Raw genomic sequence first — 82,914 nt, forward strand, 5'->3', positions numbered from 1 at the left:
ATAATGATATGACGGTTTTGGACATAAGGGATTATAATCAGAGGGGAACCCATTCTGATGAAGATTCGATTAATATCCCATATGCGTATTTATATCGGTACTATGGTGAAATTCCTTATAGAAAGCTACATCTGATTGCTTCAGACAAGCTGGAATATCGATTAGGCATAAGGTTCCTAAGGGCGAAGGGATTTGATGTTTCCAGCTACATGTTAACAAAATGCCCATGTAAGGAGGTAGAGAGTAATGGAGTATGATAATGGTGTGAAAAATCGGTTGAAACGAATTGAAGGGCAAATTAAAGGTGTTCTGGCGATGATGGAACAAGGTAAGGATTGCAGGGATATCGTGACCCAACTATCCGCTGCAAGGAATGCCATGGATCGAACCATGGGTGTCATAGTTAGTACAAATCTTGAACAGTGTGTTAGGGAAAGTGTTGAAAAAGGAGAGTCAACAGAGCACCTCGTTAAAGAGGCAGTTGAGCTTCTAATCAAAAGTAGGTAAAAAGTTCATCAACCGCTGGTGTACCAATGGTTGGCGGACTTTTCATTTGAATAAAAATATACCCCTACCCGTATAGGTAGAGAAAATACTGATACAAGAATCTAACATCAAGGAGGAAATGTAAATGAAAGAGCAAAAGAAAAAAACTACCATTGTATTATTTAGCGGTGATTATGACAAGGCAATGGCTGCTTACATTATTGCAAATGGAGCCGCAGCGTATGATCATGAAGTAACCATCTTTCACACGTTCTGGGGATTGAACGCCCTCCGTAAAGACGAACAGGTACCCATGAAAAAAGGATTTATCGAAAAAATGTTTGGCAAAATGATGCCTCGCGGAGCCGACAAAATGGGATTATCCAAAATGAACTTTGCAGGAATGGGTCCTAAAATGATAAAAAAAGTCATCAAAAAACATAATGCAATGACTCTTCCTCAACTGATTGAAATGGCACAAGAACAAGAAGTCAATTTAATCGCCTGCACCATGACCATGGATCTACTGGGCTTAAAGGAAGAGGAATTGCTGGAAGGCATTGAATATGCTGGAGTTGCCGCTTACCTAGGTGAGGCTTCAGAAGGAAATGTGAACTTATTTATCTAATAGTATCAGGGAATAAGTTATATATGTGATTTGCCAAAGTGGCATCAGAAGTTCATGGCGAGCAAGTTATTAAAAAAGAATGGTTTTGAACACATTACTAATATATCAGGCGGAATGAATGCATGGCATGAATAAGGAGGAAACCTAATTGAAGCAAGTGACACCGCAAGAGGTTGAAATGCTACTCACCAACAAGCAGCCAGCCAATATTATCGATGTAAGAGAAGTAGATGAAGTAAAGACGGGTAAAATTCCAAACGCTATTCATATTCCATTGGGGCTGCTTGAGTTCCGTATGCATGAATTGGATAAATCAAAAGAATATATCATGGTCTGCCGTTCAGGAGGAAGAAGCTCCATGGCATTCAAACTGCTTGAAAACCATGGTTATAAGGTGATTAACATGTCAGGCGGAATGCTCGAATGGAAGGGGCCAGTTGAGTAAATTTTTTTTAAAATTTAAATACCCCTAGAGGTATAAAATAGGAGGAGAAACGATGATACAATCAAACATCATCTTAGACGCGAAAGGGTTGGCATGTCCGATGCCAATTGTTAAAACAAAAAAGGCAATGAACGATTTAGGAGCAGGACAGGTAATTGAAGTTCAGGCAACCGATAAAGGTTCAACGGCTGATCTAAAGGCATGGGCGACCAGGATGGGACACCATTATCTGGGAACCATCGAAGATGGTGACATTCTTAAGCATTATGTCCGTAAGTCAGGCGGGGAAGAACTGGAAGAAAAGCGACACCCTCATGTAGTTTCCAATGATGAACTAATTAAACTGATGGAAGAAAAAAAAGACATGCTGGTGTTGGATGTTCGTGAATCAGCTGAATACGCATTTAACCATATTCCGAACGCAGTATCTATTCCTTTGGGAGATTTAGAGGGACAAATGAGTGTACTTGATAAAGAGGCTGAAGTATATGTGGTTTGCCGTACTGGGAATCGAAGCGATTTGGCCGCACAAAAATTATACGAAGCTGGTTTTAAAAAAGTAACCAACGTGGTTCCAGGCATGAGCGAATGGAATGGAAACACGGAGAAATCGATATAATAAAAATATTTTTTTTCAAAAAACTATACTATGGGGGGTATATTAAATGACTGTAAAATCTATGACGGTTAAAGAAGTAACAAAAAAAGTGATAAATAAGGATCCGTTATTTATTTTAGACGTCCGCAACCATGATGCCTACGGTGATTGGAAAATTGAAGGTGAAAACTTTGAGTATCTGAATGTACCCTATTTTGATCTGCTTGACGGTGTGGAAGATATAGTGGATAAACTCCCGTTAAATAAACAAGTCCTTGTCGTGTGTGCAAAAGAAGGATCATCTGTCATGGTAGCCGAAATGCTGTCGGATGCAGGTCTTTCCGTTTTCTATCTAGAAGGCGGCATGAAGGCATGGAGTGAATATTTAGAGCCAGTTAAGATAGGTGACCTAAAAGACGGCGGCAGCCTCTATCAGTTTGTCCGAATCGGAAAAGGCTGTTTATCGTACATGATTGAGTCACAAGGAGAAGCGTTAATAGTAGACGCTGCCCGAATGACAGAACACTATAAGACTTTTGCCGATGAAAATAACATTCTCATTAAGCATGTCGCAGATACCCATCTTCATGCGGACCATATTTCTGGAGGAAAAAAATTGGCTGAAAAAGTGGGAGGTACGTATTACATCCCTCCTAAAGATGCCGAAGAAGTAGTGTTTGATTTTGAGGGTTTACAAGAAGGCAAAGAAATCCATGTAGGTGATACAAAGGTAATTGTCCAACCGCTATACACACCTGGCCATACCATTGGAAGCACATCACTTCTAATTGATGATAAATATTTGTTAACTGGTGATATTTTGTTTGTAGAATCCATCGGCCGTCCTGACTTGGCTGGAAAGGCCGATGACTGGGTCACAGATTTAAGAGAATCCCTTTATGACAAATACACAAAGTTAGACGGAGGCTTGACTGTTCTGCCTGCCCATTTTTCCAAGGTTTCTGAACTGGGGGAAAACGGGGAAGTCATGGCCAGCTTAAAAGAATTGTATGAGCGTAATCAAGGACTTAGTTTAGAGACTGATGAATTCCGAAGCCTGGTTACGGATAACTTGCCTCCACAGCCAAACTCATATCAAGAGATCCGCCAAACCAATATGGGGAAATTGAATCCTGAAGAAGAAGAACAAAGGGAAATGGAAATTGGGCCAAACCGCTGTGCGGTCCAAAAATAAAAAGGAGGATCTTACAAATGAAAGCAGATAAATTCTTGGATGCAAAGGGTCTCGCTTGTCCTATGCCGATCGTAAAAACAAAAAAGGCGATGGATCAAATGGAAAACGGCCAAATCTTAGAGATACATGCAACAGACAAAGGAGCAAAAAACGACCTATCAGCTTGGGCAAAATCAGGTGGGCATGAACTTGTGGACCACAATGAAGAGAATGGGGTTTTGAAGTTTTACTTGAAAAAAGGATAACTTCATGACGAAATTACGTAGGTTGGTGAGAATATGGATATAGGGTTTATCGGCACCGTCTTGGTAATTGGCTTTATTGGTTCCTTTTTATCAGGTATGTTAGGAATTGGGGGAGCCATCGTTAACTATCCCATTCTTTTATATATTCCGCCTCTAATGGGTTTCGATGGATTTACGGCTCATGAGGTATCTGGAATAGTCGCAATCCAAGTATTCGTTGCAACCCTTGGGGGAGTCTGGTCTTATCGTAAAGGGGGATATATTAATAAACCTCTGTTTCTGGTTATGGGATCGAGCATATTAGTGGGAAGCCTGATTGGGGGATACTTCTCCCAATCCATTCCTGAAAACAGCATCAGCATCATTTATGGATTGTTAGCACTGTCAGCGGGAATCATAATGTTTGTTCCCAAGAAAGAATCAAATCAAGAGTTATTTGATTTTAATAAATGGCTGGCAGCCATCCTTGCTTTTTTTGTAGGTCTAACCTCTGGAGTGGTAGGAGCTGGCGGTTCATTCATCCTCATTCCGATGATGCTTGTGGTACTAAAGGTTCCAATGCGAATTACTATCGCTACATCACTGGCCATTACCTTCGTTTCTTCTGCGGGAGGAGTGATAGGAAAGGTAACGACTGGACAAGTTTCCCTGCTTCCAGCCCTGCTTATGATAGCAGTTAGCGTGGTAGCTTCCCCGCTTGGAGTGAAAATCAGTAAAAACATAAACAGCAAGGTACTGCAATGGGCCTTAACCTTTTTGATTTTAGTTACCACAGTTAAGATTTGGGCAGATATCCTCTTATAAGGTATCGCTTTGAAGGAGTGAAAACGTCAGATGTTTCATTATACAGTTGAGAGCAGCAAATCAGTAGAAGAAGCTATTATTTCACTTGAGACTCAATTAAAGGAAGAGAAATTCGGTATATTGTGGCAACTTGACCTTCCCTCCAAATTGCATGAAAAAGGCGTAGATAGTTACGATAACCCTTACCATATATTAGAAGTATGTAATCCAAAGGAAGCTGCGAGGGTTATTGAAATTAATGAGCTTGTCGGTTATTTTCTCCCATGCAAAATTACCGTATATCGCTCTGGTGGAACAACGAAAATCGGTTTGCCAAAACCAACAATGATGGTGGGAATGATTAAAGATCCAGAGTTAAAAGACATTAGCAGAAAATATTGAGGCTACGCTGATAAAGGTATTGAACAAAAGTAAGTAGTCAAATATTTAAAGGGAAAAACAGCGATCACGGCATTGCTGTTTTCCTAGTTCCATGGTACCGTTTTTGTCCTGATTTACAAATTCCTATCCCTTTGCATATTCCAGATTTAATTATCTAATTGATAAAAACCATCCATGGTCCAATTATACGAACTAATATGGTTACTGTGTCACTAAATTGTCAGATATATTATTAATGGTAACATTTATAAATCAAAATACTATTTTATGGAGGAAGAGCCACGATAACATTAACCAGGATCTGGATTAATAAGTTTAAAAGCATAATCACTCCCCAAACCATTGAAATAGAAAAATATGTCACCACACTTGTTGGGAAGAATGTCAAAATGGGCGGTGTCCGCAGATTTAATATGAGGTCATTCCGGCAGCCGTGTGATTGAAGCTATATCGTTCACGTACGCGTGTCCTATTATTTAAAAATAGAAAAAATTTAAAAAAAGCCCTATAATATAAGAAGAAAAAGGGGGAAGAAAGAATATGAATTATTCTTTGAAATGGGATTTAGATGTTTTTTTTCAAGGCGGAAGCCACTCTGAGGAATTTGCTGCACATTTATCCGATGTACAGCAGGATCTGTCTAAATTTAAGAGCCTGATTGCCAGCTGGAAAGTCACATCCGAGCCGACAGACAAGGATGTTATCATTCATATCCTGGAACAGTTTGCCTTAGTCGGTGCAAAGCTTAGGCAGGCGGGAGCCTTCATCGGCTGTTTGGAAGCGCAGGATACTACAGATAACAGGGCAAGAGAGCTTAGAGGGAAGATTACAGGGTTCAGTGCTGATTTCTCTACAGCACTCAATGGATTTGATGTAAAGCTTGCACAGTTGGATGAGCAATTTTTCCAGGCTATTCTGAAGGACGACTTTTTAAAGGAAGTTCGTTTTGTTCTTGAAGAGCGCAGAGAAAGGGTCATGGAAAAGCTTTCTGTCGAAGAAGAATCATTAATTAATCAATTGTCTATTGACGGATATCATGGCTGGGGACAAATGTATGATATTTTAGTCAGCTCGGTTAAGGTGCCTGTCGAAGAACAGGGGGAGCTGAAGCAATTATCTGTTGGACAGGCCTTTAATAAGTTTTCTAATCCTGACCGGAAAGTGCGGCAGACCGTGTTTAGAAATTGGGAAAAGGCCTGGGGAGAAAAAGCTGACCTGTTTGCAAATACCCTGAACCATTTATCGGGCTTTAGATTAAATGTATATGGGAAGCGCGGCTGGGATGATGTCCTAAAAGAACCTCTTGATTATAATAGAATGTCTAAAGAAACCTTACATAGTATGTGGAGTGCCATTGCAGAGCAAAAAGAGCCGCTGAAACAATATTTAAACCGCAAAGCCCAGCTGTTAGGCGTTAAAAAACTGAGCTGGTATGACTTGGATGCACCTGTTACAGAGTCGGCGGGGGTAATGCCGTACCAAGAAGGCGCAGAGTTCATATTGGAGCAGTTCTCAAAGTTTGGCAAAGAACTCACCCAATTCACAGAGAGAGCATTCAAGGAAAGCTGGATCGAAGCTGAGGATAGAGATAATAAATCTCCTGGCGGTTTCTGTACAGGGTTCCCGCAAAGCGGCCAGTCACGGATCTTCATGACCTATTCCGGTACACCTTCGAATGTTTCAACACTGGCACACGAACTGGGCCATGCATTTCACTCATATGCGTTAAAGGATTCGCATTATTTAAACAGAGGCTACGCAATGAATGTTGCGGAAACGGCATCAACCTTTGCAGAATTAATCGTGGCTGATGCAGCTGTGAAACAGGCAAAAAGCGATGAAGAAAAGCTGGCACTGTTAGAAGATAAAGTTCAGCGGTCCGTTGCGCTGTTAATGAACATCCATGCAAGATTTATCTTTGAAACAAACTTCTATGAAGAACGAAAACAAGGCGTTGTCGGTGCCTCCCGCTTGAATCAGCTGATGGAAGAAGCACAGAGAGAAGCCTATGGTGATGCTCTTGAAGAGTATCATCCATTATTCTGGGCTTCAAAACTGCATTTCTTCATTACGGGAGTGCCTTTCTACAACTTCCCTTATACATTCGGGTACCTATTCTCATTGGGCATTTATAAAAAAGCGATTGAAGAAGGGGAAAGCTTCGAGCAGAAATATATTAAGCTCCTTCAGGATACAGGCTCAATGAAGGTTGAGGAACTGGCAATGAAACATTTAGGTGTGGACTTGACTAAGAGAGATTTCTGGGAAGAAGCAGTGTCTATGTGCATGAAGGACGTAGAAGAATTCCTTGAACTAACGAATGTAAAAGTGAACTAAAAAGTGGAAAGCGGTGCCCGATCGCACTTAACTGATGGCTCTTTTCTAAAAGATTGTTGTTTTTATAGTTCTGTGAACCTACCCTATTGTTAAACAGGTTGATTGGAACGTAAGGTGTGAGACTCCTGCGGGAGCAGCGGGACAGGTGAGACCCCACAGGCGAAGCCGAGGAGGCTCAGCGCCCGCCCCGCGGAAAGGGAGCATCCTCACGTTCCAATCAGCCCCCTTGTTAAGAACAATAAAGTTTGCGAAAATAGCCTAACTGATAGAAAAGGAGACACTGGAACTTTTCAAGAAAAAATTTAATAAAGAGTGCCAGCTTGGCCGGCTATTCATAATAAAAAAACAGACTCCCTAAATTGGAGTCTGTTTTCATTTATTAAACTTTTTTAAGTTTAAATGGACTGACCATCAAGAAAGATAATATAATCATCAAGAATAGGAAAGATACAGGTGCTATATAAGGGATTGCTAAAAAGCTCAGCGTCAGTAAGCAGCCGGCAGCAGTGATTGGCAGCCCCGTAAAGTACCCATTGTTTTCAGTAATGTTGAATTTAGCTAACCGAAATGCGCCGCACCCGATGTAAAAAACGGTAAAGAACGTACCCGGTGCCCCGAATTCAACGATGATACCCTCATAAAGGAGCAGGGCAGGGGCAACGCCAAAGGATATAATATCGCACATTGAATCAAGCTGTTTCCCAAGCTCTGACTCGGAATTAAGGAGTCTTGCGGCCATGCCGTCAAAGCGGTCAGCAAGAGCAGCTAAAAAAATTAATAAAAGAGCAAGATTTAGTTCACCTTTCATACCTGAAATTATTGAAAAACCACCTAGGGATAAGTTAATGAGGGTAAGTACATTTGCAGTTTGTGATTTTATTTTTTTTATGGTCAGATCTAGCACACTGGACAGAAACAATTTCCTCACTCCTTCAATACTTGCAGGATAATGGAAATCACCCTAGTATTTGTTATATAATAATATTTTATTTTATTCGTTTTATGCTAACTCGTAAAGGACTATTTTTCAATTGGAGGAACTATAATTGCTGCTTAGAACTTTTTACAGATCGTTAATCGAGCTGACAAACGGAAGGATCACCTCGGGTGCCTTGAGACGTTTTTCACAATCGACCCTTAGCCGGTTTTTAATACCATCATATGTAAAACTATATAAATTGAACATAGATGAAGTGGAACGTAATGTGAATGAATTTCCTACCCTGCATGATTTATTTATTCGTAAGCTGAAGGGAGAGGCCAGGGTGATCCATCCCGACAGCCAGTCTGTAGTGAGCCCGGTAGACGGGGTGCTTGAGGATATGGGGGAAATACACCCAGACAAGCAATTTATAGTAAAAGGGAAAAAATATTCAATAGAAGAAATGCTAAACGACAGCGAAGTGCTGGAAAAGTATATAGGCGGAAGCTACATGGTTATTTACCTGAGTCCCAGCCATTATCACCGTATCCACAGCCCGGTTAATGGTGAAGTGACAAAGCGCTGGCTGCTTGGGAAAAAATCATACCCTGTCAATGCGTGGGGAATGAAATTTGGCAGAGATCCTCTTTCAAAAAATTATCGGATTATAACCGAGCTGAGACATGCAGGCGGCCATATATCGCTGGTAAAGGTCGGCGCGATGTTCGTAAACTCCATCGTTGTGACACATTCAGAGAAAGAAGTCCGTAAGGGAGAAGAGCTCGCTTATTTCAGCTTTGGGTCAACTGTCGTCCTTTTGTTTGAAAAAGATACGTTTACGCCGGCTGTGGGCAATAGCTTTCCTTTAGATGTACATGTTGGAGAGGGAATTGGGTATATAAAAAATGAAGCGGCAGCTCCTTCCCGCTTATAAGAAAAGGCTCTTTTCTAAAAGATTGTTGTTTTTTAATAGTTCGGTGAACCTATCCTATTGTTAAACAGGTTGATTGGAACGTAAGGTGCGAGACTCTTTGATCCAGCTGCAAGCTGAGACCCTCGAGTCATAAGCCAATCCGTCTATGGGGAGAAAAGCACACCCCACAGCCTGCTCGTCTTATGCTTGTCGGGTCTCTGCCTGCCACTTTGTTTCCCATTTTATATCTATTGGGATTAACACCAAGCTTTTAATATTTATATGGTGGGCAGGCACCGCTTTCCGCTTTTCTGGGTGGGAGCAGCGGGACAGGTGAGACCCCGCAGGCGAAGCCGAGGAGGCTCAGGAGCCCGCCCCTAAGGTCCGCGAGCATCCTCACGTTCCAATCTACCTCCTTGTTCAATTACAACAAAGTTTGCGAAAACACCCTAAGAAAAAAAGCCCTGCATATTCTGGGCTTGCTAGTCAGGAATATAACCTTATTTTATGTGTAAGAGTCCGCCGGTCTATTTCTGTTTCTATCAGGCGGATGAATTCAGGACTTAGTTTTAACTCCCTGGCTTTAAGATAGGATTCAATCAATAAATCGTCTGAAAGCTTGTTCATGTAACAGGCCTAAAGCCTTTCACCTCCATAAAATTTTGTTAAGATGTATGTTATGTTTTCATGAAATTAGGCATATAATTTTAGGTTCAACTTGTTGTACCCCTACTCTATCAGAATGAATCGCGGAGAACAACCGTTCTGTTATCCACAAGAAATGGTGGATAAGTTGTGACTAACTTGTTGAAAAGTAATATTGAGGTATATAGTTCAAAGGGTATAATGTGAATAGTTTTATCCACAAGATATGAAGGTACACGTTTTTGTCGAAAACTTTTTTAACTTATGCTTGATTCCATGTAAAAGGCTTTATAAATAAATGACGTAAAATCAAAAAATAGCAGTCAAATCATTTTTGAATAGGATTCTTTGTAAGGAACGGATGTGTAAAGGAAAATTCCTTTTGAAAGGAGACTTAATATTAGGTATGATGGATAAGGTAAATTTCTTGGAAAATATAGAGGTGCAAAGACATTGCTAAAATTATTTCTTCCCAGTGAACATTCGAAAAGCGTTTTAGATATCACTCCTGAAAGGCTTAAAGAGCAAGGGATCAAAGGGATCATCACTGATCTGGATAACACCCTTGTCGAATGGGACAGGCCAAGTGCCACACCGCAGCTGATCAAATGGTTTGATAATATGAGGGATCACGGAATTCTTGTGACCATTGTTTCTAATAATAATGAGAAAAGGGTACACAGCTTCGCTGATCCATTAAAAATTCCTTTTATCTTTCAAGCGAGAAAGCCGATGGGCAAAGCCTTTAACCGGGCGATTAACCAAATGGGTATAAAGAAAGAGGAAGCGGTCGTAATTGGTGACCAGCTGCTCACAGATGTATTTGGCGGAAATAGAAATGGATTTAAGACGATCCTTGTCGTACCTGTGGCACAGACAGATGGATTCGTAACAAGGTTTAACAGGAAAATCGAGCGCAGGATCCTTTCATGGTTCAGACGAAAGGGTATGATTAATTGGGAGGATTAGAATTGAGCGAAACAAACGTAGTGTGTATCGGCTGTGGTATAAAGGTTCAGACAGAAGATCCAAAAGGCCTTGGGTATGCTCCCGCATCGGCATTGGAGAAAGAGACTGTGATCTGCCAGCGTTGTTTTAAATTAAAACATTATAATGAAGTACAGGATGTCTCATTAACAGATGATGACTTCTTGAAAATCTTAAACGGCGTGGGCTCCAAAGACGCCCTTATTGTTAAAATTGTAGACATTTTTGATTTTAATGGAAGCTGGCTGCCTGGTCTTCAGCGTTTTGCAGGCGGAAACGATGTTTTACTGATCGCAAACAAAGTTGATCTGCTTCCTAAATCAGTCAAGCATAATAAATTGATTAATTGGCTGCAGGCATCTTCTAAAGAACTTGGTTTAAAGCCTATCGACGTTTTACTAGTCAGTGCTTCTAAAGGCGAGAATATGAAAGAAGCCGCAGCGGCCATTGAACATTACCGCAGCGGCAAGGATGTATATGTGGTCGGCTGTACAAATGTAGGGAAATCCACATTCATTAATAGGATGATCAAAGAAGTGACAGGCGAAGGGGATATTATTACAACTTCGCATTTTCCGGGCACCACGCTGGATATTATTGAAATCCCGCTTGATGATGGGAAAAACCTGACAGACACTCCGGGAATCATAAACCATCATCAAATGGCTCATCATATTGATAAAAGAGATTTAAAGTATATTACACCTAAAAAAGAAATTAAATCTAGAGTCTACCAGCTGAACGAGGAGCAGACATTATTTTTTGGAGGTTTAGCCAGATTTGATTATCTAAGCGGCGGCAGAAGATCGTTCACCTGCTATTTATCGAATGATTTAGATATTCACCGGACTAAGCTTGAGAAGGCAGATGAACTATACAAGAATCATGCCGGTGAGCTGCTTACACCTCCAAGGAAAGACCAAATGGATGAATTCCCGGAGCTTGTACCTCACGAGTTTTCAATCAAGGAAGCAAAAACAGATGTAGTGTTTTCAGGATTAGGCTGGGTTACTGTGAACGAACCAGGCGCTAAGATCATTGCCCATGTACCAAAAGGTGTAAACGTAATCCTGCGTAAATCCTTAATATAAAGCGGTGATTCAAGTGAGAAAGTTATACGGAGTAATGGGAGATCCCATCCGCCATTCCATGAGCCCGGACATTCATAATGATGCCTTCAGACGAATGGACATAAACGCTGACTATCATCTTTTTCACGTTCTTCCTGATCAATTGGAGAATGCGGTAAAGGGTGTTAGGGCATTGAACATATCTGGTTTTAATGTGACTGTCCCTCACAAAACAAAGATAATGCCTTTCCTGGATGAAATCGATGAATTAGCCGGGGCAATAGGGGCTGTTAACACAGTTGTTAACAGAGAAGGACGCCTTGTAGGCTACAATACGGATGGTCCCGGTTTTGTCCGCGGCATAAAAGAGAGATTAGGAACGCCTTTGGCTAACAAAAAAACATTGATCATTGGGGCAGGGGGGGCGGCTAGAGGAATCTACTTCTCTCTTGTGAAGGAAGGCATCACACAAATAGACATTTGCAACCGCACATTGCAAAATGCGAAGTCTCTAATTGAGCAGTGTCCTTACGAGACAGCCTCCCAAGCCTTTGGTTTTGAAGAGGCCGCTGAAATGATCTCTCAATATGACCTTATTGTACAAACAACTTCCGCTGGAATGAGCCCCAATGTCAGTGAAGTGCCTTTTGAAATCAGCGATAGACTACAAGCATCTGCCCTTGTGAGTGATATTATATATAATCCCCTTGAAACAGGTTTTCTTAGACAGGCAAAAGAAAAAGGGGCCATGACTCATAATGGGATCGACATGTTTGTCTATCAGGCAGCCCTGGCATTTGAAATATGGACAGGGGTCACTCCCGATTCAACTAAGATGAGACAAATTGTTGTAAACAAGCTAGGAGGATAAAAATGCTTACAGGAAAACAAAAGAGATTCTTACGTTCTAAAGCACATCACCTTAATCCAATTTTCCAAGTTGGTAAAGGCGGCGTGAATGAAAATATGATTAAACAAATTGGAGAGGCGCTGGAAGCCAGGGAACTGATTAAAATCAGTATCCTTCAAAACAGCGACGAAGATAAGGAAACAGCTGCAGAAGCATTCACTGCAGGAACGGGTGCGGAACTGGTTCAAATTATTGGGAATACCATTGTCCTTTATAAAGAATCAAGAGAAAATAAACAGCTGCAGCTTCCATCTTAATTGATATGAAAAGAACTGGGATTCTTGGCGGGACATTCGATCCGCCGCACCTGGGTCATCTAATCGTAGCCAATGAAGTTTTAGAAGCATTAAGCCTGGATGAGGTCAGGCTTATGCCAAACCACATTCCGCCGCATAAAAAGTACAATGAAGATGTAACCTCTAATGACCGGCTTCAGATGGTCCGGATTTCGATAAACTCTAACCCGAAGCTCAGTCTCGAGACTATTGAGCTGGGCCGTGAAGGAGCTTCCTACACGTATGATACAATTGAAGCGCTAAGAGAACGTGAGCCTGATACACAGTTCTATTTTATTATTGGCGCCGATATGATAGAGTATTTACCTAAATGGCATCGAGTCGAAGAACTGATGAAAATGGTCCAATTTGTGGGAGTGCAGCGTCCCTCCTACAAAGAGGAAACTTCCTATCCGGTCATAATGGTAGAGATGCCTCAGATTGATCTTTCTTCTTCGCTTATCCGACAGCGGGTAAAGGAAGGAAAATCCATTAGATATCTGGTCCATGAAGATGTTCAGAAGTATATAGAGGTGAACAAGTTATATGAATCGTGATCAAGCACTGAAGCTGGTTAAACAGCAGATTACTGAGCAGCGCTATCAGCACACTCTAGGGGTAGAGGAATCTGCCATCTGGCTTGCAGAAAAGTATGGGGCTGACAAAAAACAGGCACAACTCGCTGCTATTTTCCATGATTACGCCAAATTTCGCCCAAAGGAAGAAATGAAGAGCATCATTATAAGTGAAGGTATGCCGCAGGATCTGCTCGTATATAATATGGAGCTGTGGCATGCGCCTGTTGGTGCGTATCTAGTGGAAACAGAGGCAGGGATTAAAGACAGCGAAGTACTTAATGCTATCAGGTACCATACCTCAGGCAGAGAAAACATGACATTGCTTGAAAAGATCATTTACCTGGCAGACTATATAGAACCAGGCAGAAATTTTCCAGGTGTGGATGAGGTCCGTAAGACCGCTTCAGAACAACTCGATCAAGCGGTATTGGAAGCGATGCGCAATACGATCCTCTTCCTGATGAAGAGAGGTCAATCTATTTATCCAGATAGTTTTAAAGCATATAATCATTTAATTATGAATAAGGAGGAGTCAGCTTAATGAATGAACGTGAGCTTCTCATTACAGCAGCAAGGGCAGCTGATGATAAACGGGCAGAAGATATTTTAGTGCTTAACATGAAGGGTATCTCTCTTGTAGCAGATTATTTCTTAATCTGCCATGGCGGATCAGATAAACAAGTACAGGCCATTGCAAGGGAAATGCGTGAAAAAGCAGAGGAAAAAGGGTACACGGTTAAAAGGATGGAAGGCTTTGATGAAGCAAAGTGGATTCTTGTCGACCTTGGAGATGTCATTGCACATGTATTCCACCGGGATGAAAGAGGCTACTATAACCTTGAACGGTTATGGGGAGACGCTCCAAGAGAAAACATAGAGAGTGAGCTTTCTCAATGAGTTATGGGCAATTTGCCTATCTGTATGATGAACTAATGAAGGATGTACCCTACGCTGAATGGGTACACCTGTTTAAGAAACAGATGGAAAAGTATTCAATCAGCGGAACGAAAGTACTTGACCTGGCCTGCGGGACAGGTGAAATTTCTGTTCGATTTGCCAGGGAAGGCTATGAGGTAACAGGAGTAGATTTATCTGAGGAAATGCTGGCTGTCGCTCATGCCAAAACGGCCGGTGAAGGGCTGTCCGTGCCTTTTTTTCAGCAGGATATGACAGATCTTAATGGACTCGGTACATTTGAAGCCGTTACTATTTTTTGCGATTCGCTCAATTACTTAGAAAGTCCGGAAGACGTCAAGGCTGCTTTCCAATCTGTTTACAATCATCTTGAAGCAGGTGGTCTGTTTATGTTTGATGTTCATTCTGTTTATAAAATGGAACACATCTTTTATGATGCTACTTTTGCACAAGATGATGAAGAAATCTCTTTTATTTGGAATAGCTTTCCTGGAAAAGAACCGTTGAGTACCCATCATGAACTTAGTTTTTTTGTTTTAGATCATGCGAGCGGTAAATATGACCGCTTTGAAGAGGTTCATTATCAACGGACTTTTTCTGCAGAAACCTACCAAGCATGGCTGCAGGAATCAGGATTTGAGTTACTCGATATTATTTTCGACTTAGATGAAGAACAACCAAATGATTCTGAAGCAGAAAGACTTTTATTCATAGCCCGTAAAAAATAAAAATACGTTGATGTCCGTTTAACGGAGTATGCAGCCGGCGCTGAAACGGGCAGGGAGAAATCCTGCTATGTTAATCGCCGAGTGACTTACGGTCCGCCCATCAAGTTTAACAGGGCTTTATTTTAAGTTTTCGCTGAATTGATTCTATTGTGTTCAGAAAATCTAAAGGCAAAAAAAGGCTCTCCAATTGGGAAGCCTTTTTTTGTTGAAAAAAGAAGGGTAATATATCGGACATGCCGAATTATGTTATATATGGTACCTCATACTGTTCTTCGGTTTTTTCTAATTCGTGTTTGAATTTTTTGTGAGTCGCTTCAAACAAATGTTCAAACACCTCACCCAACTCTTTTTCCAAAACCTGTATACCCTCTCCTGTGATGCCGCCTTTTACACAAACCTTTTCTTCCAATGCTGGAAGTGTGTAAAACCCCTTTTTTAACAAGTCTCCAAGTCCAATCAGCATATTTTCGGTTAGTGCCGTTGCTGTTTCTTCGTCAATGGCAGTTGTTTTACAGGCTCCTTCAATAAACCTTCGAGCAAGATAGCTGAAAAACGCAGGGCCGCAGCTGACTATATCGGAGGAAACGCGTGTAATTTCATTGGATATCTCAAGGGGTTCTGATATGGAGCCGGCAAGCCACTTCACTTTATCCTTCCACTCGTCTGAACACTCTTTTCCGAAGGTCAACAATGATACCCCTGATAGCGCTCGATTGGTGATGCTTGGGATCATCCTTCCGCAGGAACACTCAACTAAAGATTCAAGCTGATCAACGGAAATGGGGCTTGTTATGGATATCAAACATTGCTTTCGATTCAAAACCGGTTTTATTCGTTGGATGACATTGTAAATATCCAGAGGTTTGACACAAATAAAAATAAGGTCGGTATTAGCTGCTACACTTTCTGCAGAAGCCACTATCTGTATTTCCGGATATCGCACTTTGATTAAGTTCGCTTTTGCTAGGGAACGGTTCGTAATCGTAAACTGTTCAGGAGAAACTGCATCCGCATCCAGTAAAGCTTCGATTAATATGGTCCCCATATTTCCTGTCCCAATTACTCCGATTTTCATCTAAATTATCACCCTTCCTGGACGTAGCATTTCATAAAAGTGTATGACAAAGCCAATCTGTATAGAACCGATTTTAGGAGGATGTTATTGAATGGAAAAGCTGCTGTCAAATAAACGGGTAATGATCCTGATTTCCGGGGTGATTACTGTGCTGGCTTTACTATTTTTCACAACGGAGTTCTTTTCTGAGGAATCAGAATCAGAGCCAATCATGTTTGAAGATCTTGAAGAGAAGAAGCAGGACTCAAAATCCGCACCTGATAAAAATACTGGGCTTCCGGCTGCTGATATCTTTGTTGATATTAAAGGAGCTGTAAAAAAGCCCGGTGTCTACCAAGCAGAACCGGGGGAAAGAGTCATTGATTTAATTAATAAGGCAGGCAGTTTTAAAGAAGGAGCCGATCAGAATAAGGTCAATCTGGCTCAGGCAGTCGCAGATCAAATGGTCATTTTTGTACCGCTTGAAGGAGAACAGGCTGTTGAGGCGATTCAAAATATGCCGGCAGATGCAGGTTCGGAAACTTCTGAGGGTGCAAAAGTGAATATCAACACTGCCACAGAGGAAGAGCTGCAGACGCTGACCGGTATTGGCCCGTCAAAAGCAGCAGCCATACTTGAGTTCCGGAAACAGAATGGTGGATTTAAGAATGCGGATGATTTAAAAAAGATCAGTGGAATCGGAGATAAAACATTTGAAAAAATTAAGGACCGTGTTCTTGTTCAATAATTACACAAAATGATCAAGAAAAGGTAAACTAACTCTAGACAGAATTTTGTTAGCCGGGAGGATGAGTATGGTCAGAAAAAGCTGGGATGAATACTTTTTAGATATTGCCGAAGTGGTGTCATCTCGATCAACATGCCAGCGTTTAAGGGTTGGATGCGTTATTGTGAAGGACAGGCATATCATTTCCACTGGATATAATGGTTCCATTCACGGCCATGAACATTGTGATGAGGCCGGATGCTTGAAAGATGATAATGGCCGGTGCATAAGATGCGTCCATGCAGAGGAAAATGCGGTGCTGCATGCAGAGAGGGATGATCTAAAGGGTGCAACTGCATATATTACGCACGAATCCTGCGAGAAATGTTCTAAAACACTAGCTCAGTCAGGTATAAAAAGGATTGTGTACCGAAATCCATACCCGAACAAATGGAATAGTTATTTTCTGAAAGATATAGATGTTGTTCATTTTAACAGCGAAAATAATTTGAATTAAAGAATAGAAGCCATGTGGAGGTTCCTATGAATGTGAATCTTGTGTTTTCTGCCGTTTCAGCTGCCATTGCCGTAACGGCTTTTTCTTTATGGGGATGGAAATCATTATGCATACTAGCATTATATATAGGCTTTCTGTACGTGATTAAAGACAGATCTGCTTTATATGTTCAGCTTGTAGTGATTGCGGTATCTGGGAGTATATATATAGTCCATACAGAAAGAAATCAAACTGGGCTTCATGCGGACCTTCGTCAATTTTCGATTACTTTTACCGATATACCCGAGATAGATGGAAATTCCATGGAGACAATCGCTAAGACTGCAAGCGGCGAAAAACTGATGGTAAGGCGAATATTCAACAATTATAAGGAAAAACGGAATTTCGAAGAACAATACCAGGCTGGCATGCAGTGCAAGGTAACAGGAACGCTTGATTTGCCAGATCCGGCAAGAAATGAAAACAGCTTCAACTATCGTAAATATCTCTATTATAGGGGTATTCATTGGATGCTAAAGGTGCAGAGCCTTGAAAACTGTAAGATTGAACAACAGCCAAATCTACTATATTCTTTAAAAAATATACGTTACAAAGGGCTAAAGCTGGTAAAAAAACACTTTTCAAAAGAATCTCAAGGAATTGCCGCTGCGCTTCTATTTGGAGAAGCAGGCTTTATCAATGAAAATATACTACAAAATTATCAGGTGCTGGGAATTATCCATCTATTGTCCATCTCTGGCCTGCATGTGACTATATTAGCAGGAGGTCTCTTTTTATTGGGCATTCGATCCGGTATCACCAGGAAAAAAATGCATGTGCTGCTCTTCACTGTCCTGCCCCTGTATGCAGTGCTGACAGGCCTTTCTCCCCCGGTCATCAGAGCCTGTGGAATGGCTATGATTTATTTATGTCTTCAACTTGTCAATATAAGGGTATCGGTTGCACAGACAATCTGCCTCGCTTATATAGGCTTTGCCGCATTAAACCCCTATATCCTGTTTGACCCAGGCTTTCAGCTTTCATTTAGTGTAACCTCAGCCCTGTTATTTTCCTCAAAAATTATTTCCCGTTATCCCACCCTTTTACTACAGTCGTTTATTATCAGCTGTATCTGCCAGGTCTGTTCTCTTCCTATTATGCTATACCACTTTTTTGAGGTATCAATAGCGGGCCTTTTCGTCAATGTAGTATTCGTACCTTTGTATTCCTTCATCATTTTGCCTCTAGCCATACTGGCCTTTAGTTTCATATGGGTCCATGCTGCCGCTGCAAAATTGCTTATTCATTTCTTTCATATAATTTTGCATACCGTAAATGGATGGCTGGATTTGCTTTCAAGCATACCCGTTTCATCTATTGTTTTTGGTAAGCCGCATTTTATTGTGCTGGTGTTTTTGACCGGTTTAATCCTGGGCATATTTTACTGCTGGGAAATAAAAGCGAAGATTACATGTATAGTACTGGTGTTTCTAATGACCATACTTCTCTGTTATCAATATTTTGCTGAATATGTTACTCCGTTTGGGGAGGTAACTTTTCTGGATGTAGGACAGGGAGATTCCATCTTCATAAAGCTTCCTTTCGGAAGGGGGACCTATTTAATTGATACGGGAGGACAGCTGCAATTTAACCGGGAAAGCTGGGAAGAGAAGAGCAGTACATTTGAAGTGGGCAAAGACATAGTAGTTCCCTTCCTAAAAGGCAAGGGCATTACAAAGCTAGATAAATTAATTCTTACACATCCGGACGCGGATCATCTGGGAGGTGCACCCAATGTGCTGAAAGAGATAAGTGCAGAGCAAATTCTAATCAGCCAGGCAGCTTTAAAAGGATATAAAAAATCACTTAATGATATAAAGAGCTCGATTGTGGCTGTAAAGGGGGGCAGTGCTTGGACAACAGGAAAGGAATCCTTTTACATACTAAATCCACAAGGGAACCCAAAAGACACCAACGAAGCCTCCATTGTCATTCTAGCAGAAATAGCAGGAAAGCGATGGCTGTTTACAGGGGATTTAGGAAAGGAAGGAGAATCACTCCTAATGGAAAAATACCCTGGGCTGGAAGCTGATTATCTCAAAGCCGGGCATCATGGAAGTAAAAATTCCACGTCCGGCGAATTTTTAGACCAAGTGGACCCTGCCAGTGCCTTTATCTCAGCGGGAGAAAATAATAGATATGGCCATCCCAGCCAAGAAGTACTGAATGTCCTGAAAGAGCACAACGTTTTGATTTACCGTACCGACAAAGATGGAGCCATTACATTTCGGTTTTTCAATCGGAATGGAACCTTTTCGGAAATGCTGCCATAAGATATCAGCAAATAAATCTTTCATGCAGCGTGGAGTTGAATAGCACTTAGTTGACGTTACTTCAGTGCCATCCATAAAAAAAAGTTAGAGGGCTTTGCCCATACCGAAAAGGCGTGGCCCCCCCGGAATGACCAGGAAAGGCCGCTGTCCACCAGTAATCTAACAAAGCATAAAATTAAAATGAGGCTGCTAAACAAGCAGCCCCATCCTTGCAATGCCAAGATAATTAAAACGTTGTCATTTTCCTGTCAGGCTGATATGTATAGAGCCTTTATTGCCCGACAAATTTAAAAACAGTAGCAATGATAAACATAACTGCAAAAAATCCAAAGGATACTCCAAATCCAACGCCAGAATCAACAGCATCATTACGTTTGCTGACAAGGTTTTTTTCAAATTCGTTCATTTATACCCCTCCTGTTTCCCTAATAGTATAAGCTATGTTTCCAAAAAAATCTACAACTCCCTTTTTGGTTTCCTATACTGACAAGAGTTGTCACAAATATTTTGAAATGAAGGGGCAAACATAATATTACAAAGTTCAACAAGAGAGTTCACAAACCGCCAGTCTTGTTATAAGTTTCCGTATGCTAAGACAGGTTTCTTAGGCCCTTTCTGGTATACGTTCATATAGATAGGGAATTGGCTGCAATAGCTAATTCCCCTTTAGCTTGTCAAATTCGTTCAGCCAATATACCATTAAAGAGAAAGATTTAGTTTAATTACATAATTGAGGCGAACTGATTTGATAATGGATATATGGAGAAGTATTGAAAAGAAACAATTTGCACCTGTCTATTTACTTTACGGAACAGAGGCTTTCCTTATAAATGAAACAAAACAGATGTTAACAAAGCATGTGCTGTCCGAAGAGGAGGTTGATTTTAACCTTTCGGTGTTTGATCTAGAAGAAACCCCGATAGAAGCTGCACTCGAAGATGTGGAAACATTGCCCTTCCTGGGAGAAAGAAAACTGGTCTTTCTGCAAAATGCCTTTTTTTTGACTGCGGAGAAAAACAAGTCAAAGGTAGAACATGACGTCAGCAGGCTTGAAGCTTATTTAGCAGACCCTGCCCCGTATTCCATTGTCGCTATTGCAGCACCATACGAAAAACTGGATGACCGGAAAAAAATAACTAAAGAGCTAAAACGAAAGGCAGCCGTGCTTGAGGCAAAAAAATTAAATGAACAGGATTTAAGGATTTGGCTGAGGGAGAGGGCAGCAGCAGCAGGTGTACAGATTCATGAAGAAGCAATTAGCCTGCTTATAGAAATTTCGGGAACAAACTTAATGCTTTTGGCCAACGAAATGGAGAAACTGTCTCTATATGCTGAAGAAAAGCTGATTGATGCGCAAATGGTGGAGATGCTGGTTGCTAAATCGTTTGAGCAGAATATCTTTACGCTGATAGATAAAATACTTCAGCGGAAAGTGGAACCGGCGCTATCTATTTATTATGAACTCTTAAGGCAGAATGAAGAACCGATAAAAATATTAGCGGTGATGGCCGGCCAGATCCGAATGCTTTATCAGGTAAAAGAGCTGGCCAGACAAGGGTATGGACAGCAAAAAATAGCTTCTGTGCTTAAAGTGCATCCGTATAGAGTCAAGCTGGCAATGGAGAAAGCTGGAAGGTTTAGCGAAAAAGAATTAATGAGACTTATTTATCAACTGGCTGAAGCCGACTATCAAATCAAGACCGGCCAGGCGGAAAAAAGATTAGCCATCGAATTAATCTTGTTAAAGATGGGGACATAAAAAAAGAAAACCAGGCATTTGTAAAATGTACCCTTTGTAAAGGACAGTTTAAAAAAGACTATGCATTTTTTAGAAGATGATCTCTGTATTGAACAGGGGTCATCTTATTTAAATTCCATTGATATCTGTAATTATTGTAGTACGTCATATAGCTTTTAATTTCTCGTTTTAGGTCATTTAGGGTAAAACACGGCTTAATGGACGCTTCATCTTTAAAGTGACCAAAAAACGATTCAGCGGAGCATTTGAACCGAGAAGTAATTATTGTAACCGCTCCTTGAAACTCCTGATACCTTACCTAAGTAACTCACCATATTCTTAAGTCGGAACTTTTTAATAACAGATCGAATTAGAATATACCTCTGGCTTGGTGGCAGTGTTATTTGTTTTTCTTTAATCCCCCTTCTGCCAATCGAATCTTTTTTAATAGTTCGTTTTCCGCTTTTAATAAATTATTTTGTGCTTCTAATCGTTCAAACTTCTCCTTGAGAGTAAGTTCTCTTTCAATAGGCCTACCTGAGTTTCCCTTTCTGGTATCACTTAATCCGGATATTCCGTTCTCTCGATAGGCATGCACGCCATCTCTTCCTGAGGATTGAACCCGCTGCATACCGATGACATCTATATCAAATCCACATTCTTGAAATATCTGTCTGGGAAGTTTGCCATTTTCGTTTTCATTAATAAAGATTTCCTTGAATTTATCTGTATAGGTAATTCCATTAGTACTAACGGTTTTTACGTATGGGTTACCTGAAAGAAGCTCAATTTCTTTCTCTGTAAACAGTTTTTTACTCATTAACGTTTCCCCGATTCCATTTTTCTTCATTATACAAAAAGTACCCTATAGGTAGACTTTTTTAAGTGTCTACGCTATAGGGTACATTTTATTGATGCTTGGTTTTCTTTCGCTGCAATAAAAAAACGACCCATACGGATCGTTTATTTTACGCGTTCAAAGAATTAAGCTTCTTAGTCAGACGAGATTTTTTACGGGCTGCCGCATTTTTATGGATAAGTCCTTTAGATGCAGCTTTGTCTAACTTTTTAACAGCTGTAACAAGTGTTTCTTTAGCAGCGTTTGCGTCGTTAGCTGCAAGTGATGCTTCAGCATTTTTTACAGCAGTACGCGTTGCAGATTTAACAGCGATGTTTTGAGCTTTGCTAACTTCGCTAGTTTTCACACGTTTAATAGCAGATTTAATGTTTGGCATTCCGTTCACCTCCTACAAAAACCGAGATATATATGAACTCGATTTATCAAATACATAACAATTCGCAACAAAGGATATTTTATCAAACTTATATTTATAATGCAATACTCTTTAAGATGAATACACTAAATTGCTTAATATTTGTTATGGGACAGTCTGGAATAAGTGTATCACGGTTATGGTGCTGGTGTCAGCAAAATTTATTAGAATGATGCGGCAAATTTATGGAAAAAATATAAATATGTGAAATAAGTCGTGAATCTGGAGGGAATTATGGAAAAAAATTTAGATTTGAGCGCGTATTCCGTTAGAACAGATCTTGCAATTGAAGCCAATGAAATGGCGCTGGCAAATAGAGTGGTTCATGATCAAAAAAACATCTCCCAGCTAGAAGGCGTCATTATTAAAGAAAGAGAGATTGATGGCATAAATATATCATTGGTAGAGGTTACCGAAGCAGGAGAGTCTGTTATCGGAAAGAAAAAAGGGAGTTATTTAACCTTTGAGGTTCAGGGCATCCGGGAGCAGGATACGGATCTGCAAAAAAAGGTCAGTTCGGTTTTTGCAAGAGAATTCGGACATTATCTTAAACAATTGAATATTTCACCAAATGCGAGCTGTTTGGTAGTCGGACTTGGGAACTGGAATGTAACACCAGATGCGCTGGGGCCTTCGGTAGTTGAAAATCTGCTTATTACAAGACATCTTTTTGAGCTCCAGCCAGGTCAGGTTGAGAAGGGGTACCGTCCAGTAAGTGCCGTATCCCCTGGTGTAATGGGACTGACAGGGATAGAAACAAGTGACATTATAGATGGTGTTATTAAAAAGATTAAGCCTGATTTTCTGATTGCGATAGATGCATTGGCAGCACGTTCGGTGGAGAGGGTTAATTCTACAATCCAGATATCCGATACCGGCATCCATCCAGGGTCTGGGGTGGGCAATAAGAGAAAAGAGCTAAGTCAGGAAACGCTGGGGATTCCTGTAATTGCCATCGGAGTGCCAACCGTTGTCGATGCGGTTTCTATCACAAGCGACACAATCGATTTCATTCTTAAGCACTTCGGCAGGGAAATGAAAGAAGGAGAGGCTCCATCGCGTTCCCTGGTTCCTGCGGGTTTTTCGATGGGAGAAAAGAAAGTACTCACCGATGAAGATCTGCCTGGAGAGGAAGAAAGGAAAGCATTCCTTGGAATGATCGGAACACTGGGTGATGAAGAGAAGCGGAAACTAATCTATGAAGTGCTGGCCCCAATTGGACACAACCTAATGGTTACACCAAAGGAAGTAGATGTTTTTATTGAGGATATGGCAAATTTGATCGCAAATGGGTTAAATGCTGCCCTGCATGAAGCAGTGAATCAGAATAATACAGGTTTTTACACAAGATAAATTGCTGGTTCTACTTTTTCTAGCATTGTCATAAATTTTACTAGACAAGCTAGGAAAGGGTGGAACCATGAAACGAAGCAGATATGCAGGAACGATTACCGTCATTCAGCTTGGCACAGTGATTAAAACCGTAATTTTTATCGTGGTGCTGTTGATATTTATTTTCTCATTGAGCGGTCTTTTAACTTCGATTAAGCCAAAATATAGGCTAACTTCGGATTCTGTTAATTCCGCTGCTACGCAGTTCTCCGGAGAACTTCTGTATGCCTTGCTTAGCAGGGAGAATCACTACTTTGCCAAGTCATTGCCAAAGGACAAGAATGCCCCTTCACTGGCCGGAGAGATCTTCAAGCTGTCTACAAACATATCTTTTGATGACCCGAGGAGCCTTCTTGGCCGGGAATTGCCAGGGTTCTTTGCTTACGATAACGAGATTCTCATTGCAGGAGAAGGAACAAACTATACGAATATGCCCTATGAATCTGCTCCGCCCGAAACAAACGGAAAGGAAGCACCTGTTCATAATGTAGAAACTATAAAGGAAGAGCCGAAAGAAGAGAGCCCGGTAAAGCCTCCATTGACTACGAATGGAAAAAAAGTCGTGTACGTTTATAACACACATACGAGAGAATCATATCTTCCATATCTTAAAGGTGTAACCAACCCAGACCTTGCCTACAGTTCCCAAGTAAATGTGACAAGGCTTTCAGTAAGGTTGCAATCATCCCTTGAAAAAAAAGGGATCGGCACCTCTGTAAGCACTACCGATGTAATGGGTTTATTGGATAAAAAAAATAAAGAGTTCTGGCAGTCCTATGAGGAATCCCGTCCAGTAGTTCAGGAAGCAATGGCAAAGAACCGCGATATAAGCTATCTGATTGATATTCATAGAGATGCCAGCCGGAAAAAACAGACTACGGTCACTATAAAAGGGAAAACGTATGCTAAGCTAGCATTTGTCGTGGGCGGTGACAATGCGAACTACCAGAAGAATTTTGCACTTGCAGAAAAACTACAAAAAGCGCTTGATCAGAAATACCCTAAATTAAGCAGGGGTGTATTTAAGAAACAGGGCAGCGGCAATAATGGGAAATATAATCAGGATCTCTCGGGTAATGCCTTATTAATTGAGGCGGGTGGAGTCGATAATACATTCGAGGAACTCTATGCCTCGATCGATGCATTTGCAGACGTCTTCAGCAGCATCTACTGGAACGCAAACGAAGTAAGCACACCTGCTTCTCCTAAAAAAGCACAATAACCACCAGATTGTAAGAGGAGGAGAAAAGATGGTTAGGTTCACATTCAAATTTCTACTATTAGTAATGGTTTTATTCTTCGGTGTCTTGCTCGGGATGCAGCATGCAAACCAGTCGATGAAAAAAATGAAGGGATTCGATGATCCTGCGCTTTACAGTGCCTTTTCTGTAAATGAAACAGCACAAGGGCAAAAAGAAGCTTCTATACTTGGAGGAAAAGTAACAAGCCATGACCTCCAGGAAAAAAAACAGCAGCTAGAAGACATGAAAGCCTATAACTTTTTCTCCCAGACAGGAAAAAAAGTATCGCAGGGGATTGCGTCCGGGTTTAGTACCTTGATGAATAAAATAGCTGAATAGAAATCGTCCGCCCAATAATTTATTGGGCGTTCTTTGTTGAGTGAACAGATGGGAGACAATGTCAGGCCGGGCGGGACTTTTAAAATTAGGGGATTATTGGGTGGAGCATGTTTAGTGAAGTGCTGTCGGGCTTAGCTTGCCTTCAGACTAGTTAGTAATTTCATAGTAATAGCTTAAAGCGAGGGTCCCAGCCGTATTCTTTCTGGTTCGCCGTGCTGTAAGTTGTGTAAAATCCTCATAACCGCCATAGAATTCTAATAAACGTTACCAATCCCCATACATTCTGATTTACCCCTCATAAAAGTCACTTTACCCCTCTTAAAATTGGATTTACCCCTCATAAAAATTAACTTACCCCTCATAAGTGCTGAAAGGAAACACTTCATCATTGAATTTATAAATAAAATCGGTGTAGCAGGCACCGCTTTCCTGATGTCCAGCTGCGAACTGCGGCCCTAGATTCATAAGCCAAGGCGGCCATGGGGCGGAGTGCGCTCTCACGGCCGCCGCGTCTTATTCTTGTCGGGCCGCTGCCTTTCAATAAGGTTCAGAAGGCTGCTTAATTTCTAGGATCATAGCCATTCTGAACTTATTATTTTTGAAAGGCACCGTTCTCCGCTTTTCCTTTGTCCGGCTCCAAGCTGATACCCTATAGTCATAAGCCAGACAGTCCATGGGAAGAAAAAGCGCTTCCCATAGCCTGCTCGTCTTATGCCGTCTGGGTATCTGCCTTTCAATTAAATTTGTATGAATACACACTTGTATTTCATAGTTCTCTAAAGAAGTGTTCGGGGAAAGGCACCGCTTTCCGCTTTTCCTGTTGTCCAGCTGCGAACTGCGGCCCTCGAGTCATAAGCCAAGGCGGCCATGGGAAGGAGTGCGCTTCCCACGGCCGCCTCGTCTTATGCTTGTCGGGCCGCAGCCTTTAATTATGGTTAGAAGGCTGCTTAATTTCTATATCATAGCCATTCTGAACTAATTATTTTTGAAAGGCACCGTTCTCCGCTTTTCCTCTGTCCGGCTCCAAGCTGATACCCTATAGTCATAAGCCAAACAGTCCATGGGAAGAAAAAACGCTTCCCATAGCCTGCTCGTCTTATGCCGTCTGGGTATCTGCCTTTCAATTAAATTTGTATGAATACACACTTGTATTTCATAGTTCTCTAAAGAAGTGTTCGGGGAAAGGCACCGCTTTCCGCCTTTCCTGTTGTCCAGCTGCGAACTGCGGCCCTCGAGTCATAAGCCAAGGCGGCCATGGGAAGGAGTGCGCTTCCCACGGCCGCCTCGTCTTATGCTTGTCGGGCCGCAGCCTTTAATTATGGTTAGAAGGCTGCTTAATTTCTATATCATAGCCATTCTGATCTAATTATTTTTGAAAGGCACCGTTCTCCGCTTTTCCTTGTATCTTGTATTTCCGCCTGTTATAATGAAAAATAGTGTATTTCTGTCGATTAACAGGAGTGAAAGTGATGAACAGAGAAGAAAAGCTGAAAAGACAATCTAAGATACGTAACTTTTCCATCATTGCTCACATTGACCATGGGAAATCTACTTTGGCTGACCGCATTTTGGAGAAGACGAATGCGTTGACTTCACGTGAAATGAAGGATCAGCTGTTGGATTCCATGGATCTAGAGCGTGAGCGTGGGATAACGATTAAATTAAACGCAGTACAGCTTAATTATAAAGCGAAGGATGGGGAAGTTTATACTTTCCACCTGATTGATACCCCGGGGCACGTGGATTTCACGTATGAAGTATCCAGAAGCCTTGCTGCCTGTGAAGGAGCTATTCTGGTTGTTGATGCAGCGCAGGGAATTGAAGCACAAACGTTAGCGAATGTTTATTTGGCGCTTGATAATGATCTGGAAATCGTTCCAGTTATCAATAAAATAGACCTGCCAAGTGCGGACCCTGAGCGCGTAAGGGGAGAAATTGAAGATGTAATCGGACTGGATGCGTCTGAGGCGGTTCTTGCTTCAGCGAAAGCCGGTATTGGTATTGAGGATATTCTAGAGCAGATTGTAGAAAAGGTACCTGCTCCGGAAGGCGATCCGGATGCACCATTAAAAGCATTGATCTTTGACTCTTTATATGATCCGTATCGCGGTGTAGTAACTTATATAAGGGTGGTTGAAGGAACGGTTAAAGTCGGTGATAAGGTAAGAATGATGGCGACCGGAAAAGAATTTGAAGTAACGGAAATTGGGGTTTCCACACCTAAGGCAACTCCTCGTGAGGAATTAACAGTAGGTGACGTAGGTTATTTGGCTGCCTCCATCAAGAATGTGGGAGATACCCGTGTTGGGGATACGATCACGTTTGCGAAAAATGGTGCTTCAGAACCTCTTCCTGGTTACCGAAAGCTGAATCCGATGGTGTATTGTGGTCTTTATCCGATTGATTCTGCTAGATTCAACGATTTGCGCGATGCACTTGAAAAACTGGAGCTTAATGACTCTGCGCTTCAGTTTGAAGCGGAAACTTCCCAGGCATTGGGCTTTGGATTCCGCTGCGGTTTCTTAGGGCTTCTTCATATGGAGATCATTCAGGAGCGTATTGAACGTGAATTCAAAATTGATCTAATAACGACTGCTCCAAGTGTTATTTATCATGTTGTCATGACGGATGGAACACAGATTAATGTTGATAACCCTTCCGCTATGCCGGATCCGCAAAAAATACAGCAGATTGAAGAACCATATGTCAAAGCAAGCATGATGGCTCCAAAAGATTACGTAGGTGCAATCATGGAGCTTTGCCAGGTTAAGCGCGGCGATTTTTTGAACATGGAATATCTGGATGAAAACCGCGTAAGCATCGTATATGAAATCCCGTTATCGGAAATTGTCTATGATTTCTTCGATCAGCTGAAATCCAGTACAAAAGGGTATGCTTCCTTCGATTATGAATTAATTGGCTACAAAGAATCCAAGCTGGTTAAAATGGATATCCTGCTTAACGCTGAAACGGTTGATGCCCTCAGCTTTATTGTCCACCGCGATTTTGCTTATGAACGCGGAAAAGTGATTGTAGACAAGCTGAAAACCTTAATTCCGAGACAGCAATTTGAGGTGCCGATCCAGGCAGCGATCGGACAGAAAATTATTGCTCGTTCAACGATCAGTGCTATGCGTAAGAACGTATTAGCAAAATGTTACGGCGGAGATATCTCGCGTAAACGTAAACTTCTTGAAAAACAAAAAGAAGGTAAAAAGCGAATGAAGTCTGTAGGATCTGTAGAAGTCCCACAAGAGGCTTTCATGGCTGTGTTGAAAATGGATGACAGCGGCACTTCAAAGAAATAAAACTTTAGCGGAGGTTAGTGGGCTTGCCCATCTAGCCTCTTTTTACTATCACATATAAAAGGATGTGGGAAAAACATGATTTCTTCGGCATATATACACATTCCTTTTTGCGAACATATCTGCCATTACTGCGATTTTAATAAGGTATTCTTGAAAAACCAGCCGGTAGAGGAGTATCTTCGTTTGCTAAAAAAGGAGATGGAACTAACATTAGAACAATACAAAACGGACCAGCTAAAAACTATTTTTGTTGGCGGCGGAACCCCTACTGCTTTAAATGAACAACAGCTGGAACAATTATGCCTGTCTATAAATGAGACACTCCCATTTGAACGTGAAAATGTAGAATATTCATTTGAAGCCAATCCGGGGGATCTTTCTGCTGAAAAGCTTGCCATACTGAAGGAGTACGGGGTGAACAGGCTCAGCTTTGGTGTTCAAAGTTTCAATGATGAACTTCTTAAGAAAATTGGCAGGGCTCACAGGGCTGCGGATGTATTTACTACAATAGATAAAGCCAGGGAAGCAGGCTTTGAGAATATCAGCATCGATCTCATATATGCTTTGCCGGGCCAGACACTCGAAGATTTCCGTGATACCCTGAAAACGGCCATGTCCCTCGAGCTTCCTCATTTTTCAGGATATTCATTGATTATCGAGCCGAAAACTGTTTTCTATAATCTGCTGCAAAAAGGAAGACTTACACTCCCGCCTGAGGAATCGGAAGCCGCCATGTTTGAAATGCTGATGGAACAGATGGAGCTGCACGGATATTCTCAATATGAAATAAGCAATTTTGCTAAACCGGGCTATGAAAGCAAGCATAACCTGACATACTGGAATAATGAGAACTATTATGGTTTTGGTGCAGGCGCTCACAGTTATTTAGCTGATAAAAGAAGAGCGAACCACGGACCTCTGAAAAAATACTTCGCTCCCTTGTTAGAGGGGAATCTGCCTGTAATTGAAGAAAATACAGTGACGGTGACAGAACAGATGGAAGAAGAGATGTTTTTGGGATTAAGGAAGACAAAAGGTGTATCTGTAAGCGGGTTTCAAAGCAAGTTCCAACGTCCTTTAATGGAAGTATTCGGGGAAGAAATAAAACGGGAAATGGAATTAGGGAGATTAGTCCTTGAAGAAGATTTTCTTAAGCTGTCGAAACAAGGGAAATTCCTTGGAAATGAAGTGTTTCAATCATTTCTAAAATGATTAAATCTAAAACGTTGACATCATTTCTATGATTTGATAATTTATTATTTAGAATTAGCACTCAATAACAAAGAGTGCTAACAGGGGTGATCAAGATGTTAACGGATCGTCAGTTATTAATACTTCAAGTTATTATAGATGACTTTATCCGGTCTGCTCAGCCAGTGGGATCCCGCAGTCTTGCTAAAAAAAGAAGAAATCAGTTTTAGCTCAGCGACTATCCGGAACGAAATGGCTGACCTGGAGGATTTGGGTTTTTTAGAAAAAACACATACGTCGTCAGGAAGAGTACCCTCCGAAAAGGGATATAGATACTATGTGGATCACTTGTTATCACCACACACTTTAAAAATTCATGATATTGAGCTGGTAAAATCAGTTTTTGCCGAAAAAATCTACGAGCTGGAAAAGATTGTCCAAAAATCAGCGAAGATACTTTCGGATCTTACGAGTTACACAACGATTGTTTTAGGTCCTGGGGTGTTAGAAAATAAGCTTCGCCGGCTCCAGATTGTTCCTTTAAATAAAGAAACGGCAATCGCCATCATTGTGACTGACACCGGCCATGTTGAAAATAAAACGATCACTATCCCGCCTTCAGTGGATGTGAACGAAATTGAAAAAATGGTTAACATCCTGAACGAACAATTAATTGGTGTTCCACTTGTTGAACTGACGGATAAAATATACCGGGAAGTGGCTGTATTACTAAGCCGGCATATAAAAAGCTATGACGACGTGATCAACATATTGGGTCAATCTTTGAGGGTTCCAGGCCATGAAAAAGTGTTCTTTGGCGGTAAAACGAATATGCTTCAGCAGCCGGAGTTCCATGATATCGAGAAAATTAGAACTCTTTTATCGATGATTGACCATGAACAAGGCATGTACGACTTATTAGACAAATCCCCGGCGGGAATTCATGTGAAAATCGGCCGGGAGAACCAGAATAGTGCCATGGAGAATTGCAGCCTGATTACCGCTTCATATTCTATAGGCGAGGAAAAGGTTGGAACGATTGCTATCTTAGGTCCTACTAGGATGCAGTATTCCCGGGTAATAAGTCTGCTGGATTTATTTTCGCATGATTTGTCTTCTGTTTTAACTAGATTGTATCAGAACAAATAGCGGTGGTTATATTGGTTAATGGCGGCAAAAAGGTCCGCAGCAAAGCTCTTGGTTTATAATCAAAGTGACCGGGTCTGGTTCGTATCGATATGAACTGGCCCCTTTGATTGTATATAATCATAGATATGTTAATCTTGTAGGGAGGTGAAATCCATGACAGAAGAACAGAAAAATACAAAACAAGAAGATGTCATTGAAACAGATGCGGTTGACCAGACAGAAGTGATCTTTGACGAAGTATCTGAAGAGCCGGCACAGCCGGAAACTGAGGCGCCGCAAGATGAATTAACTGCAGCTCAAGAGAAAATAAGCGAGCTTGAAGCTAAAATAGACGAAATGGATAATCGTTACCTTCGTTTACAGGCGGATTTCGATAATTCAAGAAGGCGTGCACGTCTTGATATAGAAGCGGCACACAAGTATAGAGCACAGAACTTGGTTACTGATCTGCTGCCAGCATTGGACAATCTAGAAAGAGCTATGAGCGTTGAGGCAGACAATGATCAGACTAAAACTCTCCTGCAGGGGATGCAGATGATTCATAATGGCCTGCTCGAATCTTTGAAAAAAGAAGGCGTCGAGGTCATCGAAGCTGTAGGCAAAGAGTTCGATCCCCATATTCACCAGGCAGTCATGCAGGTGGAGGATCCAGGCTTTGAATCAAACATTGTGGTTGAAGAATTCCAGAAAGGGTATATGCTGAAAGACCGAGTTATACGCCCTTCTATGGTAAAAGTAAATCAATAATTCAAGCTACATAAATTTCAGGGAGGAAGTTAGACATGAGCAAAATTATCGGAATTGACTTAGGAACAACAAACTCATGTGTTTCCGTACTAGAAGGCGGAGAACCAAAAGTTATACCAAATCCAGAAGGAAATCGTACTACACCTTCTGTAGTGGCATTCAAAAACGGTGAGCGCCAGGTGGGCGAAGTGGCAAAACGCCAGTCCATCACAAACCCTAACACCATTATTTCTATTAAGCGTCATATGGGTACTTCACATAAAGAAGTAATTGAAGGCAAGGAATATTCTCCTCAAGAAGTTTCTGCTATCATTCTTCAATATTTAAAATCATATGCAGAAGATTATCTTGGCGAAAAAGTTACAAAAGCTGTTATCACAGTCCCAGCTTATTTTAACGATGCTGAAAGACAAGCAACTAAAGACGCTGGACAGATTGCCGGCTTAGATGTTGAACGTATTATTAACGAACCTACTGCAGCAGCACTTGCATACGGTTTAGATAAGATGGATGAAGATCAGACTATCCTTGTTTTTGACCTTGGCGGCGGAACATTCGACGTTTCCATTCTTGAACTTGGTGATGGAGTGTTTGAAGTTAAGGCAACTGCCGGAGATAATAAGCTTGGTGGAGACGACTTTGACCAAGTGATCATTGATTATTTAGTAGAGCAATTCAGAAAAGAAAACGGAATTGATCTTTCTAAAGATAAAATGGCTCTTCAGCGCTTAAAGGATGCTGCAGAAAAAGCGAAGAAGGATCTTTCTGGTGTTACTTCTACCCAGATTTCACTTCCGTTCATTACTGCTGGAGAAGCTGGCCCGCTTCACTTAGAGGTAACTCTATCCCGTGCGAAGTTTGATGAAATTTCAGCAAACCTTGTTGAGCGCACTATGGGTCCGACTCGTCAGGCATTAAAAGATGCTGGCCTGACCCCTGCTGAAATCGATAAAGTTATCCTTGTCGGTGGATCTACGCGAATCCCAGCAGTACAGGAAGCTATCCGTAAAGCAATCGGCAAAGAGCCTAGCAAAGGTGTTAACCCGGATGAAGTAGTAGCTATGGGTGCTGCAATCCAGGGTGGAGTATTAACAGGAGATGTGAAGGATGTAGTTCTTCTTGACGTAACTCCATTATCACTTGGTATCGAAACTATGGGCGGTGTATTTACAAAGTTAATTGATAGAAACACAACCATCCCAACAAGTAAGTCTCAAGTGTTCTCTACTGCAGCTGACAGCCAGACTGCTGTAGACATTCACGTGCTTCAAGGTGAACGCCCAATGGCAAGTGATAATAAAACACTTGGCCGCTTCCAGTTGAGCGATATCCCGCCAGCTCCACGCGGAGTGCCTCAGATTGAAGTATCATTTGATATTGATAAAAACGGTATTGTGAGCGTCCGTGCTAAAGACCTTGGTACAAATAAAGAACAAACCATCACAATTAAATCTTCTTCAGGTCTTTCAGATGATGAAATCCAGCGTATGGTACGCGAAGCTGAAGAAAATGCTGATGCAGACAAACAGCGTAAAGAGGAAGTTGAATTACGCAATGAAGCTGACCAGCTAGTATTCCAAACGGAAAAAACAGTAAAAGATTTAGAAGGAAAAGTAGATGAAGCTGAGGTAGCTAAAGCAACAGAAGCCAAAGATGCCCTAAAAGCTGCGATCGAAAAGAACGATCTAACTGAAATCCGCGAGAAAAAGGATGCCCTTCAGGAAATCGTTCAAAATCTAACTGTTAAATTATATGAAGAGGCTGCAAAAGCTCAGCAAGCTCAAGGAGAAGGCGGCGAGCCGAAAGACGATGACAACATCGTTGATGCAGAATTTACTGAAGTAAAAGACGATAAATAATAAAACTCTTTGTAAAAAAGTCAAAGTCAGGTTATCTTGACTTTGGCTTTTTTTTCGGATTGACTCTCAGCTTTTTAAACGCGGGTGGACCTCGGCCTTAGGGCGCAAAACCGTGGGTAAAAGGTTACAAAGTGAATGTACCGGTGCTGCTTTTGGCCTTCTCGAAACAAGCCTGGCTTGAATAAGTTACTCGTGAAGCAATATAAGGTGCCGCAGAGAATCATAATTCAGCTGAAGAAAGTCCTTTATACGAGTGATGAAAGACAAAAACCAGTGAAAGAGCTGGAGAAAAGTCCTTCATACGGGTGATGAAGGACAAAAGCCAGTAAAAGAGCTGGAGAAAAGTCCTTCATACAGGTGATGAAGGACAAAAAATAGTAAAAGAGCTGGAGAAAAGTCCTTCATACGGGTGATGAAGGACAAAAGCTAGTAAAAGAGCTGGAGAAAAGTCCTTCATGCGGGTGATGAAGGACGAAAGTTGGTAGAAGAGCTGGATAAAAGTCCATCATACGGTTGATGAAGGACAAAAGTTGGTAAAAGAGCTGGAGAAAAGTCCTTCATACGGGTGATGAAGGACAAAAGCCAGTAAAAGAGCTGGAGAAAAGTCCTTCATACGGTTGATGAAGGACAAAAATTAGTAAAAGAGCTGGAGAAAAGTCCATCATACGGTTGATGAAGGACAAAAACCAGTAAAAGAGCTGGGGAAAAGTGTATGATCGGGTATCTGCTCTAACTCCGGCGCCTAGACCCTCGAGACACAAGCCAATCAGTCCATGGGAAGAAAATCGCTTCCCACGGCCTGCTCGTCTTGTGCTAATCGGCGGCCTGCAGGATGCAGGTCAGAAGGGCGTTGCCACAGGACGTGGCGATTTTAGCCGTTCAACGTTACTGGCAAGGCGCTTCCGTTTTTCGTTATTGCACTGTAGTCCGTTGGAGTGATAAAATTATCTTTATGTGAATGAATCTGGAGTGAATCTAAAATGAGTAAACGTGATTATTATGAAGTACTCGGGGTGGGTAAAACTGCCTCGAAGGACGAAATAAAAAAAGCGTATCGGAAGCTTTCTAAGAAGTATCATCCTGATATTAATAAGGAAGCAGATGCGGCTGATAAGTTTAAGGAAATTAAGGAAGCTTATGAAGTATTGAGTGACGATCAAACGAAGGCTCATTATGACCAGTTTGGGCATACAGATCCAAATATGGGCGGTGGATTTGGCGGGGCTGATTTTGGTGGTTTTGGCGGATTTGATGATATCTTCAGCACGTTCTTTGGCGGCGGAGGACGCAGAAGAGATCCAAATGCACCACGCCAGGGAGCGGACCTTCAATATACAATGACTCTTAAATTTGAAGAGGCTGTATTTGGCAAGGAGACCGATATTGAAATCCCTCGTGATGAAGAATGTGAAACTTGTTTTGGAACAGGCGCTAAGCCGGGAACGAAGCCTGAAACTTGTTCCCATTGTAATGGATCTGGCCAGCTGAATGTTGAACAGAATACTCCGTTTGGCAGAATTGTTAATCGAAGAGTGTGTAACCATTGTCAGGGAACAGGGAAAATCATACCACACAAATGTTCTACCTGCGGCGGTGATGGAACGGTTACCAAACGGAAGAAAATTCATGTCACCATTCCAGCCGGAATTGATGACGGGCAGCAGCTGCGTGTTTCAGGCCAAGGAGAACCTGGTATAAATGGGGGGCCTCCTGGAGATTTATATATTGTGTTCCACGTAAGATCTCATGAATTTTTTAAACGTAATGGAGACGATATCCATTGTGAAATGCCGATCACAGTTGTTCAGGCTGCTTTAGGTGATGAGATTCTAGTGCCTACCTTACACGGAAAAGTTAACTTGAAAGTCCCGACAGGTACTCAGAATGGGAAAACATTCCGTCTTAAAGGAAAAGGTGTGGCTAACGTACGAGGGTATGGCCAGGGCGATCAGCACATTACCATAAGAGTGGTCACTCCAACAAAACTTACCGAAAAGCAGAAACACCTGCTGAGGGAGTTTGCAGAATTAAGCGGCCAAAATACCCCTGATGAACAGGAAGAAAGTTTTTTTGCTAAAGTGAAGCGTGCCATTAAGGGAGATTAATTTTTTATATAGGAGCTGGTAGTAAACATGAAGTGGTCCGAAATCGCAATTCATACAACAAACGAAGCGGTGGAGCCTGTCTCTAATATCCTGCACGAGGCAGGGGCAAGCGGCGTAGTTATTGAAGATCCTGCTGAATTATATAAAGAGCGAGAGGACAGATTCGGTGAAATCTACCAGCTCAATAAAGATGATTATCCTGAAGAAGGTGTCATAGTAAAAGCATATTTACCCGTTAATAGCTTTCTGGGTGAGACCGTTGATGAAATCAAGGAAGCAATAAATAGTTTATTGCTCTACGACATCGACCTTGGGAGAAATCATGTTTCCATCAGTGAAGTGAACGAGGAAGAATGGGCAACCGCCTGGAAAAAATATTATAATCCCGTCAAGATTTCTGAAAGATTCACGATTGTACCGACGTGGGAGGATTATACTCCCGTACACACAGATGAATTGATTATCGAACTTGACCCGGGAATGGCTTTTGGTACTGGCACGCATCCGACCACTGTCATGTGTATCCAGGCGTTGGAGCGGACTGTTAAGAGCGGGGACATAGTCGTAGATGTGGGTACAGGTTCAGGCGTGCTGAGCATCGCTGCCGCCATGCTGGGAGCTAAGTCAGTACAGGCGCTGGATCTTGATGAAGTAGCCGTCCAGTCGGCGAAATTAAATGTTAAGTTGAACAAAGTTCAAGATGTAGTCTCTGTGAGCCAGAATAATCTGCTTGATGGTGTTCAAGACCAGGCAGATGTGGTTGTGGCAAATATTCTTGCAGAAGTTATCATCCGTTTCGCGAAAGATGTTACAAAAGTACTTAAACCTAATGGCTGCTTTATTGCTTCCGGCATCATCAAGCAGAAAAAGGAAGAAGTCAAAGAAGAATTAATTTCGTGCGGTTTTGAAATTAAGGAAACCATATTGATGGAAGACTGGGTTGCGATTATCGCCCAAAAACAATAAAGGATGAAAAGACCAAGGGGGAGCAGAATTTGATCCCTCCTTTCTTTATTTTGCCGAGTCCAGTATAGTGATAATACGCTATCTTACCTGCGGAGAGAGGTTTTAATTCATGCAGCGCTACTTTATTTCAAAAGAGAGCATCGAAGGTTCTTTAGTCACTATAACAGGAGATGACTTTCATCATCTTGCAAATGTAATGAGGTCAAAACCGGGAGATCATATCTTGTGTGTTGTCCCACAGGAAAAAACGGCCTTGGTTGAAATTACAGAAATTACTAATGAAGCCATCCATGCTAACGTAATAAAATGGATGGATGAAAGTAAGGAAATGCCTATAAAAGTTACGATAGCCAGCGGTCTGCCAAAAGGGGATAAGTTAGACTATATTATCCAAAAAGGTACAGAACTTGGTGCAGCCGGATTTATCCCTTTTATTGCAGCTCGCTCCATTGTAAAATGGGATGAGAAAAAAGCAGCCAAGAAAACCGAGAGACTGCAGAAGATTGCTAAAGAAGCGGCTGAACAGTCTCATCGGGGAATAGTGCCATCCATAGCCAACCCTGTTAGAATCAATGAACTAATTAAGCTTTCAGATGAATATAAATACAAACTCATTGCTTATGAGGAAGATGCAAAGCTTGGCGAGGCAAGCCAGTTTGCCGGGATTCTCAAAGAAGTAAGAAATGGGGAATCCGTATTATTTGTTTTCGGACCCGAGGGCGGTCTTTCTTCAGACGAAATAGAAAAATTTAAGGAAAACGGATTTGTTTCATGCGGGCTGGGTCCCAGGATCTTAAGAACCGAAACTGCACCGCTATATGCGCTGTCCGCGATTTCCTATCATACTGAATTATTGAGGTGAGTGTATTGGCAACAGTAGCTTTTCATACGTTAGGATGCAAAGTGAATCATTATGAAACAGAAGCAATTTGGCAGCTGTTTAAAGCAGAAGGCTATGACCGGGTTGATTACGAGGCAACAGCCGATGTCTATGTAATTAATACGTGTACAGTTACAAACACTGGCGATAAAAAGAGCCGTCAGGTAATCCGCCGTGCGATAAGAAAGAATCCTGATGCTGTTATTTGTGTTACAGGCTGTTACGCACAGACATCTCCCGCCGAGATCATGGCTATACCAGGGGTGGATGTAGTTGTCGGAACACAGGACCGGGTGAAAATGCTTCAGTATATTGAGCAGTTTAAAGAAGAACGCCAGCCTATTAACGGTGTTGGCAATATAATGAAATCAAGAGTCTATGAAGAACTAGATGTTCCGGCCTTTACAGACCGTACTCGTGCGTCCTTGAAGATTCAAGAAGGCTGTAATAACTTCTGTACTTTCTGTATTATTCCTTGGGCTAGAGGCTTGATGCGTTCCAGAGATCCTAAGGAAGTCTTTAAGCAGGCACAGCAGCTAGTAGATGCAGGATACAAAGAAATCGTATTAACCGGGATCCACACAGGGGGCTACGGTGAGGATATGAAAGATTATAATCTTGCTATGCTCCTCCGCGACCTGGAACATGTAGAAGGGTTAAAACGAATCCGGATATCCTCCATCGAAGCGAGTCAAATAACAGACGAAGTGATTGATGTACTCCGCCATTCCAAAAAAGTGGTGCGGCATCTGCATGTACCTCTTCAATCAGGCTCTAATACTGTTCTGAAACGTATGCGCAGAAAATACACGATGGAAGCATTCGCAGAGCGTTTAGAAAAGCTAAGAGATGCTCTCCCAGGTCTTGCTCTTACTTCAGATGTGATTGTTGGGTTCCCAGGTGAAACGGAAGAAGAATTCATGGAAACATATAATTTCATAAAAGACCATAAGTTTTCTGAACTTCACGTATTTCCTTATTCGAAGCGGACCGGTACGCCTGCTGCAAGAATGGACGAACAAGTGGATGAAGATGTTAAGAATGAACGTGTCCATAGGCTTATAGCTCTCTCGGACAAGCTTGCAAAGGAGTATGCTTCTTTGTTTGAAAACGAGGTCCTTGAAGTAATTCCGGAAGAAAGATTCAAAGAAGATGAAGACAGCGGCTTATTTGTAGGATATACCGATAATTACTTAAAGGTGGTTATTCCTGCAACGGAAGAGATGATCGGTGAAATCGTAAGAGTAAAGATTACAAAAGCCGGTTACCCTTATAACGAAGGTCAATTTTTACGTGTTGTTGAAGACATGAATGAGCTTGAATCAGCGATTGTTTAACATAATAACTGGGGCACATGCCCCAGTTATTCTTGCATTTTGATCTGTTATAATAGAATCAATAGAGACATAGGCTAAAGGAGAAATAAAAATGAGCAAAAATATTGCTAAATTGATTGACCATACTGCACTTAAACCACAAACTACTGAAAAAGAAATCAGGATTCTTTGTGAGGAAGCAAAAGAATACGGTTTCGCATCAGTATGTGTAAATCCAGCCTGGGTTAAGCTGTGCGCTGAACTATTAGAAGGCACAGAGGTTAAAGTCTGTACGGTAATCGGATTTCCATTAGGAGCTAATACACCAGAAACGAAAGCTTTTGAAACGGCTGATGCAATTAATAATGGTGCCCAGGAAGTTGATATGGTAATTAATATTGCAGCTCTTAAAGATAAAAACGATGAACTGCTGCTCCGTGATATTAAAGCAGTAACAGAAGCAGCAAAAGGGAAAGCTCTGACCAAAGTAATCATTGAAACGAGCCTTTTGACTGATGAAGAAAAGGTCCGTGCCTGTAAGATTGCTGTTGAAGCCGGCACCGACTTTGTAAAGACGTCTACAGGCTTTTCTACAGGCGGAGCAACATTTGAAGATATTGAGCTGATGAGAAAAACGGTTGGCCCTGATATCGGGGTTAAGGCGTCCGGAGGCGTAAGGGATACGGAAGGCGCTAAGAAGATGATTGAAGCGGGAGCAACAAGAATTGGAGCAAGCGCAGGAGTATCCATTGTCAAAGGCTTAACAGCAGATACTGATTATTAAGACGAAGGCTTATCCTATTTTAGGATAAGCCTCAGGCTGTCGAGCAAGTCTCGACGGTCTTTTTTATTATTAGCTTTTAATACACTAGTTAAGTTATCATGCTTGAAGTAAGCTTTTAGAGTGTTTCCTATTATTTTGATTCCCGGTTATGTACCAACATGATAAATTTTGTGAATTTCTCCGTAAAAGGAAGAGCCAGGAGAGATGAAAGAATATTAAATATGACACTGGCATGAGCGAGCTGGATATCTTTCTGCTCGGTGAATAAGGCAGCTAATCGTTCAAGAGGACTGATGAAGGGAAAGAAAATGGCTACGCCGATAAGATTTAGCCAAATATGGGCGTAAGAGGTAAAACGAGCTTCTTTGCCAGCACCTAAGCTTGCCATATATGCAGTTATGCAGGTTCCTATATTAGATCCAAGCATGATGGCAATCCCAGCGGGTACCGACATTTCTCCAGCGGCTAAAAACCCCATAGCTATGCCAGTCATTGCAGAACTGGAGTGAATGATGGCGGTAACCACCATGCCGGTACATAAGGCGATGAATAGATTGTTTTCCATACTTAATAGTAATTGCTGAACAGAATCAAAGGAGGATACTGGTACCGCAAGTGTTTTAAAGCCGTTAATGGCGGCTATTACACAGCTTAAGCCAATAAGTGTGGTTCCGAAGCTTTTTGCCAGGATGTGAGGGATCAACCATAATAAAGCCCCAAGTAAGGCGCCGTGAACGGTCCACTTTTCTAAAGGGATTGTCATAAATTCAGTTGTAAACGTAGAACCAATATTTGTACCCAGGATAATTCCTATTGTCTGGGTGAAGTTTAAGCTCCCAGTTGAAACAAGGCCTATAGTCATCACCATAACAGCTGAACTGCTTTGGAGGATACCTGTGATGAAAATACCAACAAAGAAACCTCTGACTGGTGTATGAGTGACTCTTTTTAAAACGCGCTTTAATTTATCTCCTGATATATTGAACAGGCCAATACGAAGGATGGCCATGCCAGCCATGAATATGGCTAGATATATTATGAAAAGCAGCAGTTCTCTCATCAATGATCCCCCTCGCCACATTATATGGAGATGCAGAGAAGGACATGCCTAAAAAAATGATTTATAAAAATAAAAAGAATAAAAAATAGATAACTGCGAGTATAAATACTGTTTGGTAGTTGACCTCGTTTTACTCTTATATTATAATGGCTAAGTACATGATGTATATATGCATTATGAGTTAGTGTGTTGTGTTCGGAGGGAGGGAAAGAGATGTCTAAAACCGTCGTTCGTAAAAACGAATCGCTTGAAGATGCTCTTCGTCGCTTTAAACGTACTGTATCTAAGACAGGTACACTGCAAGAAGCTAGAAAGCGCGAATTCTATGAAAAGCCTAGCGTAAAGCGTAAGAAAAAGTCAGAAGCAGCTAGAAAACGTAAATGGTAAGAGAGGGTGGAAATATGAGTCTTCTCGAGCGTTTAAATAATGATATGAAACAAGCGATGAAGAACAAAGACAAAGACAAACTCTCTGTTATTCGGATGCTGAAAGCTTCTCTTCAAAATGAAGCTATTAAGCATAAGAAGCAGGAATTAACAGAAGAGGAAGAATTGACAGTACTTTCTCGCGAACTTAAACAACGCAAAGACTCCCTTCAAGAATTTGAAAATGCTGGTCGCCAGGACCTTGCTGACAAACTTCTTACCGAAATTAATTACGTTGAGGTATATATGCCTGAGCAGCTTTCTGAAGAAGAAGTATCTGAAATAGTTAAACAAACCATTTTAGAAGTAAACGCTGTTTCAAAAGCTGATATGGGAAAAGTTATGGGAGCTGTCTTGCCTAAAGTTAAGGGCAAAGCTGATGGTTCTTTGGTTAATAAGCTAGTACAACAACATTTATCTCAAACTAACTAACTAACTATAAACCGTAAGCAATTACCTGCTTGCGGTTTTTTACTATGTAAAAAATGGTTTGCTTTCTCATGAGTAATAATAAATTTACATAAACTGTATGATCAGGCGGTTCTGTCGTGATAATTTAAGAATGTGGATGAAACTCTTTAACGATTCAGGCGTATTGTAATTAACGGAAAATGGAGGAGGTGTTTGTATGAAAAAATGGCTTCTGTCCTTAGGATTATTATTATTAGTCATGTGTATGGTCCCGGAGAAGCCTCTGGCGGATAATAATAAAACGTATATCATACCTGTTAACAATAGCGTTGAGAGTGGATTGTATGCGTTTCTCAAGCGCGGAATTGATACCGCTGTTAAAGGTGGGGCGGAAACGATTATTTTTGACATTAATACACCGGGGGGAACGGTGGCAGCAGCGGAAAAAATCGCTAAATTAATGGATGATACGCCAGTTAAGAAAGTTGCATTCATCAATAATAGAGCATTATCTGCTGGTGCATTTATCGCCCTCCATGCTGATGAAATCTACATGGTTCCTGGCGGGACGATGGGATCGGCTGCTATTATTGATTCAGAAGGAAATGCTGCCTCAAAAAAGGCACAGTCCTATTGGCTGGCGGCGATGAGTGCAGCAGCTGAGAATCATGGAAGAGATCCAAAATTTGCATTAGCTATGGCCAGCGATAATGTTCATATAAGTGGATATGGAACAGGTAATGGAAAATTACTTACTCTGACTGCATCGCAAGCCAAAGAAGCTGGCTACAGTAAGGGGACTGTTAAAAGTCAAGAGGAATTATTACAGACTCTAGGGCTGGCAAAAGCAAAGACTACGACTATACATGAAAGCTTTGCTGAAAAGGCTGCCCGGATACTTACTCATCCGGCGGTCATTCCGATTCTTCTTACAATAGGCTGTTTAGGGCTTGTTATTGAACTGTTTACTCCTGGAATCGGGCTGCCGGGTCTAGCCGGTTTTTCGAGCTTTTTATTATTTTTTTTCGGCCATATGGTTGCCGGGTTGACAGGCTATGAATCCATTCTTTTATTTGCTGTTGGAATTGTTTTGCTTATTTTAGAGCTGTTCCTGCCAGGAGCTATTGCGGGTGTGCTGGGTTTTGCCTGTATCGTTGGCAGTTTATATCTAGCAACAGAAAATCTGGTGTTAACATCAGTATCGCTGCTGATCGCTCTTACGGTTTCGATAGGAACAGCCATCATTATGGTAAAGGTGTATGGACGGAAAATGAAAATGCTAAACAAGATTATCTTAAAAGACTCGACGGCAACGGAAAAAGGTTATGTTTCTAACAAGAATAGAATTGATTTGATAGGGAGGGAGGGGGCAGCTTTGACTCCGCTCAGGCCATCTGGCATTGCCTTGATTGATCATGAACGGCTTGATGTTGTTACAGAAGGAAGTTTTATTGCAAAGGATACAAAAGTAAAAGTCATAAAAGCAGAAGGTGCCAGAATTGTGGTACGTGAAGTAGTCAATCAGTTATAAGGAGGAGAATCTATGTTAACGACCAGTACGATCATTTTATTAATAGCGGTTGTGGCAGGGATTATTGTGTTTGCGGTTTTACTTACGTTTGTTCCGGTCATGCTCTGGGTTTCTGCACTTGCAGCCGGAGTGAGGGTAAGCATATTCACATTGATTGGGATGAGGCTTAGACGTGTTATTCCAAGCAGGGTGATCAACCCCTTAATAAAGGCACATAAAGCAGGCATTGATGTAACCACCAATCAGCTTGAGAGCCATTATCTGGCTGGTGGAAATGTAGATCGGGTAGTAAATGCGCTCATCGCGGCGCATAGGGCCAATATAGAGCTCTCATTCGAGCGGAGTGCAGCGATTGATCTTGCAGGAAGAAACGTCCTGGAAGCCGTCCAGATGAGTGTCAATCCAAAAGTGATTGAGACCCCTTTTATTGCCGGTGTAGCCATGAATGGGATCGAGGTAAAGGCAAAAGCAAGGATTACAGTCAGAGCGAATATAGACCGCCTTGTGGGAGGAGCTGGGGAAGAGACAGTCATAGCCCGGGTAGGTGAAGGGATTGTTTCCACGATTGGATCCTCTGACAGTCATAAAAAGGTATTAGAAAATCCCGACATGATTTCACAGACTGTGTTATCGAAAGGTCTGGATTCCGGGACTGCCTTCGAGATTCTTTCGATTGACATAGCGGATGTAGATATCGGAAGCAATATCGGAGCTAACCTTCAAACTGAACAGGCAGAGGCTGATAAGAAGATTGCGCAGGCGAAGGCTGAAGAACGCCGGGCAATGGCTGTTGCTTACGAGCAGGAGATGAAAGCCCGTGTAGAAGAAATGAGGGCAAAAGTAGTGGAATCAGAAGCAGAGGTTCCACTCGCTATGGCCGAGGCACTTAAATCAGGAAACTTAGGTGTAATGGATTATATCAATCTGCAGAATATTACAGCTGATACAGATATGAGAGACTCAATCAGCAGGATGTCCAAAGATCCTAAAGATGGAGGTAAGAGTTGATGTCTGCCGGTTAATTAGAAAGGGGGAACCCTGTTGGAAGCATTAGTAGACATTTTATTTGGAAATGCTTTCTTTATCATCATCATTCTGGGGATTTTATCTTCTCTCTATAAAAGGTTGAAAATGGATGGTAAAGCGGGCCGGCTTAAGAAGGCTTATAAAGGGACCGACCCATTCGGAGGTCCATCTCTAAGAAACGCTCCTTCCGGTAGAGAAGGAACTACCCCTCTTAAGGAGCTGCCGGCTGTAGAGCCTTCTGCGTTCCCTGTATACCATGACGAAGGTCTGGCACAAGCGATAAACAGCGAACATAGCAGTGGAGCAATTGAAAGGAAGGCTGCCACTGCAAGAGTTGCGGTTGGAGATAGTAAAGAAACGTACCCTCGGCAGGAAACACTCCCAAAATTGGAGTTTGGCCAAAATCAGATCCTGCAGGGTATCATGATGGCAGAAATTTTAGGAAAACCGAAAGGATACACCTCCCGTTATCGAAGAGCAAAATCAGCAACTGTGTTGAAAAAATAGAATTTTTCAGTGCTAGAACCCCTTTTTCGCTCATACATTTGAGATAAAAGGGGGTTCTTTTTTTATGGCACAAAAGTGGGGACAAAAATTACGGCAGCTTATGATGAAATCAATGGACCTTCCACATGATGTAATAATGGACCTGCCCCGTATTACAATGATTGGCCAATTACATATTTATATTGAAAACCATAGAGGACTTTTAACCTTCACAGATACAGAATTGAGATTAATGTTAAAAAACGGCCAGCTGCTAATTAAGGGTAACTCTTTTTCCATAAAGGCTATCCTTCCTGAGGAGATCCTGCTGGAGGGGAAAATAGATCATGTCTTTTTTATCAATGAATAATACGGGGGGAAACCCATGAAGAATCAGTGGACAAACTTTTTAGCAGGATATATTAGAGTGAAAGCAGATGGGATAGGGACAGAGAGAGTAATTAATAAGCTTATTAAGCAAAATATCTATATATGGAATGTCAAAAGAGCTGGATCGCATTCCATCCTTTTTAATATTCAACTTAAAGAAATGCATAAATTTCGGAATGCGGTAAGAAACAGCGACTGTAAACTTTCCTTTCTCGAGGGGCGAGGAGGTCCATTCTTATTTAAACGGCTGCTAAAAAACAGTGGTTTTTTAGCAGGTTTCCTTGCATTTGTCGTACTTATTTTTCTTTTATCTAATATGGTCTGGGGTATTGAAATTAGAGGAGCTAAGCCAGAAACTGAGCATTTGATCCGAAAAGAATTGGACAAGATGGGAGTAGAAAAAGGAAAAATCCAGTTCCTGCTTGATGACGCGGATGATATCCAGCGGAAGCTGACCAACAATATTTCGGCATTAACCTGGATCGGTGTGGAGCTTAAAGGGACAACTTTTCATTTTCAGGTGGTTGAAAAGAAACAGCCGGATGAACAGGTCAAGCTCTCGCCTAGAAATCTTGTGGCCGGTAAAAAAGCTGTCATTTCAAAGATGTTTGTCGTGAAGGGGCAGTCAGTAGTTGCTGTTCATGATTATGTTAAAAAGGGACAGATGCTCGTATCGGGCACGATTGGCAATCCTGATAAGCCAAAGATTGTGGCAGCAGACGGAGAGGTATGGGGGGAGACCTGGTATAAATCCCAGGTAGAGGTTCCTTTAATAACCAATTTTTCCGTGTTTAATGGGAGAGAAAGCGTGAAACATTATATAAAAATAGCTAAGTTTTCGATACCTGTCTGGAATTTTAAAAAACCAGATTATAAAAACTTTGAAACCGAACTGTCCGAACGCCCTCTGAAATTTCTAAAGTGGGAGCTGCCCATTCATTATAAGACGGCAACTCATCGAGAAAAGGAAGACGTTACCCGCAAGTATAGTGTAAAAGAGGCAGTTTCAAAAGCAAGAGAGATGGGGAAAAAAGACTTAATGAAACTTATACCTGAAGATTCCAAGATCGTTGGGGAGAAAATTTTGCACCAGACAACCGACAGTGGTAAAGTAAAACTATCTTTACATTACCAAGTTATAGAAAATATAGCTGTCGGACAACCAATTATTCAAGGAGACTAAGGAATGTCAGAAGAAGCAAAAGTAGTCAACTTACACCTGGAATCTCCTGCCGAAGCACTTGCTTTGCTGGGAAATTCAGATTCAAACTTAAAAATACTCGAACAAGAGTTAAACGTGTCAGTAGTTACCCGTGGGGAGGATATTACCATCACGGGCAGCCAGACTTCTGCGGAACAGGCAGAAACGGTACTGAAAGCCCTGATAAAAGTCATCAGAAAAGGCATTAACATCAGTTCCCGGGATGCGATGTACGCTGTGCAGATGGCCCAGAAAGGGACTATAGAGTACTTTTTGGAACTGTATAACGAAGAAATTATGAAGAATGCCAAGGGGAAAACGATTCGGGTTAAAACTCTTGGGCAGCGTCAGTATATTTCCGAAATGAGAAAAAATGATCTGGTATTTGGAATTGGCCCTGCTGGTACTGGTAAAACCTACCTAGCTGTCATTATGGCCGTACATGCCTTGAAAAATGGAAGTGTAAAAAAGATCATTCTAACCAGGCCGGCTGTAGAAGCAGGCGAGAGCCTTGGGTTTTTACCGGGAGACTTAAAAGAAAAGGTCGATCCATATTTACGCCCATTATATGATGCTCTACATGATGTTTTAGGCACAGACCATACGGAGCGGATGATTGAACGGGGAACTATTGAGATTGCACCTCTGGCATATATGAGAGGAAGAACATTGGATGACGCTTATGTCATTCTTGATGAAGCCCAGAATACTACAGGAGCACAGATGAAAATGTTTCTGACCCGGCTTGGCTTCGGTTCCAAGATGGTCATTACGGGAGACCGCTCTCAGATTGACCTTCCCAAAGGGGTAAAATCCGGCTTGACCACGGCTGAAGAAATCTTGAAGAATGTGTCGGGCATGTCGTTTGTTGAGCTAGAACAGAGTGACATTGTAAGACATCCATTGGTAGCAAGGATCATTGGAGCATATGAAAAAGCAAATCAATAAGTCACTAAGCCTGCCAAGCCAATTGGCGGGTTTTTTCAGGTAGATAAAGAACCCATAAAAGGCCGGCTTGCTTAATTAGGATGAAACTTCACTCAAAAACTGATATTATTTTAACGTACATAGTATATATAGAATAAGCTGAATCATTGTTTGTTCAGGGGGGCTTTAAGATGAGCAGGGTTTATAGAGCAGTCACTAAGTTAAAAGATCTTCTGAGGATGAAGGTCTTCCAAGCTTTGCTTTTTATCCTTTTAGGATTAATTACATATTTGGTTATGTTTGATAATGTCATGCCAGAAAAAATTAATGTTTCACTGCTTACCCCGGCAGATAAGACCATCCGTGCACCCCAGACCGTTGTGGATAAGGAGAAAACAGAACAATACAAGCAGGAAGCAGCCAAGGATGTTGAAGATGTATTTACACAGAAAAAGGAGTATGCCGAAAACCGTGTAGACCTCATTTCCTCGATATTTGACTCAGTTCAGGAAGTAAAAGCGGAACTGGAAATTAAGCAGCAAGAGAAGGCGGAGAAAGACGAGGGGGATTTACCATCCAGCAAAACACAAATAGGCACTCCGGCACATGCAGCCTTAGCTAAGCAAAAGCTGACAGGAAATGTAACGAAAGATCTGTCTGATGACGTTTTTATGGCACTTATAAAGGCGGATGAACAAAATTTTGTCATGGCCAGGGATCTTACCTTGACCGCCATACACAATGTGATGAGCACAAAAATTCCCGCGAGTGAAGTAGAACCTGCGAAAAACCGGGCAGCAGAACAGCTGAAAATTTCAAGCCTTCCTAAAGATATTAAGGACGCTGCAATTGAATTAGCCCGTTTTGCTATCATTCAGAATGAGTTCTATGACAGCCAAAAGTCGGAAGAAAAGGTTCAGACAGCAGTAGAAGGCGTCGAGCCTGTTAAAATTCTGCAGGGTGAGGTGATTGTAGAGGAAGGGCAGCTTGTGGACCGTGACATTTACCGACAGCTAAAGCTCGCTGGTTTACTCGAGGAGCAGACCTCTTACCTTCCCTTCATTGGCCTTGGCTTATTTATATTGTTAACAATGAGTGGTTTATTTTATTATTTTCAGCTGAACAAAGAAAATACTGACAAGAAACAAAGCCAGATTCTGCTGTTCAGCTTTGTATACCTTCTTGCTCTGCTGATCATGAAAACCGTAAGTCTCTTTCAAGAAGCTGAATATATCGATATGGTGTATTTTTTTCCGGCTGCCTTTGCAGCTATGCTGATAAAAGTACTCCTTAATGAGAGGCTGGCCATTGCGATCACCATAGTACTGGCTTCGTATGGGACCATCATTTTTAACGATGGAACCGCCTCGAATTTACATATTGCTGCCGGTCTATACATACTGCTAAGCGGAGCAGCTGGAATCATCCTCTTGTATACTAAGAACTATAGAGCCAAGATCCTGCAGGCAGGTTTATTTTTGTCACTTCTGAACTTCCTGCTCATACTCGCCCTTTTATTTATTATGGATGTCCGGTCACTCAAGATAGAATTTGTATTTTATATCATTTCGGCACTTGTGTCTGGGCTTGCATCATCTATCCTGACGATAGGTGTCCTTCCATTCTTTGAAACGGGCTTTGGAATATTAACAACCATGAGGCTGATCGAGTTATCCAACCCAAACCATCCACTGCTGAGGAGGATATTAACGGATGCACCAGGAACCTATCACCATAGTATAATGGTTGCGAACCTAGCAGAATCTGCCTGTGAGTCCATTGGAGCAAATGGCCTGCTTGCCCGAGTGGGCTGTTATTATCACGATATAGGCAAGACAAAGCGGCCGCAATTTTTTATAGAAAATCAAATGAACATAGAAAATCCACATGACCGCCTGGATCCGGAAAAAAGTAAAGATATTATTATTGCTCATGTTTCTGACGGGGTAGAGTCACTCACAAAACACCGCCTGCCGGAAGAAATTGTATCTATAGCAAAAGAGCACCATGGGACCACTTTACTGAAGTATTTTTACCATAAAGCAGCACAGCAGAGAGAAGATGTAAAAGAATCAGAATTCAGATATCCTGGTCCGAAACCGCAGACAAAGGAGTCAGCTGTAATCAGCATAGCCGACAGTGTTGAGGCGGCTGTGAGATCCATGGGAAATCCCACCGCTGAAAAGATTGATCAATTAATAAAAAGCATAATTGTAGAACGTCTTGAGGATGGGCAATTTAATGAATGTGATATAACAATGAAAGAGCTGGATATCGTTAAGAAATCATTAAGTGAAACTCTTAAAGGAATATTTCATACTCGTATCGAGTATCCGGAAATCAAAAAAACTAAATAGCAGGTGAAACGATGCTGTTAAATATTGACTTTATTGATGAAACCAATGAAACAACTGATAAGGATCAGGCACTGGTAGAAGAATTGCTGCAGTTTGCAGCAGAAAAGCTATCCATACAGCCGCAGACGGAAATATCTGTTACGTTTGTGGACAATAACAGAATCCAGGAAATAAACCGTGAATACCGCAGCAAAGATAAGCCGACCGATGTCATATCGTTCGCACTTGAAGAGATGGGAGAAGACGAGATAGAGATCAAAGGAGCGGACATGCCGAGAATTCTAGGGGACATTATTATCTCCGTAGAAAAAACAAGGGAACAAGCAGCTGATTATAAGCATTCTTTTAAAAGAGAGCTTGGGTTCCTGGCACTCCATGGATTTCTCCATCTGCTTGGTTTTGATCATATGACAGAAGAGGATGAAAAAATGATGTTTGGCAAGCAAAAGGAAATATTGGATGAATACGGGCTTACAAGGTCATAAAGGGCGAAAGAATCCTTTTTATAAAAGTGTATCTTTTGCTGCCAATGGAATTTATATGGCATTAAAAACGGAAAGGAATGTCCGGATTCATGCGGTAATTTCTGTGTTAGTTCTTATTGCGGGCTGGATACTTAACCTGACCCAGATAGAATGGTTATTCATTTTTCTCTCTATAGGTGTAACTATTTCACTTGAATTGGTGAATTCAGCTCTAGAACGAGCGGTTGATCTTGCAACGGAAGAATATCATCTTCTGGCTAAACAGGCCAAAGATATGGCAGCAGGCGCTGTTCTATTTTTCTCATTCATTTCCATCATTATTGGGCTTGTCATTTTTGTTCCCCGGCTGATGGAACTTATCTGGACTTAAAGCAGTTATTTTTTTATAGCAATTAGAAAGGAAGATATAAATGAACATTCAGGAACTCATTGAAAGAGCGAAAGAAGCAAGACAAAAAGCCTATGTTCCCTATTCAAATTTCCAAGTAGGGGCAGCACTTCTAACCGCAGACGGCAAAGTATATAGCGGCTGCAATATAGAAAATGCGGGGTACAGTATGACAAATTGCGCAGAAAGAACGGCATTTTTCAAAGCTGTTTCAGAAGGGGACAAGGACTTTTCTATGTTGGCTGTTATAGCCGATACGGACGGGCCTGTTTCTCCTTGCGGAGCATGCCGCCAGGTTATTTCTGAATTCTGTCCTAGAGATATGAAAGTAGTTTTAACCAATTTAAAAGGGGAAATAAAAGAGACAACTGTGGAAGAATTATTGCCAGGAGCCTTTTCACCGGAGGATTTACATGAATAAAATAAATGAAAATACATCAAAGAATTACAAGTCGGGATTCATATCTATTATTGGACGTCCGAATGTTGGTAAATCAACGTTCTTAAACCGGGTAATCGGCCAAAAAATAGCCATCATGAGCGATAAGCCTCAGACAACCAGAAATAAGGTCCAGGGAGTGCTGACTCTTAATGATGCTCAGATGATATTCATTGACACTCCTGGAATTCACAAGCCGAAACACAAGCTCGGTGATTTCATGATGAAGGTTGCACAGAATACGCTTAAAGAGGTAGATCTAGTATTGTTTATGATTAATGCAGAGGAAGGCTATGGAAGAGGCGACGAATTCATCATTGAAAAATTAAAGACGATAAAAACTCCCGTTTTCCTAGTTATTAACAAGATTGACCAGATCCACCCGGATGAATTAATGCCGCTGATTGAAAAATACTCATCGAAGATGGAATTCAAAGAAGTCGTTCCGATTTCTGCCCTGCAGGGGAATAACGTTGAAACGCTTTTGGGGCAGATCAAGGACTTCCTGCCGGAGGGGCCGCAATATTATCCGGCTGACCAAGTAACAGACCACCCGGAAAGATTTATCATTTCTGAATTAATTCGTGAAAAGGCTCTGCATTTAACGAGGGAAGAGATTCCCCATTCCATTGCCGTTGTGATTGATTCGATCAAGCGGGAAGGAAACAGCGAAACCATACATGTTATGGCAACTGTGATTGTGGAAAGAGATTCGCAAAAAGGGATCGTAATTGGAAAGCAAGGCAAAATGCTTAAGGAAATTGGTCAGCGCGCCCGTCTCGATATAGAGAATCTTCTGGGGTCCAAGGTATTTCTTGAACTCTGGGTTAAGGTTCAGAAGGATTGGAGAAATAAGGCCGGACAGTTAAGGGACTACGGTTTCCGGGAAGATGAATATTAATTGCTGCTTCTAACAGTTGGTTATTTTTTAAATGTATTGTGAATTCATCTGTAGATGTAAACAGGTAAAAGAGGATTTATACGTAGTAAAAAATGTTTAACATGAAAACTGACAGAATGGTCAAGATAAGCTTAAGGTTTTGGGATAGTATTTAGAATTGCTAGTTTTACATTTGAAAGGTGGGCTTACAATGTTGGATTTTACCTGGAGAGTATTCAGCAGTACAGGTAATATTGATACCTATCTCCTATTTAAAGAATTGGAGCTGGAACATGGCGATAAACCCGAAATGGCAGAAACTGAGCTAGCAGAAACAGATTTCCCTATCTCCTAGTAAGTCTTGCTTCCACTCTGAAGGGTGGGTACCTTATCATGCTCCAAAAATGTGAGGGAATTGTAATAAGACGTTCCAATTATGGAGAAAATAATAAAATTATTACATTGTATACCCGTGAATGGGGGAAAATTGCGGTGATGGCGCGAGGTGCCAGCAAGCCGAGCAGCAGGTTCTCTGCTGTCACCCAATTATTTAATTATGGTTCCTATCTGGTCCAGCCTTCCAAAGGAATGGGAGGGCTGCAGCAGGGGGAGACGGTGTCTTCCATGAGAGCAATAAGGGAGGATATCATCACTACGGCATATGCATCTTATATTGTTGAATTGCTTGACAAAAGTGTGGAAGACAGAAAACCCAATCCCTATTTATTTGAATTGCTCTACCAATCCCTTAATTACATAAATGAAGGCTATGACAGTGAAATTATCAAATTTATTTTTGAGATGAAGATGCTCGATGTACTTGGACTGCATCCAACCTTGAATCAATGTGCCATTTGCGGTGCAACAGAAGGCAATTTTTCCTTTTCGATCCGGGAAGGCGGTTTTATCTGCCACCGCTGCCTTGAAAAAGATCCCTACCATTTGAAAATTTCTCCTGCTGCAGTTAAACTTTTAAGGGTGTTTTATTATTTCGATTTAAGCCGGCTGGGCAGTATTTCGGTTAAGCCAGAGACAAAAAAAGAACTAGAGCATGTAATCAATTCGTTTTACGAGGAATATTCTGGACTTCAGCTTAAATCAAAGAAATTCCTGGACCAGATGGATACGTTCAAACAGAAATTTTAATACATCTAGTGCTAACTATTGACAAAGTAATATTCAATCTTATAAAATTTGTTTTAATTATATGGATGCGTTGAAGGAAAGTAGTACCTGAAAACTCACTCTTTTATAGCGAGCCCGGGTCGGTGAAAGCCGGGAAAAGAGACTTCAGGGAAGGCAGTCCCGAGCAGAGCAGGCTGGAGTACCAGCAAAAGCGGCCGATGATATCGGCAAATAGGGTGGAACCGCGGGTAAACTCTCGTCCCTATGCGAAAGCATAGGAACGGGAGTTTTTTTATGTGTTGAAACGACCTTGGGGTGCCGGTTATGTATGAACGGACCGTCACTCTTTGTAAGGTTCGCATCCGCTTTAAATTATTTGGAGGTGCGGTATGAATATTCAGAACATGATTTTAACTCTTCAAAAGCATTGGTCAGAACAAGGCTGTATACTTATGCAGGCCTATGATGTTGAAAAGGGAGCAGGTACAATGAGCCCTTACACGTTTCTCCGTGCTATAGGCCCGGAGCCGTGGAATGTTGCCTATGTGGAGCCGTCAAGAAGGCCGGCTGACGGGCGGTATGGAGAAAATCCCAACAGGCTTTATCAGCACCATCAATTTCAGGTTATTATGAAACCTTCACCTGAAAACATTCAGGAGCTTTATCTCGATTCATTAAAAGCACTTGGAATTGATCCCCTAAAGCATGATATCCGCTTTGTAGAAGATAACTGGGAGAACCCTTCCCTTGGCTGCGCAGGACTTGGCTGGGAGGTTTGGCTGGATGGGATGGAGATTACCCAATTCACATATTTCCAACAGGTTGGCGGGATTGAGTGTAAGCCTGTATCAGTCGAGATAACTTATGGAATTGAGCGCTTGGCTTCGTATATCCAGGACAAAGAAAATGTGTTTGATTTAGAATGGACAAATGGATTTACCGTAAGAGATATCTTCTATCAGCCTGAATATGAACATTCAAAATACACGTTTGAAACCTCTGACCCTGATATGCTTTTCCAGCTTTTCAACATCTATGAAAAAGAGGCTCACCGTCAGATGGAAAATGGCCTGGTGCATCCAGCTTATGACTATGTGCTAAAATGTTCACACACGTTTAACGTATTGGATGCAAGAGGATCGATCTCTGTTACAGAACGTACCGGTTATCTGGCAAGAGTCAGGAACCTTGCACGGAAAGTGGCAAAAACGTTTTATGAAGAGAGAGAAAAGCTTGGTTTCCCAATTTTAAAGAAGGAGGAACTATCTCATGAGTAAACACGATATCTTATTAGAGATCGGGCTGGAAGAAATGCCTGCGCGGTTTGTGACTTCCTCCATGAACCAGCTGAAAGATAAAGTACAAACATGGCTGAATGAAAAGCAAATTGAGTTCAGTGAAATTATCGCGTACTCTACGCCACGCCGACTTGCTGTCTGGGTTAAAGAAGCTGCAGAATCACAAAAGGACATCAATGAGGAAGCAAAAGGCCCAGCGAAAAAAATAGCGCTGGATCAGGAGGGAAACTGGTCGAAGGCTGCAGCAGGGTTTGCCCGCGGACAGGGTGTGGCTGTAGAGGATATATTCTTTAAAGAGCTTAATGGTGTTGAATATGTATATGTAAATAAGTTTATTAAAGGAAAGCCGACAAGAGAGCTTCTTCCTGAGTTGAAAGACATTATTACGGGTTTGAATTTCCCTAAAAATATGAAATGGGCCGATGAAGATCTCCGATTTGTAAGGCCGATTAAATGGCTGATCGCTTTATATGGCGAAGAAATCATTCCTTTTTCCATAACTGATGTGAAGACGGATAAAATAAGCCGGGGACATCGCTTCCTTGGAAGTGATGTGGTGATGCATTCCCCGTCTAAATACGAAGAGTTACTTAAGGAACAGTTTGTCATTACAAATCCGGAAGAGAGAAAACAGTTAATCATTAATGATATAAAAGAGTTGGCACAGGCTCAGAATTGGGAGATTCCAATTGATGAAGAATTGCTTGAGGAAGTCAATAATCTAGTCGAGTTCCCAACTGCACTGTACGGGAAGTTTGAAGAAGAATTTCTTGAACTGCCTGAACAAGTACTCGTGACTTCTATGAAAGAGCATCAGCGATATTTCCCGGTAAAGGATCAAAAGGGGAACCTTCTGCCTTTCTTTATTACCATCAGGAACGGAAATAAGGAACATCTGGAGACAGTTGCCAGGGGGAATGAAAAAGTATTGCGTGCAAGACTTGCGGATGCTTCCTTCTTCTATAAAGAAGATCAAAGGACTACAATCGAAGCATCATTAAAGAAGCTTCAAACCATCGTTTATCAGGAAGAGCTGGGCACCTTGGCGGATAAAGTTCAACGCGTGAGAAGGCTGGCCTCCCAGATTGCTAAGAAAATAAATTTAAGTGAGAAGGAACAAAGCCAGACGGACCGTGCTGCAGAAATCAGCAAGTTCGACCTGGTATCTCATATGGTATATGAATTTCCTGAATTACAGGGGTTTATGGGAGAGAAGTATGCCCGGTTAAAGGGTGAGGATGAAGCTGTTGCCGCTGCCATAAACGAGCATTATATGCCTCGGAATGCAGAAGATTCAGTTCCTCCATCTGTGATTGGCTCTGTACTATCCATTGCTGAAAAGCTGGACACTATTGCCTCTTGCTTCTCAATTGGGATCATTCCTACAGGTTCCCAGGATCCTTATGCTCTTAGAAGGCAGGCGAGCGGTATTGTAGCCATCCTGGAGCAATCCAAGTGGAATTTAACGTTTGAATCCCTGCTTGATATGGCATTAGATAATATCGAGAGCGAAGGATTTGCAAAGAGATCAAGAACCGAAACACATACAGAATTAACGCATTTCTTTAAGATGAGAATAAAGCATCTCTTGAATGAACAGAACATCCGCTATGATTTAATTGACTCTGTTCTGGAAAATGAAGTAGGCATCCTGTCAGAACTGGTGGAAAGGGCAAGTGTGCTGGAAGCTAAAAAGAACGAGCCTGAGTTTAAAGGATCGGTTGAAACTCTAAGCCGCGTTATGAATATTTCTAACAAGGCTTCCGGCCATGTAACTCCAAATCCGGATCTTTTCGAAAACGAATATGAGCATAAACTATTTGCAGCCTATCAAAAGACAGTAGAATCATATGATCAACAGCATAATGAAGAATCCAAATTCGATCTTCTGATTTCGATGAAGACAGAGATTGAAGAATACTTTGAACACACAATGGTAATGGCTGAAGATGAGAAGGTCAGGAATAACCGTCTGGCACTATTATTTGAAATTACTAGGGTCATTCGAAAGTTTGCTGAGTTCAACAAAATTATTACGGGTTAAAGGTGAAGGCCGGTCTATCCCAAAGACCGGCCTTTTCTTATGAATCCAATGTTTGTGAATTCTTCTAATTAGTATATAATTATAGAAAACAGTATAACTCATTTTTCGTTTTACATATTGCAGAGATCAATATGAGCGTCTGTCATGACGCAGGCAGCGTATGGGCTGGTTAATTATCCTCCATATGGTAACTAGTCCTCCAGCAGGCTGCCAGCGCTTTTTATGAAGGTGGTGTTTACAATCGAACTTAATAAACGTCAGCAGCAGATTTTAGAGATCGTGAAGCAAAATGGACCAATAACAGGCGAGCACATTGCTGACCAATTGAATCTTACCAGGGCAACTCTCCGTCCAGATTTAGCGATTCTGACTATGGCAGGATATTTGGATGCGAGACCCAGGGTTGGATATTTTTATTCGGGTAAAAGCGAAACACAGCTGCTCACGGACAACCTGAAGAAAATCATTGTTAAAGATTATCAATCCATCCCAGTTGTCGTAGGTGACAGTATTTCTGTCTATGATGCTATTTGTACGATGTTCCTCGAGGATGTTGGCACATTATTTGTGGTGGATAAGGAGTCCATTCTTAAAGGAGTACTCTCCCGTAAAGATCTGCTGAGAGCGAGCATAGGAAAGCAGGAACTAACTTCAATCCCGGTAAATATAATAATGACGCGAATGCCTAATGTAACTATGTGCACAAAAGAAGATTTACTGATAGATGTAGCTAAAAGACTGATAGATAAACAAATAGATGCCGTACCAGTTGTTAAAGAAACTGAAAAGGGTTATGAAGTAACGGGAAGAATTACAAAGACAAATATTGCTAAGGCCTTTGTTGCCTTGGCTGATGACGGCATATAGGGGTGGGGAACTAAATGAACAGTAAAATAATTTATGTAGTTTCTGATTCAGTGGGGGAAACTGCTGAGCTAGTGACTAAAGCTGCCGCAAGCCAGTTTAAAGGGTATGGAGTCATCATTAAACGCATTCCATATGTAGAGACTCATGCCAATATCGAGGAAGTCATTTCCTTAGCTAAGATAAATTCCGGCATCATTGCATACACGCTTGTGAAACCGGAAGTACGCAGCTATATGAAGGAGAGGGCTGACAGCGAACATATTTTTGCATACGACATAATCGGTCCATTAGTTGATAATCTGCAGCAATGCTTTGATTCAAAGCCGCTTTATGAGCCCGGTATGGTCCGCAAACTGGATGAGGATTATTTTAAGAGAGTAGAAGCTATAGAATTTGCGGTAAAGTACGATGATGGCCGTGATCCAAGAGGAATATTAAGAGCTGATATTGTATTAGTTGGTGTATCCAGAACATCTAAGACGCCTTTATCCCAATATTTAGCCCATAAAAGATTAAAAGTCGCAAATGTGCCTGTTGTTCCCGAAGTGGATCCGCCGGAGGAACTCTTTCTGGTGCCTCCTAATAAATGCATAGGATTAAAGATCAGTCCGGAGAAACTGAACGATATAAGGAAAGAGCGGCTGAAAACTCTTGGTTTGAATGACCATGCCATTTATGCCAATATTGAAAGAATTAAAGAAGAACTAACTTATTTTGAAAAAATTATCGAGAAATTAAATTGCCCGGTGATTGATGTAACGAATAAAGCGGTGGAAGAGACCGCTAATACCATCATAAATATCATACAAAAAGGATCGGAAGCATAGCACATATCATGTGCTATTTTTTTTGCAGAGGGCAATTATACAGCTTTAGCTTATGTATCCCATTAAACAGACTCTTGTAACATCCCACCTGGTTTTTTAAATCGCAAAAAACGTTTTCAATAATGCCTGGCTAAAAAAAGTCACATATTTGCCACAAGTTAAAATAATAGATTTTCAAATAAAAATGTACTATAATAAAAAGCTGTGATAAAAAAGCATTTTTAAGGTTTAGACTTGGTAAATAAGGAATAAACTAAGAAATGTGAGATGTCAAGTTTTACCTGATAGAATTTTTCGACAAATCCATTTACTTTTTAAAAGAAAAGGCTGCATAAGAAGGAATATGAAGAACAATGTAGAATTACAAAGAGGTACTATCATTTATGTAGATGCTGATGCTTGTCCGGTTAAAGATGAAATAACAAAGGAAGCTAAGCGTTATAACGTACAGGTTTATTTTGTTACTTCGATCAATAATATGATGAACAGCCCTTCTGAAGGGAAATGGGTGTATGTGGAAAACGAGAAAGAAGCCGCAGATCTTTATATCCTGAACCATGCGAAAAAAGGTGATCTTGTGATTACCGGGGATATTGGGTTAGCTGGCACTCTTCTGCCAAAAAACGTTTACGTACTTTCCCCCAGGGGAAAGGAATACACGGAAAACAATATAGGCCCAATGCTGGAAATGCGTTATGCTGCAGGTAAAATGCGGCGTCAAGGTAAATATACCAAAGGTCCGAAGCCATTCAAAAAGGAAGATCGAGAACATTTTCTCATAAATCTTTCAAAAATATTGTCGAACCTTGCAGGAAATTAAAAATTTCTCGCGAATTCATTACATATCATCACTAAGTAAGCTTAGAAAATTACTGATGATAAAAGAGGTGAAATCTCCTGCACATTGCATTCCCCTTTATCTGTTCAGATGAAACTATGTGTATGTATAGGTGATCCAATGACAAACACCCGTATATCAGAAGAAAAAATTAATGAGATTCGGGCTGCCGTTGATATTGTAGATATTATCAGTGAATATGTCCAGCTCAAAAAACAAGGGCGAAATTATTTCGGCCTTTGTCCTTTTCACGGTGAAAAATCTGCATCCTTTTCAGTTTCGCCTGATAAACAAATTTTCCATTGCTTTGGCTGCGGAGCAGGCGGAAACAGCTTTACGTTCGTAATGGATATAGAAGGCGTTTCTTTTATTGAAGCCGCAAAGAAAATCGCTGACCGGGCAAATATTACATTAGATATAGATCTTCAGAATGCAGGTGAAAAGAGACAGTCCCCGATTGAAAGTTCAATGATCGAAGCACATGATCTTCTAAAAAAATTCTACCACCATTTGTTAGTAAATACAAAAGAGGGTCAAAATGCCCTGGAATATTTACAGGCGAGGGGATTTACAGAAGATGCTATAAATAAATTCCAGATTGGCTATGCTTTAGACAGCTGGGATCTTGTTTATAAATTTCTGGTTAAAAGAGGTTTTTCCGAGGAACTTCTCGAAAAGTCAGGATTAATCATAAAAAGTGAAAAAAGAGACAGTTACTTTGACAGATTTAGGAACAGAATCATGTTTCCTATAACTGACCACCAGGGAAATACAGTTGCTTTTTCCGGCAGGGCTATAGGAGATGATACTCCTAAATATTTAAACAGCCCGGAAACAGCGATTTTTAATAAAAGCAAAATTCTCTATAATTTTCAAACAGCAAGGCCCTCTATCCGGAAAAAAGAGCAGGTAATACTCTTTGAAGGATTCGCGGATTGTATTTCCGCCAGCACCGCAGGAGTAGATAACGGTGTTGCCACAATGGGTACTGCTTTAACCGATTATCATATTCAGGTTTTAAGAAGGAATACCGATACAGCTGTTATCTGCTTTGATTCAGATTCAGCTGGGTTAGATGCAGCAAACCGGGCTGCGGGTCTGCTTTCAGATACCGGATTTACCATCAAAGTTGCCCTGATGCCCCATAACATGGACCCTGATGATTACATTAAAACTCATGGAGCAGAAAAATTCCTGAACGAAGTAATAGGGGGAAGCCTGACATATACGGCATTTAAGATGCGGTACCTTCGCAGAGGAAAAAATGTAAATAATGAAGGAGATCGGATCCAGTATATTGAAGCAGTATTAAAGGAAATCTCCAAGCTTACTAATGCAGTGGAGAGGGATCATTATCTCAGGCAGATAGCCTCTGAATTTTCACTGTCTCTGGATGCCCTGGAAAAACAGCAGAAGCAGATATATTATGCTGGGAACAAAAAGGGGAATACCTCACCGCGGACTGAAAAACCGGTAACGCTTCACTATGAAAAAAAGCTGAAGCCCGCACATCATAATGCGGAAAGAACATTGATAGCCCACATGCTCAAGCATAAAGATATAGCTTTTAAAATACAGGATTTAATGGGCGGCCATTTCTTTAACTTGGATGAGCATCAGGAAATTATCACCTATCTCTATGCTTTTTATGAAGAAGGCCATGAACCCGATACCAGCCGATTCTTATCTTTCCTGGCTGATGCTGATCTTCGTAAGATCGTTTCGGATATCGAAATGATGACGATTAATGATGAATTCTCTGATCAAGAAATAAGAGATTGTGTTAATCAGGTGTTGAAGTATCAAAAGATGTTAATGATAAAAGAAAAAGAGGCAGAGCGCAAGGAAGCAGAACTTCAAAAGGATTATCTAAAAGCTGCTAAAATCGGGATGGAAATTATTCAGTTAACGAAATTATTATAGCAAGGCCGTTGTACAGTTTTGGAAGGAGGGGAACAGATGTCTGAAAAATCAGCACGTTCCAGAGAAGTTGATAGTGAGTTGACCCTTGAGCAGGTAAAAGAGCAATTATTAGAAATCGGAAAAAAACGAGGCTCTCTTAATTATGAAGTGATAGCAAACCGTTTGGCAAACTTTGAATTAGATTCAGAACAGATGGATGAGTATTTTGAGTATCTTGGCGATCAGGGTGTAGAGGTAATCGCTGAAAGCGAAGAGGATGACGATGAAGAAAATCCAAATATCAAAGAACTAGAAAAAGAAGAAGAGTTTGATTTAAACGATTTAAGTGTCCCGCCGGGCGTTAAGATAAATGATCCCGTACGCATGTATTTAAAAGAGATTGGCCGGGTAGACCTATTGTCCGGTGAGGAAGAAATCGAGCTGGCACATCGAATTGAGCAAGGGAATGAGGAAGCGAAACGCCGTCTGGCGGAAGCAAACCTGCGGCTTGTGGTCAGCATCGCAAAGCGCTATGTGGGGCGCGGAATGCTGTTTCTTGATTTAATCCAGGAAGGGAACATGGGGTTAATTAAGGCCGTAGAAAAGTTTGACTACCGCAAAGGCTTCAAATTCAGTACGTATGCTACATGGTGGATCCGCCAGGCGATTACTAGAGCTATCGCTGACCAGGCCAGGACGATCCGTATCCCGGTTCATATGGTAGAAACCATCAATAAACTAATTCGTGTTCAAAGACAATTGCTTCAGGATTTAGGGCGTGAACCTTCTCCGGAAGAAATAGCTGAGGACATGGATTTAACACCTGATAAAGTGCGTGAAATCTTGAAGATCGCTCAGGAGCCGGTTTCATTGGAAACTCCAATCGGTGAAGAAGATGACTCTCACTTAGGAGACTTTATCGAAGATCAGGATGCCACTTCTCCGTCAGAACATGCCGCGTATGAGCTGCTTAAAGAACAGCTTGAAGATGTACTTGATACTTTAACCGATCGGGAAGAAAATGTATTGAGATTACGATTTGGTCTGGATGACGGCCGTACCAGGACTCTTGAAGAGGTTGGCAAGGTGTTTGGAGTAACTCGTGAGCGTATTCGCCAGATAGAGGCTAAAGCACTTCGTAAGCTGCGGCACCCAAGCAGAAGTAAACGCCTAAAAGACTTCTTAGAATAAATAAGATTATCCGAAATAGTTCGTTCCCCCGGAACGGGCTATTTTTTTATGAGATAAGCTGGCAATACAAGATGATGATTGGAGGGAAGGGCACAAGCTTACCCAGGGCATTCCAGAGCCTCTTTCCGGGCTCCTATGTTCCGGTTTTCCATGCAGGTGTCTTTTAGCCTGCAGCGGATGAACATAATGGAACTCACTAACATAGCCATCAATCAAAATTTTTGTTTCCTTCGAATAAATGAAACGTTTATACTACATATAGACAAACTTCTATAGGGTTGTGTGCTTTTTGAACGAAACAAGAAGAAAAATCATAATAAACGAAGTTCATTACTGGAAAACTAACAGAATGCTTCCTGAACACTACTGCGACTATCTTCTGGCTTTATACCAGGGAGGTGACCCGGGCGACCCGGCGGAACCGCTTACAGAAAAAAAGGGTAAAAAAACCATTCCTCTTTCAGCTGCTTTCTTGAGTGTCGGGTTAACTTTATATGTAAACTATTTTACAGATTTGAGTTTTAACTTGCAAATCCTCCTGACAATTATTTTCCTGGTGCTTGCTGCCGGTTCTTTATTTTTCATACATAAAGAAAAACTACCTTTACAGATCGCTCTTGTTTGCCTGGCATTTAGTTTCTTATTATTAACAGTCAAGATTACGGAAGCAGCCTTTCCGGGCGGCAGCAAGGTGTTTTATCCCATTTTGCTTTGTCACTGCCTGTTGTGGATGTATCTTGGAAAGAGACTGAAGATGGGATATTTTACACTGGCGGCAATTCTGGGAAGTTGTTTGATTGCTTATTTCTTCATAAGAAATTATACTATTATTTAAATAGATGAAACCGCTTAATCAGATAAAAGCAGATTAACTCTTTTGCTGCAGGTAAATTTTTGTTTATTTTGAGAATTTAGGAAAGATATACAAAATGGGGCTTTTCCTTGAAAGTATTTTCAAGTAAAATAAAAATTGTTGTGGGATTTATTATATACAGATAGTGTTCATACATAGGGGAGGTAAAACAGTGAATCGCAATCCGGTTGTTCCATTCATTTTAATTATGGTTTTAGGTATCGGTCTAATGTTTATGTTATCTTTTATGGGACTGGATAATAGTAAAGAAATGGCTGAAGAGAAAAAGGGCGGCGGGGAGAAGAAAACAGAAGAAGTTGCTTCAAATCCCGAAGATTTTTACAAGCAGACTTGTGCAGGCTGTCACGGAAATCAATATGAAGGCGGAGCAGGCCCGTCACTGAAAGGTGTTGGCGGCCGCTATTCCCATGAAGAAATTAAGACCATCATAACTAAGGGTAAAGGGAATATGCCTCCTGGTTTGGTTGAAGCCGGAAATGCAGATAAAATGGCTAAATGGCTGGAAACATTGAAATAATATGATAATAGAAGTGAGTCCTTTGCATATGCAAAGGACTTTTTCTATACTGTTATTATGTTATGATAGTTACACTACAATCACTCGCTCAGAAAGCGAGTTTTATTTTACATAAAGGTGAGATGAATTGAATGAATGTCGATAGATTATCAAAGCGCCTGGAAGCCGTAGCAAGCTATATTCCGAAAGGCAGCATCCTTGCTGATATTGGATCAGATCATGCCTATCTGCCATGTTATGCCTTAAATAAAGAGATTATTAAGAAGGGTATAGCCGGTGAAGTAAGCGAAGGACCGCTAAAATCAGCACAGAACCAGGTCCGGGCATCTGGGCTGACCGAAAGGATCGATGTCAGAAAAGGTGATGGTCTTGAGGTTATTTCACCTGATGAAGTAGATTGCATAACCATTGCAGGAATGGGCGGGACACTAATCTCAACCATCTTGGAACAAGGCAGGAATAAGCTTAAGGGAGTCAAACGATTGATCCTCCAGCCCAATATTGGAGCTAGGAATGTACGAATCTGGCTATTGGAAAATGGCTGGGAGCTGATACAAGAAGAGATATTGGAAGAGGATCAGAAAATCTACGAAATCCTCGTGGCTGAACCTGGAAATCCAAACACTCCATATGACCGTGGGAATAGAGACGCATCCCTCTTAATGGGTCCCTTCTTAATTCAAGAGAAGAATCCTATTTTTGAAAAAAAGTGGGCTTTGGAAAAGGCTCATATGCAGCGAATACTTATACAGATAGAAAAGTCAGGGCAGGGCAGCGAACTTGCCGCTAAAAAAGTAGAACTTCGGGACAATATTAACATTGTGGAGGAGATTCTAAAATCATGAAGCAGGCTAATGGACATGAGATCATTCATTTATTGGAAGAGTTTTCACCAAAAGCATATGCCGAAGAAGGAGATCCTATCGGACTGCAGCTTGGAAAACTGAATAAACCTGTCAGCAAGGTAATAATAGCGCTCGATGTTACCGAAGAAGTGGTTCAAGAAGCAATAGATGCTGGTTCTGAGTTAATCATTGCCCATCACCCGCCGATTTTTAGACCGCTCAAACATTTAAGAACAGATCTTCCTCAGGGAGCATTGTACGAGAAGATCATCAAACACGATATAGCGGTTTATGCCGCGCATACCAATCTTGATGTCGCTAAAGGCGGAGTAAATGATCTCCTGGCAAATGCACTGAAGCTTCAGGACATAAAAGTAATGTCCCCCACTTATGAGAAAAAGCTTAAAAAGCTGGCTGTATATTGCCCTGTACCTCACGAAAAGGCGTTGCTTGACGCTCTCGGGCAGGCAGGCGCAGGTCATATAGGAAATTACAGCCATTGTTCATTTAGTTCTACGGGAACTGGAAGGTTCCTTCCAGAAGCAGGAACGAGTCCCTATATAGGAACTCAAGGGAAGCTTGAAGCTGTTGAAGAAGTGAGGATTGAGACTGTTTATCCTGCAGATATTGAGAAAAAAGTTCTTCAGGCCATGTTCCGCAGCCATCCATACGAAGAGGTAGCCTTTGATATTTACCCGCTGGAAAATCAGGGAGAAATCCTTGGCCTTGGAAGGGTCGGAAAGCTTGAGTCTGAAATGAGCTTTACGGAATTTGCGGATTATGTAAAAAAAGCGCTCGATGTGGAACATGTAAGAATTGTAGGTAAACCGGATGCGGTTATAAAAAAGGTGGCAGTATTAGGCGGGGATGGCAATAAGTTTATTAAGGCCGCTAAGTACAGTGGGGCAGATTGCTTCGTCACGGGAGATATTTATTATCATACAGCACATGATGCCTTGATGATGGGACTGAACATGCTCGATCCTGGACATAACATTGAGAAAGTCATGAAAAAAGGTGTAGCCGATGTGTTATCCCGGTTAGTCGAAGAAAAAGGATATAAAACCGAATTCATCGCTTCCGCGATTCACACCGATCCTTTTACGTTTTTATAGAAGAAAGAAAAAGCAGCAAGGCTATGCCTTTGCTGCTTTCTTTACTTTCGGAAGAATTTTACTTAGTGGAACTTTGCGCTCCCTTATCCATGTAGATTGGTCTTCCGCATCAAACTGTTCCAGAAATGCAATTACTTCCTTTGTTATAGGAGTGGGAGTCGAGGCTCCGGATGTCACGCCTGCTGTTTCTGCGTCCAGGAGCCATTCTACCTGGATATCTGTCACATCTGCCACTCTGTATGCTTTAGTGCCAGCGATTTCTTCTGAAACCTGTGCAAGCCTATTTGAATTATTGCTCTTTGGGTCGCCGACTACAATCAGCACATCTGCCTTACTTGCCTGTTCAGCTACAGCCTCCTGACGCACCTGGGTGGCCATGCAGATTTCGCGGTGAATTTCACAATGTGGATACTTCTTCTGGACTGCCTCCATTATTTCGGAAACATCCCATTGGCTCATCGTCGTTTGATTCGTAACGATAAGCTTTTCAGAATCAAGATGTAAGGTCTCCACTTCTTCAGGTCTTTCTATAAGATGGACAATTTCAGGAGCTACTCCAACAGCACCTTCTGGCTCTGGGTGGCCCTTTTTCCCGATATAGATAACCTGATAGCCCTGGGCTTTTTTCTCTCGGATTAAATCATGAGTGGCTGTTACATCAGGGCATGTAGCGTCAAGAGTAACGAGACCGCGCTTTGCAGCTATCTCCCGTACTTCAGGTGAAACGCCGTGGGCGGTAAAGATAACAGTCCCTTTATCGACTTTTTCAAGTATTTCTTTTCTATTGCTGCCATCCAGCGTGATAATGCCTTCTTCTTCAAAAGCATCTGTAACATGTTTGTTGTGAACAATCATTCCAAGAATATATATAGGGCGCGGCAGTGTCTTGTCCAGCGCTGCGTTGCGCGCAATAACCATAGCATCGACCACACCGTAACAATAGCCGCGGGGTGATATCTTTAACACATTCATTTACTAACGTCCTCCTTACAAGCGGGCATTAGGACAGATATCCTAATCTACCCTTCTATTATATATGAGCGCCAGTGGAAATACAAAGCAAGGTTATATGTACGAAAAGCAGGCGGGATTCAAGGATGACAAAGCAAAAGAATGCAGGGAAAGCTGCATTCTTTTTAGAAAAAAATCTTAGGCCTGGATATCCCGGTTTCAGGTTTAATATCCTTTCCTGTCCCGATCTCCCGGTCTCCTTTATGATCCTGAACAGGCCCATCTTCATGTGCACTCTCTTCCAGCTCCGTGTTCTCTTTTTTAGACTCTTTCTCTGAAGCTGTTTCAGAAGACTTAAGTCCTCTATAAAGCTTCCACATCGCCGGCAGATTTTTAACCAGAGGACCATATTGCTCTACAAGAGGACCTACCTGCTGGACGGTATTCAGGACTTTCTGAGTATTGTTCAGAATGCCGGCAAGACCACCTCCCTGTGTTAAGCTCTGGATAATTCCACCGCTCGAAGCTTCAGCGGCTCGGTTTGGGAGGGAAAAGGGAGAAGCGGATCTCGGGGCAGGGCCCTTGCTTCCGCCGAACAATTTAGAAATCAGACCTCCACCTCTGTTTTTTGGCCTTCTGTTGTTGCGGACAGGGGCCTGGAGGTTTGGAAAGTTCCCGCCCTGAAATCGCTGGCCAGGCATTGGAGGATAGTGATCTCGGGCTCCCGGTACACCCATTCTATATGGGTTAGGTCCAAAGGGGCCAGGGCCGAATGGTGACTGCGGCTGTCTTGGAGGCATGTATTCACTCCTTTCTGTACAAGTAAAACATAATTTTACTTGAACTCTTAATAAATTATGCAAGTAAGTTAAAAAGGTTTGAGGAATAATGTAACTAGGATCATTCATTCGGTACCCAGAGGAAAAGGCACCGGAATTCTAATTTCCCCTTGGGGTTGCGTTTTTCTTATAAAATATATTATGATAACAGGATGTAAACTGCGTGAAAAATATTGGATATGATGAAAAATTAAGGAGACAACCTATGAATAAAAATAATTTTGAAAGATTCGGCTTTCAAAACTACATTATAAATGCTATCAACGATTTAGGCTTTGACAAGCCGACTGAAATCCAGGAACGTGTCATTCCAGCCATTAATAATGGCTGGAGCATGATAGGACAATCACAGACGGGGACAGGAAAAACACATGCTTATCTGCTGCCGATGATGAATAAGCTTGATCCAGAAAGAGAAGAAGTCCAAGCTATTATTGCTGCACCAACAAGAGAACTCGCCAATCAACTCTATCTGGAGGCCATGAAGATAGCGGAACATTTTCCGGAAGAGCATCCAGTCACAGTTAAACTGTTTATGGGCGGAACGGATAAGCAAAGAACGATTGAAAAGCTGAAAAAGCAGCCTCATATTGTTATTGGAACGCCGGGGAGAATTAAAGACCTCGTAAATGAGAATGCCCTTAATGTATTCTCGGCTGATACACTCGTGGTGGATGAGGCCGATTTAATGCTTGATATGGGCTTTATTGAGGATGTCGATCAGTTTGCCGGTAAGATGGCAGAGAAAACAAAAATGCTTGTATTTTCAGCTACAATACCTGAAAAACTGAAACCATTCTTAAAGAAGTATATGGAAAATCCTAAATATGTACAGGTTTCGCCCGAGCATGCTACTGCGAAGAAAATTGAACATATTTTGGTTCCTTTGAGGCACCGGAATAAATATCAATTATTACATGACATGCTGATTGCTTATAATCCGTATCTTGCAATCATATTTACGAATACAAAAAAGAAGGCTGAAGAAGTTGCCTATGCCTTAAGTGAAAAAGGTTTAAAAGTAGGCCGTCTGCATGGGGATTTATCTCCGCGTGAACGGAAAAAAATGATGAAGCAGATCAACGACCTGGAATTCCAATATATTGTGGCTACAGATCTGGCCGCAAGAGGGATAGATATTAAAGGGGTCAGCCATGTGATCAATTTCGAGCTTCCGACTGACTTGGATTTTTATATTCACCGTACCGGCAGAACAGCTAGAGCAGGATACTCTGGCATAGCTGCGACCATTTATGAACCAGCTAATGAAGATGCGCTGAACAGACTTGAAAAAATGGGGGTAACCTTCCAGAATACGGATCTACAGAATGGTGAATGGATTGAAGCTGAAGACCGGAATAAGAGGAAAAAGCGGAAAAAGCAGACGGACGAAGTTGGTGAAACCGCAAAACGCCTAGTGCAAAAGCCTTCTAAGGTGAAGCCGGGATACAAGAAAAAAATGCAATACGAAATGGAAAACTTTAAAAAACGCCAGCGCAGAATCGCGAAAAAGAAAAAATAGACCTGTTAGGGGAGAGAATAGAGTATGAAGATTGGTTCTCATGTATCTATGAGCGGGCCTAAAATGCTGCTTGCTGCAAGCAGCGAAGCAGTTTCCTATGGAGCTAATACCTTTATGATTTATACCGGAGCCCCTCAAAATACGAGGAGAAAGAAGATTGAAGATCTAAATATTGATGAAGGCAGAAAGCATATGGAGCTAAATGGCATTGAGGAAATAGTCGTACATGCCCCATATATTATCAACATCGCAAACACTCAGAACCCAGATACATTTGATCTGGGTGTCCGATTTTTAAGATCAGAGATTGAACGAACAGAAGCAATCGGTGCCAGACAAATTGTTCTGCATCCAGGGGCACATGTTGGGGCTGGGACAGAAGAGGGAATTAAAAAGATCATCGAAGGCTTAAATGAAGTGCTTGTCCCGGAACAGCAGGTTCAAATTGCTCTAGAAACCATGGCTGGAAAAGGGTCTGAATGCGGAAAGACCTTTGAAGAACTTGCTATGATCATGGATGGTGTGAACTTAAGCGATAAACTCTCTGTTTGCTTTGATACCTGCCATACACATGATGCAGGCTACAATATTGTCGAGGACTTCGATGGGGTACTGGAGCAATTCGATAAGATCGTCGGTATCGACCGTTTAAAAGTGCTTCACATTAATGACAGCAAAAATGAGCGGGGAATGAAAAAAGACCGTCATGAAAATATAGGCTTTGGGCGTATTGGCTTTCAGGCCCTCAACTATATTGTCCATCATCCACAGCTGATGGGAGTACCCAAAATTCTAGAAACTCCATTTATTGGAGAAGATAAAAAGAATAAAAAGGCGCCTTACAAGCTTGAAATAGAAATGTTTAAAAACCGTGAATTTAATGATAATCTTCTAGACGACGTGTTAAGTCAGTAAGAAAGCTGCGGCCTTATGGCCAGCAGCTTTTTTATTAGCTCTGTTAAACATGGCTGTTGATTGCAGCTAGCAGGCACTCGCTTTTCGCGGGGCGTTCCGGGAGCCTCCTCGGCATTGACGCCTGTGGGGTCTCCCTTACCCCGCTTTTCCCGCAGGATTCTCGCATATCCGTTCCAATCAACATCGTGCAAAAATCAACAATGACCTTTAACATAGCCTTTTTATTAAGTAATTAGGAATATAAGTCTTTCAACATATATAACTGTCCAGTCAAGATAAAAGAGTGGGAAAGGACCGTCCTCTTTATCCTAAAAAGATGCCGTTTCTTAATGAAGGCTTTCATCATTTATATATGACTTTTTTGGAAAAACCACCGTCCTCCACTTTTCGTGGTATCCAGCTGCATACTGCCTTTCAATTAAGTGGAGCTTGTTGGATATATGAAGATTAAGGGAATAATGGTGGCAAAAACATGATTTCTTAGGAAAGGCACCGCATTCCGCATTTTATGTGTCTAGCTGCGGACTGACACCTTCGGTCATAAGCTAATCGCCACCAAAAGGCAAGAGCGGCCTTTCGCTGCCGCTTTTCTTATGCCTCTCAGGTGTCTGCTTTTCTAAAAAATTTAGGGTTCTTTAAGAGGAACCTTTAACATGGTAAGTTATAAAGGTCTTTTTTGGAAAAGCACCGTCCTCCGCATTTCTTTTTGTCTAGCTGCGGACTGACACCTTCGGTCTTAAGCTAATCGCCACCAAAAGGCAAGAGCGGCCTTTCGCTGCCGCTTTTCTTATGCCTCTCAGGTGTCTGCTTTTCTAAAAAATATAGGATTCTTTAAGAGGAACCTTTAACATGGTAAGTTATAAAGGTCTTTTTTGGAAAGGCTGTTTTCGCAAACTTTGTTGTTTTGAACAAGGGGGTTGATTGGAAGGTGAGGATGCTCGCTTTCCGCGGGGCGGGCGCTGAGCCTCCTCGGCTTCGCCTGTGGGGAGTGCTTTTCTCCCCATAGACGGATTGGCTTATGACTCGAGGGTCTCAGCTTGTAGCTGGATCAAGGAGTCTCGCACCTTACGTTCCAATCAACCTGTTTAACAATAGGGTAGGTTCACCAAACTAATAAAAAACAACCATCTTTTAGAAAAGAGCCTTTGGAAAAGCACCGTCCTCAGCATTACATGTGTCTAGCTGCGGACTGACACCTTCGGTCATAAGCTAATCGCCACCAAAAGGCAAGAGCGGCCTTTCGCTGCCGCTTTTCTTATACCTCTCAGGTGTCTGCTTTTCTAAAAAAATTAGGGTTCTTTAAGAGGAACCTTTAACATGGTAAGTTATAAAGGTCTTTATTGGAAAAGCACCGTCCTCCGCATTTCAGGTAAGTTTATTAAAAATGGATTCTATTTGAAGGGCCGTCTTTTTCCCGGCTATGGCTGCTATGTTCTGGATGACCTGCTGTCTTTGCTGCGGGTCGAAAATATTTATGTTTTTCCCATTCAGTATGGAGGCAATTTTCTCTGCATGTTCTGGGGAAAGAATGACTCCATACTGCCTTCCGATTTTCAATAATTCATCACGTTTAATGTTGTTGATTTTCTGATTTACCATCATTTCATAGAATTTCATGATGCATTCACCCTCCTCTTTTCTAACATATGAAGAGATGGGGGAAAGTGAACACAATTAAAAAGCAGCCGCATATTTACAAAGCTACCGAAGTAAGGTATACTACCTAAGTTAAATCGTAATCATTCTTAAATACAAAGGTGACTAATATGGAAAATTCTAACCCAATTATAAAAATAGATCATCTGACTTACCGGTATGAAAAAGAAAACGTACTTGAGGATATTTCAATAGAGATACCAAAAGGGGCTTTTTTAGGGATTGTAGGCCCCAATGGATCTGGCAAGTCTACGCTGCTAAAGCATTTATTAGGTCTTATTAAGGTGCAGCAGGGGGAGATTCGATTATTCGGCACTGATATCCGTTCCTTCAAAGAGTGGGATAGAATTGGATTTGTGTCACAAAAAGCAAATTCCTTTAATACTGGGTTTCCAGCTACCGTATTTGAAGTGGTGCTGAGCGGCTTGACCCGGAAAATTGGGCTTTTTCGTTTTGGTTCCCGCGAGGACAGAAAAAAGGTGCATGCTGTTCTTGAATCGGTCGGTATGCGGGAGTTTGAAAACCGGAATATTGGTGAATTGTCCGGCGGGCAGCAGCAGCGCGTATTTATCGCAAGGGCGCTGGTCAGTGAACCCGAGCTGTTGATTCTTGACGAGCCGACAGTGGGAGTAGATGCCCAGAATGTGAACCAATTTTATGATATGCTTGAAAACTTAAATAAGGAACTTCATATCACGCTGGTTCTTGTCACCCATGATATCGGTGTGATCAGTGATAAAGTGACGCATGTCGCCTGCTTGAATAAAAACCTGCATTTTCACGGCAGTACGATGGAATTCAATGCTTTAAAAGAACAGGATTTATCAAGCATTTATGGACATGGTGTCCAGGTTATAACACATCAACATTAATTTAGCTGGGGGATCCTTATGATTTCGGGATTATTTCAATATGAATTTTTACAAAATGCTTTTCTGACTGGAATTATTATTGGTGTGCTGGCTCCGCTGCTGGGTGTCTTTGTTGTGGTAAGAAGGCTTTCTCTTATTGCTGATGCCCTAAGCCATGTTACACTTGCCGGAATTGCTTTCAGTCTGCTGCTGGAAAAAAAACTCGGGATACTTGCCGGTCTTAATCCGCTTTATATGGGAATGACTTTTTCCGTAATAGGGGCCTTATTTATTGAACGGCTCCGAAATGTGTATAAACATTATCAGGAGCTGGCTATCCCGATTATTCTTTCAGGCGGTATCGGGCTCAGCGCAATCTTCATATCCATAGCAGATGGATTTAATACAGATCTGTTCAGTTATCTTTTTGGCAGTGTCAGTGCTGTAACGCGCATGGATTTGTGGATTATTATGGGAATCTGCATTCTTGTTATAATTGCAATTATCGTACTGTACAAGGAGCTTTTCCTGCTGTCTTTTGATGAGGAGCATGCAAGAGCTTCAGGCGTTCCTGCCAAGCTCATTCATTTTATTTTTATTCTTTTGGTGGCTCTCGTCATTGCTGCGTCCATGAGAATAGTCGGTATTCTGCTTGTATCATCCTTAATGACTCTTCCGGTTGCTGCAAGCATCCGTATTGCAACTGGATTTAAGCAGACGATTCTCTATTCCGTTTTATTTGGAGAAGCTGCGGTAGTCGGCGGGCTGTTCTTATCTTATTATCTGGATTGGGCACCTGGAGGCACTATTGTACTTCTGGCTATACTCATTCTGATTGCCACAATCCTATACAAAAAAATCCGGCTGCGGATGGTTTGATGGAGGTTAACATGAATCTAGTTCAAGCTATGGACATCTTAAAAAAACATGGTTTTAAGCATACAGGCAAACGTGAACAAATGCTTGCGCTTTTTGCGGCGAAAAATAAATATTTGACCGCGAAGGATGTTCTGGAGCATATGAAAGAAGATTATCCTGGGCTAAGCTTTGATACGATATACCGTAACCTTTCAATGTTTGCTGAACTGGGCATTTTTGAAATGACTGATCTCTCTGGAGAGAAGCATTTCCGGTTTGCATGCAGCCATAGTCATCATCATCACCACTTCATCTGCCTGGACTGCGGGATTACGAAGGAAATTGAAACATGTCCTATGGATCAATTACAGGCTGACCTGAATGGGTATGATATTTCTGGACATAAGTTCGAAATATATGGCAGATGCCCGCAATGCAGTAACTAACAGGGTAAACAGAAAAGGACTGACCACGGCGGTCAGTCTTTTTTTTGTTCGTTTTTTAAGGATTTATCCATTTTAAGCCACTGATCGACCCAGGCCTTTGCTTCTGTCCAATTCGCAACCCGGAACACATTTTCAGGTACAGGGTCCTGATTATATGGAGTATTAAAGAGCAAAACCGGAATTTTACATTGTTCTGCAATAGCCACAGCGTTATCATGCTTATCTTCAAAAAAAATATCGACGTTATACCTTTGTGCGGTGGCCACTTTATCATGCGAACCGATTAATTCAATGTGGTGAACCTCTATATCCTGGTCTGAAAACCATTTCCGGGTTACCTCCATTAATTGACTGCTGCGGGCACTAATGATGTAAAGGTCCTGATTATCCTTCCATTCATTTAAGACTTCCTTTGCACCTGCTGCAGCAGGCGATTCTGCATACATAAGCGGCTCTGTCTCCCTAAACCACTCTGCAAATTTTTCCCGGGGAATATTAACAAAAGGATTCAAGTCGTACTGGGTGATATCCTGCAATGTAAGTTCAAGCTGGAACGCTTTATTTATGTATGGCAGCAGTGCATCAGGACTGGTGATGGTGCCATCAATATCAATGCCAAATCTTTTTCTCATGTCCACGTCTCCTAATTGAAAAAATTCTTCTTAAGTGTATCATATTTTTCTTAATCGTCTTCATAGCGGCTGAATAATATTACCTGAATACGTAATACTTGTCTTACTGAAGATCCCACGGCTTACAAATAATAATGAAGCTCGATCATAGAAAGTGAGGGATATTCTTTGGAAGAAAAAAATATTCAAGATAAAGATTTCTCGAATAAAGAATTTTCGCATGGTAATAGAGCAGACAGTGGAGGCACTAACGCATCGGATATTCAGGACAGCCAGATGAATACAGATGTTCCTGACTACGGCAGTGAACAAAATAACACTTATCGTTCAAACCGTGATTTCCAAAGAAATAACCAGGAAGAAACATCAACAGAACTTGCTCCTGGCACCCGTTCCTTTACAAGGGATGAGTCTAGGAATACTCGGCTTACAGGGATGGCCGCAGGCAAGGGAATGGGCTATGCGGCACTGATTGTTTCTATTCTCTCTTTGTTTGTTGCCCCGATCTTATTTGGCATTGTAGGAATTGTGCTTGGATTTCTAGCTAGAAGAAATAATGAATCCCGTACACTTGGCTATTGGGCAATCGGGATAGGCGCCTTTTCCCTCATTATAGGGACATTGATCCTTCCCTTCTTTTAGGTGCGTCGAGCAAAGGAAAAGGCCTGACATCTGTCAGGCCTTTCTTATCCTTATTTATACCTCTTGCGCTTGTTTTGCAAAGTATTCTTCTGCAATTTTATCGATTTCTTTTTTAAGCTCTTCGACCATTACGGCTTCAGGAACCTTGCGGACTATCTGGCCTTTGCGGAAAAGTAAACCCTCTCCTCTGGCGCCTGCGATACCGATATCAGCTTCCCTCGCCTCGCCGGGTCCGTTCACGGCACAGCCTAATACCGCTACTTTGATGGGAGCTTTTATTGACTGGATATATTCTTCGACTTCATTGGCAATGCTTATTAAGTCAATCTCAATTCTGCCGCATGTCGGACAGGAAATAAGCGTCGCTGCATTGGAAATTAACCCGAATGACTTAAGCAATTCCCTCGCCACTTTGATTTCCTCAACAGGATCGGCGCTAAGGGAAACCCTTAGTGTGTTCCCGATTCCCATACTTAGTATAGCTCCTAATCCTGCTGCACTCTTAACTGTGCCGGCAAACAGCGTTCCTGATTCAGTAATTCCCAGGTGAAGCGGGTAATCAAAGGCTTTAGCAGCTTTCGTATACGCCTCGATCGCTAAGTTTACATCAGAAGCTTTCATCGAAACGATGATATCATGGAAATCAAGGTCTTCGAGAATCTTAATGTGATGCAGGGCACTCTCAACCATGCCATCGGCTGTCGGATATCCGTATTTCTCGATGATCTTCCTTTCAAGGGAACCTGCATTAACTCCGATACGGATGGGGATGCCTTTTTCCTTTGCTGCTTTAACAACAGCTTCAACCTTTTCTCTGCGCCCGATATTACCAGGGTTGATCCTGATTTTATCTGCGCCTCCCTCAATTGCTTTAAGGGCGAGCTTATAATCAAAATGAATATCCACAACAAGCGGTATATTAATGCGTTTCTTGATTTCAGAAATGGCGTTGGCAGCTCTCTCGTCGGGGCATGCTACGCGTACAATTTGACAGCCGGCTTCCTCAAGGCGTTTGATTTCAGCGACTGTTGCCTCTACGTCATGTGTTTTTGTCGTTGTCATACTCTGTATAACAACCTGGTTATTTCCGCCTATCGTAAGGTTTCCAACTTTAACAGGACGGGTTTTGGTGCGATGTATAATTTCACTCACGTGTATTTCTCTCCTTCAGGAAAAAGTGGCTTTTTGATCCACTTGTAATCATGTACACGGACTTATTGTATCAATTATTCACTGATTTTGACAAGAATCAGAATTGAAGAGGTTATTCTGCATAAGAAGGAATTTTGTACTTTTTCCCTATTTGAATATCTTCAGGATCTTTGCCTTTATTTAAAGACCTAAAATCTGAAATGATTTTTTCGATAGGCTCGTTTATTTTTCCCTCACGCTGTTCAATTATTGATAGGATTGTATCGCCAGGTTTTATTACTATTTCAATGTGCCGGTTGGAACCGCTCAAGCTGGCTGCGGGTGCAGAAGACGGCGGCTTGTGCTTGTTTTCAGGCATAATTGTTGTTTTGTTAACTACAGGAAGAGTCCCGGCGGTCAAATCATAGTAAATGATAAAACCAATGAAACAAAAAGAGAGTAAATAGAGTAGACGCCGCATAAATAAACCTCCGCAAGCTGCTTTTGATTCAATATATTCAACTCTATTTAAAATATTCCTGTATGAATTGATAAAAAATAGAATAGACCTGGTAGAATCTTCTGAAAGAGTCGATCATCTCTTTGTGTGTTTTTTGACGGAAGGAACGGGAAAGGTAAAATCCATTTGGGTTGATTAGGTATGTGATGGTTCAGTGAATGGCGGTGGAGAGATGCAGCAGTAGATTTATTAGTAGTGGCTTCAGGACCGCGCAATTCTAACAATGAAATCACTAGAAACGTTTAAGCACATGGTCTGTATAGAGGAATGTATACCATGCTGGGCTTTGTTAACGAGAAGTCTGGGTATGGGATCTAATTTGAGTATGCTCACCTTAAGTGGAAATATGCTTATGTTCAGAAGGTTTACGATTAAATGATGTCTTTAATGTTTATGCGTATTTCTATTCATCAAATGCGTTATGGCGCTTTATGCTTATCCTGCTGCCTTTATTCTTTTCTTACTCGGTGGATGCTGTGTTTGTGTCCGATACTTCCTATACAATACGGCTGCTTTTAGAAAGACTAGAAAAGGCCGCCGAGACTTTCTCGGCAGCCTTACACGCTTAAGCACGTGGTTTCTGTTTAGGCGTTGGTACCTCTCTGATCGCAAGATATAAAATGGTTAACGTAACAAACCAGTTTATAAAGGATCGGTACATGACTTGTGTTTGTAAAAGGCCCATAATGGCAAAGAAAAATGTAGCCAGGGTGATGCTGTATGCCGTAAGTCTCCAGAGATGCCTGTATTGTAATTTTCGCTTCATGGTTTGAGCTAAAAATAAACCAACTAGGGCTATAATTGTTGTTTGAAAGAATAAAATCGCCGCGGATGATAAATAAATCATCAAAGATAAAACGGGCAGCAGGATGAAATACAGAGACTGAATTTTGTCTAACACATTTAATGCCGTTTGATTATTAATATCCATACGTTGAGCCATGCTGTATGGGTAGGATTGGGATTGTCCTCTGGCAGAAAAAACAAACTCTTCCTTTAATAGTGCAATGGAGCTTCCGGCCTTGCTCTGCACTTCTTCTTTCGATAGTGTACCTGTTTCGTCTAGAAAGATATTGAAATCGTCCTTTCTGAGAGAAAAAGGCTTATCCACAGATGAGGAGAGAGTTCCGTTTTTTATCTCGAACGCAGGGAGTTCTGAGTTTATTGTACTCTTAGCAATCTTGACGCCTTCTACTATTTCTGTGTTTAAGATATATAAAGAGGGCAGTACAGAAATTAATGAAAGAAAAAAGAGGTAGAGTATGGTTTTTCCTATGCCCTGAAATCGAAACCGGGCAATATCCTTTGGAGAATATAAGCTTTTATAAAATTGGACAAAAATATTCATGGATATGTAAACACCTCGAGCGAAAATGTCTTATCCTTATTTTAGCTGTCACTTGTAGAATAAACAATACGGTTTTTGGGCTTAAAGAGTAAATAGAAGAATTAAAGGAGAGATTTAATGGAAATAATATGTTGGTCCATTATCATGATCATGTTCGTTATTGGGTTTGTCGGATTGATTTATCCGATTATTCCTAGTGTATTATTTATTATCGGGGGAATTCTTTTATATGGGCTGTTTTTTTCCTTTGATCCATTTAGCGGACTGTTTTGGGCTGTTCAAATTCTTTTGGTGATATTGCTTTTTCTTGCGGATTATGCGGCAAATCTGGTAGCTGTGAAGAAATTCGGCGGATCCAAAGCAGGGATATGGGGAAGCACGATCGGACTGATTGCCGGCCCTTTTGTTATTCCTGTACTAGGAATCGTTATCGGCCCTTTTCTTGGTGCTATACTTGCCGAGCTTCTATTCAAAAGACAGGATATAGTATCAGCCGCAAAAATAGGGTTTGGGTCTGTGATTGGATTTATTTCAAGTGTCATCACTAAGGGGATAATCCAGGGATTTATGATCGCTTATTTCTTCTTTGCTGTCGTTTAACAAAAATTTCAAATAAACAGGCTAAAAATTTGAATCACCATCTAATCTTTGATAATCTAAAATCAAAGTCCTAACGAACATGGTTAATTTTTACTATGGAGAAGGGGCTCAATATTAATGTACATAGAGAGGGGTATTAATATGGCTTTTGAACTTCCACAATTACCTTATGCGTACGATGCACTGGAACCTAACATCGATAAAGAAACAATGAACATCCATCATACGAAGCATCACAACACCTATGTGACAAACTTGAACAATGCTTTAGAAGGCAATGAAGAGTTATCAAGCAAAAGTGTTGAAGAAGTAATTTCTAACCTTGATGCAGTACCTGAAAATGTTCGTACTGCAGTACGCAACAATGGCGGTGGCCACGCAAACCACACTTTATTCTGGCAGATCCTTTCTCCAAACGGTGGAGGCGAGCCGACTGGCGAACTTGCTGACGCAATCAACAGCAAATTCGGAAGCTTTGAAAATTTCAAAGAAGAATTCTCAAAAGCTGCTACAACACGTTTTGGTTCAGGCTGGGCTTGGCTTGCTGTCAATAACGGCGAGATCGAAGTAACAAGCACTCCAAACCAGGACAACCCTTTAATGGAAGGTAAAACTCCACTTCTTGGACTTGATGTTTGGGAGCATGCCTACTACTTGAAATACCAAAACCGTCGTCCTGAATACATCAATTCTTTCTGGAACGTAGTGAACTGGGAAGAAGTCAATAACCGCTACAACCAGGCAAAATAATTTAAGTCTTAGTTGAAGAAAGCCGGCATTTTATGCTGGCTTTTTCATTTCCTGAAAACATAGATTCCACTCTTTTTAAGTCTGTTTACATAATTTGAGGCGGTTTTCCTTAAACTATCACAGACATAAAAGGAGAGTTCACTATGAGTTTTCTGAAGAAATGGGCAGGGGGAGCAGACCTCCCAAAGGATTTAAATCTATTGCTGATTATAGGCGGCTTATATGCTCTAAGCGGTGCCTTATCCAATACTTTTGTTAATGTGTATCTATGGAAGCAGTCGGGACGTTTTATTGATTTAGGGATATACAATTTATCTGTCGTTATCTTGCAGGTATTCACGTTCATCCTGGCAGGAAGATGGGCTAAGAAAATGGACCGGACCATTGTCCTCCGTATGGGGGTTATCTTTCTTGCTCTCTTCTATCTCACTGTTTTAATTGTTGGTGAACATGCAACATCGTTTTTATTTTTGTTAGGCGGTGTGCTGGGTATCGGTTACGGTTTTTACTGGCTTGCATTTAATGTTCTTACCTTTGAAATAACAGAACCGCATACAAGGGATTTCTTTAACGGCTTCATGGGAATATTGGGGTCAGCCGGAGGCATGATTGGACCCATTATGGCGGGGTTGATCATTTCCAGGTTCGATAAATACTTTGGGTATACGATCGTTTTCGGATTATCGCTCACATTATTTACAATTGCAGTGATTCTAAGTTTTTATTTAAAAAGAAGGCCGGCCCACGGTAACTATCTGTTCTTAAGGGTTATAAAAGAGAGGCAGAATAACTTTAATTGGAAGCTGGTAACAAATGCTCACTTTTTCCAGGGCTTGCGTGAAGGTACATTTGCCTTTGTTATTTCCATATTTGTCTTTATAACGACTGGAAGCGAGCTTGCGCTAGGAACTTACGGACTTGTTAATTCGGGAATTTCCTTTCTTGCTTACTTCCTTGTCTCCAGATATATCAAGAAAAACAACAGGAAAAGAGCCATTCTGATCGGCGGCATAGGTCTTTATTTGTCTATCATGTTACTGGTGTTTGATTTAAGCTACCTGAAATTATTAATGTATGCCTCGTTGATTGCTATTTGTTATCCCCTTCTGTTAGTTCCGTTTATCTCCACTTCATATGATGTTATAGGAAGCGGCTGGAAGGCGGAGGAAATGAGAATTGAATATGTAGTTGTAAAAGAACTGTTTTTAAACGGCGGGCGAATGATTTCCCTCCTCGCTTTTATCGGAAGTGTATATATATTTGGGGTAGACCGAAGTCTTCCATATCTGTTATTGATTTTGGGGGCAGGTCATACATGCATTTACTTTTTTATTAGAAAAGTGAATATTAAAGCACGTTAACAGGAGGTTGGAAGAAATCTCCTGTTTTTCATGGGGATGAATATGTCTAAATTTGTAGAAAAACTTATGCTGTTTATATAGAATAAAGAATGGACATCACGAAATTAGTAAAGGAAGTGTGGCTTAGATTGAAAAAGGCTGGGAAGAAAAAGACGCATGTTCCTTTTCGGTTAAATATGCTATTTTTTATTGTATTCATTTTATTCTCGGTCCTGATTTTGCGGCTTGGCGTTGTCCAGATCGTATATGGGGACGATTACAAACGGGAAATTGAAAGAACCGAAGATGTAACGGTAAATAATCCGGTGCCACGCGGGAAAATGTATGACCGCAATGGAAAGGTGATCGTAGATAATACACCTCTGAATGCTATCACGTACACCAGGAAATCTGGGGCAGATACAGATGAAATGCTTGAAACCGCCAAAAAGCTGGCGAAGCTGATTCACATGGACACAAAAAAAGTTACTGAACGGGATATAAAAGACTTTTGGATTATGAACCATGCAGAAGAAGCCAAGAATAAAATAACCAAAGCAGAAATGAAGTTACTAGAAGAGAAAAAGATAACCGATAAAGAGCTGTATGATAAGCAGCTCTCAAGAATCACGAAGAAAGAATTAGATTCAATTACTAAGGATAACGACAAAATGGAGATTCTGGCCATATACCGTGAATTCAGCAGTGGCTATGCCTTAACGCCTCAGGTAGTGAAGAATAAGGATGTGACTGATAAAGAATTCGCACTTGTAAGTGAAAATCTAGAAAATCTTCCTGGTGTAGAAACTACGACAGACTGGGATCGGAAATATCCTTTCGGATCGCCGCTCCGTACCATTCTCGGGAACGTTACATCATCTGAAGAAGGACTGCCGAGTGACCAGCTTGATTACTTCCTTGCAAGAGATTACAGCCGTAACGACCGTGTGGGCAAAAGCTATATCGAACAGGAATACGAGGATGTTCTGCACGGACAAAAAGCAAAGGTTAAAAATGTGACAGACAAAGCGGGAAATGTCATTCATTCCGAAACCGTTTCGGATGGGCAGCGTGGAAAGGATTTAGTCCTTACCATCGATATGGAGCTTCAAACCGCTGTCGAAAAGATTATTGAAGAAGAGCTTAAAGATAAAAAACACAATTATAGTGATACACAGCTATTGGAGAGGGCATTTGTCGTTATGATGGATCCCAACACAGGAGAAATCCTGACAATGGCAGGAAAAGACTATAAAAAAGATGAAAAAACCGGTAAATATAAAATGAATGATTTTGCGCTCGGCAATATTTCCACATCTTACGGGATGGGATCAGCCGTGAAGGGTGCAACCGTGCTGACCGGCTACAAAACCGGCGCCATTACGCCCGGACAGAGAATATTGGATGCCAGAATGAAAATAAAAGGAACCAAAGATAAAGGATCCTGGCAGACAATGGGTGTCATTAATGACCTTGAAGCATTAAAGCGGTCATCTAACGTTTATATGTTTAAAACGGCCATTGCTATTGGTAAGGGTAATTACGTACCAGGACAGTCCCTGGGTGTGGACCCGGCAGCATTTTCCACTATGAGAGACAGCTATAACCAGTTCGGGCTTGGTGTCCGTACCGGAATAGATCTTCCAAATGAGCAAAATGGATTTAAAGGAACGGGCGTTGGTCCAGGGCTCCTGATGGACTTATCCATCGGACAATATGATACATATACGCCGCTGCAGCTTGTTCAATATGTATCGACGATTTCAAATGGAGGAAGCCGTCTACAGCCTCACCTTGTTAAAGAAATAAGAGAACCGATAGACGATAATGAAAAAATGGGTCCAGTTGTCGAAGAAATGGCTCCGACTGTCTTGAACCGGCTGGACATGAAATCAGAATGGATTGACAGAGTTCAGGAAGGATTCAGACAGGTTATGCAGGATCCACGGGGAACGGCTGCATCCGCTTTTATAGATGCCGAGTATAAGCCAGCAGGCAAAACAGGGACAGCAGAGGCATTTTATGACGGTCCAAAGAGGAACCAGTTTAAAGAGCCTCCTCAGACAATGAATATAACTCTTGTAAGCTATGCCCCGTACAATAATCCTGAAATTGCCATGGCGGTTGTTGTCCCATGGGCTTATCAATCCGCTGATGGGCACCATATGAATTTAGATATCGGAAGAAAAGCTTATGATGCTTATTTTAAGTTGAAGAAAGAACGTGCAGAAAAAGGATCTACTGAAAGTGAAACGGAAGAAGTCACTGATAAGGCGGAATGACTATCATTTGAATAAAGTATGATTAACAGAATGGTCCAGGGCTTTTAGCTCCCGGGCCCATTTTTTTATTTGGCTCTTTTCTAAAAGATTGTTGTTTATTAATAACTTCTGTGAATCTACCCAACCCTATTGTTAACCAGGTTGATTGGAACGTAAGGTGCGAGACTCCTGCGGGAGCAGCGGGACAGGTGAGACCCCACAGGCGAAGCCGAGGAGGCTCA

83 protein-coding genes, 4 pseudogenes and 1 other annotated feature (1 of these 88 cut by a window edge) are annotated in these 82,914 nt (G+C 41.5%); of the genes and pseudogenes, 73 read left to right on the top strand and 14 right to left on the bottom strand.

Translation table 11 applies throughout. The features are described from left to right. The 11 genes and pseudogenes from CUU66_RS05035 to CUU66_RS05085 form a co-directional block, all read left to right on the top strand. On the top strand, positions 1–257 hold the 3' portion of the coding sequence (locus CUU66_RS05035) for a sulfurtransferase (protein ID WP_101640583.1). 106 nt of this gene lie to the left of the window's left edge; the window shows 257 of its 363 coding nt (coding positions 107–363); its start codon lies beyond the left edge, outside the window; the stop codon is at positions 255–257. Next, positions 247–507, top strand: coding sequence for a metal-sensitive transcriptional regulator (locus tag CUU66_RS05040; protein ID WP_101640584.1), 261 nt, complete (start codon positions 247–249; stop codon positions 505–507). Before CUU66_RS05035 ends, CUU66_RS05040 begins: the two co-directional genes overlap by 11 nt. A gap of 124 nt (positions 508–631) precedes the next feature. Next, the gene (locus tag CUU66_RS05045) at positions 632–1,114 is read left to right on the top strand and encodes a DsrE/DsrF/DrsH-like family protein (protein WP_101640585.1); all 483 of its coding nucleotides are present in this window, start codon (positions 632–634) and stop codon (positions 1,112–1,114) included. A gap of 19 nt (positions 1,115–1,133) precedes the next feature. After that, positions 1,134–1,249 (top strand): annotated as a pseudogene (locus CUU66_RS24730) (rhodanese-like domain-containing protein); the annotation flags it as partial. A 13-nt stretch (positions 1,250–1,262) separates the two neighbouring features. Further along, positions 1,263–1,559: a rhodanese-like domain-containing protein gene (locus CUU66_RS05055; protein ID WP_101640586.1), complete on the top strand. Its 297-nt coding sequence runs from the start codon at positions 1,263–1,265 to the stop codon at positions 1,557–1,559. 52 nt (positions 1,560–1,611) lie between these two features. Then, positions 1,612–2,178, top strand: coding sequence for a sulfurtransferase TusA family protein (locus tag CUU66_RS05060; RefSeq protein WP_101640587.1), 567 nt, complete (start codon positions 1,612–1,614; stop codon positions 2,176–2,178). Positions 2,179–2,224: 46 nt separating this feature from the next. Beyond that, positions 2,225–3,352, top strand: a complete 1,128-nt coding sequence (locus tag CUU66_RS05065; protein WP_101640588.1) for an MBL fold metallo-hydrolase — start codon at positions 2,225–2,227, stop codon at positions 3,350–3,352. A 17-nt stretch (positions 3,353–3,369) separates the two neighbouring features. Next, positions 3,370–3,597, top strand: coding sequence for a sulfurtransferase TusA family protein (locus CUU66_RS05070; protein WP_101640589.1), 228 nt, complete (start codon positions 3,370–3,372; stop codon positions 3,595–3,597). Between the two features lie 33 nt (positions 3,598–3,630). Then, the gene (locus CUU66_RS05075) at positions 3,631–4,401 is read left to right on the top strand and encodes a sulfite exporter TauE/SafE family protein (RefSeq protein WP_101640590.1); all 771 of its coding nucleotides are present in this window, start codon (positions 3,631–3,633) and stop codon (positions 4,399–4,401) included. 30 nt (positions 4,402–4,431) lie between these two features. Further along, a pseudogene (locus CUU66_RS05080) lies at positions 4,432–4,819 on the top strand (DUF302 domain-containing protein). 503 nt (positions 4,820–5,322) lie between these two features. Continuing rightward, positions 5,323–7,119 (top strand): M3 family oligoendopeptidase, encoded by a 1,797-nt coding sequence (locus tag CUU66_RS05085; protein WP_101640591.1) that lies wholly within the window; start codon positions 5,323–5,325, stop codon positions 7,117–7,119. 379 nt (positions 7,120–7,498) lie between these two features. Here the strand turns inward: CUU66_RS05085 and pssA are convergent, their stop codons facing one another. Then, positions 7,499–8,038, bottom strand: a complete 540-nt coding sequence (pssA, locus tag CUU66_RS05095; protein WP_101640592.1) for a CDP-diacylglycerol--serine O-phosphatidyltransferase — start codon at positions 8,036–8,038, stop codon at positions 7,499–7,501. Positions 8,039–8,168: 130 nt separating this feature from the next. Between pssA and CUU66_RS05100 the strand changes: the two genes are divergently transcribed. After that, positions 8,169–8,975, top strand: coding sequence for a phosphatidylserine decarboxylase (locus CUU66_RS05100; protein ID WP_101640669.1), 807 nt, complete (start codon positions 8,169–8,171; stop codon positions 8,973–8,975). A gap of 465 nt (positions 8,976–9,440) precedes the next feature. Here CUU66_RS05100 and CUU66_RS05105 read toward each other — a convergent pair whose 3' ends face one another. Next, positions 9,441–9,581: a sporulation histidine kinase inhibitor Sda gene (locus tag CUU66_RS05105; protein WP_101640593.1), complete on the bottom strand. Its 141-nt coding sequence runs from the start codon at positions 9,579–9,581 to the stop codon at positions 9,441–9,443. Between the two features lie 471 nt (positions 9,582–10,052). Here CUU66_RS05105 and CUU66_RS05110 point away from each other — a divergent pair, with 471 nt between their 5' ends. Genes CUU66_RS05110 through CUU66_RS05145 form a run of 8 tightly spaced genes read left to right on the top strand, consistent with a single transcriptional unit; the run spans position 10,053 to position 15,062 of the window. Beyond that, complete coding sequence (locus tag CUU66_RS05110; RefSeq protein ID WP_101640594.1) at positions 10,053–10,568, top strand: YqeG family HAD IIIA-type phosphatase; 516 nt, start codon at positions 10,053–10,055, stop codon at positions 10,566–10,568. A 2-nt stretch (positions 10,569–10,570) separates the two neighbouring features. Further along, positions 10,571–11,677 carry a ribosome biogenesis GTPase YqeH gene (yqeH, locus tag CUU66_RS05115; protein WP_101640595.1) on the top strand — a complete coding sequence of 369 codons (1,107 nt, stop codon included), beginning with the start codon at positions 10,571–10,573 and terminating at the stop codon, positions 11,675–11,677. A 13-nt stretch (positions 11,678–11,690) separates the two neighbouring features. Further along, positions 11,691–12,527 carry a shikimate dehydrogenase gene (aroE, locus tag CUU66_RS05120; RefSeq protein ID WP_101640596.1) on the top strand — a complete coding sequence of 279 codons (837 nt, stop codon included), beginning with the start codon at positions 11,691–11,693 and terminating at the stop codon, positions 12,525–12,527. A 2-nt stretch (positions 12,528–12,529) separates the two neighbouring features. Then, positions 12,530–12,823, top strand: coding sequence for a ribosome assembly RNA-binding protein YhbY (gene yhbY, locus CUU66_RS05125; RefSeq protein ID WP_101640597.1), 294 nt, complete (start codon positions 12,530–12,532; stop codon positions 12,821–12,823). A gap of 5 nt (positions 12,824–12,828) precedes the next feature. After that, entirely contained in the window at positions 12,829–13,398 is a 570-nt protein-coding gene (locus CUU66_RS05130; RefSeq protein ID WP_101640598.1) for a nicotinate-nucleotide adenylyltransferase, read from the top strand. Beyond that, entirely contained in the window at positions 13,388–13,960 is a 573-nt protein-coding gene (gene yqeK / locus CUU66_RS05135; RefSeq protein WP_101640599.1) for a bis(5'-nucleosyl)-tetraphosphatase (symmetrical) YqeK, read from the top strand. The genes CUU66_RS05130 and yqeK overlap by 11 nt, the downstream gene beginning before the upstream one ends. Further along, positions 13,960–14,316 carry a ribosome silencing factor gene (rsfS, locus tag CUU66_RS05140; protein ID WP_101640600.1) on the top strand — a complete coding sequence of 119 codons (357 nt, stop codon included), beginning with the start codon at positions 13,960–13,962 and terminating at the stop codon, positions 14,314–14,316. Before yqeK ends, rsfS begins: the two co-directional genes overlap by 1 nt. Further along, positions 14,313–15,062, top strand: a complete 750-nt coding sequence (locus CUU66_RS05145) for a class I SAM-dependent DNA methyltransferase (RefSeq protein WP_101640601.1) — start codon at positions 14,313–14,315, stop codon at positions 15,060–15,062. Before rsfS ends, CUU66_RS05145 begins: the two co-directional genes overlap by 4 nt. Before the next feature lie 241 nt (positions 15,063–15,303). Here the strand turns inward: CUU66_RS05145 and comER are convergent, their stop codons facing one another. Further along, positions 15,304–16,137 carry a late competence protein ComER gene (gene comER, locus CUU66_RS05150; protein WP_101640602.1) on the bottom strand — a complete coding sequence of 278 codons (834 nt, stop codon included), beginning with the start codon at positions 16,135–16,137 and terminating at the stop codon, positions 15,304–15,306. 91 nt (positions 16,138–16,228) lie between these two features. Here comER and CUU66_RS05155 point away from each other — a divergent pair, with 91 nt between their 5' ends. From CUU66_RS05155 to CUU66_RS05165, 3 genes are all read left to right on the top strand, one after another. After that, positions 16,229–16,864, top strand: coding sequence for a helix-hairpin-helix domain-containing protein (locus CUU66_RS05155; RefSeq protein ID WP_101640603.1), 636 nt, complete (start codon positions 16,229–16,231; stop codon positions 16,862–16,864). 67 nt (positions 16,865–16,931) lie between these two features. Beyond that, on the top strand, positions 16,932–17,360 hold the full coding sequence (locus CUU66_RS05160) for a deoxycytidylate deaminase (RefSeq protein WP_101640604.1): 429 nt from the start codon (positions 16,932–16,934) through the stop codon (positions 17,358–17,360). A 26-nt stretch (positions 17,361–17,386) separates the two neighbouring features. Further along, positions 17,387–19,672 carry a DNA internalization-related competence protein ComEC/Rec2 gene (locus CUU66_RS05165; RefSeq protein WP_101640605.1) on the top strand — a complete coding sequence of 762 codons (2,286 nt, stop codon included), beginning with the start codon at positions 17,387–17,389 and terminating at the stop codon, positions 19,670–19,672. Positions 19,673–19,943: 271 nt separating this feature from the next. On the opposite strand, the gene CUU66_RS05170 is transcribed toward CUU66_RS05165, so the two are convergent. Then, a complete protein-coding gene (locus tag CUU66_RS05170; RefSeq protein WP_101640606.1) occupies positions 19,944–20,078 on the bottom strand; it encodes a YqzM family protein in 135 nt (44 codons plus the stop codon). Positions 20,079–20,417: 339 nt separating this feature from the next. On the opposite strand from CUU66_RS05170, the gene holA reads away from it, so the two are divergent. Continuing rightward, a complete protein-coding gene (gene holA / locus CUU66_RS05175) occupies positions 20,418–21,431 on the top strand; it encodes a DNA polymerase III subunit delta (RefSeq protein WP_101640607.1) in 1,014 nt (337 codons plus the stop codon). Between the two features lie 58 nt (positions 21,432–21,489). Here holA and CUU66_RS05180 read toward each other — a convergent pair. Together CUU66_RS05180 and rpsT are read right to left on the bottom strand one after the other, a co-directional pair. Then, positions 21,490–22,230 (bottom strand): annotated as a pseudogene (locus CUU66_RS05180) (IS3 family transposase). A 148-nt stretch (positions 22,231–22,378) separates the two neighbouring features. Beyond that, complete coding sequence (gene rpsT, locus CUU66_RS05185) at positions 22,379–22,645, bottom strand: 30S ribosomal protein S20 (RefSeq protein WP_101640608.1); 267 nt, start codon at positions 22,643–22,645, stop codon at positions 22,379–22,381. A gap of 273 nt (positions 22,646–22,918) precedes the next feature. On the opposite strand from rpsT, the gene gpr reads away from it, so the two are divergent. From gpr to deoC, 13 genes and pseudogenes are all read left to right on the top strand, one after another. Further along, positions 22,919–24,037: a GPR endopeptidase gene (gpr, locus tag CUU66_RS05190; protein WP_101640609.1), complete on the top strand. Its 1,119-nt coding sequence runs from the start codon at positions 22,919–22,921 to the stop codon at positions 24,035–24,037. A gap of 67 nt (positions 24,038–24,104) precedes the next feature. Beyond that, positions 24,105–25,298 (top strand): stage II sporulation protein P, encoded by a 1,194-nt coding sequence (spoIIP, locus tag CUU66_RS05195; RefSeq protein WP_101640610.1) that lies wholly within the window; start codon positions 24,105–24,107, stop codon positions 25,296–25,298. A gap of 28 nt (positions 25,299–25,326) precedes the next feature. Next, positions 25,327–25,656, top strand: coding sequence for a YqxA family protein (locus CUU66_RS05200; RefSeq protein ID WP_101640611.1), 330 nt, complete (start codon positions 25,327–25,329; stop codon positions 25,654–25,656). 1,469 nt (positions 25,657–27,125) lie between these two features. Beyond that, complete coding sequence (lepA, locus tag CUU66_RS05205; protein WP_101640612.1) at positions 27,126–28,964, top strand: translation elongation factor 4; 1,839 nt, start codon at positions 27,126–27,128, stop codon at positions 28,962–28,964. Positions 28,965–29,039: 75 nt separating this feature from the next. After that, positions 29,040–30,176, top strand: a complete 1,137-nt coding sequence (gene hemW / locus CUU66_RS05210; protein WP_101640613.1) for a radical SAM family heme chaperone HemW — start codon at positions 29,040–29,042, stop codon at positions 30,174–30,176. Between the two features lie 95 nt (positions 30,177–30,271). Beyond that, positions 30,272–31,304 (top strand): annotated as a pseudogene (hrcA, locus tag CUU66_RS05215) (heat-inducible transcriptional repressor HrcA). Positions 31,305–31,457: 153 nt separating this feature from the next. Continuing rightward, the gene (gene grpE / locus CUU66_RS05220) at positions 31,458–32,051 is read left to right on the top strand and encodes a nucleotide exchange factor GrpE (protein ID WP_101640614.1); all 594 of its coding nucleotides are present in this window, start codon (positions 31,458–31,460) and stop codon (positions 32,049–32,051) included. 35 nt (positions 32,052–32,086) lie between these two features. Beyond that, positions 32,087–33,910, top strand: a complete 1,824-nt coding sequence (gene dnaK, locus CUU66_RS05225; RefSeq protein ID WP_101640615.1) for a molecular chaperone DnaK — start codon at positions 32,087–32,089, stop codon at positions 33,908–33,910. A 980-nt stretch (positions 33,911–34,890) separates the two neighbouring features. Continuing rightward, positions 34,891–36,015, top strand: a complete 1,125-nt coding sequence (dnaJ, locus tag CUU66_RS05230; RefSeq protein ID WP_101640616.1) for a molecular chaperone DnaJ — start codon at positions 34,891–34,893, stop codon at positions 36,013–36,015. 27 nt (positions 36,016–36,042) lie between these two features. Next, on the top strand, positions 36,043–36,981 hold the full coding sequence (gene prmA, locus CUU66_RS05235; protein WP_101640617.1) for a 50S ribosomal protein L11 methyltransferase: 939 nt from the start codon (positions 36,043–36,045) through the stop codon (positions 36,979–36,981). Positions 36,982–37,090: 109 nt separating this feature from the next. Beyond that, a complete protein-coding gene (locus tag CUU66_RS05240) occupies positions 37,091–37,843 on the top strand; it encodes a 16S rRNA (uracil(1498)-N(3))-methyltransferase (RefSeq protein ID WP_101640618.1) in 753 nt (250 codons plus the stop codon). Between the two features lie 5 nt (positions 37,844–37,848). Next, complete coding sequence (mtaB, locus tag CUU66_RS05245) at positions 37,849–39,198, top strand: tRNA (N(6)-L-threonylcarbamoyladenosine(37)-C(2))-methylthiotransferase MtaB (RefSeq protein WP_101640619.1); 1,350 nt, start codon at positions 37,849–37,851, stop codon at positions 39,196–39,198. Between the two features lie 91 nt (positions 39,199–39,289). After that, on the top strand, positions 39,290–39,961 hold the full coding sequence (deoC, locus tag CUU66_RS05250) for a deoxyribose-phosphate aldolase (RefSeq protein WP_101640620.1): 672 nt from the start codon (positions 39,290–39,292) through the stop codon (positions 39,959–39,961). A gap of 130 nt (positions 39,962–40,091) precedes the next feature. On the opposite strand, the gene CUU66_RS05255 is transcribed toward deoC, so the two are convergent. Further along, positions 40,092–41,021 carry a Na/Pi symporter gene (locus CUU66_RS05255; protein ID WP_101640621.1) on the bottom strand — a complete coding sequence of 310 codons (930 nt, stop codon included), beginning with the start codon at positions 41,019–41,021 and terminating at the stop codon, positions 40,092–40,094. 213 nt (positions 41,022–41,234) lie between these two features. Between CUU66_RS05255 and rpsU the strand changes: the two genes are divergently transcribed. The 26 genes from rpsU to CUU66_RS05390 all read left to right on the top strand — a co-directional run bounded on the left by rpsU (position 41,235) and on the right by CUU66_RS05390 (position 65,410). Further along, positions 41,235–41,408, top strand: coding sequence for a 30S ribosomal protein S21 (gene rpsU / locus CUU66_RS05260; protein ID WP_026692851.1), 174 nt, complete (start codon positions 41,235–41,237; stop codon positions 41,406–41,408). 14 nt (positions 41,409–41,422) lie between these two features. Then, positions 41,423–41,878: a GatB/YqeY domain-containing protein gene (locus tag CUU66_RS05265; protein WP_101640622.1), complete on the top strand. Its 456-nt coding sequence runs from the start codon at positions 41,423–41,425 to the stop codon at positions 41,876–41,878. 196 nt (positions 41,879–42,074) lie between these two features. Continuing rightward, a complete protein-coding gene (locus CUU66_RS05270; protein ID WP_101640623.1) occupies positions 42,075–43,388 on the top strand; it encodes an NfeD family protein in 1,314 nt (437 codons plus the stop codon). A gap of 12 nt (positions 43,389–43,400) precedes the next feature. Beyond that, positions 43,401–44,396 carry a flotillin-like protein FloA gene (gene floA, locus CUU66_RS05275; RefSeq protein WP_101640624.1) on the top strand — a complete coding sequence of 332 codons (996 nt, stop codon included), beginning with the start codon at positions 43,401–43,403 and terminating at the stop codon, positions 44,394–44,396. Between the two features lie 33 nt (positions 44,397–44,429). Further along, positions 44,430–44,921 (top strand): hypothetical protein, encoded by a 492-nt coding sequence (locus CUU66_RS05280; RefSeq protein ID WP_101640625.1) that lies wholly within the window; start codon positions 44,430–44,432, stop codon positions 44,919–44,921. A 64-nt stretch (positions 44,922–44,985) separates the two neighbouring features. Continuing rightward, complete coding sequence (yqfC, locus tag CUU66_RS05285; RefSeq protein ID WP_101640626.1) at positions 44,986–45,270, top strand: sporulation protein YqfC; 285 nt, start codon at positions 44,986–44,988, stop codon at positions 45,268–45,270. Between the two features lie 15 nt (positions 45,271–45,285). Continuing rightward, positions 45,286–46,473, top strand: a complete 1,188-nt coding sequence (gene yqfD / locus CUU66_RS05290; protein ID WP_101640627.1) for a sporulation protein YqfD — start codon at positions 45,286–45,288, stop codon at positions 46,471–46,473. Between the two features lie 3 nt (positions 46,474–46,476). Continuing rightward, complete coding sequence (locus tag CUU66_RS05295) at positions 46,477–47,439, top strand: PhoH family protein (RefSeq protein ID WP_101640628.1); 963 nt, start codon at positions 46,477–46,479, stop codon at positions 47,437–47,439. Between the two features lie 170 nt (positions 47,440–47,609). Then, positions 47,610–49,775 carry an HD family phosphohydrolase gene (locus CUU66_RS05300; RefSeq protein ID WP_101640629.1) on the top strand — a complete coding sequence of 722 codons (2,166 nt, stop codon included), beginning with the start codon at positions 47,610–47,612 and terminating at the stop codon, positions 49,773–49,775. Between the two features lie 11 nt (positions 49,776–49,786). Further along, positions 49,787–50,260: an rRNA maturation RNase YbeY gene (gene ybeY, locus CUU66_RS05305; RefSeq protein ID WP_101640630.1), complete on the top strand. Its 474-nt coding sequence runs from the start codon at positions 49,787–49,789 to the stop codon at positions 50,258–50,260. Continuing rightward, on the top strand, positions 50,235–50,630 hold the full coding sequence (locus CUU66_RS05310) for a diacylglycerol kinase family protein (protein ID WP_101640631.1): 396 nt from the start codon (positions 50,235–50,237) through the stop codon (positions 50,628–50,630). Before ybeY ends, CUU66_RS05310 begins: the two co-directional genes overlap by 26 nt. Before the next feature lie 40 nt (positions 50,631–50,670). Beyond that, on the top strand, positions 50,671–51,069 hold the full coding sequence (locus CUU66_RS05315; protein ID WP_101640632.1) for a cytidine deaminase: 399 nt from the start codon (positions 50,671–50,673) through the stop codon (positions 51,067–51,069). Beyond that, the gene (gene era / locus CUU66_RS05320; protein WP_101640633.1) at positions 51,062–51,988 is read left to right on the top strand and encodes a GTPase Era; all 927 of its coding nucleotides are present in this window, start codon (positions 51,062–51,064) and stop codon (positions 51,986–51,988) included. The genes CUU66_RS05315 and era overlap by 8 nt, the downstream gene beginning before the upstream one ends. Positions 51,989–52,178: 190 nt before the next feature. After that, positions 52,179–52,322, top strand: a complete 144-nt coding sequence (locus tag CUU66_RS05325) for a YqzL family protein (protein ID WP_101640634.1) — start codon at positions 52,179–52,181, stop codon at positions 52,320–52,322. A gap of 38 nt (positions 52,323–52,360) precedes the next feature. Beyond that, positions 52,361–53,113, top strand: a complete 753-nt coding sequence (recO, locus tag CUU66_RS05330) for a DNA repair protein RecO (RefSeq protein WP_101640635.1) — start codon at positions 52,361–52,363, stop codon at positions 53,111–53,113. A 61-nt stretch (positions 53,114–53,174) separates the two neighbouring features. Then, positions 53,175–53,359, top strand: a binding site (T-box leader). A 122-nt stretch (positions 53,360–53,481) separates the two neighbouring features. Beyond that, complete coding sequence (glyQ, locus tag CUU66_RS05335; protein ID WP_101640636.1) at positions 53,482–54,369, top strand: glycine--tRNA ligase subunit alpha; 888 nt, start codon at positions 53,482–53,484, stop codon at positions 54,367–54,369. Continuing rightward, a complete protein-coding gene (gene glyS, locus CUU66_RS05340; protein ID WP_101640637.1) occupies positions 54,362–56,434 on the top strand; it encodes a glycine--tRNA ligase subunit beta in 2,073 nt (690 codons plus the stop codon). The genes glyQ and glyS overlap by 8 nt, the downstream gene beginning before the upstream one ends. 222 nt (positions 56,435–56,656) lie before the next feature. Then, positions 56,657–57,301: a helix-turn-helix transcriptional regulator gene (locus CUU66_RS05345; protein ID WP_101640638.1), complete on the top strand. Its 645-nt coding sequence runs from the start codon at positions 56,657–56,659 to the stop codon at positions 57,299–57,301. 14 nt (positions 57,302–57,315) lie between these two features. Further along, a complete protein-coding gene (locus tag CUU66_RS05350; protein ID WP_101640639.1) occupies positions 57,316–58,128 on the top strand; it encodes a pyruvate, water dikinase regulatory protein in 813 nt (270 codons plus the stop codon). A 343-nt stretch (positions 58,129–58,471) separates the two neighbouring features. Beyond that, entirely contained in the window at positions 58,472–58,948 is a 477-nt protein-coding gene (locus CUU66_RS05355; RefSeq protein ID WP_101640640.1) for a YaiI/YqxD family protein, read from the top strand. A 138-nt stretch (positions 58,949–59,086) separates the two neighbouring features. Then, the gene (gene dnaG / locus CUU66_RS05360; RefSeq protein ID WP_101640641.1) at positions 59,087–60,889 is read left to right on the top strand and encodes a DNA primase; all 1,803 of its coding nucleotides are present in this window, start codon (positions 59,087–59,089) and stop codon (positions 60,887–60,889) included. A 36-nt stretch (positions 60,890–60,925) separates the two neighbouring features. Next, positions 60,926–62,059: an RNA polymerase sigma factor RpoD gene (gene rpoD / locus CUU66_RS05365; protein WP_101640642.1), complete on the top strand. Its 1,134-nt coding sequence runs from the start codon at positions 60,926–60,928 to the stop codon at positions 62,057–62,059. 289 nt (positions 62,060–62,348) lie between these two features. After that, on the top strand, positions 62,349–62,894 hold the full coding sequence (locus CUU66_RS05375; protein ID WP_101640644.1) for a hypothetical protein: 546 nt from the start codon (positions 62,349–62,351) through the stop codon (positions 62,892–62,894). 190 nt (positions 62,895–63,084) lie between these two features. Further along, a complete protein-coding gene (gene cccA, locus CUU66_RS05380; protein WP_101640645.1) occupies positions 63,085–63,450 on the top strand; it encodes a cytochrome c550 in 366 nt (121 codons plus the stop codon). A gap of 131 nt (positions 63,451–63,581) precedes the next feature. Further along, entirely contained in the window at positions 63,582–64,295 is a 714-nt protein-coding gene (locus tag CUU66_RS05385; RefSeq protein ID WP_101640646.1) for a tRNA (adenine(22)-N(1))-methyltransferase, read from the top strand. Beyond that, positions 64,292–65,410 carry a Nif3-like dinuclear metal center hexameric protein gene (locus tag CUU66_RS05390; RefSeq protein WP_101640647.1) on the top strand — a complete coding sequence of 373 codons (1,119 nt, stop codon included), beginning with the start codon at positions 64,292–64,294 and terminating at the stop codon, positions 65,408–65,410. Before CUU66_RS05385 ends, CUU66_RS05390 begins: the two co-directional genes overlap by 4 nt. Before the next feature lie 21 nt (positions 65,411–65,431). Here CUU66_RS05390 and CUU66_RS05395 read toward each other — a convergent pair whose 3' ends face one another. Continuing rightward, positions 65,432–66,382: a 4-hydroxy-3-methylbut-2-enyl diphosphate reductase gene (locus CUU66_RS05395; protein ID WP_101640648.1), complete on the bottom strand. Its 951-nt coding sequence runs from the start codon at positions 66,380–66,382 to the stop codon at positions 65,432–65,434. 164 nt (positions 66,383–66,546) lie between these two features. Next, a complete protein-coding gene (vrrA, locus tag CUU66_RS05400) occupies positions 66,547–67,161 on the bottom strand; it encodes a VrrA/YqfQ family protein (protein ID WP_180955162.1) in 615 nt (204 codons plus the stop codon). A 244-nt stretch (positions 67,162–67,405) separates the two neighbouring features. Between vrrA and CUU66_RS05405 the strand changes: the two genes are divergently transcribed. Then, entirely contained in the window at positions 67,406–68,722 is a 1,317-nt protein-coding gene (locus CUU66_RS05405) for a DEAD/DEAH box helicase (protein ID WP_101640670.1), read from the top strand. A gap of 24 nt (positions 68,723–68,746) precedes the next feature. Then, the gene (locus CUU66_RS05410; RefSeq protein WP_101640650.1) at positions 68,747–69,637 is read left to right on the top strand and encodes a deoxyribonuclease IV; all 891 of its coding nucleotides are present in this window, start codon (positions 68,747–68,749) and stop codon (positions 69,635–69,637) included. Between the two features lie 1,365 nt (positions 69,638–71,002). Here CUU66_RS05410 and CUU66_RS05415 read toward each other — a convergent pair. Then, complete coding sequence (locus CUU66_RS05415; protein WP_101640651.1) at positions 71,003–71,254, bottom strand: DUF2624 family protein; 252 nt, start codon at positions 71,252–71,254, stop codon at positions 71,003–71,005. Between the two features lie 149 nt (positions 71,255–71,403). Between CUU66_RS05415 and CUU66_RS05420 the strand changes: the two genes are divergently transcribed. Genes CUU66_RS05420 through CUU66_RS05430 form a run of 3 tightly spaced genes read left to right on the top strand, consistent with a single transcriptional unit; the run spans position 71,404 to position 73,448 of the window. Continuing rightward, positions 71,404–72,165, top strand: coding sequence for a metal ABC transporter ATP-binding protein (locus tag CUU66_RS05420; RefSeq protein ID WP_101640652.1), 762 nt, complete (start codon positions 71,404–71,406; stop codon positions 72,163–72,165). Positions 72,166–72,183: 18 nt separating this feature from the next. Next, positions 72,184–73,023 carry a metal ABC transporter permease gene (locus tag CUU66_RS05425; RefSeq protein ID WP_101640653.1) on the top strand — a complete coding sequence of 280 codons (840 nt, stop codon included), beginning with the start codon at positions 72,184–72,186 and terminating at the stop codon, positions 73,021–73,023. An 11-nt stretch (positions 73,024–73,034) separates the two neighbouring features. Next, the gene (locus CUU66_RS05430; protein ID WP_101640654.1) at positions 73,035–73,448 is read left to right on the top strand and encodes a Fur family transcriptional regulator; all 414 of its coding nucleotides are present in this window, start codon (positions 73,035–73,037) and stop codon (positions 73,446–73,448) included. Between the two features lie 32 nt (positions 73,449–73,480). Here the strand turns inward: CUU66_RS05430 and CUU66_RS05435 are convergent, their stop codons facing one another. Then, entirely contained in the window at positions 73,481–74,080 is a 600-nt protein-coding gene (locus tag CUU66_RS05435; protein ID WP_101640655.1) for a 5' nucleotidase, NT5C type, read from the bottom strand. Between the two features lie 168 nt (positions 74,081–74,248). Here CUU66_RS05435 and CUU66_RS05440 point away from each other — a divergent pair, with 168 nt between their 5' ends. Further along, entirely contained in the window at positions 74,249–74,722 is a 474-nt protein-coding gene (locus CUU66_RS05440; protein WP_257967902.1) for a DUF4190 domain-containing protein, read from the top strand. Between the two features lie 54 nt (positions 74,723–74,776). Here CUU66_RS05440 and ispG read toward each other — a convergent pair whose 3' ends face one another. The 3 genes from ispG to CUU66_RS05455 all read right to left on the bottom strand — a co-directional run bounded on the left by ispG (position 74,777) and on the right by CUU66_RS05455 (position 77,721). Then, on the bottom strand, positions 74,777–75,874 hold the full coding sequence (gene ispG / locus CUU66_RS05445; RefSeq protein WP_101640656.1) for a flavodoxin-dependent (E)-4-hydroxy-3-methylbut-2-enyl-diphosphate synthase: 1,098 nt from the start codon (positions 75,872–75,874) through the stop codon (positions 74,777–74,779). Positions 75,875–75,986: 112 nt separating this feature from the next. Further along, a complete protein-coding gene (locus tag CUU66_RS05450) occupies positions 75,987–76,334 on the bottom strand; it encodes a LysM peptidoglycan-binding domain-containing protein (RefSeq protein WP_101640657.1) in 348 nt (115 codons plus the stop codon). Positions 76,335–76,938: 604 nt separating this feature from the next. After that, the gene (locus CUU66_RS05455) at positions 76,939–77,721 is read right to left on the bottom strand and encodes a DUF1189 domain-containing protein (protein ID WP_101640658.1); all 783 of its coding nucleotides are present in this window, start codon (positions 77,719–77,721) and stop codon (positions 76,939–76,941) included. A 117-nt stretch (positions 77,722–77,838) separates the two neighbouring features. Between CUU66_RS05455 and CUU66_RS05460 the strand changes: the two genes are divergently transcribed. The 4 genes from CUU66_RS05460 to CUU66_RS05475 all read left to right on the top strand — a co-directional run bounded on the left by CUU66_RS05460 (position 77,839) and on the right by CUU66_RS05475 (position 82,693). Further along, positions 77,839–78,321 (top strand): DUF456 domain-containing protein, encoded by a 483-nt coding sequence (locus CUU66_RS05460; protein WP_101640659.1) that lies wholly within the window; start codon positions 77,839–77,841, stop codon positions 78,319–78,321. Positions 78,322–78,462: 141 nt separating this feature from the next. After that, positions 78,463–79,071, top strand: coding sequence for a superoxide dismutase (locus CUU66_RS05465; RefSeq protein ID WP_101640660.1), 609 nt, complete (start codon positions 78,463–78,465; stop codon positions 79,069–79,071). A gap of 143 nt (positions 79,072–79,214) precedes the next feature. Then, positions 79,215–80,432, top strand: a complete 1,218-nt coding sequence (locus CUU66_RS05470) for an MFS transporter (RefSeq protein ID WP_101640661.1) — start codon at positions 79,215–79,217, stop codon at positions 80,430–80,432. 128 nt (positions 80,433–80,560) lie between these two features. Beyond that, positions 80,561–82,693, top strand: coding sequence for a peptidoglycan D,D-transpeptidase FtsI family protein (locus tag CUU66_RS05475; protein ID WP_101640662.1), 2,133 nt, complete (start codon positions 80,561–80,563; stop codon positions 82,691–82,693). The last annotated feature ends 221 nt before the right edge of the window (positions 82,694–82,914 follow it).

The sequence above is a fragment of the Peribacillus deserti genome, from assembly GCF_002863585.1.
GTDB lineage: Bacteria > Bacillota > Bacilli > Bacillales > DSM-1321 > Paraperibacillus > Paraperibacillus deserti_A.

Bases quoted from the DNA above. Each gene is read 5' to 3' on its own strand.
- CUU66_RS05040 (WP_101640584.1), top strand. From the start codon at position 247: ATGGAGTATGATAATGGTGTGAAAAATCGGTTGAAACGAATTGAAGGG.
- CUU66_RS05045 (WP_101640585.1), top strand. From the start codon at position 632: ATGAAAGAGCAAAAGAAAAAAACTACCATTGTATTATTTAGCGGTGAT.
- CUU66_RS05060 (WP_101640587.1), top strand. From the start codon at position 1,612: ATGATACAATCAAACATCATCTTAGACGCGAAAGGGTTGGCATGTCCG.
- CUU66_RS05065 (WP_101640588.1), top strand. From the start codon at position 2,225: ATGACTGTAAAATCTATGACGGTTAAAGAAGTAACAAAAAAAGTGATA.
- CUU66_RS05070 (WP_101640589.1), top strand. From the start codon at position 3,370: ATGAAAGCAGATAAATTCTTGGATGCAAAGGGTCTCGCTTGTCCTATG.
- CUU66_RS05075 (WP_101640590.1), top strand. From the start codon at position 3,631: ATGGATATAGGGTTTATCGGCACCGTCTTGGTAATTGGCTTTATTGGT.
- CUU66_RS05085 (WP_101640591.1), top strand. From the start codon at position 5,323: ATGAATTATTCTTTGAAATGGGATTTAGATGTTTTTTTTCAAGGCGGA.
- CUU66_RS05105 (WP_101640593.1), bottom strand. From the start codon at position 9,581: ATGAACAAGCTTTCAGACGATTTATTGATTGAATCCTATCTTAAAGCC.
- yhbY (WP_101640597.1), top strand. From the start codon at position 12,530: ATGCTTACAGGAAAACAAAAGAGATTCTTACGTTCTAAAGCACATCAC.
- CUU66_RS05130 (WP_101640598.1), top strand. From the start codon at position 12,829: ATGAAAAGAACTGGGATTCTTGGCGGGACATTCGATCCGCCGCACCTG.
- yqeK (WP_101640599.1), top strand. From the start codon at position 13,388: ATGAATCGTGATCAAGCACTGAAGCTGGTTAAACAGCAGATTACTGAG.
- rsfS (WP_101640600.1), top strand. From the start codon at position 13,960: ATGAATGAACGTGAGCTTCTCATTACAGCAGCAAGGGCAGCTGATGAT.
- CUU66_RS05145 (WP_101640601.1), top strand. From the start codon at position 14,313: ATGAGTTATGGGCAATTTGCCTATCTGTATGATGAACTAATGAAGGAT.
- comER (WP_101640602.1), bottom strand. From the start codon at position 16,137: ATGAAAATCGGAGTAATTGGGACAGGAAATATGGGGACCATATTAATC.
- CUU66_RS05155 (WP_101640603.1), top strand. From the start codon at position 16,229: ATGGAAAAGCTGCTGTCAAATAAACGGGTAATGATCCTGATTTCCGGG.
- CUU66_RS05160 (WP_101640604.1), top strand. From the start codon at position 16,932: ATGGTCAGAAAAAGCTGGGATGAATACTTTTTAGATATTGCCGAAGTG.
- CUU66_RS05165 (WP_101640605.1), top strand. From the start codon at position 17,387: ATGAATGTGAATCTTGTGTTTTCTGCCGTTTCAGCTGCCATTGCCGTA.
- CUU66_RS05170 (WP_101640606.1), bottom strand. From the start codon at position 20,078: ATGAACGAATTTGAAAAAAACCTTGTCAGCAAACGTAATGATGCTGTT.
- rpsT (WP_101640608.1), bottom strand. From the start codon at position 22,645: ATGCCAAACATTAAATCTGCTATTAAACGTGTGAAAACTAGCGAAGTT.
- gpr (WP_101640609.1), top strand. From the start codon at position 22,919: ATGGAAAAAAATTTAGATTTGAGCGCGTATTCCGTTAGAACAGATCTT.
- spoIIP (WP_101640610.1), top strand. From the start codon at position 24,105: ATGAAACGAAGCAGATATGCAGGAACGATTACCGTCATTCAGCTTGGC.
- CUU66_RS05200 (WP_101640611.1), top strand. From the start codon at position 25,327: ATGGTTAGGTTCACATTCAAATTTCTACTATTAGTAATGGTTTTATTC.
- lepA (WP_101640612.1), top strand. From the start codon at position 27,126: ATGAACAGAGAAGAAAAGCTGAAAAGACAATCTAAGATACGTAACTTT.
- hemW (WP_101640613.1), top strand. From the start codon at position 29,040: ATGATTTCTTCGGCATATATACACATTCCTTTTTGCGAACATATCTGC.
- grpE (WP_101640614.1), top strand. From the start codon at position 31,458: ATGACAGAAGAACAGAAAAATACAAAACAAGAAGATGTCATTGAAACA.
- dnaK (WP_101640615.1), top strand. From the start codon at position 32,087: ATGAGCAAAATTATCGGAATTGACTTAGGAACAACAAACTCATGTGTT.
- dnaJ (WP_101640616.1), top strand. From the start codon at position 34,891: ATGAGTAAACGTGATTATTATGAAGTACTCGGGGTGGGTAAAACTGCC.
- prmA (WP_101640617.1), top strand. From the start codon at position 36,043: ATGAAGTGGTCCGAAATCGCAATTCATACAACAAACGAAGCGGTGGAG.
- CUU66_RS05240 (WP_101640618.1), top strand. From the start codon at position 37,091: ATGCAGCGCTACTTTATTTCAAAAGAGAGCATCGAAGGTTCTTTAGTC.
- deoC (WP_101640620.1), top strand. From the start codon at position 39,290: ATGAGCAAAAATATTGCTAAATTGATTGACCATACTGCACTTAAACCA.
- CUU66_RS05255 (WP_101640621.1), bottom strand. From the start codon at position 41,021: ATGAGAGAACTGCTGCTTTTCATAATATATCTAGCCATATTCATGGCT.
- rpsU (WP_026692851.1), top strand. From the start codon at position 41,235: ATGTCTAAAACCGTCGTTCGTAAAAACGAATCGCTTGAAGATGCTCTT.
- CUU66_RS05265 (WP_101640622.1), top strand. From the start codon at position 41,423: ATGAGTCTTCTCGAGCGTTTAAATAATGATATGAAACAAGCGATGAAG.
- CUU66_RS05270 (WP_101640623.1), top strand. From the start codon at position 42,075: ATGAAAAAATGGCTTCTGTCCTTAGGATTATTATTATTAGTCATGTGT.
- floA (WP_101640624.1), top strand. From the start codon at position 43,401: ATGTTAACGACCAGTACGATCATTTTATTAATAGCGGTTGTGGCAGGG.
- yqfC (WP_101640626.1), top strand. From the start codon at position 44,986: ATGGCACAAAAGTGGGGACAAAAATTACGGCAGCTTATGATGAAATCA.
- yqfD (WP_101640627.1), top strand. From the start codon at position 45,286: ATGAAGAATCAGTGGACAAACTTTTTAGCAGGATATATTAGAGTGAAA.
- CUU66_RS05295 (WP_101640628.1), top strand. From the start codon at position 46,477: ATGTCAGAAGAAGCAAAAGTAGTCAACTTACACCTGGAATCTCCTGCC.
- CUU66_RS05300 (WP_101640629.1), top strand. From the start codon at position 47,610: ATGAGCAGGGTTTATAGAGCAGTCACTAAGTTAAAAGATCTTCTGAGG.
- ybeY (WP_101640630.1), top strand. From the start codon at position 49,787: ATGCTGTTAAATATTGACTTTATTGATGAAACCAATGAAACAACTGAT.
- CUU66_RS05310 (WP_101640631.1), top strand. From the start codon at position 50,235: ATGAATACGGGCTTACAAGGTCATAAAGGGCGAAAGAATCCTTTTTAT.
- CUU66_RS05315 (WP_101640632.1), top strand. From the start codon at position 50,671: ATGAACATTCAGGAACTCATTGAAAGAGCGAAAGAAGCAAGACAAAAA.
- era (WP_101640633.1), top strand. From the start codon at position 51,062: ATGAATAAAATAAATGAAAATACATCAAAGAATTACAAGTCGGGATTC.
- CUU66_RS05325 (WP_101640634.1), top strand. From the start codon at position 52,179: ATGTTGGATTTTACCTGGAGAGTATTCAGCAGTACAGGTAATATTGAT.
- recO (WP_101640635.1), top strand. From the start codon at position 52,361: ATGCTCCAAAAATGTGAGGGAATTGTAATAAGACGTTCCAATTATGGA.
- glyQ (WP_101640636.1), top strand. From the start codon at position 53,482: ATGAATATTCAGAACATGATTTTAACTCTTCAAAAGCATTGGTCAGAA.
- glyS (WP_101640637.1), top strand. From the start codon at position 54,362: ATGAGTAAACACGATATCTTATTAGAGATCGGGCTGGAAGAAATGCCT.
- CUU66_RS05345 (WP_101640638.1), top strand. From the start codon at position 56,657: ATGAAGGTGGTGTTTACAATCGAACTTAATAAACGTCAGCAGCAGATT.
- CUU66_RS05350 (WP_101640639.1), top strand. From the start codon at position 57,316: ATGAACAGTAAAATAATTTATGTAGTTTCTGATTCAGTGGGGGAAACT.
- CUU66_RS05355 (WP_101640640.1), top strand. From the start codon at position 58,472: ATGAAGAACAATGTAGAATTACAAAGAGGTACTATCATTTATGTAGAT.
- dnaG (WP_101640641.1), top strand. From the start codon at position 59,087: ATGACAAACACCCGTATATCAGAAGAAAAAATTAATGAGATTCGGGCT.
- rpoD (WP_101640642.1), top strand. From the start codon at position 60,926: ATGTCTGAAAAATCAGCACGTTCCAGAGAAGTTGATAGTGAGTTGACC.
- CUU66_RS05385 (WP_101640646.1), top strand. From the start codon at position 63,582: ATGAATGTCGATAGATTATCAAAGCGCCTGGAAGCCGTAGCAAGCTAT.
- CUU66_RS05390 (WP_101640647.1), top strand. From the start codon at position 64,292: ATGAAGCAGGCTAATGGACATGAGATCATTCATTTATTGGAAGAGTTT.
- CUU66_RS05395 (WP_101640648.1), bottom strand. From the start codon at position 66,382: ATGAATGTGTTAAAGATATCACCCCGCGGCTATTGTTACGGTGTGGTC.
- vrrA (WP_180955162.1), bottom strand. From the start codon at position 67,161: ATGCCTCCAAGACAGCCGCAGTCACCATTCGGCCCTGGCCCCTTTGGA.
- CUU66_RS05405 (WP_101640670.1), top strand. From the start codon at position 67,406: ATGAATAAAAATAATTTTGAAAGATTCGGCTTTCAAAACTACATTATA.
- CUU66_RS05410 (WP_101640650.1), top strand. From the start codon at position 68,747: ATGAAGATTGGTTCTCATGTATCTATGAGCGGGCCTAAAATGCTGCTT.
- CUU66_RS05415 (WP_101640651.1), bottom strand. From the start codon at position 71,254: ATGAAATTCTATGAAATGATGGTAAATCAGAAAATCAACAACATTAAA.
- CUU66_RS05420 (WP_101640652.1), top strand. From the start codon at position 71,404: ATGGAAAATTCTAACCCAATTATAAAAATAGATCATCTGACTTACCGG.
- CUU66_RS05425 (WP_101640653.1), top strand. From the start codon at position 72,184: ATGATTTCGGGATTATTTCAATATGAATTTTTACAAAATGCTTTTCTG.
- CUU66_RS05430 (WP_101640654.1), top strand. From the start codon at position 73,035: ATGAATCTAGTTCAAGCTATGGACATCTTAAAAAAACATGGTTTTAAG.
- CUU66_RS05435 (WP_101640655.1), bottom strand. From the start codon at position 74,080: ATGAGAAAAAGATTTGGCATTGATATTGATGGCACCATCACCAGTCCT.
- CUU66_RS05450 (WP_101640657.1), bottom strand. From the start codon at position 76,334: ATGCGGCGTCTACTCTATTTACTCTCTTTTTGTTTCATTGGTTTTATC.
- CUU66_RS05455 (WP_101640658.1), bottom strand. From the start codon at position 77,721: ATGAATATTTTTGTCCAATTTTATAAAAGCTTATATTCTCCAAAGGAT.
- CUU66_RS05460 (WP_101640659.1), top strand. From the start codon at position 77,839: ATGGAAATAATATGTTGGTCCATTATCATGATCATGTTCGTTATTGGG.
- CUU66_RS05465 (WP_101640660.1), top strand. From the start codon at position 78,463: ATGGCTTTTGAACTTCCACAATTACCTTATGCGTACGATGCACTGGAA.
- CUU66_RS05470 (WP_101640661.1), top strand. From the start codon at position 79,215: ATGAGTTTTCTGAAGAAATGGGCAGGGGGAGCAGACCTCCCAAAGGAT.